Origin of the sequence: Actinomadura sp. NTSP31 (assembly GCF_041951385.1) — a bacterium.
In the GTDB taxonomy this organism is placed as follows: Bacteria; Actinomycetota; Actinomycetes; order Streptosporangiales; family Streptosporangiaceae; genus Spirillospora; species Spirillospora napierensis.
Genome location: NZ_JBGNUT010000003.1, coordinates 172098 through 282315, shown reverse-complemented (window position 1 = coordinate 282315; position 110218 = coordinate 172098). Strand labels below are relative to the sequence as shown.

The 110218-nt window shown below is 72.7% G+C and carries 114 protein-coding genes (2 of these 114 only partly in view); 70 read left to right on the top strand and 44 right to left on the bottom strand.

Annotated features, from left to right (window positions below; genetic code table 11):
* The 3 genes from mobC to ACA514_RS06495 all read left to right on the top strand — a co-directional run.
* Positions 1 to 234, top strand: the 3' portion of a protein-coding gene (mobC, locus tag ACA514_RS06505) for a plasmid mobilization relaxosome protein MobC (protein WP_375040089.1). Its footprint begins 186 nt before the window's first position; the window shows 234 of its 420 coding nt (coding positions 187-420); the start codon falls outside the window, past its left edge; the stop codon is at positions 232 to 234.
* Positions 231 to 1784 (top strand): relaxase/mobilization nuclease domain-containing protein, encoded by a 1554-nt coding sequence (locus ACA514_RS06500; protein ID WP_375040088.1) that lies wholly within the window; start codon positions 231 to 233, stop codon positions 1782 to 1784. The genes mobC and ACA514_RS06500 overlap by 4 nt, the downstream gene beginning before the upstream one ends.
* A gap of 190 nt (positions 1785 to 1974) precedes the next feature.
* Positions 1975 to 2514 (top strand): hypothetical protein, encoded by a 540-nt coding sequence (locus ACA514_RS06495; protein ID WP_375040087.1) that lies wholly within the window; start codon positions 1975 to 1977, stop codon positions 2512 to 2514.
* A gap of 328 nt (positions 2515 to 2842) precedes the next feature.
* Here the strand turns inward: ACA514_RS06495 and ACA514_RS06490 are convergent, their stop codons facing one another.
* From ACA514_RS06490 to ACA514_RS06480, 3 genes are read right to left on the bottom strand one after another with little or no spacing between them, the layout of a single operon-like run.
* Positions 2843 to 3601 carry an ABC transporter permease subunit gene (locus ACA514_RS06490; RefSeq protein WP_375040086.1) on the bottom strand — a complete coding sequence of 253 codons (759 nt, stop codon included), beginning with the start codon at positions 3599 to 3601 and terminating at the stop codon, positions 2843 to 2845.
* Positions 3598 to 5064, bottom strand: coding sequence for an ABC transporter permease subunit (locus tag ACA514_RS06485; protein WP_375040085.1), 1467 nt, complete (start codon positions 5062 to 5064; stop codon positions 3598 to 3600). Before ACA514_RS06485 ends, ACA514_RS06490 begins: the two co-directional genes overlap by 4 nt.
* 59 nt (positions 5065 to 5123) lie before the next feature.
* Positions 5124 to 6056 (bottom strand): ATP-binding cassette domain-containing protein, encoded by a 933-nt coding sequence (locus ACA514_RS06480; protein ID WP_375040084.1) that lies wholly within the window; start codon positions 6054 to 6056, stop codon positions 5124 to 5126.
* A gap of 174 nt (positions 6057 to 6230) precedes the next feature.
* Between ACA514_RS06480 and ACA514_RS06475 the strand changes: the two genes are divergently transcribed.
* Positions 6231 to 6893, top strand: a complete 663-nt coding sequence (locus tag ACA514_RS06475; RefSeq protein ID WP_375040284.1) for a response regulator transcription factor — start codon at positions 6231 to 6233, stop codon at positions 6891 to 6893.
* Entirely contained in the window at positions 6890 to 7993 is a 1104-nt protein-coding gene (locus tag ACA514_RS06470; protein WP_375040083.1) for a sensor histidine kinase, read from the top strand. The genes ACA514_RS06475 and ACA514_RS06470 overlap by 4 nt, the downstream gene beginning before the upstream one ends.
* Before the next feature lie 24 nt (positions 7994 to 8017).
* On the opposite strand, the gene ACA514_RS06465 is transcribed toward ACA514_RS06470, so the two are convergent.
* From ACA514_RS06465 to ACA514_RS06445, 5 genes are all read right to left on the bottom strand, one after another.
* Positions 8018 to 9244 carry a tyrosine-type recombinase/integrase gene (locus ACA514_RS06465; protein ID WP_375040082.1) on the bottom strand — a complete coding sequence of 409 codons (1227 nt, stop codon included), beginning with the start codon at positions 9242 to 9244 and terminating at the stop codon, positions 8018 to 8020.
* A 314-nt stretch (positions 9245 to 9558) separates the two neighbouring features.
* Positions 9559 to 9990: a hypothetical protein gene (locus ACA514_RS06460; RefSeq protein ID WP_375040081.1), complete on the bottom strand. Its 432-nt coding sequence runs from the start codon at positions 9988 to 9990 to the stop codon at positions 9559 to 9561.
* Positions 9987 to 10898, bottom strand: a complete 912-nt coding sequence (locus ACA514_RS06455) for a hypothetical protein (RefSeq protein ID WP_375040080.1) — start codon at positions 10896 to 10898, stop codon at positions 9987 to 9989. The genes ACA514_RS06460 and ACA514_RS06455 overlap by 4 nt, the downstream gene beginning before the upstream one ends.
* A gap of 263 nt (positions 10899 to 11161) precedes the next feature.
* Positions 11162 to 11587: a hypothetical protein gene (locus tag ACA514_RS06450; RefSeq protein ID WP_375040079.1), complete on the bottom strand. Its 426-nt coding sequence runs from the start codon at positions 11585 to 11587 to the stop codon at positions 11162 to 11164.
* Positions 11588 to 11696: 109 nt separating this feature from the next.
* Positions 11697 to 12653 carry an NADP-dependent oxidoreductase gene (locus ACA514_RS06445; RefSeq protein ID WP_375040078.1) on the bottom strand — a complete coding sequence of 319 codons (957 nt, stop codon included), beginning with the start codon at positions 12651 to 12653 and terminating at the stop codon, positions 11697 to 11699.
* 103 nt (positions 12654 to 12756) lie between these two features.
* Between ACA514_RS06445 and ACA514_RS06440 the strand changes: the two genes are divergently transcribed.
* Complete coding sequence (locus ACA514_RS06440; RefSeq protein ID WP_375040283.1) at positions 12757 to 13329, top strand: TetR/AcrR family transcriptional regulator; 573 nt, start codon at positions 12757 to 12759, stop codon at positions 13327 to 13329.
* Positions 13330 to 13760: 431 nt separating this feature from the next.
* On the opposite strand, the gene ACA514_RS06435 is transcribed toward ACA514_RS06440, so the two are convergent.
* Complete coding sequence (locus ACA514_RS06435) at positions 13761 to 14582, bottom strand: SDR family NAD(P)-dependent oxidoreductase (RefSeq protein ID WP_375040077.1); 822 nt, start codon at positions 14580 to 14582, stop codon at positions 13761 to 13763.
* A gap of 86 nt (positions 14583 to 14668) precedes the next feature.
* On the opposite strand from ACA514_RS06435, the gene ACA514_RS06430 reads away from it, so the two are divergent.
* On the top strand, positions 14669 to 15229 hold the full coding sequence (locus ACA514_RS06430; protein WP_375040076.1) for a TetR/AcrR family transcriptional regulator: 561 nt from the start codon (positions 14669 to 14671) through the stop codon (positions 15227 to 15229).
* A 39-nt stretch (positions 15230 to 15268) separates the two neighbouring features.
* On the opposite strand, the gene ACA514_RS06425 is transcribed toward ACA514_RS06430, so the two are convergent.
* Together ACA514_RS06425 and ACA514_RS06420 are read right to left on the bottom strand one after the other, a co-directional pair.
* Positions 15269 to 16288 (bottom strand): phosphotransferase family protein, encoded by a 1020-nt coding sequence (locus ACA514_RS06425; protein ID WP_375040075.1) that lies wholly within the window; start codon positions 16286 to 16288, stop codon positions 15269 to 15271.
* Positions 16285 to 17586, bottom strand: coding sequence for an acyl-CoA dehydrogenase family protein (locus tag ACA514_RS06420; RefSeq protein WP_375040074.1), 1302 nt, complete (start codon positions 17584 to 17586; stop codon positions 16285 to 16287). Before ACA514_RS06420 ends, ACA514_RS06425 begins: the two co-directional genes overlap by 4 nt.
* A 133-nt stretch (positions 17587 to 17719) precedes the next feature.
* Here ACA514_RS06420 and ACA514_RS06415 point away from each other — a divergent pair, with 133 nt between their 5' ends.
* Positions 17720 to 18349, top strand: coding sequence for a TetR/AcrR family transcriptional regulator (locus ACA514_RS06415; protein ID WP_375040073.1), 630 nt, complete (start codon positions 17720 to 17722; stop codon positions 18347 to 18349).
* A 33-nt stretch (positions 18350 to 18382) separates the two neighbouring features.
* On the opposite strand, the gene ACA514_RS06410 is transcribed toward ACA514_RS06415, so the two are convergent.
* On the bottom strand, positions 18383 to 19180 hold the full coding sequence (locus tag ACA514_RS06410; protein WP_375040072.1) for a VOC family protein: 798 nt from the start codon (positions 19178 to 19180) through the stop codon (positions 18383 to 18385).
* Between the two features lie 216 nt (positions 19181 to 19396).
* Between ACA514_RS06410 and ACA514_RS06405 the strand changes: the two genes are divergently transcribed.
* From ACA514_RS06405 to ACA514_RS06390, 4 genes are all read left to right on the top strand, one after another.
* Positions 19397 to 19927 carry a GAF domain-containing protein gene (locus ACA514_RS06405; RefSeq protein ID WP_375040071.1) on the top strand — a complete coding sequence of 177 codons (531 nt, stop codon included), beginning with the start codon at positions 19397 to 19399 and terminating at the stop codon, positions 19925 to 19927.
* A gap of 79 nt (positions 19928 to 20006) precedes the next feature.
* Complete coding sequence (locus ACA514_RS06400; protein WP_375040070.1) at positions 20007 to 20702, top strand: ANTAR domain-containing protein; 696 nt, start codon at positions 20007 to 20009, stop codon at positions 20700 to 20702.
* 122 nt (positions 20703 to 20824) lie between these two features.
* Positions 20825 to 21397, top strand: coding sequence for an STAS domain-containing protein (locus ACA514_RS06395; RefSeq protein WP_375040069.1), 573 nt, complete (start codon positions 20825 to 20827; stop codon positions 21395 to 21397).
* Positions 21398 to 21491: 94 nt separating this feature from the next.
* Entirely contained in the window at positions 21492 to 22508 is a 1017-nt protein-coding gene (locus ACA514_RS06390) for an ATP-dependent DNA ligase (protein ID WP_375040068.1), read from the top strand.
* Positions 22509 to 22527: 19 nt separating this feature from the next.
* On the opposite strand, the gene ACA514_RS06385 is transcribed toward ACA514_RS06390, so the two are convergent.
* Positions 22528 to 22887: a hypothetical protein gene (locus ACA514_RS06385; RefSeq protein ID WP_375040067.1), complete on the bottom strand. Its 360-nt coding sequence runs from the start codon at positions 22885 to 22887 to the stop codon at positions 22528 to 22530.
* A 182-nt stretch (positions 22888 to 23069) separates the two neighbouring features.
* On the opposite strand from ACA514_RS06385, the gene ACA514_RS06380 reads away from it, so the two are divergent.
* Positions 23070 to 23615: a YceI family protein gene (locus ACA514_RS06380; RefSeq protein WP_375040066.1), complete on the top strand. Its 546-nt coding sequence runs from the start codon at positions 23070 to 23072 to the stop codon at positions 23613 to 23615.
* A gap of 9 nt (positions 23616 to 23624) precedes the next feature.
* Here ACA514_RS06380 and ACA514_RS06375 read toward each other — a convergent pair whose 3' ends face one another.
* A complete protein-coding gene (locus ACA514_RS06375) occupies positions 23625 to 24284 on the bottom strand; it encodes a response regulator (RefSeq protein ID WP_375040282.1) in 660 nt (219 codons plus the stop codon).
* Positions 24285 to 24497: 213 nt separating this feature from the next.
* Positions 24498 to 25475, bottom strand: a complete 978-nt coding sequence (locus tag ACA514_RS06370) for a helix-turn-helix transcriptional regulator (RefSeq protein WP_375040065.1) — start codon at positions 25473 to 25475, stop codon at positions 24498 to 24500.
* Positions 25476 to 25572: 97 nt separating this feature from the next.
* Here ACA514_RS06370 and ACA514_RS06365 point away from each other — a divergent pair, with 97 nt between their 5' ends.
* The gene (locus ACA514_RS06365; RefSeq protein WP_375040064.1) at positions 25573 to 26124 is read left to right on the top strand and encodes a DinB family protein; all 552 of its coding nucleotides are present in this window, start codon (positions 25573 to 25575) and stop codon (positions 26122 to 26124) included.
* 20 nt (positions 26125 to 26144) lie between these two features.
* On the opposite strand, the gene ACA514_RS06360 is transcribed toward ACA514_RS06365, so the two are convergent.
* The 3 genes from ACA514_RS06360 to ACA514_RS06350 all read right to left on the bottom strand — a co-directional run bounded on the left by ACA514_RS06360 (position 26145) and on the right by ACA514_RS06350 (position 32557).
* Positions 26145 to 30830, bottom strand: coding sequence for an HAD-IC family P-type ATPase (locus ACA514_RS06360; RefSeq protein ID WP_375040063.1), 4686 nt, complete (start codon positions 30828 to 30830; stop codon positions 26145 to 26147).
* Positions 30831 to 30930: 100 nt separating this feature from the next.
* Positions 30931 to 31236, bottom strand: coding sequence for an isoprenylcysteine carboxylmethyltransferase family protein (locus ACA514_RS06355; protein ID WP_375040062.1), 306 nt, complete (start codon positions 31234 to 31236; stop codon positions 30931 to 30933).
* A gap of 226 nt (positions 31237 to 31462) precedes the next feature.
* Positions 31463 to 32557 (bottom strand): type III polyketide synthase, encoded by a 1095-nt coding sequence (locus ACA514_RS06350; RefSeq protein WP_375040061.1) that lies wholly within the window; start codon positions 32555 to 32557, stop codon positions 31463 to 31465.
* A 130-nt stretch (positions 32558 to 32687) separates the two neighbouring features.
* Here ACA514_RS06350 and ACA514_RS06345 point away from each other — a divergent pair, with 130 nt between their 5' ends.
* Both ACA514_RS06345 and ACA514_RS06340 read left to right on the top strand, forming a co-directional pair.
* On the top strand, positions 32688 to 33041 hold the full coding sequence (locus ACA514_RS06345; protein WP_375040060.1) for a PRC-barrel domain-containing protein: 354 nt from the start codon (positions 32688 to 32690) through the stop codon (positions 33039 to 33041).
* Between the two features lie 33 nt (positions 33042 to 33074).
* Positions 33075 to 33245 (top strand): hypothetical protein, encoded by a 171-nt coding sequence (locus tag ACA514_RS06340; protein ID WP_375040059.1) that lies wholly within the window; start codon positions 33075 to 33077, stop codon positions 33243 to 33245.
* A 16-nt stretch (positions 33246 to 33261) separates the two neighbouring features.
* Here ACA514_RS06340 and ACA514_RS06335 read toward each other — a convergent pair whose 3' ends face one another.
* From ACA514_RS06335 to ACA514_RS06325, 3 genes are all read right to left on the bottom strand, one after another.
* Positions 33262 to 33933 carry a DedA family protein gene (locus tag ACA514_RS06335; protein WP_375040058.1) on the bottom strand — a complete coding sequence of 224 codons (672 nt, stop codon included), beginning with the start codon at positions 33931 to 33933 and terminating at the stop codon, positions 33262 to 33264.
* A 91-nt stretch (positions 33934 to 34024) separates the two neighbouring features.
* Positions 34025 to 34666, bottom strand: coding sequence for a response regulator (locus tag ACA514_RS06330; protein WP_375040057.1), 642 nt, complete (start codon positions 34664 to 34666; stop codon positions 34025 to 34027).
* Entirely contained in the window at positions 34663 to 35874 is a 1212-nt protein-coding gene (locus ACA514_RS06325; protein ID WP_375040056.1) for a sensor histidine kinase, read from the bottom strand. The genes ACA514_RS06330 and ACA514_RS06325 overlap by 4 nt, the downstream gene beginning before the upstream one ends.
* A 133-nt stretch (positions 35875 to 36007) precedes the next feature.
* Here ACA514_RS06325 and ACA514_RS06320 point away from each other — a divergent pair, with 133 nt between their 5' ends.
* On the top strand, positions 36008 to 37324 hold the full coding sequence (locus tag ACA514_RS06320; protein WP_375040055.1) for an ABC1 kinase family protein: 1317 nt from the start codon (positions 36008 to 36010) through the stop codon (positions 37322 to 37324).
* A 70-nt stretch (positions 37325 to 37394) separates the two neighbouring features.
* Positions 37395 to 37811 (top strand): hypothetical protein, encoded by a 417-nt coding sequence (locus ACA514_RS06315; protein ID WP_375040054.1) that lies wholly within the window; start codon positions 37395 to 37397, stop codon positions 37809 to 37811.
* Here ACA514_RS06315 and ACA514_RS06310 read toward each other — a convergent pair.
* Positions 37771 to 39573, bottom strand: coding sequence for a thiamine pyrophosphate-requiring protein (locus ACA514_RS06310; protein WP_375040053.1), 1803 nt, complete (start codon positions 39571 to 39573; stop codon positions 37771 to 37773). The genes ACA514_RS06315 and ACA514_RS06310 overlap by 41 nt on opposite strands.
* Positions 39574 to 39724: 151 nt before the next feature.
* Here ACA514_RS06310 and ACA514_RS06305 point away from each other — a divergent pair, with 151 nt between their 5' ends.
* Positions 39725 to 40846, top strand: a complete 1122-nt coding sequence (locus tag ACA514_RS06305) for an enolase C-terminal domain-like protein (protein WP_375040052.1) — start codon at positions 39725 to 39727, stop codon at positions 40844 to 40846.
* 290 nt (positions 40847 to 41136) lie between these two features.
* Here the strand turns inward: ACA514_RS06305 and ACA514_RS06300 are convergent, their stop codons facing one another.
* Positions 41137 to 42456, bottom strand: a complete 1320-nt coding sequence (locus tag ACA514_RS06300) for an HD-GYP domain-containing protein (RefSeq protein WP_375040051.1) — start codon at positions 42454 to 42456, stop codon at positions 41137 to 41139.
* Between the two features lie 277 nt (positions 42457 to 42733).
* Here ACA514_RS06300 and ACA514_RS06295 point away from each other — a divergent pair, with 277 nt between their 5' ends.
* Complete coding sequence (locus ACA514_RS06295; protein WP_375040050.1) at positions 42734 to 44101, top strand: glycosyltransferase family 4 protein; 1368 nt, start codon at positions 42734 to 42736, stop codon at positions 44099 to 44101.
* Between the two features lie 22 nt (positions 44102 to 44123).
* Here the strand turns inward: ACA514_RS06295 and ACA514_RS06290 are convergent, their stop codons facing one another.
* From ACA514_RS06290 to ACA514_RS06280, 3 genes are read right to left on the bottom strand one after another with little or no spacing between them, the layout of a single operon-like run.
* Complete coding sequence (locus ACA514_RS06290) at positions 44124 to 44900, bottom strand: FAD:protein FMN transferase (RefSeq protein ID WP_375040049.1); 777 nt, start codon at positions 44898 to 44900, stop codon at positions 44124 to 44126.
* Positions 44893 to 45348: an FMN-binding protein gene (locus tag ACA514_RS06285; protein WP_375040048.1), complete on the bottom strand. Its 456-nt coding sequence runs from the start codon at positions 45346 to 45348 to the stop codon at positions 44893 to 44895. The genes ACA514_RS06290 and ACA514_RS06285 overlap by 8 nt, the downstream gene beginning before the upstream one ends.
* 13 nt (positions 45349 to 45361) lie before the next feature.
* A complete protein-coding gene (locus ACA514_RS06280) occupies positions 45362 to 46720 on the bottom strand; it encodes a ferric reductase-like transmembrane domain-containing protein (RefSeq protein ID WP_375040047.1) in 1359 nt (452 codons plus the stop codon).
* A 115-nt stretch (positions 46721 to 46835) separates the two neighbouring features.
* On the opposite strand from ACA514_RS06280, the gene ACA514_RS06275 reads away from it, so the two are divergent.
* Together ACA514_RS06275 and ACA514_RS06270 are read left to right on the top strand one after the other, a co-directional pair.
* On the top strand, positions 46836 to 47579 hold the full coding sequence (locus ACA514_RS06275; protein ID WP_375040046.1) for a response regulator transcription factor: 744 nt from the start codon (positions 46836 to 46838) through the stop codon (positions 47577 to 47579).
* Positions 47576 to 49015, top strand: coding sequence for a sensor histidine kinase (locus tag ACA514_RS06270; RefSeq protein WP_375040045.1), 1440 nt, complete (start codon positions 47576 to 47578; stop codon positions 49013 to 49015). Before ACA514_RS06275 ends, ACA514_RS06270 begins: the two co-directional genes overlap by 4 nt.
* Here ACA514_RS06270 and ACA514_RS06265 read toward each other — a convergent pair whose 3' ends face one another.
* The 3 genes from ACA514_RS06265 to ACA514_RS06255 all read right to left on the bottom strand — a co-directional run bounded on the left by ACA514_RS06265 (position 49016) and on the right by ACA514_RS06255 (position 52715).
* Positions 49016 to 50464, bottom strand: coding sequence for an LCP family protein (locus ACA514_RS06265; RefSeq protein ID WP_375040044.1), 1449 nt, complete (start codon positions 50462 to 50464; stop codon positions 49016 to 49018).
* An 81-nt stretch (positions 50465 to 50545) separates the two neighbouring features.
* On the bottom strand, positions 50546 to 51919 hold the full coding sequence (tnpB, locus tag ACA514_RS06260; RefSeq protein ID WP_375040043.1) for an IS607 family element RNA-guided endonuclease TnpB: 1374 nt from the start codon (positions 51917 to 51919) through the stop codon (positions 50546 to 50548).
* A 169-nt stretch (positions 51920 to 52088) separates the two neighbouring features.
* On the bottom strand, positions 52089 to 52715 hold the full coding sequence (locus ACA514_RS06255) for a DNA-binding response regulator (protein WP_375040042.1): 627 nt from the start codon (positions 52713 to 52715) through the stop codon (positions 52089 to 52091).
* 312 nt (positions 52716 to 53027) lie between these two features.
* Here ACA514_RS06255 and ACA514_RS06250 point away from each other — a divergent pair, with 312 nt between their 5' ends.
* Positions 53028 to 53801 carry a BTAD domain-containing putative transcriptional regulator gene (locus tag ACA514_RS06250; protein ID WP_375040041.1) on the top strand — a complete coding sequence of 258 codons (774 nt, stop codon included), beginning with the start codon at positions 53028 to 53030 and terminating at the stop codon, positions 53799 to 53801.
* A 4-nt stretch (positions 53802 to 53805) separates the two neighbouring features.
* Here the strand turns inward: ACA514_RS06250 and ACA514_RS06245 are convergent, their stop codons facing one another.
* Positions 53806 to 54819: an LLM class flavin-dependent oxidoreductase gene (locus ACA514_RS06245; RefSeq protein ID WP_375040040.1), complete on the bottom strand. Its 1014-nt coding sequence runs from the start codon at positions 54817 to 54819 to the stop codon at positions 53806 to 53808.
* A 183-nt stretch (positions 54820 to 55002) separates the two neighbouring features.
* On the opposite strand from ACA514_RS06245, the gene ACA514_RS06240 reads away from it, so the two are divergent.
* From ACA514_RS06240 to ACA514_RS06200, 9 genes are all read left to right on the top strand, one after another.
* Positions 55003 to 55128 (top strand): lasso RiPP family leader peptide-containing protein, encoded by a 126-nt coding sequence (locus ACA514_RS06240; RefSeq protein ID WP_151544399.1) that lies wholly within the window; start codon positions 55003 to 55005, stop codon positions 55126 to 55128.
* 87 nt (positions 55129 to 55215) lie between these two features.
* Entirely contained in the window at positions 55216 to 57018 is a 1803-nt protein-coding gene (locus ACA514_RS06235) for an asparagine synthase-related protein (RefSeq protein WP_375040039.1), read from the top strand.
* Positions 57019 to 57032: 14 nt separating this feature from the next.
* Positions 57033 to 57302, top strand: a complete 270-nt coding sequence (locus ACA514_RS06230; RefSeq protein ID WP_344267843.1) for a lasso peptide biosynthesis PqqD family chaperone — start codon at positions 57033 to 57035, stop codon at positions 57300 to 57302.
* Positions 57299 to 57733 carry a lasso peptide biosynthesis B2 protein gene (locus tag ACA514_RS06225; protein WP_375040038.1) on the top strand — a complete coding sequence of 145 codons (435 nt, stop codon included), beginning with the start codon at positions 57299 to 57301 and terminating at the stop codon, positions 57731 to 57733. Before ACA514_RS06230 ends, ACA514_RS06225 begins: the two co-directional genes overlap by 4 nt.
* Positions 57730 to 58281, top strand: coding sequence for a MauE/DoxX family redox-associated membrane protein (locus tag ACA514_RS06220; RefSeq protein WP_375040037.1), 552 nt, complete (start codon positions 57730 to 57732; stop codon positions 58279 to 58281). The genes ACA514_RS06225 and ACA514_RS06220 overlap by 4 nt, the downstream gene beginning before the upstream one ends.
* Positions 58278 to 59249, top strand: coding sequence for an ATP-binding cassette domain-containing protein (locus tag ACA514_RS06215; RefSeq protein WP_375040036.1), 972 nt, complete (start codon positions 58278 to 58280; stop codon positions 59247 to 59249). The genes ACA514_RS06220 and ACA514_RS06215 overlap by 4 nt, the downstream gene beginning before the upstream one ends.
* Positions 59246 to 60085, top strand: a complete 840-nt coding sequence (locus tag ACA514_RS06210; protein ID WP_375040035.1) for an ABC transporter permease — start codon at positions 59246 to 59248, stop codon at positions 60083 to 60085. Before ACA514_RS06215 ends, ACA514_RS06210 begins: the two co-directional genes overlap by 4 nt.
* A 66-nt stretch (positions 60086 to 60151) precedes the next feature.
* Positions 60152 to 61357, top strand: a complete 1206-nt coding sequence (locus ACA514_RS06205) for an AI-2E family transporter (RefSeq protein ID WP_375040034.1) — start codon at positions 60152 to 60154, stop codon at positions 61355 to 61357.
* A gap of 125 nt (positions 61358 to 61482) precedes the next feature.
* Positions 61483 to 63633: an acyl-CoA dehydrogenase gene (locus tag ACA514_RS06200; RefSeq protein WP_375040033.1), complete on the top strand. Its 2151-nt coding sequence runs from the start codon at positions 61483 to 61485 to the stop codon at positions 63631 to 63633.
* Positions 63634 to 63685: 52 nt separating this feature from the next.
* Here the strand turns inward: ACA514_RS06200 and ACA514_RS06195 are convergent, their stop codons facing one another.
* Both ACA514_RS06195 and ACA514_RS06190 read right to left on the bottom strand, forming a co-directional pair.
* Positions 63686 to 65299, bottom strand: a complete 1614-nt coding sequence (locus ACA514_RS06195; protein ID WP_375040032.1) for a CehA/McbA family metallohydrolase — start codon at positions 65297 to 65299, stop codon at positions 63686 to 63688.
* Between the two features lie 118 nt (positions 65300 to 65417).
* Positions 65418 to 65816, bottom strand: a complete 399-nt coding sequence (locus tag ACA514_RS06190) for an ATP-binding protein (protein ID WP_375040031.1) — start codon at positions 65814 to 65816, stop codon at positions 65418 to 65420.
* A 37-nt stretch (positions 65817 to 65853) separates the two neighbouring features.
* On the opposite strand from ACA514_RS06190, the gene ACA514_RS06185 reads away from it, so the two are divergent.
* The 3 genes from ACA514_RS06185 to ACA514_RS06175 all read left to right on the top strand — a co-directional run bounded on the left by ACA514_RS06185 (position 65854) and on the right by ACA514_RS06175 (position 67469).
* Positions 65854 to 66771 carry a helix-turn-helix domain-containing protein gene (locus tag ACA514_RS06185; protein ID WP_375040030.1) on the top strand — a complete coding sequence of 306 codons (918 nt, stop codon included), beginning with the start codon at positions 65854 to 65856 and terminating at the stop codon, positions 66769 to 66771.
* The gene (locus ACA514_RS06180) at positions 66762 to 66950 is read left to right on the top strand and encodes a DUF397 domain-containing protein (protein WP_375040029.1); all 189 of its coding nucleotides are present in this window, start codon (positions 66762 to 66764) and stop codon (positions 66948 to 66950) included. The genes ACA514_RS06185 and ACA514_RS06180 overlap by 10 nt, the downstream gene beginning before the upstream one ends.
* Before the next feature lie 201 nt (positions 66951 to 67151).
* Positions 67152 to 67469 carry a DUF397 domain-containing protein gene (locus ACA514_RS06175; protein WP_375040028.1) on the top strand — a complete coding sequence of 106 codons (318 nt, stop codon included), beginning with the start codon at positions 67152 to 67154 and terminating at the stop codon, positions 67467 to 67469.
* Here the strand turns inward: ACA514_RS06175 and ACA514_RS06170 are convergent.
* Positions 67453 to 68259 (bottom strand): class I SAM-dependent methyltransferase, encoded by an 807-nt coding sequence (locus ACA514_RS06170; protein ID WP_375040027.1) that lies wholly within the window; start codon positions 68257 to 68259, stop codon positions 67453 to 67455. The genes ACA514_RS06175 and ACA514_RS06170 overlap by 17 nt on opposite strands.
* A gap of 208 nt (positions 68260 to 68467) precedes the next feature.
* Between ACA514_RS06170 and ACA514_RS06165 the strand changes: the two genes are divergently transcribed.
* From ACA514_RS06165 to ACA514_RS06145, 5 genes are all read left to right on the top strand, one after another.
* Positions 68468 to 69274, top strand: a complete 807-nt coding sequence (locus ACA514_RS06165) for an alpha/beta fold hydrolase (RefSeq protein ID WP_375040026.1) — start codon at positions 68468 to 68470, stop codon at positions 69272 to 69274.
* A complete protein-coding gene (locus ACA514_RS06160; RefSeq protein WP_375040025.1) occupies positions 69271 to 69825 on the top strand; it encodes a TetR/AcrR family transcriptional regulator in 555 nt (184 codons plus the stop codon). Before ACA514_RS06165 ends, ACA514_RS06160 begins: the two co-directional genes overlap by 4 nt.
* An 18-nt stretch (positions 69826 to 69843) precedes the next feature.
* Positions 69844 to 69942 carry a DUF397 domain-containing protein gene (locus ACA514_RS06155; RefSeq protein WP_375040024.1) on the top strand — a complete coding sequence of 33 codons (99 nt, stop codon included), beginning with the start codon at positions 69844 to 69846 and terminating at the stop codon, positions 69940 to 69942.
* A gap of 201 nt (positions 69943 to 70143) precedes the next feature.
* The gene (locus ACA514_RS06150; RefSeq protein ID WP_375040023.1) at positions 70144 to 70407 is read left to right on the top strand and encodes a DUF397 domain-containing protein; all 264 of its coding nucleotides are present in this window, start codon (positions 70144 to 70146) and stop codon (positions 70405 to 70407) included.
* A gap of 180 nt (positions 70408 to 70587) precedes the next feature.
* Positions 70588 to 70902 carry a DUF397 domain-containing protein gene (locus ACA514_RS06145; protein WP_375040022.1) on the top strand — a complete coding sequence of 105 codons (315 nt, stop codon included), beginning with the start codon at positions 70588 to 70590 and terminating at the stop codon, positions 70900 to 70902.
* A 6-nt stretch (positions 70903 to 70908) separates the two neighbouring features.
* On the opposite strand, the gene ACA514_RS06140 is transcribed toward ACA514_RS06145, so the two are convergent.
* Positions 70909 to 71493, bottom strand: a complete 585-nt coding sequence (locus ACA514_RS06140) for a Uma2 family endonuclease (protein ID WP_375040021.1) — start codon at positions 71491 to 71493, stop codon at positions 70909 to 70911.
* 51 nt (positions 71494 to 71544) lie between these two features.
* The gene (locus ACA514_RS06135) at positions 71545 to 71778 is read right to left on the bottom strand and encodes a hypothetical protein (protein ID WP_375040020.1); all 234 of its coding nucleotides are present in this window, start codon (positions 71776 to 71778) and stop codon (positions 71545 to 71547) included.
* Between the two features lie 45 nt (positions 71779 to 71823).
* Here ACA514_RS06135 and ACA514_RS06130 point away from each other — a divergent pair, with 45 nt between their 5' ends.
* Entirely contained in the window at positions 71824 to 72402 is a 579-nt protein-coding gene (locus ACA514_RS06130; RefSeq protein WP_375040019.1) for a TetR/AcrR family transcriptional regulator, read from the top strand.
* Between the two features lie 123 nt (positions 72403 to 72525).
* On the top strand, positions 72526 to 73407 hold the full coding sequence (locus ACA514_RS06125; RefSeq protein ID WP_375040018.1) for an alpha/beta fold hydrolase: 882 nt from the start codon (positions 72526 to 72528) through the stop codon (positions 73405 to 73407).
* A gap of 101 nt (positions 73408 to 73508) precedes the next feature.
* On the opposite strand, the gene ACA514_RS06120 is transcribed toward ACA514_RS06125, so the two are convergent.
* Positions 73509 to 74420 (bottom strand): helix-turn-helix transcriptional regulator, encoded by a 912-nt coding sequence (locus ACA514_RS06120; RefSeq protein WP_375040016.1) that lies wholly within the window; start codon positions 74418 to 74420, stop codon positions 73509 to 73511.
* Between the two features lie 158 nt (positions 74421 to 74578).
* Here ACA514_RS06120 and ACA514_RS06115 point away from each other — a divergent pair, with 158 nt between their 5' ends.
* Positions 74579 to 75271 (top strand): SDR family oxidoreductase, encoded by a 693-nt coding sequence (locus ACA514_RS06115; protein ID WP_375040015.1) that lies wholly within the window; start codon positions 74579 to 74581, stop codon positions 75269 to 75271.
* A 72-nt stretch (positions 75272 to 75343) separates the two neighbouring features.
* Positions 75344 to 75769, top strand: coding sequence for a cupin domain-containing protein (locus ACA514_RS06110; protein WP_375040014.1), 426 nt, complete (start codon positions 75344 to 75346; stop codon positions 75767 to 75769).
* Here the strand turns inward: ACA514_RS06110 and ACA514_RS06105 are convergent, their stop codons facing one another.
* A complete protein-coding gene (locus ACA514_RS06105; protein ID WP_375040012.1) occupies positions 75770 to 75913 on the bottom strand; it encodes a hypothetical protein in 144 nt (47 codons plus the stop codon).
* A gap of 319 nt (positions 75914 to 76232) precedes the next feature.
* Between ACA514_RS06105 and ACA514_RS06100 the strand changes: the two genes are divergently transcribed.
* Positions 76233 to 76649: a transposase gene (locus ACA514_RS06100; RefSeq protein WP_375040281.1), complete on the top strand. Its 417-nt coding sequence runs from the start codon at positions 76233 to 76235 to the stop codon at positions 76647 to 76649.
* A 62-nt stretch (positions 76650 to 76711) separates the two neighbouring features.
* On the opposite strand, the gene ACA514_RS06095 is transcribed toward ACA514_RS06100, so the two are convergent.
* Entirely contained in the window at positions 76712 to 77209 is a 498-nt protein-coding gene (locus ACA514_RS06095) for a hypothetical protein (RefSeq protein WP_375040011.1), read from the bottom strand.
* A 94-nt stretch (positions 77210 to 77303) separates the two neighbouring features.
* On the opposite strand from ACA514_RS06095, the gene ACA514_RS06090 reads away from it, so the two are divergent.
* Entirely contained in the window at positions 77304 to 77795 is a 492-nt protein-coding gene (locus ACA514_RS06090; protein ID WP_375040010.1) for a winged helix-turn-helix transcriptional regulator, read from the top strand.
* A 178-nt stretch (positions 77796 to 77973) separates the two neighbouring features.
* On the opposite strand, the gene ACA514_RS06085 is transcribed toward ACA514_RS06090, so the two are convergent.
* Positions 77974 to 79227, bottom strand: a complete 1254-nt coding sequence (locus ACA514_RS06085) for a DUF222 domain-containing protein (protein ID WP_375040009.1) — start codon at positions 79225 to 79227, stop codon at positions 77974 to 77976.
* Between the two features lie 631 nt (positions 79228 to 79858).
* Between ACA514_RS06085 and ACA514_RS06080 the strand changes: the two genes are divergently transcribed.
* From ACA514_RS06080 to ACA514_RS06055, 6 genes are all read left to right on the top strand, one after another.
* A complete protein-coding gene (locus tag ACA514_RS06080; RefSeq protein ID WP_375040008.1) occupies positions 79859 to 80668 on the top strand; it encodes a DUF6084 family protein in 810 nt (269 codons plus the stop codon).
* Entirely contained in the window at positions 80656 to 81534 is an 879-nt protein-coding gene (locus ACA514_RS06075; protein ID WP_375040007.1) for a hypothetical protein, read from the top strand. Before ACA514_RS06080 ends, ACA514_RS06075 begins: the two co-directional genes overlap by 13 nt.
* 1 nt (position 81535) lies before the next feature.
* Positions 81536 to 81697, top strand: a complete 162-nt coding sequence (locus ACA514_RS06070) for a hypothetical protein (RefSeq protein WP_375040006.1) — start codon at positions 81536 to 81538, stop codon at positions 81695 to 81697.
* Between the two features lie 513 nt (positions 81698 to 82210).
* Entirely contained in the window at positions 82211 to 83188 is a 978-nt protein-coding gene (locus tag ACA514_RS06065) for a TauD/TfdA family dioxygenase (RefSeq protein ID WP_375040005.1), read from the top strand.
* A gap of 37 nt (positions 83189 to 83225) precedes the next feature.
* Positions 83226 to 83525 (top strand): trypco2 family protein, encoded by a 300-nt coding sequence (locus ACA514_RS06060; RefSeq protein ID WP_375040004.1) that lies wholly within the window; start codon positions 83226 to 83228, stop codon positions 83523 to 83525.
* A gap of 4 nt (positions 83526 to 83529) precedes the next feature.
* Positions 83530 to 88041: a trypsin-like peptidase domain-containing protein gene (locus tag ACA514_RS06055; RefSeq protein ID WP_375040003.1), complete on the top strand. Its 4512-nt coding sequence runs from the start codon at positions 83530 to 83532 to the stop codon at positions 88039 to 88041.
* 88 nt (positions 88042 to 88129) lie between these two features.
* Here ACA514_RS06055 and ACA514_RS06050 read toward each other — a convergent pair whose 3' ends face one another.
* The gene (locus ACA514_RS06050) at positions 88130 to 88453 is read right to left on the bottom strand and encodes a hypothetical protein (RefSeq protein WP_375040002.1); all 324 of its coding nucleotides are present in this window, start codon (positions 88451 to 88453) and stop codon (positions 88130 to 88132) included.
* Positions 88454 to 88918: 465 nt separating this feature from the next.
* Here ACA514_RS06050 and ACA514_RS06045 point away from each other — a divergent pair, with 465 nt between their 5' ends.
* From ACA514_RS06045 to ACA514_RS05975, 15 genes are all read left to right on the top strand, one after another.
* Complete coding sequence (locus tag ACA514_RS06045) at positions 88919 to 89344, top strand: sulfotransferase (RefSeq protein WP_375040001.1); 426 nt, start codon at positions 88919 to 88921, stop codon at positions 89342 to 89344.
* Positions 89302 to 89949, top strand: a complete 648-nt coding sequence (locus ACA514_RS06040; RefSeq protein ID WP_375040000.1) for a sulfotransferase — start codon at positions 89302 to 89304, stop codon at positions 89947 to 89949. Before ACA514_RS06045 ends, ACA514_RS06040 begins: the two co-directional genes overlap by 43 nt.
* A 427-nt stretch (positions 89950 to 90376) precedes the next feature.
* Positions 90377 to 90595, top strand: coding sequence for an acyl carrier protein (locus ACA514_RS06035; protein WP_344267906.1), 219 nt, complete (start codon positions 90377 to 90379; stop codon positions 90593 to 90595).
* Positions 90595 to 91218 (top strand): SGNH/GDSL hydrolase family protein, encoded by a 624-nt coding sequence (locus tag ACA514_RS06030; RefSeq protein WP_375039999.1) that lies wholly within the window; start codon positions 90595 to 90597, stop codon positions 91216 to 91218. The genes ACA514_RS06035 and ACA514_RS06030 overlap by 1 nt, the downstream gene beginning before the upstream one ends.
* 38 nt (positions 91219 to 91256) lie before the next feature.
* Positions 91257 to 92105 carry an SGNH/GDSL hydrolase family protein gene (locus ACA514_RS06025; protein WP_375039998.1) on the top strand — a complete coding sequence of 283 codons (849 nt, stop codon included), beginning with the start codon at positions 91257 to 91259 and terminating at the stop codon, positions 92103 to 92105.
* Positions 92106 to 92119: 14 nt separating this feature from the next.
* Complete coding sequence (locus ACA514_RS06020) at positions 92120 to 92533, top strand: nuclear transport factor 2 family protein (protein ID WP_375039997.1); 414 nt, start codon at positions 92120 to 92122, stop codon at positions 92531 to 92533.
* Between the two features lie 117 nt (positions 92534 to 92650).
* The gene (locus tag ACA514_RS06015) at positions 92651 to 94399 is read left to right on the top strand and encodes an acyl-CoA dehydrogenase family protein (RefSeq protein WP_375039996.1); all 1749 of its coding nucleotides are present in this window, start codon (positions 92651 to 92653) and stop codon (positions 94397 to 94399) included.
* 18 nt (positions 94400 to 94417) lie between these two features.
* On the top strand, positions 94418 to 96259 hold the full coding sequence (locus tag ACA514_RS06010; RefSeq protein WP_375039995.1) for a fatty acyl-AMP ligase: 1842 nt from the start codon (positions 94418 to 94420) through the stop codon (positions 96257 to 96259).
* Between the two features lie 59 nt (positions 96260 to 96318).
* Positions 96319 to 96900, top strand: a complete 582-nt coding sequence (locus ACA514_RS06005) for a PadR family transcriptional regulator (protein WP_375039994.1) — start codon at positions 96319 to 96321, stop codon at positions 96898 to 96900.
* Between the two features lie 204 nt (positions 96901 to 97104).
* A complete protein-coding gene (locus tag ACA514_RS06000) occupies positions 97105 to 97617 on the top strand; it encodes an ATP-binding protein (protein WP_375039993.1) in 513 nt (170 codons plus the stop codon).
* Positions 97618 to 97737: 120 nt separating this feature from the next.
* Positions 97738 to 98085 (top strand): hypothetical protein, encoded by a 348-nt coding sequence (locus ACA514_RS05995; protein ID WP_344267922.1) that lies wholly within the window; start codon positions 97738 to 97740, stop codon positions 98083 to 98085.
* A 150-nt stretch (positions 98086 to 98235) separates the two neighbouring features.
* Positions 98236 to 100971, top strand: coding sequence for a nitrate- and nitrite sensing domain-containing protein (locus ACA514_RS05990; protein ID WP_375039992.1), 2736 nt, complete (start codon positions 98236 to 98238; stop codon positions 100969 to 100971).
* Positions 100968 to 101387 carry a roadblock/LC7 domain-containing protein gene (locus ACA514_RS05985; RefSeq protein WP_375039991.1) on the top strand — a complete coding sequence of 140 codons (420 nt, stop codon included), beginning with the start codon at positions 100968 to 100970 and terminating at the stop codon, positions 101385 to 101387. The genes ACA514_RS05990 and ACA514_RS05985 overlap by 4 nt, the downstream gene beginning before the upstream one ends.
* A 243-nt stretch (positions 101388 to 101630) precedes the next feature.
* Positions 101631 to 102014, top strand: a complete 384-nt coding sequence (locus ACA514_RS05980) for a DUF742 domain-containing protein (protein ID WP_375039990.1) — start codon at positions 101631 to 101633, stop codon at positions 102012 to 102014.
* Positions 101995 to 102684, top strand: coding sequence for an ATP/GTP-binding protein (locus ACA514_RS05975; protein ID WP_375039989.1), 690 nt, complete (start codon positions 101995 to 101997; stop codon positions 102682 to 102684). Before ACA514_RS05980 ends, ACA514_RS05975 begins: the two co-directional genes overlap by 20 nt.
* A 19-nt stretch (positions 102685 to 102703) precedes the next feature.
* Here ACA514_RS05975 and ACA514_RS05970 read toward each other — a convergent pair whose 3' ends face one another.
* Positions 102704 to 103219 (bottom strand): winged helix-turn-helix transcriptional regulator, encoded by a 516-nt coding sequence (locus tag ACA514_RS05970; RefSeq protein ID WP_375039988.1) that lies wholly within the window; start codon positions 103217 to 103219, stop codon positions 102704 to 102706.
* A 67-nt stretch (positions 103220 to 103286) separates the two neighbouring features.
* On the opposite strand from ACA514_RS05970, the gene ACA514_RS05965 reads away from it, so the two are divergent.
* Complete coding sequence (locus ACA514_RS05965; protein ID WP_375039987.1) at positions 103287 to 104708, top strand: MFS transporter; 1422 nt, start codon at positions 103287 to 103289, stop codon at positions 104706 to 104708.
* A gap of 220 nt (positions 104709 to 104928) precedes the next feature.
* On the opposite strand, the gene ACA514_RS05960 is transcribed toward ACA514_RS05965, so the two are convergent.
* Positions 104929 to 105372, bottom strand: coding sequence for a MarR family winged helix-turn-helix transcriptional regulator (locus ACA514_RS05960; protein ID WP_375039986.1), 444 nt, complete (start codon positions 105370 to 105372; stop codon positions 104929 to 104931).
* A 73-nt stretch (positions 105373 to 105445) separates the two neighbouring features.
* Between ACA514_RS05960 and ACA514_RS05955 the strand changes: the two genes are divergently transcribed.
* Both ACA514_RS05955 and rpmG read left to right on the top strand, forming a co-directional pair.
* On the top strand, positions 105446 to 105895 hold the full coding sequence (locus tag ACA514_RS05955; RefSeq protein ID WP_375039985.1) for an HIT family protein: 450 nt from the start codon (positions 105446 to 105448) through the stop codon (positions 105893 to 105895).
* 64 nt (positions 105896 to 105959) lie between these two features.
* On the top strand, positions 105960 to 106124 hold the full coding sequence (rpmG, locus tag ACA514_RS05950; protein ID WP_190854668.1) for a 50S ribosomal protein L33: 165 nt from the start codon (positions 105960 to 105962) through the stop codon (positions 106122 to 106124).
* A 29-nt stretch (positions 106125 to 106153) separates the two neighbouring features.
* Here the strand turns inward: rpmG and ACA514_RS05945 are convergent, their stop codons facing one another.
* Together ACA514_RS05945 and ACA514_RS05940 are read right to left on the bottom strand one after the other, a co-directional pair.
* Positions 106154 to 106666 carry a hypothetical protein gene (locus ACA514_RS05945; protein WP_375039984.1) on the bottom strand — a complete coding sequence of 171 codons (513 nt, stop codon included), beginning with the start codon at positions 106664 to 106666 and terminating at the stop codon, positions 106154 to 106156.
* Positions 106667 to 106809: 143 nt separating this feature from the next.
* Positions 106810 to 110218, bottom strand: the 3' portion of a protein-coding gene (locus ACA514_RS05940) for an indolepyruvate ferredoxin oxidoreductase family protein (RefSeq protein WP_375039983.1). The gene runs 71 nt beyond the window's last position; only the last 3409 of its 3480 coding nucleotides appear in the window; its start codon lies off the right edge, out of view; its stop codon occupies positions 106810 to 106812.

Sequence of the window (110218 nt, the reverse complement as noted above, 5' to 3'; positions counted from 1 at the left end):
ACTGCGATTCGCGAGCAGCGGCCGGTGGACGGGGCGCTTGTCGCGTTGCATGCCGAGTTGCGGAGAGCCAGCCGTCAGGTGAATGCGGTCGGGGTCAACCTCAACCAGCTCGTGCGCCATGCCAACACCTACAACGAGATTCCGGAGTCGGTGGAGTGGTTGGCGGCGTACTGCTTTCAGGTGGTGCGGCGGGCGGAGGCCGTCATCGTCGAGCTTGGCAGGCGTCTGCCGTGATCGCGAAGGTCACGCGCGGCGCGGATGTCGGGAACCTGCTGCGGTACTTGTACGGGCCGGGTAAGCGCAACGAGCACACCGACCCTCACCTCGTCGCCGGGTACCGGCACCCGGCCGCGTTGGAGCCGGCGAGGCGCGCGGACGGCAAGCGCGATCTTCGCCCGCTGGGTGAGGTGCTGCGGTCTCCGTTGGAGATGCTGCGGCGAAGCGGGCCGGCGGGGTCTGTCTGGCAATGCTCGTTGCGGACGGCCCCCACCGACCGGGCTCTGACCGATGAGGAGTGGGCTGATGTCGCCGAGGAGTTGATACACCAGACCGGCATCGCCCCACACGGCGATGCGGAGGCGTGCCGGTGGATCGCCGTGCGGCACGCCGACGATCACATCCACATCGTGGCCACACTCGCGCGCGAGGACGGCCGAAGACCCAACATCACCCGCGACTACCTCAAGGCGCGCAAGGCATGCCAGGTCGTCGAGGAACGGTACGGGCTGTGCCGTACCGCGCCCGCGGACCGGACAGCGGCGCCCCGACCCTCACGTGCTGAGATGGAACGGGCCGAACGCGCCGGGTTGGAGGAGCCGCCCCGTACCGCGTTGCGTCGGCAGGTGGCCACGGTCGCTGCATCGTCTGACAGCGAAGAGGCGTTCTTCGCCGGCCTGCGTGAGCGCGGGCTGGCGGTGCGGCTGCGATTCAGTGTCCGCACGCCGGGTGAAGTGACGGGCTACGCCGTCGCGGTGCCCGAGTACACCAACTCGGCGGGTGCGCCGGTCTTCTTCTCCGGCGGCAAGCTCGCAGATGACCTCACCTTGCCCAAGCTGCGACTCCGGTGGAACGACGACGCAATCCGTCAGCCCGCTGCCTGCTCGCGCCGGTGGGCACCGGGTTCGTCCGCTGACCACCGGTTGCGGACCGCGGCCTATCGGGAGGCCGCTCAAGCGGCCGGTACGGCGGCGTGGCAGATGCGCGAGTTCCGCGATCCACGTGTCCGCGCCGATCTGGCAGCGGCGGCCTCTGACGTCCTGCACGTCACCGCGGACATCACCGGCAACCGCGAACTGGCCAAGGCCGCCGACTTCTACGACCGCGCCACCCGAGAACCGTTCGGTCGTCTGCCTTCGGTCACTCCGTACGGAAGTGCCCTGCGCGCGGTAGCGCGGACGCTCGCGATCACCAACGTGCGCTGGGGAGATCGACGCGAACGCAGAAGGAACCTCACCGTCGACCTGCTGTTCCTCATCGCAAACCTCGCCGATCTCATCGAAGCGACGGCCGAACATCGACTTGTCCAGCAACGCATCGCCCAAGCCGATGCCACACGTCAGGCCGCAGGGCGGCTGCACGCCTTCCGAAGGACGGCGTCTGGATTGCCCGCACCGGTGCCGCCGCGCGTCGCGGAAACCCTCGACGAGGGCCGCGCGATGGCGAAGCTTGCGGCCGAAGCCTTCCCCGTGCCGCTGGCTGAAGGACTGGGCTCGACCACCGCCCCCTCTGCTCGTCCACCTCAGGCGCCCCAGCGTCGTGGCGGCGCGCCCAGGCGCTTGACCTGACGAGGGCCAGACTCGCCGGTGCCTCTGGAGTGCTGGAGTCAAGATCGAGGCGCAGGCACAATCACGGAGCGTAAACAACGTCATGAAGCGGCAGAGCATCTATCTGCCGTTCCTCAACAGGAAGGACGGGCCATGTCCACGAACAGCTCTGGCCCTCCCACAGAGGGTCTGCACCCCAAGGAGTGCACCCATGACCTCCAACCCCAGCGCGACCAGCCGTAACGCCCAGATCGGTCACGAAACCGAACAGTCCGCCGAGGATCTGGAGCGAGCCGTCCACTGGCTGAAGCAGTCCGTGGAGGAACCGGGCGGTCTTGCGGGACCTGCGACCGTCTACGCGGTGCTGGACGCCGTCCACACAGCCGCCACCGAGGTCGACCACCTTCTCCTTCAACTCGAACGCTTCCTCGCGCACCAGCACACGCACGGACACCTCGTCCATGACCACGGCGGGAGCCTCGACGAGGCACTCGACGACTTCGGCCGCGCCATCCTTCACGCCCGCCACCTGGGCGCGGGATGCGGCGAAGCCATCAACCAGGCCCGAAGCGCGATCAACCACGTCCACGGCACAGGATCGCCGCCCGCAACCAGCGCACCACCGCCCCACGACACCACGACCGCACTGGCCCCATCAGTCCCGATCCGACGGGCCAAACCACGGGTGAGACCTTCAGAAGGCCGAGGGCTACGGGGGAGATGGTTCGGCAGCTCCCGGAACGGGGCCTGAGCCGTGAAGCGGATGAGCCAAGACGAGCTTCTCGCCCTCCCACCACCATCAGCGTCGAGACCGCCGCCCGCGCCATCGGGATGGGACGCACACGCGCCTACCAACTCGCCCGACGCGGCGAGTTCCCCTGCAAGGTCATCCGCATTGGCGCTAGCTACCGCGTCGTCACCGTCGACCTCCGCCGGCTTCTCGGCATCGAGCCGAGCTGACGAGCCGCCATCCGTACGGATGAAGGTCCGGTTCTTCATCGGAGAGCCGGACCTTCGGTTTCAGGTTGCAGGGTCGTGTTGCGGGAGGTACCTCTCCTGGAGAAATACCTCCAGAGCTTCTAGGCGTCGCGCGTGCGCAGCAGCAGATCGCCGACCACAAGCGCCGCGGCGGCCCAGGCGGCGGTCACGGCGAGGCCGGCCCAGGGGCTGATGGGCAGGCTTCTGAGGTCGGTGGTGGCCTGGATGGCGAGGCCGGAGCTCATCGGTGCGATCTTCTGCAATAGGCGCCGCCATTCCGGGTCGCTGATCGTCTGGGAGACGATCGGGACGATGTAGAGCAGGCCGAGGACGACGCCGATGCTGGTGGCGGAGTCTCGCACCGCGGTCGCGACGCCGAGGCTGAGAAGGCCGATCAGGATCAGGTAGAGGACCGTCCCGAAGAGCGCGCGCAGCGTCGGGCCGCTGGACGGTGACAGCTCCTTGTCGCCGAGGTCGGGCAGGATGAGCCGCCCGGCGAGCACCGCCCCGAGGACGGCGGCGGTTCCGCCGACTGCCACGACGCCGGTGAGAGTGATGGCCTTGGCCGCCAAGACGGTTGTGCGCCGTGGCACCGCCGTCATGGTCGTGCGGATCAGGCCCGAGCTGTACTCCTCGCCGATGAGCAGGACCGCCAGGATGGCGACCGGCGCCTGGCCGAGATAGACGCCCATAAGGGTCAGCTTGGTCGTGTCGCCGCCGCAGCCGCTGGCGGTGCAGCTCACCACTGCCGTCGCACCTGCGCTCAGGGCCACCGTGGTCCCGACGGTGCCGAGCAGCAGCCACAGTGGGCCGGGGACGGTCCGCATCTTCGTCCATTCCGCATGCAGCGCGAGTTTCATGCGTCCCTCCTGTTGAGCAGGACGGCAGCCGCGGACAGGGTCACGACCGCGTAAGCGGCCAGGATGGCGAAACCGGCCCACGGCGCCAGCGGGTAATAGCCGTTGTAGGGCGTGTAGTGGCTCGCCACCTGGTCGTACTCCACAAGCGTCTGCTGGACGGCGAAGGCCGCCCCCGGTGTTACCCGGGCCAGCCAGTTCGCCGCGCTCGCCGGCATGAACGGAATGGCGGTCAGGATGTAGGGCAGCACGATGGTCAGGGTGACGGTGGTGACCGCGGCAGCGCTGTGCCGGACGATGGCGCCGACCGAGAGGGCGAGGACCGAGGCGGTCGCGAGCAGCGCCGCGGTCCCGAACGCCACCCGCAGTTCCATTGCGGACGGCACCGGGAAGATGTAGACGCCGTTGTCCCGGGCGAGCCGCTCACCGAGCGGAGACGCGACGACCGTTCCCAGCAGCCCGGCGACGAAGGCGACGACCCACAGCACGATCGCCTTGGCGGCCAGCACCCGGCTCCGCCCCGGGCTCGCTGCCAGGGTGAGGTGGATCATCTTGTTGCGATATTCCGTGGTGATGAACAGCGCCCCCACGACGATCATCGCGATCAGTGCGGCGAACGTACCGGTGAGGATGTCCTTAAGGGCGCCGCCGGTCGGCAGGGTTTCCCGGCTGGCGGGCGCTATGTCGCCGGCGCCGGTCACCGTGAGCCGGCCGTCCGATCCCGCGACCGAACCCGACGTGTTCTCCGGGTAGCCGGCGAAGCTAGGGGATTCGGCCCCCAGCTGGTCACCGGCCCACCCGCCACCGCCCCAGCCTCCCTGGAGACGAAGGTCCCCGAAGACGGCCGTCGACACGCTGCCGGCCGTCCCCATGCCTTGCAGAGCGGGCGGAGACGCGACGAACAACCCGACTTGCGCGGTCGGCCCGAGTCCGTTGACCCGCGCAGCGCCCACCTTGATCCAGTGCGCGCCGTCGGTGGAGGCATAGCCGGTGATCGTGTCGCCCGAGCGGTCCAGCCGCAGCCGGCGGGGGGACTCGGCGGAGACCGGGCCGGGCGGGCCGGGCCTGTCGTTGACGTAGGCGTCCTGCATTCGCACGCCGCGGCCGCCGGTGACCATGATCGCCGCGTAGGGCGATCCCTGGTGAGTGCTCTGCTTGATGATGAGGCCGGCCTTCGCCCATGGCACGGTGTCGGGCCGCAGATCCCCGGGGCCCTTGGGAATGCGGCTCTCGAGCGCAGAGACCGAGACGGTGATGCTGCCGTTTCCGGAAAGCGGCTGGTGCACGAAGTAGAAGCTGTCGGTGACCGGCTCGCCGCCCGGTCCGATCGGAACGGGCGGAGAACCGTTCTGATCGCTGCTGACCCCGGTGAGCGCGGCGAACAGCGGCAAGAGGAGTGCCGCGGCCACCATGCCGATCAGCCAGCCGCGGACGGTTCGGAATTTGGTCCATTCCGCGTGCAGCACCTGGAGGAAGCCGTCCCTTCCGACGCGTTGGCCGGATCGATGAGACGTCACGGGAGGAGTCACCGTGTCATCTCCGCGGACGCGGCACGGAACTCGACGGCCTCGCGAGTGAGGTCCAGATAGACGTCCTCAAGGGTCGCGCGGTGTGCCGATACCTCGGAGAACGGCACTGCACCCTCGCTGAGCAGCGTCACGATCCGATCCGCGGGCAGCCCCGAGACGGTGATGGTGTCGCGCCCGGTGGCCGTAACGGTCGCGCCGGCATGCGCGAGCACCCTCGTCGCGTGCGTCCCGGCCGTGGTCCGCACGGCGACCCGGTTTCCGGAGGCGGCTGCGATCAGGTCGGCCACGCCGGCGTCGGCGATGGCCTTCCCGCGCCCGACCACGACGAGATGTTCGGCCGTGCCCTGCACTTCGCTCATCAGGTGACTGGAGACCAGCACGGCGCGGCCCTGAGCGGCCAGCGACCGCAGGAAACCGCGTATCCAGACGATGCCGTCGGGATCCATGCCGTTGAACGGCTCGTCGAGCATGACGATCGGCGGGTCGCCCAGCAGGGCCGCGGCGATCCCGAGCCTCTGCCGCATGCCCAGCGAGTAGCCTCCGGCCTTGCGCCGGGCGGCCGAGGCCAGCCCGACCTGCTCGATCACCTGGTTCACCCGCCGCGCGTCCAGGCCCTGCGAATGCACCAGCCAGAGCAGGTGGTCTCGTCCGCTTCGGCCGGCGTGCAGCGCCCCTGCGTCCAGCAGCGAACCGACGTGGTTCAGCGGACACCGAAGACTGCGGTACGGCTTCCCATCGATGAGCGCAGTGCCCTCATCGACCGAATCCAGGCCGAGGATCACTCGCATCGTTGTGGACTTCCCGGCCCCGTTCGGCCCGATCAATCCGGTCACCACACCCGGACGGACGATGAAGGACATGCCGTCGAGAGCGAGGGCCCGCCCGTATCTCTTGCGCAGTCCGGTGACGACGATCCCCGGGGCGCTCATCGCGGCGCGCTTACGGCTCGTATTGCGATCATGCCGACGGTTGTACGCGGCACCAGGTCCCAGCCCGGTCGCAGCGACCGCGACCGGGCTGCGACCGGGGATCTGACATCGTCGGAACATGACCCCTCGACCCGGCAGCCGCCCGGCAGGCGCGACCACCGATGGTGCGTGGCAGTGAGGATCCTCGTCGTCGAGGACTTCGAGGTCCTCGCCCGCTCGATCGGAACCGGGCTGCGGCACGAGGGCATGGCCGTCGACGTCGTCCTCGACGGAACCGACGCCCTCGACCGCCTGGCCGTCACCCGCTACGACGTGGTGATCCTCGACCGGGACCTGCCCGGCGTCCACGGGGACGAGATCTGCCGGCGGCTCGCCCACGGCCGCTGCGAGACCCGCGTCCTGATGCTCACCGCCTCCGGCACGATCGAGGACCGCGTCCACGGGCTCAGCCTCGGCGCCGACGACTACCTGCCCAAACCGTTCGCGTTCGCCGAACTGGTCGCCCGCGTCCGCGCGCTGGCCCGCCGCGCCGCCCCGCCGCTCCCGCCCACCCTGGAAAGCGGGGACATCACTCTCGATCCGGCCCGCCGCACCGCGTTCCGGGCCGGCCGGCGCCTTGCGCTGAGCCCCAAGGAGTTCGCCCTGCTCGAATGCCTGCTCGCCGCGCCCGGCCTGGTCATCTCCGCTGAGGAACTGCTCGAACGCGTCTGGGACGAGGCCGCCGACCCCTTCAGCAGCGCCGTCAAGCACACCATGCACCGGCTGCGGGCCAAGCTCGGCGAGCCGCCCGTGATCGAGACCGTTCGCGAAGGCGGCTACCGCATCGGATCGACATGACTTCCCTGCAGCTCGCCAGAAGGTCTCTGCAGACGCGACTCGCGCTCGCCTACGCGGCGGGAATCTACGCCGCCGGGGTCTTCGTCCTCGTCCTCGTGCTCGTCCCGCTCGTCAGCGTCGACGGGGCCACACCCAAGGGCCGGCCCTCATCGGGCGTGACCACCGGAACCGGACCCGGGATCAGCCTGGCCCAGCTCTTCACGGGCTCCGCCATCGCCTTGATCGTCCTGGTTCCCGTCGCCCTGGCGCTCGGCTGGCTCGTCGCGGGCCGGTTCCTGGATCCGCTGCGCACCATCACCGCCACCGCCAGGAATATCTCTGCCGGTGACCTCCACCGGCGCCTCGACCTCGGTGAACCGACGGACGAGCTGACCGAACTGGGCCGCACCCTCGACGACCTGTTCGCTCGCCTCCAAGCCTCCTTCGACGCCCAACGCCACTTCGTCGCCAACGCCTCCCACGAACTGCGCACCCCTCTGGCCGGCCAGCGCACCCTCCTCGAAGTCGCCCTCGCCGCCCCCGATGGCGACACCGACACCCTGCGCTCGGCCTGCCAGGAGGCCCTCGCCCTCGGCGAACACCAGGAGCGGCTCGTCCAGGCACTGCTCGCCTTGGCCACCAGCGAGCGCGGCGCCGCCCGCCGGGACCGCCTCGACCTTGCCCAAGTCGTCGAGCGAGCGCTCGCCTTCCGCCGCGACCAGGCAACGGAGAGAGGCATCGACATCGCCGAGCACCTGACGCCCGCTGTGACGGCCGGGGACCCGAAATTGATCGAAAGCCTCGTCGCCAACCTCATCGACAATGCCATCCGCCACAACCACGCAGGCGGCCACGTAGAGATCACAACTCGTACGTCCGGCACGCAGGCGGTCCTCGGAGTCACCAACAGCGGGCCGGTCGTTCCCGGCGATCAGATCCAGCGCCTCTTCCAACCCTTCCAAAAGTTGGCACCTGATCGTCACGGGCGCCACGACGGCTACGGCCTCGGCCTCGCCATCGTGAATGCCGTCGCCCAAGCCCACCACGCCACCCTCACTGCCGACGCACGCGTCGACGGCGGCTTGAACGTCGCCATACGGTTCGACTCCCAGGGCACCTGAGGCGCCCTGGGAGCTGTGTCGGTTCTAGACGGCTCGGATCGAGGCGGGTTTCGAGCGGTTGCGGATCTTGTCGAAGGCGTCGAGCGCGGTGTCGTCCTCGTCGGGGAGAGTGTGCAGGTATTTCTCGGTGGTGGTGATGCTGGCGTGGCCGAGCCGTTCCTTCACGGCCTGGAGGTCAGCGCCGCCCGCCAGGAGCCAGGATGCGTGGGCGTGGCGGAGGTCGTGAGGGCGGAGGTGGATGCGGAGGTCAGCCGCTTTGATCGCCGGCTTCCAGACGTGGTCGCGGAACCACGTTCGTGGGATGTGGCCGTCGGTGTTGATCGTGCGGCGGCGTCTGGGGGAGTCCTTGCCGGCTTCGCGTCGGCGGGCACGGTAGTCGGCGTAGATGTCCTTGCAGTGTTGGCAGCGGCATTTGCCTGCGGAGTATCCGCTGAGCGTTCCGTGCCTGTAGCGGCACTCAGGCTCGATGAAGCCGAGGGTCTCGGGATCGAGGAGGACGCGTAGCCGTCGTTGGCGTGGAAGTTCGTCCTGGCGCAGGAAGAAGAGGAGGTCGTTCTCCTTGATGCCCTCTTCGCTGATGTATTTCTGGACCTTGCGGGCGATCTGCTTGCTGAGGCGGACGCTGCGGTGCTCCCTGTCCTTCGGGTAATCCTTCACCAGGAAGCGGCCGCCTTCCGGGTGGTGCCTCGGGTTGAGTTCGATGATGACCCGGCTGACGGTGAGGGTCCGCGTCGCGAAGTCGATGTCCTTCGGTCTCAGCTCCGTGAGTTCACCCCAGCGGAGGCCGGTCTCGACCTTTACTTCCACGAGCAGCTTCATGCGCGCGTCGGTCAGTGACTCGTAGAGGGCGTCGAACTGCTCGGGCATGATGATGGTGCGCTTCTTCTTGGGGACCGGTGGTGTTTTCACTCCCTTGCAGGGGTGGAGGACGATGACGAGGTCGTTGAGCGCTGTCGTGAAGACGGCGCTCAGGATCGTCATGCAGTAGCGGATGGTCGGTGGGCTGACGCCCTCCTTCTGCAGGTGCGTGACCCATTCCCGGACGTCGATGGGCAGGATGTCGATCACCCGCATGCTGGCGAACCAGGGCATGATGTGGCGGTGGATCTCGTAGTCGTAGTTCTCTCGTGTCCGGAGTTCGACGACGTGGTTGGGGAACCAGACGTCCTCGACGTAGCGGCGGAATCGCTGGCGGCCCTTGGTGGCGTCGGGCAGGCGCTCTAACGCGAGTTTCGCCTCGGCTTTTGCCATGCTTTGTCTGCCTGGCGCTCGGATGAGTAGGTACCGGCGGATCTGACCTTGCTGCGATGGTCGCGGTAGAGGGCGATGTAGCGGACTCGGCCGCCTTTCGCCGTGCGGGGCCGCGTGAAACCCATGGGAGCCTCCAAGAGGTAGTGATCCTCCATGTCATCGAGATGTCATCAAGGACGGTCTGGTCGATCTTGAAACCCGGTGACACGGTGCGGATGAAGAGTCGCTCTCACCTGTGACTTTATCTCAAAGTTGTTGAACGACCGGCCCTGTAAAACTTGATTCGTCCTGTTCGCGTCGAGGGGGTCAGGGGATCAAATCCCCTCAGCTCCACCCAGGTCAAAGGCCGGTTCCCATACGGGAGACCGGCCTTTCGCACGATCGGGAGACGAAGGTCCCGAACGGCTTCCGGTAGGGGCGAGAAGCTCATCCAGCGACCGTACGGCGGACCGCGGTGACAGCGTCGCCCGCTGACCGAGCGCGGCCTCCCACCGCTCCTGAAGTATCGTCACCACCGCCCTGATCGGGATCATCTTCTCGCCGTTCAGGTCAGGGTCGTCGGGCAGGGCGAGGCGGTGGATGTGCTCGAGGAAGGGATCCTCCGGCACCGACTCCGGGTACTCGACATCGGAATCGGTGGCGGAGGGCAGCTCGTCGTCGACCAACGGCCCGGAGGAGCCCGCATGCCCGAGCAGACGATCGTGTACCCGGGCGCCCCGGACCGCGCGGGACACGAGGCCGGTCACGCGTGGCGGATCTCGAATCTCAGGCTGTCGCGTTCGTCAAGGATGAACGCCGGATCCCGGGCGTGGGCCCAATGTTCGGGCAGCAGGATGTACCTGCCATTGGAATAGGTGAGGAGCCGCAGCCCGGTGTACCGGTAGACGTACTGGCCGTGGACCGCGTGGAGCCGCTCCGCCCTGAGGCCCGTGTTCGGCGCGGAAAGGGCGAGATCCGTGGTGCTGTAGACCACGACGGGTGGCCGCTCGTCAAGGCGGCGTTCGATCGACCGAGCCGAGTCCGTTCCGTCCAGATTCGCGTAGACGCCGACGGCCCAGAGCACCAATACTCCGGCGAGGGCGACCAGTACCGCGGCTTGCAAACCCTCGATTCCCTTCGGAGCGGGATTCTCTGATGTCGCCCCCCTCCAGCAAGCGGCGTACATCACCAGCGCGACACCGATGCCTATGAAGATCGGGACGAGCGGATATCGAGTGCTGTAGACGACGACGTTGTAGAAGCCGAGGAGTCCGGCGACGCAGAATGCGGCGCCTGTGCAGGCGCAGCCGATGATGACGACGCGCAGAAGGAGGCGTCGGCCGCCGGTGACCTGCTTTGCCACCGTCTTCCGGAGCATGCGGTGCGCCCACGGTAGTGCCAAGATCGCCAGGGTTGCGATGACCAGTGGCTGAACCGTGACGACCACGCTGCGCAGCACGTAGTCGGTCACCGAGAACCGCAGCATCGAGGGCTCGACCCCGAAGTAGGGGTAGAGCGCGTAACTCCGTGCCCAGCCGAAGTAGTACAGCACCGCGACGATCAAGGTCGTCTGGGCGAGGACCTGCCCGAGGGCTTGCAGGCCGGCCGCCCACCCTGCGGGGCGATGCCCTTCGACGTCCTCGGTGTTCTCCGTCGAGGGCCGGTTCGGCGGCACCGGCCTCAGGGGCTCGAACCGCCGGATCCGCCGGGATCCTCAGGCGGCTGCGTTGTCGCCGTCGGCTGCACCGGCGTCGGATTGCCCCCTCCTCCGTGGGCCGGCGCGGAATGCGGCCCACCACCGCCTGGATTATCCGAACTGCCCGAGTCCTTGCAGGAAACGGCACCGAAAACGATCACAGTGGCTGCGGCAACGGGTAATATCGATCCAGTGAATTTCACCGCCACGCCCCTTCCTGGGTCGCTTGGAATTAACTAACCTCATCCCAGGTGACAGCGTCCAGGCGCGGCAGTTTTCTGGCGCATTCCGGCCACACCGTTAAACGATCTCAGGACAGCATCCGGGGCAAGGCCCGCCCCGCACCGCGTCCACGACGTGCCGCCCTGACCGGGCCGAGGACGATCCACCAGCATTGCGATCAGTTGCTCGTCCGACGCCGCACCTGGCGGCACCTGGACCGGCTGCTCCTCGAACTCGTCATCAACGACGGTGTCGCTCACCTGGTGTGCGGGTTGAAGCCCGCACACCAGATGAGCGGTGACGATGAACCGCGGACGGTCATCGATCCTGCTGGCAGCCTGACCTCTGACTCCGATCGTGATGTCGTTCTGCCGAACTGCAACAACGCGTTGCGTTCCCACGGCCGATGTGACGCCCTCGCCCGGCGCCGTCCACCGTGCCGCCATTGAAGTGATGCACCCTCGATCTGGGATCGGGTGGTCAAGGCCGTCGCGGCGATGAATGCGATGCCGTCGTCACTGATCAGGCGGGGACGGCTTCCCGCCCGCTGAGGCTCTAGAGGTCGATGACGACCTTGCCGTGGACGTGCCGGCCGGCCTGGAGTTCGGCAGCGCGGCGGATCTGCTCGACCGGGAAGTTCGCCGCGATGGGCACCCGGAGTCGGCCCGCCGCGATCAGGCGGGCGATCTCTTCCAGGGCGCCGGGAGCGGCGTTCGCGCCGTTGGCCGCCGACACGCCGTCGACTTGCGCGGCGATGGTGCAGATGCGGCCGTCCGGGACGCCGAGTTCCCTTGCGGCGTGCACTGTCTCCGTCCCGTGCAGGTCGATGGCTGCGGTGACGCCGCCGGGAGCGAGGGCTCGGACCCGGTCGGCCAGGCCGTCGCCGTAGGCGACCGGCTCGGCTCCGAGATCGCGCAGGAAATCGGACGATGTCGCCGATCCCGTTCCGATCACGCGCGCTCCTGCGATCCGGGCCAGCTGGACGGCGAACACCCCGACCCCGCCCGCCGCGCCGCCGATCAGCACTGTGTCGTCCGGGCCGGGGTCGATCACGGCGAGGGCGGCGGATGCCGTGCGGCCGGCGATCGTGAGGGTGGCGGCGGTGCGGTCGTCGACGCCGCCGGGAGTGTGATGGGCTTCGTTCGCCGCGGTCTCCCCGGCCGCGTCGACCACCACGAAGTCGGCGACCGCGCGGGACAGGGCGCCCCCGAACACCCGGTCGCCGGATGCGAAGCCGGTCACCCCGTCACCGACCTGGTCGACCACTCCCGCGTAGTCGGTCCCGAACCCGGCCGGGAGGCTCAATCCGAACCGGGCGGCGGTGTCCGCGTCGGCGGTCATGATCCAGTCCATCGGGTTCAGGCCGGCCGCAGTGACCCGCACGCGGACCTGTCCCGGGCCGGCCTGCGGAGCGGGAACCTCACGGACGTCCAGGACTTCGGGGCCGCCGAACGAATCGAGCCGGACCGCCCTGCTCCTGCCCGTCTGCGGTTGATCGCTCTGCTCCTGCATGTACGCCTGTCTCCTTGGGCACCGAGGAACGCGTCGAAACGGACTATGCTCCGTTTACATGGGCGACCCTAACACAACCGGAGCGTGATCCGTTTTGAGTGAGGTGGAGATGCGCGCGCCGCGGGCGGACGCGACCCGTAACCGCGACCAGTTGCTCGCGGTGGCGACCCGCGTGTTCGTGTCGGCTGACGGCGAGCCGTCGATGCGTGCGATCGCGCGCGAGGCCGGCGTCGGCATCGCCACGCTCTACCGGCACTTCCCGACCCGCGAGTCGCTGGTCGACGCGGTCTACCGGGACCAGGTCGTGCGGCTGACGACCGGCGCCCGCGAGCTGCTCGACCGGCTGCCCCCGGCTGCGGCGATGCGGCGCTGGATGGACTTGTTCGGGGACTGGATCGCGACCAAGAACGGCATGCTCGACACGCTGCTCGCGATGATCGAGTCGGGCGAGATCGCCCATGCGCAGACCCGGAGCGAGCTACTGGCGGCCATCACCACGATTCTCGACGCCGGTCGCGCGGCGGGCGACCTCCGCTCCGACGTCACCGCCGAAGACATCGCCGCCTCCCTCATCGGCATCTTCACCGTGGCCCCCCGGCGCGAGCATGAAGCCAAGGCCGGTCGCCTGTTGGACCTCCTGATGGACGGCCTCAGGCCCGTCGCCCGGCCGGCCTGAGCCCGGGCCGAGACGGCCGGTGCGGTGACCACTATTGATCACCAGGTCGGTCACGCGGCTCGGGGCCGAGGGCGCCCCCATCGGCGATGGCTCTCGCCGCTGATCCGAGCGCGTGCCCGCCGTTGCGCAGCCTGGCCATCCGGATGCCGGTTCCTCGCGTTGCGCCACCGCAGGTGCTCGTGCATTTCCCGTGCGAGCGCGGGGTGGTGTCGGGGTCGGACATGACTTGACCTTGTGGCGGGCGGCCCACGTGCCGACAACTCCCTTTCCGGCTGAGTGCGCGCGGACCGCAGCGTCCGGACGAGTTCGCCTTCGGCGGGCGCGGTCATCTCCGGGTCGGCGTCCGGGACGGGTCGCGCGCGGTGGTCAGCGGGGCCTGCGCTTCGGCGGCCGTACTGGCGGTCCGGAGCGCACGTCCTGCGTAGTTGGTGTCAGAGGTCGGCTTCGACTGCCTTCGCTAGGCGCGTGGCGTCCTCGTCGTCGTGGTCGCCGACGGTGAGGGGGAGCTTTTTGGTGCCGCGGTAGGCGGCCCTTCCCGGGGTCGGAGTGTTGATGAGGCCGATGATCGGGCGGACCGCGGCGGCCGGGCGTTGGCCCAGCAGCGGTCCGAGCACTGCGGCGGCGATCTTCATGCCCATCCCGATTTCGCCGGCGAAGCTGGAACGGACGAGCCGGGCCGGGCCCCACGTCACGTAGGTCAGGTCCGGGTTCTGGTCGGTGGCGAGGATGCCGAGCAGTTCGTTGGCTCGACGCTGCTGCGCGTTGGACTGCCTGAAGGTGAAGCCCTCGCTCATGTCGAGGTCGTCGAAGTCGATGGCGTCGACTCGCGCGCCGGGGACAGCCGTGTTCACGATGACGGGCCGCTCGGCCGCACCGAGGAGCGCGGCGAGTCCGGTGACGAACACGTATTTGGAGACGAAGAACAGCGCCCAGGACGCCTCGCGTCCCTCGGGCGTGGTGTGCCGGCGTTGCCGGATGAACGAGGCCGCGAGGACCAGTGCGTGGATTCGCTCGTGGTTGGCATTCAGGTGCTCGACCACGCGGCGGCTGTCGGCGATCGATGACAGGTCGGCCGCGACGAACTCCGCTCGTGACACCGCCGACTGGTCGTCGGCGGTCACGGTCGCGAGCAGTGCGTCGAACTTGGCGCGGCTCCGTCCGATCACCACGACGCGGTCGCCCGCTCTCAGGAAGTGACGCGCCAGCGCCGCTCCCATGCCGTCGGTCCCTCCGGTGATCACGATGGTCCTCATGGCCCGCCTCCACTGCTTCCGGAACATATGTTCCGGATCAACCTACACCAATCGGAACAGTTGTTCCGGATCGCTATAGTGAGGGGATGGCCGAGGATCGCAAGCAGCGGCGGGACGCCGTCGCCAACAGGGAACGGATCCTGGCGGCCGCGGAAGAGGCGTTCCGGGAGCGCGGCATGGCCGTGGACATGCGGGCCGTCGCCGCCGCGGCCGGTGTCGGCATCGGCACCCTCTACCGGCACTTCCCGACCCGCGAACACCTCGTGCACGCCGTGACGGGGACCGACCTCGCCGGCCTCGCCGGGGCGGCCCTTCCCGAACGCGCGTCCGCGGCCGCCGGTCTCCGGGAGTTCTTCACCGCGACGATGTCCCAGCTCATCGGCAACAAGGCGATGGTCGATCTGCTCTCCGCCGGATCACCGTCGGACGCGGATCTCCAACGATGCCTCTCGCACCTCACCGCGATCGGCCAGGAGGCCGTCGACCGCTCCCGCACCGACCACACCCTCGCCGCCGATGTGACCGCTCGCGACATCGCCTATCAACTTCTCGGACTCGTCCGCATCGCGCAGTTGATCCCCGACTCCGAACCGGACACGATCCGGCACCACGTGGAACTCGCGCTGCGCGCCCTGTCCGCGAAGTGACGGCCTCCATGCGAGGCGGCCGTCTCGCAGGACCACCGCTTATGAGGTGTACCGGCTCGATTCGGCCAGTTCGGCGGCCTCCTTCATCAGGTCGAGGACGATGGGGCCGAAGGCCAGGAGTTTCTCGTCGTCGCCCGCCCGCTGGTAGCCCTGCTCCAGCACCACGCCGAGCTTCCATTTGGCGAGGACGAGGTAGTAGTCGATGTCGTCGACCTGGCGGCCCGAGACCTCGGCGTAGTGGGCGAGGAGCCGGTCGCGCGACGGCATTCCGCGCAGGTCGACATACGACGCCTCGGACGCCTCGGGCGCGCTGGTGTCCTCCGGCCAGCTCTGGATCATCCAGGCGAGGTCGAGCTTGGGGTCGCCGACGGTGCCCATCTCCCAGTCGACGATGGCGGCGAGGCGGGCCGGTGCGCCGTCGTGGAACATGACGTTGGCGAACTGGTAGTCGCCGTGCATGATGCCGGGGACGTAGTCCAGCGGACGGTGGGCGCGCAGCCACGCCGCGGCGACGTCGAAGCCGGGGAGGTCGCGGCCCTTGATCCGGTCGAGGAAGCGCGTCCAGCGGTCGACCTGGCGCTCGTGGAAGCCGTCGGGGCGGCCGAGGTCGTGCAGGCCCTTGGCCTTCCAGTCGACTCTGGACAGCAGGGCGATGCCCTCGGCGAGCTGGTAGCCGAGCCCGGCGCGCGCCTCAAGGTCGGTGTCGAAGGGCGCCGGCCATGCCGTCCGGCCCATGGGGGACCAGCCCTCGACGAAGCCCATGAGGTAGAAGGGGCGGCCGAGGACCGAGGTGTCCTCGCACACCGCGACCGCCTTGGTGTGCGGCACTTCGGTGCCGTCCAGTGCTTCGACGATGCGCCATTCGCGCAGGATGCCCTTGTCCCGGTCGGCGGGCGCCTCCGGTGGCGGGATCCGGATGACGCAGCGCTCGTCGCCCCGGACGATCTCGTGGATCTCGTTCTGGGTGCCGCCGGACAGCAGCCGGTGCTCGATCGGGGCGCCCTTGCCGGGCAGTCCGGCGTCGTCCATCCAGGCGGCGAGCCGTTGAAAGTCGATCACAGGTTCCCCACCTCGTGTTCGATGCGGTCGGCGAACTTGGCCCGGGCGGCCTCGGCCTTCCCGGGGATCCATTCCGTGGGCCACCGGCCGTCGCCGGGCCGGTAGCCGCGCAGGACCTGCTTGGCCACGGTGACCTTGTGCACCTCGGTCGGGCCGTCGGCGAGGCCCATCACGCCGGCGCCGTGGATCATCTGGAAGAACGGCATCTCGTTGGTGGTGCCGAGCGCGCCGTGGACCTGCATGGCCCGCCAGGCGATGTCGTGCAGCACCGTCGGCATGACGACCTTGGCGGTGGCGATGTCCTTGCGGACCTTCTTGTAGTCGTTGTGCTTGTCGATCTGCCACGCGGTGTAGAGCACGAACAGCCGGAACTGGATTAGTTGCGCGTAGGAGTCGGCGATGTAGCCCTGGACGAACTGCTTGTCGGCCAGCAGGCTGCCCTGGGTCTCGCGGGACAGTGCGCGCTCGCACATCATGTCCAGGGCCTTCTGCGCGAGGCCGATGGTCCGCATGGCGTGGTGGATGCGGCCGCCGCCCAGCCGGGTCTGGGCCACCGCGAAGGCCTGGTTCTCGCCGCCCAGCAGCGCGTCCGCGGGGACGCGCACGCCGTCGTAGTGGATGAGCGCGTGGAAGCCGTCGTTCATCGCCTCGCCGTACAGGCCGACGTTGCGCTCGATCTTGACGCCGGCCGTGTCGGTGGGGACCAGGAACATCGACATGCCCTGGTACCGGCTCACCTCCGGGTCGGTCACCGCCATGACGATGAGGAACGAGGCCACCTTGGCGTTGGAGGAGAAGTACTTCCATCCGTTGATGACCCACTCGTCGCCGTCCTTGTCGGCCTGGCAGGTGAACTGTGTCGGGTCGGCTCCGGCGTGCGGCTCGGTCATCGAGTAGCTGGAGAAGATCTCACCGTCCAGCAGTGGCTGCAGGTAGCGCTCTTTCTGCTCCTCGGTGCCGTAGTGCGCGATGATCTCGGCGTTGCCGGTGTCCGGCGCCTGGCACCCGAACACGTGGGACGCCCATGGCGAGCGTCCGAGGATCTCGTTCAGCAGCGCCAGCTTGAGCTGGCCGTGGCCCTGCCCGCCCAGCTCGGGGCCGAGATGCGTCGCCCACAGCCCCTGCCGCTTCACCTCGGCCTTGAGCGGTTCGAGGATCCTGCGCTTGGTGTCGTCCCTGGGCAGGAAGGTCTCGTTCCCCCAGAGCAGGTCGAGCGGCTCGACCTCCTCCCGGACGAACTCGTCCGCCCAGTCCAGCTTCTCCTGGTACGCGGGGTCGGTCTCGAAGTCCCATCCCATTTGCACCCTCCTCTCGTTGATGAGAATATCATTCTCGTGAAGCAGAATACAGTTCTGATCTTGGTGGTGGGGACCCGCGCGGTCCGGTCCGATGAATGAGCGGCCGGCCGCCCCCCGGCCGGCCTCCGGCCAGGTGGGCGACGTCGTGAGCCGGATCGCCCGGCGGGCCCTCGCCAAGCGGGGCGCCGACTACGCCGGCGAGGTGCGCCGCCTGCTCGATGCCGCGCTCGACGTCATGAAGGAGCGCGGCACGGCATCGCGTCCGCGCGTGGCCGACATCGTGAGCGCGGCCGGGTTGTCGAACGAGGCGTTCTACCGGCACTTCCCCTCGAAGGACGCGCTGGTCGCGGCCCTGCTCGAGGACGGAGCCGAGCGCCTGTACAGCTACGTGGCCCACCAGATGGCCAAGGAGCCGACACCGGAAGGGAAGGTGCGCCGCTGGGTTCGGGGCGTCCTCTCCCAGGCCGACGAGGAGATCGCCGCGACCACGCGGGCGGTGCTGTGGAACGCGGGCGCGGTGAGCGAGGTCGTCGGCTCCACGCCGCCGACGCCCAGCGACCGCCTGGCCGAACTGCTGCCCGGACCACTGCGCGACCTCGGCAGCGCCGACCCGGCCTTCGACGCGTCGCTGGCCGCTTACGCGACCTTCGGCAAGCTGGGCGGCTACCTGTGGAGCGAAAGCAGTCCCACGGGCGGCGACATCGAGCGCATCACGGCGTTCTGCCTCCGTGCGATCACACCGTTGACCGGCGAATCGGCGTAGGGCCTGGTCGGGCATGCCGCCCGGACCGGGCGGTCACCTGTCCGGGCCGGCCAGGGCGATGAGGGCGAAGCGCACGCCCGTGGGGTCGGTCATGATCGAGAACCGGCCCAGGTCGATGTCGGCCGGCGGCACCCGGACCCGCGCGCCGAGCTCGACGGCTCTGCCGGTGGCGGCGTCGCAGTCCGGGACGTCGAAGTACGGGGTCCATTGCGAGGGACGGTCCGCGGGCCGGCTGTCGTCCATGGCGACCCCGCCGGCCACGAGCTGGTCGCCGACCTTCCAGCGCGTCCACGCCGGATGCCCGTCGTCCGCGTCCATGACCGACCAGCCGAAGACCCGCCCGTAGAAGCGCCCGGCCTCGGCGAGGTCGCGGCAGGCCAGCTCGACGAAGCACGCGGCCGAGCGGTCGCCGATCACCGTGGTCTCGCCCGAGGGGCCCGGCTGCCAGACGCCGAACTCGGCGCCCTGGGGGTCGGCGAACTGGGCTATCCGCGCCATCTGCGCGACGTCGGTGGGGTCCACCCGGCACCGGCCGCCCGCGGCCTCGACGGTCCCCACGCACGCGTCCACGTCGTCGACCCGGAAGACGCAGGTCCACGAGGGGGACTCGGTGTCGTCGGCCAGCGCCTGGACGCCGGCGATGCCCGGGCCCGAAGCGCCTTCGGTGAGGATCTCGTAATCGCTGAATCCGCTGAACGCCAGCGTGTAGGAATCCCAGCCGAACAGGCCGCAGTAGAACGCCTTCGAAACCTCGGAATCCGGGCTGGCCAGGTCGACCCATGACTGCGTGCCATGGACGTCGTAACTCATGACGGGCCGCGCCTGACTCACAGCACAAACGCTAGGTGCGCCACCGTCACGCGATCGGCCGGTGCGGTTTTCGGTTTCGCCAAGGACTGTCGCCGATGCCGGTTTCCGGTGCTCGGGAGGGGGTGGTCGGCGGCGCCGGCGGCGGATCGTTTCCTCTCCGCTCGGCTGGGTAGGGTGGCGTGAAGTTCCGCCGTGCGTCCGCGGACGACCCGTTCGACGATCCCCAAGGTAGTGATCATGGCGGACACCCCTGCCACCGGCCATTCCCGCGACGACCCGCCCGACGGCGCCCCACCCGATGCCGGCCTTGCGATGGCCGCGGGAGGCGTGTCGCGGGCGTTGCAGTCCATGACCGCGATCTCGCAGGCCGACGGCGTGGCGCTGATGCTGGCCGACGGGCACGGCAGGCTGCGTGCGGTGGGCGGGTCCAGCGCCGAGGGCCTGGAGCTGCAGTACGCCGAGCAGTCCGAGCAGTCGGGGCCGGCGCACGAGTCCGTCGCCGCCGACCGTCCGGTCGCGGTGGCCGACCTGCGGCGGCACGGCGGCGCCGGCTACGAGCGGCTGGCGCGGCGGGCCGCCTCGGTGCGGGCCGTGCTGTCGATCCCGGTGCACGTCGAGGGCACCGCCACCGGAGCGCTCAACTTCTACCGGCGCACACCCGGCCGTTGGACCAGCGACCACATCGCGGTCGCCGAGCACCTCGCCGAGACCGCCGCCGACCTGCTGGTCCAGCTCGCGGCCGTGGTCCCCGAGCACCGCGGGCTATGACGCCCGCCCGCGTTCACTTTCAGGGCGTCACGGCACCTCACCGTCGCCGGACGCTCCCGGACACCCCCGAAGGGGTCTGATGCACATCAACACCGACGCCTTGCGCACCAGCCTGGAACAGCTGCGCAAGTCCCCGCACGACACCGACGTGGTCCGCGCGCTGGGGCGGATCGTCGGCTCGGTCGACCAGCTGTTCGGCTACGACGGCGCCGGGATCATGCTCATCGACGAGCACCAGCGGCTGATGTTCGTGGCCGCCTCCGACGAGGTCGGGAAGTCGCTGGAGCAGGCCCAGGCCGACGCCGAGCAGGGCCCCTGCCACGACACCTATGTCGAGGGCCGGCTGGTCACCACCAAGGACGTCCGCTCCGACGCCCGCTGGCCCCAGCTGGTGGAACTGCTGGACGAGCGGGTGCGGGCGGTCGCCGGAGTGCCGATCATGCTGGGCGGCAGCCCCGTCGGCACCCTGAACGTGTACCGCTCCGAACCCGCCGAGTGGGACGACTCCGACATCTCCGCGCTGCGCGCCTACGCCGGTCTGGCGGCCGAGCTCGTGACGGCCGCGCTGTCGTCCCAGCAGAACAGCGTCACCGCCACGCAACTGCAGTACGCGCTGGACTATCGCGTGGTCATCGAGCGCGCCATCGGCTACCTGATGGCCACCCACGGCATCGACGCCGTGTCCGCCTTCAACCGGCTGCGCAAGCAGGCCCGCGACAGCCGCCGCCGCGTCGCCGATCTGGCCGCCGAAATACTCGGCGACGACGTTCGCTGACCCTCGGCACCTCGTCCGACCGACGACCCCGAAACCTGTCGTCACATTCGATCCGATCCACCTTGGTCCGGCCCCTGACCCCCGCCCGGTCCCGGAGATCTCGCACCGCTCCCGGAGGGCCCATGACCACGGCACGACGCCGTACCGCACCATCGCAGACGCAGAACACCCCGTCGAAGCCGGCGCCGAAGCCGCCGGGGCCGGCGCCCTGGACGGCACCGGTCCCGACCGGTGCCGGTCACCATGGCCCGGAACCGGCGCCGCTGCGGATCGGCGTCCAGCACGACGGCCGCACCACGGTGCTGCGGCTGTGCGGCGAGCTGGACCTGGCCACGGCCGGCGGCCTGCACCGCCACATCACCGTCGTCCTCAACGAACACGACCCGCACCGGCTGCTGCTGGAACTGTCGGAGCTCACCTTCACCGACTCCAGCGGGCTGGCCGTCATGGTCTGGGCCCATCAGAGCCTGGACCGCCGCGGCCGGCAGCTGCGGCTGTACCACCCGCATCCACGGGTCCTGCGGATCCTGCACGTCACCGGCCTGCACACCCGCCTGCACATCACCGAAGGCGACCCCAAGGTCGCCTTATCGGCCGGCCGGCGGCGCCTCGGCCGGCATCGCGCTACCGGTTCACCGGACGGCGCCCGCGCCGGTTCGCCCGTCGCCGCCGATGGTCCTCCACCCGCGCAATGACCTGGCCATCGGGCCCTCAAGAAACCGGTAGCGGTGCTGTCGGCGCCGGGATGGCGGGTAGCCGCACACCACGAACCGGTTTCTGGGGGCGGCTATGCGCATCGGTGGGCCGGTCGTCCCCATGGCGGCCACGGCGATCGATCACATCCCGGACGAATCGGCGTGCCCGGGCGGTTGCCGGTACGAGCCCAAGTGGGACGGGTTCCGCGCGCTGGCGATCGTGAACGAGGACGGCGGCGTCCGCCTCTGGTCGCGCCGCCTGAAGCCGTTCAACGACGCGTTCCCCGAGGTCGTCCTGGCGGTGTTCGACGTCCTCCCGCCCGGCACGGTGGTGGACGGCGAGATCGTCCGCTGGGGACGCGACGGGCGCCTGGACTTCGCCGCGCTGCAACGCCGCCATGTCGCCGGCCGTCGGCGGCGCGGCCTCGCCCTGGCCGAGCCGTGCCACTACGTGGTGTTCGACGTGCTGGAGGCCGGCGGAACCGACTACCGGCCGAGACCGCTGGCCGAGCGCCGCGAGGCCCTCGAACGCCTGCTCGCCGACGTCCCGGACGCTTCCCTGATCGTCCTGTGCCCGCAGATGCGCGACGCCGGCGAGGCTCGGTTGTGGTTCGAGATCCTGCCCGCGCAGGGCATCGAGGGCCTGGTCGTCAAGGCCGCCACCGGCCGCTACCGCGAGGGCAAGCGCGGCTGGTGGAAGGTCAAGCACCGCACCACGACCGAAGCCGTCATCGGCGGCGTCACCGGAAGCGTCGACGCGCCCCAGACCCTGATCCTCGGCCGCTACGAGCGGGGCGGGGGCGGGCGGTTGCGCGTCGTCGCCCGCTCCGCACCGCTGGCCCCCGCCACGGCCCAGGCGGTGGCCGCCCTCCTGAGGCCGGCCGGAGACGAGCATCCCTGGCCTGCCGAACTCCCCGCGGGATGGGCCGGAGGAATGCCCGGTGCCGAGAAGCCGACCCCGTCGTACGTCCGGGTCGTCCCCGACCTCGTGGCGGAGATCAGTGTGGACGCCGCGACCGAGCACGGCCGCTGGCGCCACTCGGTCCGCTACCTCCGTATACGAGCGGAGCTGCGTCCAACGGACGTCCCGAAGGGTCTCGATCTGGAGTGACCGCGCCCGTCTGGGCTGGTCAGAAGGTCCACGAGTGCATGGCGCGGTACAAGGCCAGGACGAAGCCGATGGCGCCGATCACGGTCAGGCTCAGCGCTCCGGCGAGGAAACCCGCTGCGGTGCACCAGGACGGTCGCCTGGAAGCGTTGGAAATGGGGCCCCACACCCAGCCGAGGACGGCGCCCAGCGGGGGCACACCGAAGACCGCGACGGCGGCGAGCAGCAGGTTCTGTTTCGTCCGATGGCTGCCGCGCAGGTCCGTGCGGTCGAGGTGGTGCACGGTCGACCAGGCGTACTCGCTCCACACGATGACGAACGCGGCCCAGACGATCAGGGCGAGGACCGCCATGCCGATCGCGTCCTTGCGCCATGTCCGCATCGCCGGCCCCTCGCTGCCGGCCGGACGGTCCGGGGGTGTCCAGCCGGTCAGATCAATACAACCCGGCCGTTGTCCATCGCGCAACGGGCGGCCGTTATCCGGCTCCCTGAGAGCGGCCTCACAATCCGGGCGCCTGCGTCGTCGTGCGGGCGGACCTGAATTCTTTCCTGAGGAGCCGAAGCATGACGACAGTGACCACGCTCAGCGAACTGACCGGCGACTACGTGCTGGACACCGCCCGGACGCGGATAGGGTTCGTCGCCCGGCACACGCTGTCCACGAAGGTGCGCGGCCGGTTCGACGAGTTCGAGGGCGGGGTGCGCCTGGACGGCGCCGACCCGTCGAAGTCCAGCGCCCGGCTCACCATCCGGGCGGGCAGCGTCCAGACGGGCAACCGGCGGCGCGACGAGTACCTGAGCAGGACGTTCCTGGACGCGGCCGCCCACCCGGCCCTCACCTTCGCCTCGACCGGGGTGCGGCGGTCCGGCGACGACGCCTTCGCGGTCACCGGCGACCTGACCGTCCGGGGGGTGACCCGGCCGGTCACCGTCGGGTTCGTGCTCGCCGAAGCCGAGGACGACCCGGCGGACGGCTTCCGGGTCCGCTTCGAGGGCGGCGCGCCGATCGACCGGGAGGACTGGGGCGTGCGCGGGAACGCCCTGACGAGTGCGATGGTCAGCCCGAAGGTCGTGCTGGAGTTCGACGTCACCGTGGTCCGGCGGCCGTGACGGGATGCCTCAGGTCACCAGGCCGTTGCGGTAGGCGTAGACGACCGCCTGCACGCGGTCGCGCAGGTTGAGCTTGGCGAGGATGCGCGACACGTAGGTCTTGACGGTCTCCTGGCTGATGACCAGCGTCGCGGCGATCTCGCTGTTGGACAGGCCGTCGGCGATGTGGCGGAGCACCTCCAGCTCGCGCGGGGTCAGCGCGGTGCCGTCCGGCGTGCGCTCGGTGGGCCGGATCCGCGCCGCGTACCGGCCGACGAGCTGCCGCGTCACCTCGGGCGCCAGCAGCGCGGCGCCGGACGCGACGGTGCGGATGCCGTGCAGCAGCTGCGCCGGCGGGGCGTCCTTGAGCAGGAACCCGCTCGCGCCGGCGCGCAGCGCCTCGTAGACGTACTCGTCCAGGTTGAACGTCGTCACCACGAGGACCTTGACGGGGTCCGTCACGCCGGCCCCGGCCAGCAGCCGGGTCGCCTCGATGCCGTCGAGCACGGGCATCCGGACGTCCATCACGACCATGTCGGGGGCCAGCCTCCGGGCGAGGTCGACGGCGGCGCGGCCGTCCCCGCACTCGCCGACGATCTCCAGGTCGGGCTGGGCGTCGATGATCGTCGCGAATCCGGTGCGGATCAGCGCCTGGTCGTCGGCGACCAGGACCCGGACCGGCGCGGTCACGAGCGGGTCCCGTCGTGCGAGCGGGGCCGCGCCGGACCCGTCGTTGGCGATCTCCACGGCGGTCTCCTTCGGGGCGGTGCGGGGGGCTGGGGTGATGCGATGCCGCTGGCGGGCTTCGGCGGCCCGGGGGGAGCGCGGCCATGCTTCGATCACTGGGAGAGCCTAGCGGCGGCGGGCGGGGCGAGGACGCCGCATCGGGCGGTCCGCTCCGCGCTAGGGGCGCGTCTCGGGGGCGGTCGAGGCGCGGTGGAAGCGTGTCGCCCAGTCGTGGAGCAGGTCGATCAACTCGGGCGGGCGCACGACGCGGAAGTCGGCGCCGAGGGTGCCCAGCGCCATCGTCGGCCACTCCAGAGAGTCGGCGACGATGTGCACGCGGCAGTGTCCGGCGTCGATCTCCTCCACGGTGCTCCACCGGCCGATGCGCTCCCGGGCGACCTGCGCGGGGGCGTCCACGAGGACCTCGACCTGGTAGGAGCGGGGTGCGCTGTCCAGGCGGGTCCGGACGAACTCGGCCGCGTCGGCGACCGGGAGGGTGCGCGGGCGGAACCGGGCGCCGGTGCCCCGCGGTTCGGTGAGCCGGTCGACGCGGAGGTTGCGCCAGTCGCCGCGTGTCAGGTCGTAGGCGACGAGGTACCAGCGGCGGCCGAGGGAGACGAGCCGGTGGGGTTCGGCATGGCGGTCGGTGCGGCGGCCGTCGGCGGCGGTGTAGGCGAACCGGAGCCGCTCGTTGTCGCGGCAGGCGAGCGCGACGGCGGTGAGGACGCCGGGGTCGACGTCGGACCGGGACGGGCCGCCCCAGCCGGCGGTCACGGTCATGGCGCGCAGCGCCTCGACGCGGCGGCGCAGCCGGGCCGGCATCACCTGCTCGATCTTGGCCAGGACGCGGACGGAGGGTTCGGCGATGCCCTCCACCGGGCCCTGCGCGGCGGCCTGGAGCCCGACGGCCAGGGCGACGGCCTCCTCGTCGTCGATCACCAGCGGCGGCAGCGCGGCGCCGGCGGCGAGCTGGTAGCCGCCGTCGACGCCGCGCTGCGCCTCGACCGGGTAGCCGAGCTCGCGGAGCCGGTCGACGTCGCGGCGCAGGGTGCGGACGGAGACGCCGAGGCGGTCGGCCAGTTCGGTGCCCGGCCAGTACCGGTGGCTCTGCAGCAGGGACAGCAGCCGCAGCGTCCGGGTGCTCGTGTTCGCCATGACCTCCATCCTCCCGCAATTCAGGTCAGAAAGTGACCGCTATGGCCCGTAGCGTGGACCCTGTCCGACGGAACGAGACGACCTGGAGGTCAGACCTATGAACGACACCGCCGAGAAGAGCCGCGACGGAGCGCCCGCGGTGACCGGCGAGCGCGCCGACCTGCTCGCCCTGCTGGCCAAGGCCCGGCACTTCCTGCGCTTCACCGTCCGCGACCTCACCGACGACCAGGCCCGGCAGCGCACGACCACGAGCGAGCTGTGCCTGGGCGGCCTGATCAAGCACGTCACCTCGGTCGAGCGGGGCTGGGCGGACTTCATCGTGGAGGGGCCGTCCGCCATGCCCGACTTCAGCGCCATGACCGAAGAGGACTTCAAGCGCCGGGCCGAGGACTTCCTGCTGCTGCCCGACGAGACGCTGGAGGGCGTGCTCGCCGCCTACGCCGAGACCGCGCGGCGGACCGACGAGCTGGTCGCCGCGCTCCCCGACCTGGACGCCGCCCAGCCGCTGCCCAAGGCGCCCTGGTTCCAGCCGGACGCGTCCTGGTCGGCCCGGATGGTGCTGATGCACATCGCCGGCGAGACGTTCCAGCACGCCGGGCACGCCGACATCATCCGCGAGTCCCTGGACGGCGCGAAGAGCATGGGCTGACCGGCGAAGCGCGGCGGGCTTCAGCCGGCGGGCAGGAGGCGCGGCGCGACGGCGGCCCCGAGCGTGGCCGCCGCCGCCGACGCCGTGACGACCGTCCAGGCGCCCGGCCCGAGCGGGGTGCAGCCGAAGAACCCGCTGATGCCCGGCGTCTCGATCACCGCGAACAGCGCGGCGGCCGAGACGGCGCAGGTGGCCATGACGAGCGGGCTGCGCCAGCGGGAGATGAGGGTCTGGCCGAGCTGGGCGCCCACCAGCGACGCGAGCGCCATCGTCGACGCCCTGCGCCGGCCGCCCGGGACGAGGGTCGTCAGCCGCCCGAGCTGCCAGGACACCAGGGCCGCGGCGGCGGTGGCGGTGCCGCGCACGGCGAGGACCCGCCGCATGTCCTTGCCGGTGAAGCCGTGCACCGGCTCCCCGCCGAGCAGCGCCGCGTCGGGTCCGGAGCCGGCCGGGGTGATCGCGACGGCGAGCGCCGGGAGCATGTCGGTCAGCATGTTCACCACGAGCAGTTGCCGGGTGCTGAGCGGCGCGTCCCCGCTGAGGGCCGTCCCGAGGACGGTGAAGGAGACCTCGCCCGCGTTGCCGCCGACGAGGATCGCGGCGGCGTCGCGGACGCTGTGCCACAGCGCGCGGCCCTCCCGCAGCGCGTCCAGGATCAGCGCGGTGTCGGGCGCGGTCAGGACGAGGTCGGCGGCGGTGCGGGCGGCGCCGGAGCCGCGGCCGACGACGGCGATGCCGACGTCCGCGCGGCGGATGGCGGCGGCGTCGTTGGCGCCGTCGCCGGTCATCGCGACGACCCGGCCGGCCCGCCGCAGGTCCTTGACGATCCGGACCTTCTGCGCGGGGGAGACGCGGGCGAACACCGCGGCCCGCTGGACGGCGGCGATCCGGTCGGCGGCCGGCATCGCGTCGAGTTCCGCGCCGGTGAGGACCCGGTCCGCGTCGGGGATGCCGAGCTCGGCGGCGACGGCCGCGGCGGTGTCCGGATGGTCGCCGGTGATCATGGTGGTGCGGACGCCGGCGTCGCCGAGCCGCTGCACGGCCTCCTCGGCGGTGGGGCGCGGGGTGTCGGCGATGCCGATGAAGCCGAGCAGCGCGAGGTCCTCGGCGTGCTCGGCGATCCGCCCGCGCACCGCGCCGGGATCGGCGACGGGCCGCTCGGCGATGGCGAGCACGCGCAGGCCCTGCCCGGCCAGCCGCCGCACGGTCGCGGCGGCCGCGCGGCGCCGGGACGCGGTGAGCGGTTCGTCGCGGTGCGCGGAGGCGTGGATCCGGGTGCACTTGGCCAGCAGCACCTCGGGCGCGCCCTTGACCGCGAGGACCGTCCGGTACCCGTCGTCGCCGAGGGAGGCGGAGAAGCCGCGGGTCGTCTCGAACGGCAGCTCCTCGTCCAGGGTCCAGCGGTCGTCCGGCGGCAGGGCGTCCACGCGGTCGAGGACGGCGCGGTCGGTGGCGTGCGCGACCTGCCGGCTGCGCGGCGGCGGGCAGGCGCGCGCGGCGGTGCGCAGGATGCGCCGCTCGGCGGCGCCGGTCAGCGGGTGCGGGCGGGTCGGGCCGGCCGCGCGGACGAGCCGGAGCCGGCCCTCGGTCAGGGTGCCGGTCTTGTCGAAGCACAGGGTGTCGACCCGGCCCAGCGCTTCGAGCGCGCGGGTCGAGCGGACCAGGACGCCGAGCCGCGACAGCCGCCGGGCCGCCGCGAGCTGCGAGACGGTCGCGACCAGCGGCAGGCCTTCGGGGACGGCGGCGACGGCGACCGCGACGCCGGAGCCGAGGGCGCGCCGCAGCGGCAGGCCGCGCAGCATGCCGAGGACGGTGACGGCCGCGCCGCCGAGCAGCGTGGCGGGCAGCGCCTGGTGGGTCAGCTCGGCCAGCCGCGCCTGCATGCTGGACGAGGCGTCGGCGGTCCCGGCGAGGGCGGCGGCGCGGCCGGTCTCGGTGGCCTCGGCGGTGGCGACGACCAGCGCGACCGCGCTGCCGGCGACGACCGTGGTGCCCTCGTAGAGCATGCAGTGCCGGTCGGCGGGGTCGGCGCCCGGTGACGGTTCGACGTTCTTGTCGACGGGCACGGACTCGCCGGTGAGCGTGGCCTCGTCGACCTCCAGCGACTCGGCCCACAGCAGCCGGGCGTCCGCCGGGACGACGTCCTCCGAGCGCAGCTGGACGACGTCGCCTACGCGCAGCCGGCCGGCCGCGATCTGCTCGGCGTCGGCGGTCCGCAGGTGCGCGAACGGCTCGCCGCCCGGCTCGGCGGCGGCGCGGGCGCGCAGCCGGCGGGCGCGGACCTGCTGGCCGAGCATCAGCTCGCCGAGGGCCTTCTCCGCCCGCATCCGCTGCGCGCCGCCGATCAGCGCGTTGCCCGCCATGACGCTGCTGACCAGCAGCGCGTCCACGCTGGAGCCGACGACGGCGGAGGCCGCGGCACCGAGCGCGAGCACCGGGGTCAGCGGGTCGTCGAGCTCCTGCCGGACGGCGGCGGCGAGCCGCAGGGCCGCCTTCCCCGGCCGGACGAGCGTCCGGTGCAGGGGCGCCGCCGCCGGACGCGGTTCGCGGTCCTCCTCGGGTGCGGCCGCGGTGCGCGACAGCCGCCGGACCGCCTCCTCGGCGGTGAGGGCGTGCCAGGCGTCGCGGACGACGGGGGCGGGCAGCGGCCGGTGCACCAGCCGCCGGGCGCTCAGCCCGTTGGCCAGCATCGCCATCAGGGACGCCGCGTACACCGGCGGCAGGTCCTGCCAGGACGCGGCGGCGCGGCGCAGCGGGCCGCCCGCGCGGCGCCGGGGCCGGCGGCCCGCGATCAGCAGCGCGCCCAGCGCCGACGCGCTCAGCGACAGCTCGGCGGCGCGGTCGCTGGCGCGCCGCGCGGGCCGGACGGCGGTCAGCAGCCGCCACGCCTCGCCGAGCCCCGGCCCGCAAACGATGTCCGCGTGCCAGTCGGCGAGCCCGCGCCCGCGCAGCACGCTCACCCCGACGTCGGCCGCGTCGAGCGCCTCGTCCTGCCCGCACGACACGGCGAGCACCACGTGGCCGTCGCGTTGCAGGGCGCGGACGGAGTCGGCGAGGTCGTCGACGGCGACGGGGGAGTCGTCGCCCCAGGCCACCAGTTCCTGGATGCTGGCGTGCTCGGTCAGGACGACCACGTCGGCGGCCTCGTGCGCCGCCGACAGCAGCGCCTCCGCCAGCGGGTCGAGCGACGAGCCGACCCGCACCCGGCCGCAGCGCCGGTCCCGGCCGTCCATCAGGTCGAGGGTGACGCCCTGCGGGTCGGCGGGGCCGCCGGACGGGGCGTCCACCGCCCGCACCAGGCGCCATCGGCCGTCGTCCGCGGGCCAGGGGCCGGGCCCGGCGAGGTCGGCGGACTCGCGGCCCGACAGCACCGTGCCGGCGGCGCGCCACACGTCCGCGTCGTCCATGCCGTCGGCGGTGGCGACGGCCGACAGCAGCCGCAGTTCCCCGTTGCACAGGACCTGGGAGTCGATGACGACGGCGTCGACCCGGTCGAGCCTTCGCAGGGCGAGGGGATCCAGCACGACCGTGTCGCGGACCGCCATGTCGTGCGCCAGCACCGCGGCGAACGCCTCCCGCCCGTGCCGCGCCGCCTTGGGCGCGGTCGCCAGCAGCAGGTCGGCGGCGGCCGAGGGGTCCCGCGTGCCCGCCAGGACGCCGGCCCCGCCGAGCAGGTGCCCGAGCGCCGTCCGGTTCCCCGCCTTCTCCACCGGGCCGTCCGGCAGCGGGCACGGGCGCTCGGCCCGGGGACCGGACACCTGCGGCTGTTCTCCCGCCGCCAGGTGGGGCTCGCGGCGCCGCCACGCGTCCCGGCGCGCCCCGATCTCGTAGAGCTGGAAGACGCGGTGCGCGGCGTCGGCGGCCAGCGGCGCGACCCCCTGCGACGCGCCCTGGACGACGGCGTTGGCGGTGCCGAGCAGGGCGTCGGCGCGGAGCAGGCCCAGCCGCCGTTCCAGTACCGACCGGACGTGCGGCAGCGAATCCGCCACCGACACCGCCGCCCGCACCGGGCTGGGGACCGGCGGGAGGCTCATCAGCCTGCCGACCGCCGAGCCCACCGCCCCCGCGCAGTCGGCGACCAGGGCGGACGTGGCCGCCGCCCACGCCATCTCGTCATCGGGCTGCGGCGCGTGCGCGTCCTCGTCGAACCCGTCGGCGTGGTGCGCCTCCTCGACGTCCTGGACGGTGGCGACCAGGGCGCCCGGGTCCACCGCGCCCTCCGCGTACGTCACCAGGACGCGGCCGGTGACCGCGTTGACCTCCGCCCAGTTCACCCCGTCCAGCCGGCGCAGCGCCTCCGTCAGCGCCCGCACGTAGCGCCGGTGGTGGTCTCCGGTGCCGGCCAGCCCGTTCGCCTGGATGTGGGCGCGCCCGTTGTGCGCCCACACGCGCCGAGTCCGCCCGCCGGCGGCCAGCGCCGCGAACGCGCCGGTGGCCCGGGAGGCGCGGCGCACGCTTTCGCCGGCCTTCTCGCGGACGGCGGAGACCACGCCCGGCCGGTCATCGGCGGAGCCGCCCGGTTCGCCGGGCAGCACGCCCGCGCTCCGCGCACCGGCCTCCGCGATCCGGACGGTCGTCCGGACGCCCGCGGCGGTGGTCCGCGCGCCCGCCACCGCGCCCCGGACCGCCAGGGTCGACGCCGCGTCCGCCGCGGCGACCGGCACGCCCAGCACCGCCTTGGCCAGGGACGCCCCCGGAAACGCCACTGCCCGTCCCTCCCGCCCGCGCAAAACGACCTTGCCCACCGACGAACGCCGGGTACCCGGGAGCACGCTCCGTAAACAAGCGGTCAACAGCGCGGCGTCGTCACCGCGGCGTCGCGGCCTCGGCCGCCTGGTGAAGCGCGGCGTTCTCGACGCGGAGGCGGACGTTCAGCATCCCCAGGTTGGCGAGGGTGAAGATCGACGCGGTGAGCCAGGCGGTGTGCACGAGCGGCAGCGCGACGCCCTCCGCGATCACGGCGAGGTAGTTCGGATGGCGCAGGCGCCGGTACGGGCCCCGGTCGACCAGCGGGAGGCCCGGGACGATGACCACGCGGGTGTTCCACTGCTCGCGCAGCGTCCCGATGCACCACCAGCGGAGCCCCTGGGCGAGGACGGCCACGGCGAGCATCGGCCACCCCAGCGCCGGGATGAACGGCCGATCCAGCAGCCACGCCTCCAGCGGCGCGCCGGCCAGCAGGACGAACTGGACGACGATGAACCCCGGGTAGTGCCGCCGGCCGTGCTCGACGCCGCCGCGCCGCCGGGCCCACGCGAGATGGCGCCGGGACAGGACGAGCTCGGCGACCCGCTCGGCGGCGACGAGCAGGATCAGGACGGCGTACGCGATCAGAAGATCACCACCTCAGCAGCACCAACTCGGCGGAGAAGCCCGGACCGAGGGCCATGAGCAGGCCCGGCGCGCCCGGCGGACGCGGACGCCGTGCGATCGTCTCCTCCAGCACGTTGAGCACCGACACCGACGACAGGTTGCCGGCCTTGCGGAGCGACTCCCAGGTGAGGTCGAGTTCGCCGCCGTCGAGGCCGAAGGCCGCGCCGATCGTCTCGATCACCTTGGGGCCGCCCGGATGGCAGACCCACGAGGCGATCTCGCCGGGGGACAGGCCGTGGTCGCGGAGGAAGGCGGCGACGTCGCCGGCCAGGCTCGTCTCGACGTGGTCGACCAGGTCGGCGGCCAGGACGATGCGGAAGCCGTGCTCGCCGACGTTCCAGCCCATCAGCCGGGCGGTGCCGGGGTAGAGCCGGCTGCGGGTCGCGACGACGCGGGGCCCCCAGCCGGGGCCGTCCGGCGGCGGCCCGCCGGTGTCCCGCCCGTCGCCGGCGGCCACCACCGCCGCGGCCCCGTCGCCGAACAGGCCGCTGCCCACCAGGTTGGCCACCGAGGCGTCGTCGCGCTGGACGGTCAGCGAGCACAGCTCGACGCAGACCAGCACCGCGACCTGCTCGGGCCAGGCGCGCAGGTAGTCGTGCAGCCGGGACAGCCCGGCGGCGCCCGCCGCGCAGCCCAGCCCGAACACCGGCAGCCGCTTGACGTCCTCGCGCAGGCCCGCGCGCTGCGCCAGCGCGGCGTCCAGCGACGGCGTGGCCACGCCGGTCGAGGAGCAGAACACCAGGTGGTCGACCTGCCCGGGGTCGAGGCCCGCCGCGTCCAGGACCTTCCCGACGGCCCGTTCCGCCAGGTCCAGGGCGGTGGCGATGTAGGCGTCGTTGGCGACGGTGAAGCCGGTGAGCCCGTCGTAGTCCTCGATCGCGAGCGCGAGGTTGCGCCCGCCCACCTGCGTCGCGGCATGGAAGCGCTCGACGAGCCGCTGGTCGGCGTTGACCGTCCTGGCGACGGCCTGGGTGATCTGGCGCTGCTCATAGCGATGTTCCGGAAGAACGGTCCGTACTGCCAGCACGCGCATGAGACCTCCAGCCCTCGGGCTCCCCATGCCCGCAATGAACGTGCTGATGCCGATCCCGCCGAGAGCCCGTTCCGCATCGGGGTGGCGAGGCGATATCCGCCGTGTACTGGGTAGACGAGGAGTAAGGAACGCAACGACCCGACGGCTGGATGTGGACATGTTCGCCATCGAGGACATTCGGCAGTGGCGCGGGCACGACGTGGTCGACGCCTCCGGGAGCAGGATCGGCGAGTTGGAGGCGGTCTACGTCGACACCGCCACCGACGAGCCGTCCTTCGCGACCGTCAAGGTGGGGCTGCCCACCCGGCAGCGGCTGGTGTTCGCGCCGCTCGCGGGGGCGACGCTGGGCCCGGGGCACGTCCGGCTCGCCCACGAGAAGAAGCTGGTGAAGAACGCCCCGTCGATCGGTACCGACGGGGAGCTGCCCGCGAGCGAGGAGCAGGCCGTCTTCGACTACTACGAGCTGCCCTACGAGGCGGGGCCGAACGAGCGCCGGCTGGGCCGCCGCTGACCGCCGGCACGTCGGCCGGGGAAGGAGAACGCCATGGCCTTGTTCCTGTTCATCCTGCTCATCGCGATCGCGCTGGGCATCGTCGGCGTGGTGGTGAAGGGGCTGTTCTACCTGCTGATCATCGGCGTGGTGATCTTCCTGATCAACCTGGTGCTGAGCGGGGTCCGGATGGGCCGCCGCCGCGGGTCCCGTCCCGCCCGCTGACCCTTCCCGAGGGGGGTCAGCCGCCCCTGTGCTCGGAGGCCCGCTCCCGTGCGCCCTCGCGCTGGTCGCCGCCGTCCTTCCCGCCGGGCCCGAACCGCTGCCACAGCCAGCGCCCGGCCTCGACGAGCGCCGAGACGCCCACCGCGATGCCGAGGCCGAGGAGCAGCCCCTTGAACGGGTCGTTCTGGAACGCCGCGCCGCCCAGGTAGCCGATCATCGTGGAGTAGACGGCCCACATGCCGGTGGCCAGGGCGTCGAACAGCGAGAACGAGCGCAGCGGGTAGTCCACGGCGCCCATCACGAGCGTCGCGGCCGTCCGCCCGCCGGGGATGTAGCGGGCGATGAGCAGGACGAGCCCGCCGCGCTTGTCGAGAATCCGCCCGGCCTGGTCGTAGGCGTCGCGCCTGCGGGTGCCGGGCCGCAGCCAGCGCCGCTCCAGCCAGTCGCCCGCGTAGCGGCCGATGAAGTAGGAGATGTGGTCGCCGCAGAACGCCCCGGCCCACGCGGTCACGATCACCAGCACCAGCCACGGCTTGCCGTGGTGGGCGAACACGCCCGCGGTCACCACCAGCGTCTCGCTGGGGAAGATCGGGATGAACGCGTCGAACATGGACAGGCCGAACAGGGCCACGTAGATCCATGGCGACGACATCAGGCCGCGCAGGTACTCCAGGATGGCGTCGCTCACGACAAGGCTCCATTCCCCAAGCCGTCGACGTGATGCGCGCCGCGCGGTGCCGCCATGATCCGATCGCAGAAACGCCCGGTCAAAGCCAGGGTCAGGCGAGACCGTGCCGGAGGGCGAAGATGACCGCGGCGGCGCGGTCGCGGAGGCCGAGCTTGGCGAACACGCCCCCGACGTGGGCCTTCACCGTGCCCTCGGCGATGCAGAGCCGCCGCGCGATCTCGGCGTTGGTCGCCCCCTCGCCGATCAGCGCGAGCACCTCGCGCTCGCGCGGGGACAGCCCGTCCAGCGCGGACGGTGGCGGGACGCGCCCCAGCCGGGACCGGTAGACGGCCATGACCTGCGGCGCGATGGCCGGGTCCAGCCAGCCGTCGCCCGCCGCGACCGCCCGCGTCGCCTGGATGATCTCCTCGCAGGGCGCGTCCTTGAGCACGAACCCGGCCGCACCCGCGGCCAGCGCCGCCGCGACGACCTGCGGGTCGTCGAACATGGTGAGGATCAGCACGGGCGGCGCGCCGGGTCCGGCGCCCAGCAGGCGGGTGGCCTCGGCGCCGTCCATCCGCTTCATCCGGACGTCCATCAGGACGACGTCGGCCCGCACCCGGGCGAGCGCGGCTGCCACCTCGTCGCCGTCGGAGCACTCCCCGGCGACGCCGAGGTCCGGTTCGCCCTCGAAGATCCGGACGAGCCCGGCGCGGACGAGGGGCTGATCGTCCACCAGCAGCAGCTGGATCATCGGGCGCCGCCGGTAGGGATCGCGGCCTCGACCCGCCAGCCGGTGCCGTCCGGGCCGGCGCGCAGGTCGCCGCCGAGGGCGGTGACGCGCTCGCGCATCCCGGCCAGGCCGAGCCCGCCGCCCGACGCCCCGCCCGCCGGGCGCCCCGCGCCGCCCGGGGTGCCGTCGTCGGTGACGGTGACCAGCGCGAGCGGGCCGTCCACGCCGACGGCGACCGCGGCGGACGAGCCGGGCGCGTGCCGGGCGGTGTTGGCGAGTGCCTCCTGCACGACGCGGTACAGCGCAAGCCCGACCGCCGGGTCGACCGAGGCCAGGTCGCCGCGCGTCCCGAGGTCCACGGCCAGCCCGCCGGCGCGCAGCTCGGCGACGAGCGCGGCGATGTCCTCGGCGGTGGGCGGCGGCGGGGCGATCGGGCGGCCCGCCGGGGCCGGGTCGCGCAGCAGAACGAGGCCCTGATGGACGTCCCGGACGCCCCGCCGCCCGACCCGTTCGGCCTCCTCCAGCGCGGCGAGCGCGGCGGGCGCGTCGCCGCGCGCGGTGGCGAGCCGGGCCGCGCCGATGTTCAGCAGCACGACGCCGAGGCCGTGCCCGACCAGGTCGTGCACCTCGCGGGCGATCTTGCGGCGCTCCTCCGCAACGGCCTCCCGGTCGAGCCGCAGCCGCGCCTCGTACAGCGCCGCGTTCAGCCGGAAGGCCAGCGCGAGCAGCAGGAACCCGGTGCCCCACAGCAGCCAGGCGGGCCACAGCGGCAGCCCGCCGGCGGCGAGGTGGCGGGCGGGTGCGAGGGCGAGCGCGGCGGGGGCGCACCAGGCGAGGTCGCGGGTCCGCGCGAGGATCGCGAGGTGCGCCCAGGCCGGGGCGGTCGCGACGGCGAGCGCGCCGTCGGCGTAGGAGCCCTCGGCGAACGGGAACGGCCGGAATCCTCCGGGGTCGCTCGCGGACGGCGCCGCGGCGAGCAGCAGGAGCACGCCCAGGACCGTCCACGGCATGAGAACGGACGGGATGCGCCACGGCCGCACCGCCTGGTACGCCCACACCGCGATGTAGGCGGCGACCAGCACGGTCCGGGCGGCGGGGGAGGGCGACAGGGCGACGGCGAGCAGTGCCCATGCGACGCCGACGAAGCCGAAGAAGCGCAGCACGGGCCACGGCGGCGGGTTGCCGAGGAAGGGCGGGTTGCCGATGAAGAAGGTCCTGACCCGTCGCATGGCGTCGATCCTAAGGAGCGCGTGGCGGCCCGTCATCGGCCCGCGGTCGCAGTGGCACCACGACCGCGGGCATAGCCGGATCGGCGACCGCCGTCCGATGCGGCGGCGGGCGCGCGCCGGTGACGCTGGCGGCATGAGGATGCGATCGATCTCCAGGATGGCGCGGCTGTCGGCGGTGCCGCTCGCCGCCGGGCGCCGGCTCGCGTGGGCGGGCGGCCTGCGGGCGCTCGGCCGGCTGACCGACGAGTCCGCGCTCGACCTGCACGAACGGACCGCGGACCAGCTCGTCGAGGTGCTCGGCGGGCTGCGCGGCGGAGTGCTGAAGTTCGGCCAAGTCCTGTCGGTCTACGAGACGGTGATGCCGCCGAAGGTGTCGGCGGTGTACCGGGGGCGGCTGGCGGCGCTGCAGGAGTCCGTCCGCCCGGAGCCCGCCGAGACGGTGGAGCGCGTCATGGGCGAGGACGTCGGCCCCGGCTGGCGCGGGCTGTTCGCCTCGTTCGACATGGAAACGGCCGCCGCCGCGTCCCTCGGCCAGGTGCACCGGGCGCGGTGGGCCGCCGGCGGCAGGGACGTCGCGGTGAAGATCCAGTACCCGGACGCGCACGGCGACCTGCTCGGCGACCGCGACGCCGTGGTCCTCGCGATGCGGATGTTCACCGCGATGCTGGCGCCGGAGTTGGACGGCCGCGCCCTCGCCACCGAGCTGATGGACCGGCTCGCCGAGGAACTCGACTACTCCGCGGAGGCCGCGGCGCAACGCGCGTTCCGAGCCGGCTACCTGGACGGTCCCGACTTCGTCGTCCCGGACGTGCTGCTGCAGCGCGGCCGGGTCCTGGTGTCGGAGTGGATCGGCGGGACACCCCTCGCGCGCGTCATCGAGGCGGGCGGGCAACCGGAACGCGACCGGGCGGGCCTGCTGCTCACCCGGCTGATGTTCTCCGCCGTCGCCCGCACCGGGATGATGCACGGCGACCCGCATCCGGGCAATTTCCGGCTCCTCGACGACGGCCGCCTCGGCGTCCTGGACTTCGGCGCGGTCCACCGCCACCGGCCGGGCACCCCGACGCCGCTGGAGCGGTGGATGGACGTCCACCTCACCGCCCTCGACCCCGGCGCGGGCATGGCCGACGCCCTCCGCCGCGCCGGCTTCCTGCGTCCGGGCGTGCGGGCCGACGAGGCGCGGCTGCGGGAGCTGTTCCGGCGTTCGGGCGCGCCCGCGTTCGCCGAGACGTTCCGGTTCGACGCGGCCTACCTGCGGGACGCGCTGAAGGGCGTCACCGCGTCGATGCCGGTGGGGCTCGGCATGGCGTTCCCGCCCGGTGCCGTGCACGCCCAGCGCGCCCTCGGCGTCGGGATCGCTGTCCTCTGCCAGCTCGAAGCGCAGGTCCCTTTCCAGGCCGAAGCCGTCCACTGGCTCGCGGAGACCCAGGCCGCCGCCGGACGGCCGTAGCGGATTTTGCCCTACCCGTGCGACGGGGGCGCATTAGTGCGATTTCCGCACCCCGCAGGCGGGCACCGACTTGACGATCGTGCCGAAGGGGCCGAGCGCGCGCTACCGGCGGACCGTCACCCTGAGCCCGGCCGCCGTGGCGTCGCTGCGCAAGGGCATCGCGGTCGTGGTGGTGCACGGGGACGACCCGAAGACGCTGAGCCGCAAGGCGCGGAAGGAGGAGAGCGAGCTGGTGCCGTCGCTGCCGCTGGCCGTGACCGCGCCCGTGTTGTGCGGCGTGCTCAAGGCCATGCCGGTGGGCGGCGCCGGGACGGGCGTCGGCGCCACCGCCGTGACCGGCCACGCGACGGGCGCGCGTCCTGCTCGTCCGGTGGCGGGACCGGGCGGCGTACCGGCCCGCATGAAGATCACCGCGGTCGCGCGCGGCGACCGCCCGGCCCTGGCGGTCAGTGCTTGCGGCCCGGCAGGTTCTCGTACATGTCGGTGAGCTTCTGCCGGAAGCCGCGCTCGGCGATGCCGAACTTCTGCGGGTCCTTGAAGCCGGCCTTGACGGTCTTCTTCGCCTGGTCGCTCATGATGTGCGGCGGGATCGGCGCGATCTCGCTGTCCACCACGAACTCCAGCACGACCGGGCGGTCGCTGGACAGCGCCTGCTTCCAGGCGTCGGTGACCTTCCTCGGCTCGTCGCAGTAGATGCCCTTCAGCCCCGCCAGCTCGGCGTACTTGGCGTAGGGGAAGTCGGGGATCGTCTGCGAGCCGGGGTACTTGGGGTCGCCGCCCATCGCGCGCTGCTCCCAGGTGACCTGGTTGAGGTCCTGGTTGTTGAACACGCAGAAGACCAGCGGCGGGGAGCCGTTCATCCGGTCGGCGTACCGCTTGACCGTGAGCATCTCGTTCATGCCGTTCATCTGGAACGCGCCGTCGCCGACGAAGCAGATCACCGGGCGGTCCGGGTAGGCGAACCGCGCCGCGATCGCGTACGGGACGCCGGGCCCCATCGTCGCGAGCGTCCCCGACAGCGAGGCGCGCATGCCGTCGCGGAGCTTGATGTGCCGGGCCCACCAGTTGGTGGCCGAGCCGGAGTCGGCGGTGAGGATCGCGCCGTCCGGCAGCAGCGGGGACAGCTCGTGCGCGACCGCCTGCGGGTTGATCTTCCCGCCGAAGGACTGCTTCGCCCGCTTCTCCATCACCGTGTTCCAGGTGCGGACGTTCTCCTCGATCTGGTCGCGCCAGGAGCGGTCCTTCTTGCGCTTCAGCAGCGGGATGAGCTCCTTGAGCGTCTCCTTGGCGTCGCCGACGACGTGGGCGTCCATCGGGTAGCGGATGCCGATCATCCGGCCGTCGATGTCGATCTCGACGCCCTTGCAGCTGCCCTCGTCCGGCAGCCACTCGGCGTAGGGGAAGCTCGACCCGATCATGAACAGCACGTCGCAGTTCATGATCATCTCGTCGCTGGCCTTGGAGCCGAGCAGTCCGATCGGGCCGGTCACGAACGGCAGGTCGTCCGGGACGACCTCGCGGCCGAGCAGCGCCTTGGCGATGCCCGCGCCGAGCAGCTCGGCGGTCTCGATGACCTCCGCCTCCGCGTTGGCCGCGCCCTGCCCGATCAGCATCGCGACCTTCTTGCCCTCGTTGAGGATGTCGGCGGCCTTGCGCAGCTCCTCCTGATTGGGCAGGATCCGCGGGCGGCTCCACCCGACGCTGGAGTAGACCGAGCCGTGCTCCTTCGGCGGCGACGGGACGGCGTCGCTCTCCTGCACGTCCTCCGGGATGATGATCGTGGCGACGCCGCGGGTCGTCAGCGCCGTCTTGAACGCGCGGTCGATGATGTGCCGCATCTGCCCCGGCTCCATGCAGATCTGCACGAACTCCGACACGTCGGAGAACAGGTTCTCCAGCGCCACTTCCTGCTGGTAGTGCGTGCCCTGGGAGAGCCGCTTCTGCTGCCCGATGATCGCGACGACGGGCTGGTGGTCCAACTTGGCGTCGTAGAGGCCGTTCAGCAGGTGGATCGCGCCCGGCCCGGACGTGGCGGTGCACACCCCGACCTCGCCGGTGAACTTGGCGTGGGCGCAGGCCATGAAGGCGGCCATCTCCTCGTGCCGGGTCTGGATGAACTCCGGATGGCCCTTCGCGCGGTCGAACGCGCCGAGCATCCCGTTGATGCCGTCGCCCGGGTATCCGAAGACCCGCTCGATGCCCCATTCACGCAGCCGCTCGAGCACGTAGTCGGCCACCTGCTGCCCCATGATCTCTCCCAGATGTCGGTCGATGCGCGTGTCGTCCTATCGCCACGTCCCCGAGGAAGGGGAGGGCAAACAGGGGCCCCTTGCGCCCGGCCGGATCGTTTTGCCGCCGCTTCCGGCGGTACCTAGAGGCAGACGAGAGGGGGAGCGGCCGATGAGCACGGGAAGCGGGATCCCGGTCGACGGCATCGCGGTCCACGCCTTCGAGCTGCCGACGGACGGCCCGGACGGCGCGGAGGAGGACGGCACCCTGCGCTGGGAGTCGACGACCATGGTGCTCGTCGAGGCGAGCGCGGGCGGCCGGACCGGGATCGGCTACACCTACGGCGGCACCGCCGTGGCGACGCTCATCGAGTCGAAGTTCGCCTCTCTGGTGAAGGGCGAGGACGCGCTCGCGCCGGCCGCCGCCTGGCACCGGATGTTCGCCGCGATCCGCAACGACGGCCGCCCCGGCGTCGGCGCGATGGCGGTGTCGGCGGTCGACATCGCGCTGTGGGACCTGAAGGCCCGGCTGCTGGACCGGCCGCTGTTCCAGGTGCTGCCGAGCTTCCACGACCACGTCCCGGTGTACGGCAGCGGCGGGTTCACCAACTACCCGCTCGACCGGCTCACCGGGCAGCTCGCCGGCTGGGTCGAGCAGGGCATTCCGCGCGTCAAGCTCAAGATCTCCCGCTCGCAGGAGGACGACCCGCGCCGGCTCACCGCGGTCCGCGAGGCGATCGGCTGGGGCCCCGACCTGTACGTCGACTCCAACGGCGCGCTGACCCGCAAGGACGCCCTGTACTGGGCGCGCCGGCTGGCCGATGAGTGGGACGTGCGCTGGTTCGAGGAGCCGGTCAGTTCCGACGACACCGAGGGCTTGCGGCTCGTCCGCGAGCACGGGCCGGGACGGCTGGAGGTCGCCGCCGGCGAGTACGGGTTCGTGCTGAAGGACTTCGCGGACCTGCTGGACGGCCCGTCCGTCGACTGCCTGCAGGCCGACGTGACCCGCTGCGGCGGCATCACCGGGCTGCTGCAGGTCGCGGGGCTGTCGGCGGCCCGGCAGATCGGCCTGTCGGCGCACTGCGCCCCGGCCGTGTCGGCGCACGCGTTCTGCGCCGTCGAAAGGCTGCGCCACCTGGAGTACTTCCACGACCACGTGCGCTTCGAGCACCTGGTCTTCGACGGGGCGCTCAGCCCCGAGGGCGGCGCGCTGCGGCCCGCGGCCGACCGTCCCGGCCTCGGCCTCGACGTCAAGTGGGCGGACGCCGGCAAGTACCGGGTGCACGGCGGCTGAGCCCGTCCGGGGCGGGCGCAGGACGTCGGGCCCGTCAGAAGGGCGGCCCGCCCTGCGTCGACGCCCATACCCATACATAGAGGAGGAAGCCGGTCGCGATCAGCCCCACCAGCATGGGCCAGTAGGGTCCCGCCGAACTCCGCCTGCGCTTGGCGTTCACGCTCGCCCCCGTTCCGTCGAAGACCATGTCGTCGCGTCAATGACGACTTCTCCGCGGAGATCGGGTCTATGCCCTGAGATGGGCAAACTCGGCGTCAGGCGGCCCGCGCGCGCGTCGCGGACGCCGTCCTCTACACCTGACGCGGGTCGGCGGCCGGCGCGTTCCCGGAGGCCTTGTTGCCTGCCGCCGTGTCGAAGCGGTGCTCGCGCTGCGGCTCCCAGCCGTGCGCCTCCAGCGCGCGCAGGAACGCCTCCACCATCACCGGGTCGAAGTGGCTGCCCGCGCTGCGGCGCAGCTCCTGCTTGGCGTCGGCGACCGGCATCGGGCCCTTGTAGGGACGGGTCGAGGTCATCACGTCGAACGCGTCCGCCACCCCGATCACCCGGGCGAACTCGGGGATCTCGTCGCCGACCAGGCCCATCGGGTAGCCGCGGCCGTCCATCTTCTCGTGGTGGTGGAGGATCCCGGCGAGCGCCTCGTCCAGGAACCCGATCTCCCGGACGATCTCCAGCCCGCGCATCGGGTGCAGCTGGACGGCCGCGAATTCCTCGTCGGTGAGGCGGTCCGCCTTGCGGAGGATCTTCGTCGGCACCCCGATCTTGCCGATGTCGTGCAGCATGCCCGCGTACCGGATGGCCTCCACCCGCTCCGGCCGCATCCCGATCTGCCGCGCGATCATCACCGCGCCGCGCGACACCCGCTCGGAGTGCCCGCGGGTGGCCGGGTCCTTGGTCTCGACCGCCTGGCACAGCGCCGCGAGCGTCGCGTCGTAGGCGCGGCGCTGCCCGAACGTCTGCTCCAGCGTCCACCGCGCGACGAACAGCGGCAGCAGCACCAGCACCGCGACCAGCGGGCCGAGGTCGGCCCACAGCCCCGCGATCAGCAGCCCGTACATGCCGTACCCGACGCACACCCCGGCGAGCTGGCCGCTGTCGCGCGCCATCTCGCCGAGGTCGGACTCGCCGCTGAGCAGCAGCGCCCCCGACATCAGGACGAGGTTGACCAGCACGAACGTCAGCAGCGCCCCGACGAACGGGCCCAGCGCGTCCCACACCCAGCCGGCCTGCCCCGGCTCGAAGCGGGCGCCGCCCAGCGCGCCGAACACCGCGCCGGCGGCGTACCCGCCGACCGCGAACTGCGCGCCGTTGAACAGCCGCTTGACCAGGGCGACCTTGCGCTGCCCGGTGGCCACCGCGCTCAGCCCGACCAGGGCGGCGCCGACCGGGCCGAGCAGCACCACCGACGCGAGGCTCACCGCGAAGCCGAGCGACATCCGGGCCCGCTCGACGGTCAGCCGGGCCGGCAGGGAGTCGCACATGACGAACAGGGCCACCAGCGCCACGAGCACGCGCGGGTCGACGTCCCCGGGGGACGAGGCGCCGATCAGGACCGCCGCCAGGGCGACGACGAAGCAGACGTAGAGCCAGGCGGCGCGGGGCAGTCCAGGCATGCCGTCCCCCGGGGAGTTCGACTCGCGATCACGGTACGTGGTCGCTCGATCACCAAAAGCATACGCCACCTTGGCCGCGGCGTGGGGCGAGTCGTCCCTGGTTACCGGCGGGTTCCGCACGGTCGCGGTGCGAGCTCCGCCGGGTGCGGCACGTTCGCGGGCGAACGGGGTAGTGCCCGGGTGCGGCCCCGGACGCCGGGGCATGTATTACTACGTAGGCAGTAGTAGGTCGATCGGGGCGAGGCCCGGGGCCTCGCCGCGTTGGGGGGCTGATGTCGTGATCGGGTCGGGTGGGCGCGGGAACGTCCTGCGGCGCGCGGTGCGATGGGGCGGCAGGACCGCCGTGCGGGCGCTGTCCGCCATGCTGGAGCCGCTGGCGCTGCTGCTGTTGCGGCCGGCGAACCGGCGGCGGGCGCGGCGCGCGCCCGCGGCGACGGCCCGGAAGGTGGTCTTCCTCGTGCAGCACGCCTACGGGGCGGGCGGCACGGTCCGGACCGTGCTGAACACCGCGGGGCAGCTCGCCCGGCAGCGCGAGGTCGAGGTCGTCGGGCTGATCCGGGAGCTGCGCCGGCCGAGCTTCCCGATCCCCGACGGGGTCCGGCTGTCCTGCCTGGACGACCGGGTCGAGCCGCCCGGCGGCGCGCGCGGCCTCGCCCGCCGGGTGCTGTCGCGGCTGCCGAGCCTGCTCGTCCCGATCGGCGAGCCGTCCTACCGGCGCTGCTCGCTCTGGACCGACATCGTCCTGATCCGGTTCCTGCGCTCGCTGCGCACCGGCCTGCTGATCACCACCCGGCCGAGCCTGAACCTCGCTGCGGCGGTGTTCGCGCCGCCGGAGGTCCGCACCGTCGGCCAGGAGCACATGAACCTCGGCAGCCACCGGCCCGACGTGCGCGACCGCGTGCTGCGCCGCTACGGCCGGCTCGACGCGGTGGTCACGCTGACCGCCACCGACCTGGCCGGCTACCGCCGCGAGCTGCCGGACGCGCGGCGCCTCGTGTGCATCCCGAACGCGCTCCCCGAGCTGGCCGGCGGGCCCGTCGACCCCGCCGCGCGGACCGTGCTGGCCGCCGGGCGGCTCGTCCGGCAGAAGGGCTTCGACCTGCTGCTGGACGCCTGGCGGCAGGTCGCGGCCGAGCATCCCGGCTGGACGCTGCGGATCTACGGCGGCGGGCCGTGGCGGCAGCGGCTGCAGCGCCGGATCGACCGGCGGGGGCTGTCGTCCAGCGCGTTCCTGATGGGCCGGACGGGCGACATGGGCTCCGCGATGTCCGAGGCGTCGATCTTCGTGCTCAGCTCCCGGTACGAGGGGCAGCCGCTGGCGCTGATGGAGGCGATGAGCAAGGGCCTCGCCGTGGTGTCGTTCGACTGCCCGACCGGCCCGCGCGAGCTGCTCACCGACGGCGTCGACGGGCTGCTGGTCAAGGGCGGGGACGTGGCGGCGCTGGCGGCGGCGATCGGCCGGATGATCGACGACCGGGGGCTGCGCGCCCGGCTCGGGGAGCAGGCCGTGGGCGCGATGGCCCGCTACTCGCCGGAGGCGGTCGGCGCCGAATGGGACGCGCTGCTCGACGATCTGGTGCGTCCCGCCCCGGCGCGCCGGGCCGCGCGGCGCCGCGTCCCGGAGAAGGAGGCCGGGCTGCTCTGACGGCGGCCCGGCGCCGGCCGGCCTATCCCGTCGGCAGCAGCGCGAGCCGCTCGAATCCGGGTGTCCACCAGCGGGTCCGGTCGCGGCCGACGGCGAACGCCTCGACGCCGGGACGCGCCGACGCCCAGCCGCGCGCGGCGTCGCCCATGACGAACGCGGCGGTCGCGAGCGCGTCGACCTCGGTGAGGTGCCGGCCCACGAGGGTGAGCGACGCCAGCGCGGCGGCGGGCCGCCCGGTGCGGGGGTCGACGATGTGGTGGCCGCGTTCGGCGGTGCCCGAGGTCGCCACGGCGAGGTCGCTCCCGGCCACCACGGCGACCAGCGCGCCGGGGTCCGCGGGGTCGGCGAGCCCGATCCGCCAGGGCTCGCCGGGGGCCGCCTCGCCGCGCGCCTGGACGTCGCCGCCGCCGTTCACGCAGTGGTCGCGGGCGCCGGCGTCGTGGAGGATCGTGGACGCCCGCTCGATCGCCCAGCCCTTCACCAGCCCGCTCGGGTCGAGCCGCCCGGCGGGCGCCGCGCTGAACGCCCCGCCGGTGTCGCGCTCCGCCTCCTCGCACATGGCTAGCACCTCGGCCACCTCGGGATCGCACTCGCCCAGGCGGACCTCGCCGCGCGCCAGGCGGCTGACCTGGCTGTCCGCTCGGTAGGTGGAGAAGACGCGGTCGACGCGGTGCAGCCAGGCGACGGCCTGCGCGAGCGCCACGGTGATCTCCGGGGTGCGGGGGGAGCGGATGTCGAAGGAGAACACCGTCCCCATGACGTGCTCGACGTGGTGCACGGACGCGGCATGTTCACGCATGCGCGGCGTCCAGTGCGCTCTGCAGGGACTGGATGTAGCCCTCGCTGGTGTAGGTGGCGCCGGAGACGGAGTCGATGCGGGCGGTGCCCGCCGCGAGCGCCTCCTGGGTGAGCTGCGGCACGGCGAACTCGTTGATCTCCCGGTCGCGGGGGTTCTCCGTCGGCACCTGCAGCACCTTGACCGCGGTGAGCCTGCCCTTCGCCATCGTGATCTCGACCTGCACGGGGCCCCACCGGGTGTCGATCACGTCGCCCTTGTAGGTGCCGCTCGCCTTCCCGCCGGCCGTGGCCGAGGACGACGGCGCCGCGGACGGCGCCGGGGCCGCCGTCCCGGTGGCCTGCGGTGCGGCGGCCGCCGCCTTCGCGGTCGTGCTGTGGTGCGGCTTGACCGACAGCAGCAGGACGATGCCCGCCACGGTCGAACCGGTGGTGATCAAAGCTCTGCGCACGGAACGGCCCCCCTCAGAACTCGAACGACTCGTGACGGATGTGGCGGCGCCGCACGCCCGCCTGCTTCAGCGCCGCCAACGCGGCATCGGTCATCCCGGGCGGCCCGCACAGGTAGACGTCACGGTGCCGGATGTCGGGCACGAGGCCGTGCAGCGCCCCTCCGGTCAGCGGCAGCGAGTAGCCGGCCGGCTCGCTCACGAAGTAGTGCACCCGGGCGCCCCGCGCGGCGGCGATCGCGTCCAGCTCGTCCCGCAACACCAGGTCCTCCGGGCGCCGCGCCTTGTAGAGCAGGACGACGTCGCCGGGCAGCGTCTCGAACAGCGCCCGCAGCGGGGTGATGCCGACGCCGCCCGCCAGCAGCAGCGCGCGGTCGTGGTGCGGGCGCGTCCCGGTGAACCCGCCGTACGGGCCCTCCGCCCACACCCGCGTGCCGGGACGCAGCCGGAACAGCGCCGCGCTGTGGTCCCCGGCGGCCTTCACGGTGATCCGCATCCGGCCGCCCCGGACGGGCTCCGACAGCGAGTACGGGTTCGCCGCCCACCACAGTCCGGGTGCGAGGAACCGCCACCGGAAGAACTGGCCGGGCCGGGCGCCGAACCCGTCCAGGTGCCGCCCGGTCATGTAGATCGACACGACGCCCGGCGCCTCGGCGTGGACGGCGGCGACCCGCAGATCGTGCCGCAGCCCCCGGACGACCGGCATCACGAACCGGAAGAGGAGCAGCACCACCGCGACGCCGCCGTACAGCGCGTACCAGGCGGCCTTCGCCCAGGTCGTCCCCGCGAACTGGGCGCCGTCGGCCAGCGCGTGCCAGAACGCCAGGTAGATCGCGAGGTAGGTGGCGGCGTGCAGGTAGTACCACGTCTCGTAGCGCAGCCGGCGGCGCGCGGCCCGCGCCGAGGTGATCCCGACGCCGACCAGCAGCAGGAACCCGAGCGTCCCCTTGATCATCTCGGGGTAGTCGAAGACGATCGTGACCGTCTGGTGCACGACGTCGGTGCGCGACGTCACCGCGTAGCCCCAGATGATCAGCAGCGCGTGCGCGCAGGCGAGGCACACCGTGTACCGGCCGCCCATCGCGTGCCAGCGCGCCAGCCGGTCGGTGCCGACGCCGCGTTCGAGCGCCGGGATCCGGGCCATCAGCGCGAGCAGCACCGCGCAGCCGTAGCCCGCCATCAGCCCGGTGACGCGGCCCGCCTCGGTCAGCCAGCCGTCCAGCCCGGTGACCGAGCGGGTGCCGTGCCACCACATGAGCAGCACGGCGACCGCGCCGGCGTAGATCAGCACCTGCGGCCACGAGGAGGGGACGCGCCATGCCGGGCGCGGGGCCGGCGGGGCGGTCCGCCCGATGTCATGCCTGGTCGTGGTCATGCCGGCCACCCTGCCAACGGAGTTTCTGAGGTTCTTCTGATCCGTGGGGGAACAGGCGTATTGAGAGGTTTCTCTGAGGAAACGCAGAGGTTGGAAGGGGAGGCTGGGCCGCATCATGAGCACTCCCGAACCCGCGGGCGCCGGACTGCGCCGGGCCGACGGGACGCCGGTCCGCGTCCTCGTCGTCGACGACGAACCCGACCTCGCCGAGGTGCTGTCGCGCGTGCTGGCGTCCGAGGGCTGGTCGGTGCGCACCGCCGGGGACGGCGCGGGCGCCCTCGCCGCCGCCCGCGATTTCCGCCCGGACGCCGTCGTCCTGGACGTGATGCTGCCCGACATCGGCGGCCTGGAGGTGCTGAAGCGGCTGCGCGCCGGCGCCCCCGACGTCTGCGTGCTGTTCCTGACCGCGCGCGACGCCGTCGAGGACCGCATCGCCGGGATCACCGCCGGCGGCGACGACTACGTCACCAAGCCGTTCAGCCTGGAGGAGGTCCTCGCCCGGCTGCGCGGCCTGCTGCGCCGCGCCGGGATGACCCGCCAGTCGGGCACGGCCGGGCTGCTGACCGTCGGCGGCCTGGCGATGGACGAGGAGGCCCGCGAGGTCACCCGGGACGGGGAGATCGTCGAGCTGACCCCGACCGAGTTCGAGCTGCTGCGCTTCCTGATGCGCAACCCGCGCCGGGTGCTGTCCAAGGCGCAGATCCTCGACCGCGTCTGGGACTACGACTTCGGCGGCCAGGCGCACGTGGTCGAGCTCTACATCAGCTACCTGCGCAAGAAGATCGACGCGGGCCGGGCGCCGATGATCCACACCGTCCGCGGCGTCGGGTACGTGCTGAAGCCGCCGGGGCTCTCGTGAGGGTGCCGCGCGTCCGGACGCTGCGGGCCCGGCTGACCGCGGGACTCGTGGTCCTGCTGGCGCTCAGCTGCCTCGCGGTCGGCGTCGCCACCACCGCCGCGCTCGACCGGTTCCTGGTCGGCCGGATCGACGAGCAGCTCGCGGCGACCGGCGGGCACTTCCCGGCCAGCCTCGGCGAACGCGAGCGCCACCCCGACGCCGACAACCGGCCCGACTCGCGCGGGCAGGCGTCCGGGACGTGCGGCGCCCGGCTGTTCCAGGGACAGGTCACCCGGGCCGCGGTCGTGCGCGGGCAGGCCGTCCAGCAGGTGCCGCTGAGCACCGGCGACGCCCGCGCGCTGGCCGCGCTGCCGCCCGACGGGAAGGGCCACGACGTGGGCCTGTCGGCGCTCGGCGGCTACCGGATGATGGCCGTCCGCGGCGACGACGGCGACGTGCTGGTCACCGGGCTGCCGCTGCGGCCCGTCACCGAAGCCGTGCACCGGCTGGAACGCGTGGAGCTCATCGTGTTCGCCGCCGTGCTGCTCGCGGCCGGGATCGCGGCGGCGGCCTGGGTGCGGCTCGCGCTGCGGCCGCTGCGCCGCGTCGCCGCCACCGCGTCCCGCGTGACGGAGCTGCCGCTGGCCAGCGGCGAGGTCGCGATGCCCGACCGCGTCCCCGACACCGACCCGGGCACCGAGGTCGGGCGGGTCGGCGCCGCGCTGAACCGGATGCTCGGGCACGTGGAGGGCGCGCTCGCCCGGCGGCACGCCAGCGAGGAGCGGCTGCGCACCTTCGCCGCGGACGCCAGCCACGAGCTGCGCACCCCGGTCGCCGCGATCCGCGGCCACGCCGAGCTGGCGCTGCGCACCCGCGACGGCGTCCCGGCCGACGTCCGGCACGCGCTCGGCCGGATCGAGGCCGAGTCCGTCCGGATGACCGAGCTGGTCGACGACCTGCTGCTGCTCGCCCGGCTCGACGCGGGGCGCCCGCTGGAGTCCGCGCCGGTCGACCTGACCCGGCTCGTCCTGGACGCCACGGGCGACGCCCGCGCCGCCGGACCCGACCACCGCTGGGAGATGGTGCTGCCCGAGGAGCCGGTCACGGTCCCCGGGGACGGCCGCCGGCTGCACCAGCTGCTGGCCAACCTGCTCGCCAACGCCCGCACCCACACCCCGCCCGGCACGCACGTCACCGTCCGGCTCGCCCGGCAGGACCGTCCGGAGCAGGGAGGCTCCGAGGTGGTGCTGGAGGTCGAGGACGACGGGCCGGGCGTCCCGGCGGAGATCCGCGACGAGATCTTCGACCGGTTCGTGCGGGCCGGCCACGGCCGCTCCCGCGCGGCCGGCGGCACCGGCCTCGGGCTGGCGATCGTCCGGGCGGTGGCCGCCGCCCACGGCGGCCGGGCCGAGCTGATCGGCGGGTCGACGTTCCGCATCACCCTGCCGGACGCCTGATCAGGCCCCCGTGTTGCAGATGTCGCCGTCGGCGTGGATCTCGCCTTCGAGCGTCGGGATGCCCGCCTTCTTCGTCTCCTTCAGCGCGGTGAAGGAGGTGCCGAGGACCAGGTTGACGACCCCCGGCCCCGCCTTGGGGTACAGGCCCTTCTTCGCGCCCGGGACCACGGCGGCGAGCGCCGCGGCCTGCGGCTGGGAGCCCTGCGCGTAGTACACGCCCGTCGTCGGCCGGGTCTTCATCGTCTCGGTCCCGACGATCTGGAAGCCCTGCGCCTTGAGCTGCTTGGCGACCTTCGCCGCCGTGCTCGCCCGGCCGGTCGCGTTGTAGAGCCGCACGCTCACCGGCGCCGCGGTCTTCTTCGCCGCGGCCTCGACGGACTGGTCCTGGCGGATCGCGGTGAAGAACCGTCCGGCGTCCGGCTGGAGCAGCGCCACCCGGTTCGGGTCGGGCGCGTAGGCGGCCACGGGGATGGTGACGAAGTCCAGCTTGCCGGCGGTCAGCCCGTGCATGCTCCGCGCGATCTTCACCATCGTGCCGAGGTCCAGGCCCTTGTCGGTGGTCAGCGACTTGGTGCCGGCCTCGGCCAGGTCGTACACCTTCTTCGGGTCGGTCAGCGTCCCGGCGCTCAGCACCTTGTTCGCCAGCGAGCCCATGAACTGCTGCTGCCGCTTGATCCGCTGCAGGTCCGACTCGTCGCCGAGGCCGTGCCGGTCGCGGACGTAGGCCAGCGCCGTCTCGCCCTGGATCGTGTGCTTGCCCTTGGTCAGGTGGAGCTTGGAGTCCTTGTCGTTCACGTCCTGCGGCAGGCAGACCTCGACGCCGCCGACCGCCTCGGTGACGGCCTTGAAGCTGGTGAAGTCGACCTGCATGAAGTGGTCGACCTTGATGTGCGTCAGGTTCTCGATCGTCTTGACCGTGCAGGACGCGCCGCCGTTGGTGAACGAACTGTTGATCATCCCGACCGTCACCGCCGGGGAGGCCGTGCCGTCGGCCCGCCGGCACGCCGGGATCGGCACCATGAGGTCGCGCGGGAAGCTGATGCCCATCGCCTGCTTCCCGCCCGGCGACAGGTGCAGCAGGATCATCGTGTCCGACCGCGGCGGGTCGTTCTTCAGGCCGCGCCCGTACTTGGCGTTGGCGCCGGCGCGGCTGTCGGTGCCGAGCATCAGGATGTTCAGCGCGCTGTTCAGCTTCGGCGGGCGGTTGCCGCCGATCAGCTTGTCGGTGTCCTCGTGGTCGATGTTGTGCTGCAACTGCCAGTAGAACCCGTAGCCGGTGGCGCCGGCGGCGACGGCGACCACGGCGGTGGCGATCGCGAACCACTTCAGCACCCGCCTGCCGCGCCGGCGCGGCGCCGGATCGGGGGCGGGTTCCACCTCGTCCGCGTAGTCGAGGTACGTCGGGTTGCTGCTCATCGGCTCCAGCGACTCCGTCTGAATCGTGAGCACCGGTCAGCGGCCACCGCGCTCAATCGAACCTTGCTCAAACACGTGACTCAGCCGACAGTATCCTCTACCGTTCACCGAGCTTCAGTCCTCCTCGGTGATTCGCCCATTTCTGGGCGAAGGCCCCCGTCTTCCCCAGGCGGTCGCCCGGTGCGGGGTGGACGCTTCACAGCCACCGGCCGGGGCGGGCCCGGGCTCATGGTCGGCTCCACGTCCGTTTTCCGTCTCCGGGCCACTCCCGGCGACGCGTTCGACGAGCGCGGCGAGGTTGAGCGCGGCGTTGGCGTCACGATCGATCTCAAGGCCGCAGTGCTCGCACAGATAGGTGCGGGTCCGCAGGGGCAGCTTGGGTTTCACCGCACCGCATCCGGAACACGTCTTACTGGACGGATACCAGCGGTCGGCCACATGGAGGCGGCCGCCGTTCCACCCCGTCTTGTAGGCGAGCTGGCGCCGGACCTCCCCGAACCCGGCATCGCCGATCGCGCGGGCAAGGCGCCGGTTGCGGATCATGCCCGCGACGTTGAGGTCTTCGACCACGACCGTGCCGTACTCGGCCGCCAGCGCGCTGGTGAGCTTGTGGATCGCGTCCCGGCGCTGTGCGGCGACGGCGTGGTGCACCCGGGCGCGGACGGCATCGGCGCGCAGCCACCGGTTCGAGGGCCGTTGCCCGGTCCGCCGGTCAGGGCCCTGCCTGCGGGACACGGTCCGGCAGGCGCGGCGCAGCTTGCCGAGCGCGGCGTCCAGGTGCCGGGGATTGCCGACGGGCGGGCGTCCGTCGGAGAACACCGCCAGGTGCTTCACCCCGAGATCGACGCCGATCACCGCGTCGGGCCGGGCCGGTGCCCGCTCGGCACGGTGCACTTCGCAGGTGAACGACACGAACCATCTGCCCGCCTCGTGGCGGACGGTCGCCGACAGGATCCGTGCGGTCCCGGCCGCCAGGCGCCGGTGGAGCTTGCGCGTCGACTCGTGGGTCTTGAGCGTGCCGAGCCGGGGCAGGGTGATATGACGGCGGTCGTCGTCGACGCGGATGGCTCCGGTGGTGAACCGGAACGACGGCACTGCGCGGCGCCTGGACTTGAAACCCGGGAACCCTGTCCGGCGGCCCTTCCGCGTCCCGGCGCGGGACTGGGACCAGTTCTTCAGGGCGGTCGCGAGCCGGTCGAATCCGGTGGCGTAGGCCTCTTTGGAGCATTCGGCCCACCAGGGCGCGACCTGGTCTTTGACCTGGTTCCAGTCCTTGCGCAGGGAGTACATCGACCACGACACCGGCGGGGTCAGTTCGTCGCCGGTCAGGCCGTAGGAGCGTTCGGCGTCCCGTTGCGCCAGGTTCGCCTTCACCCGTGCGAGACCCCAGTTGTAGGCGACGCGGGCCGCGCCCGCGTGCCGGTACAGGTTCCGTTCCTGGGCGGGGGTGGGGTCGAGTGCGAACCGGTACGCCTGGTGCACCCGCACGCCACCACCTCCTGCCACTTAAAGTCACCAAGTGACTACAATCTAGCGAATGGACGGCTTTGCTGGACGGCTCACCAGCGAACAGGCCTGCGACCGACTCGGCATCACATGGCGCACGCTCTACAACTGAACGCCCGGCGCCGGAATCCTCGACCGCGAGAGGCCGGGGTTAGTCGTTGAGGAGGCCGTCGCGGCGGGCCTCGCGGTAGAGCGCGACCCGGTTGGACGCGTCGCGGCCCGCTCTGGCGTACTTCTCCCGGGCGCGCTGCAGGTACTGCTTGACGGTGTGCTCGCTGATGCCCATCTGGCGGGCGACGGCGGCGCGGGTGAGGCCGCCGAGCCACAGCCGCATCGTCCGCAGCTCCTGCTCGGAGAACTGCGGGCGGCAGGGCGGCGCCGGCCCCGCGGCGGGCGGTGCCGGGGCGTCGCCGGCCGCGGCGAGGATGGCGTCGACGAGCCGCCGCCGGCCCTCCGCGGACTCCTTGCGCACGAACGCGCGGGCGCCCGCCAGCTCGGCGCGGCGGGCGAGGTCGCCCTCGGCGTGCTGGGAGAACACGACGATGCGGCGGCCCGCCGCGGCGAGCTCGGCGATCCGCTCGAACGCCGGCTCGCCGCCGATCCGCGGGTCGATGACCAGGACGTCGGCGGCGAGCCGCGGGTCCAGGCCGTCGATGCTGGCGGCGGTGTCGACGATCTCGACGGGGCGCGGGTCGCCGTCGATCCAGGCGCGGACGCCGGACAGCACCACATCGTGGTCGTCGACGACGGCGACGGTGACTCGGCGGGTGGGAGCCATCGGGGTGCGGGTTCGACCTCTGTTCGGGCGGGGGCGTGCCGGTGGGGGCGTGCGTGCTCGTGCCGGGGCGGCGGAGGGCGTGCTTGTACCGGGGCGTGCGTCGGGACGGGTTTCGCGGGGGCGACAACCCCTCGATCTTACTGAGAGAGACCGTTCCGTCATAGAGAGTTTCCATTGGCTCCTCGGTGACGCCGGGTGCCCGGCGGCAGGCGGAGACCATGACCCCCGAACGACCGTCATGACAGACGTCCCGACTCTGCGCAAACTGAGCCGTACTGCCGATGCAGCCGTACGGACTCAGGGGGGAGCCACATGAGCGAGGTCGGTTTCAAGGTCCTCGGGCCGCTGGAGGCGGCGGTGGACGGACGGCGGGCGGAACTGCCGAAGGGCGGCCAGCGGGTGCTGCTCGCCGCGCTGGCGCTGAACGCGGGGCAGGTCGTCCCGGTCGAGCATCTGCTGGACCACATGTGGGGCGACCGGCTGCCCGACCGGCCGCGCGGCGCGCTGTACTCCTGCGTGTCCCGGCTGCGGCAGTGGCTCGACCGGCACTCGCCCGGCTCCGCGGCGCTGCTGGCCACCTCGTCCGGCGGCTACGTGCTGGACCTTGAGCCGGGCCGGCTGGACCTGCTGCGCTTCCGCGCGCTGACGCGCGATGCCGCGGTGGCCGGCGAGCGCGGGGACCTCGCGGCCCAGTCGGCGATGCTGGGGGAGGCGCTGGCGCTGTGGCGCGGGCCGGTTCTGGCGAACGTCCGGTCCGACACGCTCCAGCAGACGGAGGTGCCGCGGCTGACCGAGGAGTACCTGCGGGCGGTGGAGCGGCGCTGCGAGGTCGGGCTGACGCTCGGCGAGCACGACGGGATGGTGGGGGAGTTGCGCGCGCTGACCGACCGTTATCCGTTCCGGGAGCGGTTCTGGTGGCAGCTGATGCTGGCGCTGTCGCGGTCGGGCCGCCGCGTCGAGGCCCTCGCGGCCTACCGGAAGGTCAGCTCGCAGCTGCGGGACGAATTCGGCGTCGATCCCGACCTCGAACTGCGCCGGCTGCAAATGGCCATCCTGCGCGACGACCATTCGGTCCTCTCGTTGTGACCGCTCAGCGAGTGTCGGTTGTCATCGTTTCGGCGAGCATTGTCTTGGCGAGCAGTTCGTAGGAGCGCAGGCGCTCGTCGTAGTCGTGAATGAGCGTCAGCACCATGAGCTCATCCGCTTCGGTGTGCGAAAGCAGATCGTTCAAGCGCTCCCGGACGGTTTCTGGGTCGCCGATCACGTGGTGCGCCATGCGCTCGCGCAGGACGGCTTCTTCCTCGGCCGTCCAGTGCGTTTTCGCGGCTTCCTCCGGCGTGACGTTCGGCCCGTTCCGGACGCCCTTCAGGGACTGGTCGACGATCACCTTGGACGGCCCGGCGAGCCATTCGGCGTGCGCGGTGGAATCGGCGACGATGACCGACGCGGCGAGCAGCGTGCGCGGTTCGGGGAACGCCGCGGACGGCCGGAACGCGTCGCGGTAGGCGCGCAGCGCCGGTGCGGCGTTCTGCGGGCGGATGTGGTGCGCGAACGCGAACGGCAGCCCGAGCTCGCCGGCGAACCGGCCGTTGTCGACGCTGGATCCGAGCAGCCACACGTCCGGTGCGCCGCCCGCCGCCGGGACAGCGACGACCGGGTCGCCGGGCTGCGGCGACAGCAGCCGGACCAGTTCGCGGACCTGGTCGCGGTACGCCTGCGAGCCGGGCGGGCTGCTGACCCGGCGCAGCGCCCGCGCCGTGGCCATGTCGGTGCCGGGGGAGCGGCCGACGCCGAGGTCGATGCGGCCGGGGCTCAGCGCCTCCAGCGTCCCGAACTGCTCGGCGACGACCAGCGGCGGATGGTTGGGCAGCATGACGCCGCCGGAGCCGACCCTGATCCGGGACGTGGCGGCGGCGAGTCGCGCGACCAGCACCGGCGGGGCGCAGCTGGCGATGAACGGGGCGTTGTGGTGCTCGGCGACCCAGTACCGGTGGTACCCCATCCGCTCGGCCTCCGGCGCCGTCCGCAGCGACTCGCGCAGCGCCCGCGACGGTGACGATCCCTGCCACACGGGCGCCGTGTCGAGAATGGAAAGAATGCTCATCGCCGGCTCCTTCGATCGATTCTCCTGCCCCGCAGATACTCCCGCCGCCGGCCGGGGAGCTCAATACTGGGCGGTCCCGCTGGAAGCCAACTGCAAGGTAAGTGAAATGACCGCCCTCCTAATGTGGTGGTGCAGCGGGGAGGCCCAGCCGGGGCCGCCCCGGTTCGCAAGGAGGGTGTTTTCATGCAGCAGAAGGTCGCGGCCTACGAGCCGCCCGCGCTGATGGAGGTCGGCGGCTTCGCCGAGCTGACCCTCGGCCGGCCGAGCTGGGGCTTCGAGAACGACTGGTCGTGCGTCATGCTCTGCTGACGCCCGGCCGGTCTGTCAGCTCGGAATGGCCGTGCCGGCGCCGGTTCCGCCCCCGCCCCCCCCACGACTGGTGAAAGGGAAAGGGCAATGGTGGAGTTCCGCGTTCTTCCGGACACCGCCGCGGCGGCCGCGGCCGTTCTTCCGGCGGCGCGGCGGCTGGCGCACGCGTCGGGCCGCCCCTGGATCGTCGGGCACTGGGACGACCGGAGCGTCGTGCACGCCGCCGCCGGGCGCAGCCGCGTCGCGCTCTTCGGGCCCGCCGACACGACGCCGGACGAGCTGGAGCGCGTCCTCGCGCGGGTCCGGTCGGTGCGCGACCTGGACGCGCTGTGCGGGCGGCTCGCCGGGAGCTTCCACCTCGTCGCGTCCATCGACGGGCACGTCCGGGTGCAGGGCAGCGTCTCCACCGCCCGCCAGGTCTTCCACACCTCGTCCGGCGGGGTGACGGTCGCGGCGGGCTCGCCGATGTTCCTGCCGGGCGATCACCGGGTGGACGAGGAGCTGCTCGCGGCCCGGCTCGTGGCGCCGTGGGCGCCGTGGCCGATCGGCGAGACGCCGCTGTGGACGGGCGTCGAGGCGGTCCCCGCCGGGTGCTACCTCGACATCGGCGCGGACGGGCGGAGCCGTCCGGTCCGCTGGTGGACGCCGCCGGAGCCGCACCTGCCGCTGGCCGACGGGGCGCGCCGCGTCCGGCACGCGCTGCGCGACGCCGTCGCCGTCCGGGCCCGGGACGTCAAGACGGTCAGCGCGGACCTGTCCGGCGGGATGGACTCCACCAGCCTGTGCTTCCTCGCGGCCGGCGAGGCCGACCGGCTCGTCACCACCCGCTGGGAGGCCGCCGACCGCGCCGACGAGGACCGGCACTGGGCGGGCCTCGCCGCCGCGGACCTGCCGTCGGCCGAGCACCTGGTGCTGACCCGCGACACCGCCCCGACCTGGTTCGACGGCATCGCCGAGCCCGATCCGGAGCCGGACGTCGAGGGCCCGTTCGCCTGGATCCGGACCCGCGCGCGGCTCGCCCACCTGGCCCGCCGCGTCGCCGCCGCCGGCTCCGCCGACCACCTGACCGGCCACGGCGGCGACGAGCTGTTCCTCGGCAACCCGCTCAACCTGCACACGCTGCTGCGGACGCGGCGCGGCCGCGCCGTCCGGCATCTGCGCGCGTACCGGGCGCTGTACCGGTGGCCGCTGGTCCCGTCGGTGCGGGCGCTGCTGAACCGCGACACGTTCGGGGAGTGGCTCGCGGCGTCGGCCGGCGCGCTCACCGACCCGGTCCGCGAGGTCGGCGGCGCGCCCGCGTTCGGCTGGGGGATCGCCTACCGGCTGCCGCCGTGGGCGACGGGCGACGCGGCCGGCGCCGCGCGGACCCTGTTACGGCGGGTCGGGGCGTCCGGCGTCGAACCGCTCGCGCCGCTGCGCGGGCAGCACGCCGCGCTGCAGGACGCCCGGCTCTGCGGCGACACGATCCGCCGTGTCGACCGTTTCACCTCGCGCGAGGGGGTGGCCTGGCACGCCCCGTTCGTGGACGACCGGGTCATCGAGGCCGCGCTCGCCATCCGACTCCGCGACACCACGATGCCCGACCGCTACAAGCCCGCCCTGTCGACCGCGATGGCCGGGATCGTCCCCGCGCGGATCCTCGGGCGGGCCACGAAGTCGGAGTACAGCGCGGAGGCGTACGAGAGCCTGCGCCGGCACCGCGCCGCGCTGCTCGGCCTGTGCGGCGACGACATGCGGCTGGCGCGCCTCGGCCTGGTCGACGCCGCCGCCCTGCGCGCCGTGCTCCAGACCCTGCCCCCCTCGTCCCTGACCCTGATGCCGCTGATCAGCACGTTCGCCTGCGAGACCTGGCTGCGCGCCGTCGAGCGCCGCCGGGTCCCGGCCCGATGAACCGGAGGCCCGAGATGCCCGTGACTCCCGGGGCGTCGCTGTCGCCCCATGTGACGATGACCGAGACCGAGCACGGCACGGTGCTGCTGGACGAGCGCACCGGCCGCTACTGGGCGCTGAACGCGACCGGCACCACCGTGATCCGGCTGCTGCTGGACGGCGGCACCGTCGACGACGCCGTCCGCGAGCTGCGGGAACGGCACCCGGACGCGGCGGAGCGGGTCACCGCGGACGTGGGCGCGTTCGTCCGGTCGCTGCGCGACGCCGAGGTGATGGCGCCGTGACGATCCCGGTCGCGCTGGAACCGCCGGTCCGGCTGACGCTGCGGCGCAGGGCGGGGGCGCGCGCCGCGGTGGGCGCGGCCCGGCTGATCGCGAAGCTGCCGCCGCGCCGGCTGCGCCGCGTCCTGGGCTTCCTGCGGCGCGGCGCGCGGCCCGCGTCGGCCGGGCAGGCGCTCGCGGCGCGGCAGGCGGTGGTGACGGTGAGCGTGCAGTGCGCCGGGCAGGGCTGCCTGCAGCGCTCGCTCGCGACGGTGCTGCTGTGCCGGGCGGGCGGGACGTGGCCGGACTGGTGCACCGGCGTCCGCACGGAGCCGTTCCGCGCGCACGCGTGGGTCGAGGCGGGCGGCGAACCGGTCGGCGAGCGCGCCGAGGTGCTGGCGTTCGCCAAGACGATGGTGGTCGCGGCGCCCGGCAGCGGGCAGGCGGACCGATGACGGGCCTGGTGCTGCTCGGCTGCCGGGCGCTGATCCTGACCGTGTTCGCCGCCGCGTTCGCCGGGAAGGCGCGCGGCGCGTCCCGGTTCCGCGGGTTCGCGGAGTCGATCCGGCGGCTGGCGGTCCTGCCGGAGCGGGCGGCCGTTCCGGCGGGTGCGCTGGTCGTCGCGGGGGAGGGGACGGTCGTGGTGCTGCTGGCGCTGCCGCCGTCGGCCCGCGCCGGGTTCGCGCTGGCGTCCGTGCTGCTGGTGCTGTTCATCGGGATCGCCGTCCGCGCCGTGCACGGCGGCGTGCTCGCCGAATGCCGCTGCTTCGGCTCGAAGGGCGCGGTGATGGGGCAGGCGATGATCGTCCGGAACCTGCTGCTGCTCGCCGCCGCGCTGCCCGGCGCGTTCGCGGGCGCGCCCGTTCCGGCGGGGCGTCCCGTCGCGGCGGCCGTGGCGGTCGCCGCCGGGGCCGTCGCCGCGTGGGGGTTCGCCCGCTGGTACGACCGGCTCGTGGCGGCGCTGATGAGGCGGCTGCTCGCGCCCGCGCGGAACCCCGGGTGAGCGCCGTGCCCGCGCGGACGGGCGAGTACGCGATCGAGGCCGCCGGAATCGGGAAGTGGTTCGGGCCCGTGCGGGCGCTGGACGGGGTGACGGTCGCCGCGCGGCCCGGCACGGTGCTCGGGCTGCTCGGCCACAACGGTGCCGGCAAGACCACGCTGATCAACGTGCTCGCGACGCTGTGCCGGCCCACCGAGGGCACCGCCCGCGTCGCCGGGTACGACGTCGTCCGGCAGGGCCGCGAGGTGCGCCGCCGGATCGCGCTGACCGGGCAGTTCGCCGCCGTCGACGAGCAGATCTCCGGGCGCGACAACCTCGTGCTGGTCGCCCGGCTGCGCGGCGCGGGCCGGCGCGCCGCGCTGCGCCGCGCCGCCGAGCTGCTGGAGATGTTCGACCTGGCCGGCGCCGCCGACCGGCCGGTGCGCGGCTACTCCGGCGGGATGCGGCGCCGCCTCGACCTCGCGGCCGGCATGACGGGCCGTCCCGAGGTGCTGTTCCTGGACGAGCCCACCACCGGCCTGGACCCCGCCGCCCGCCTCGCCACCTGGGCGATCGTGGAGGACCTCGTCCGAGGCGGGACGACCGTCGTGCTCAGCACCCAGTACCTGGACGAGGCGGACCGGCTCGCCGACACCATCGCGGTGCTCGCCGACGGCCGCGTCGTCGCGACCGGCGCGCCCGCCGACCTCAAGGCCCGCGTCGGCGGGCGCACCGCCGCCGCGCGGCTCCCCGGCCCGGCCGCCGTGCGGGCCGCCGCCCGCGCGCTGCGGACCGAGGGCCTCGGCCCCGAGTACGACCCGCGCCGCGGCGTCCTCGCCGTCCCGCTGACCGGCCCGCGCGACCTCGCGGTCGTCGCGCGGACGCTGGACGCGCAGGTCAGCGGCGACTACGAGCTGACGGTGACGGCCCCGACCCTCGACGACGTGTACCTGTCGCTGATCGGGCCGGCCGCCCGCGCGGAGGCGCCGTGACGGTCGAAGAGCAGGTCGCGGACGCGCCCGCCGGGACGGGCGCCCGGCCGCCCGCCGCGCAGGACGCCGGGATCGGAACGCAGCTGCGGGTCCTCACCGGGCGGTCGCTGCGCGCGCTCGTCCTCGACCCGCGGCTCGTCGTCGCCAGCATGCTGGGCCCGCTGCTGATGCTGGGCATGTTCAGCCAGCTGTTCGGCGGCGTCGCGCGGGCGCCGGGCTTCCCGGCCGGCGTCCGCTACGTCGACTTCCTCGTCCCGGCGATCATGGTGACGTCGGCGATGCAGGCGGCGCTGAACACCGCGGTCGGGCTCACCCAGGAGATGCGCGGCGGGATCATCGCCCGGTTCCGCTCGATGCCGATCTGGCCGGGCTCGGTGCTGCTCGCCCGCAGCGCCGCCGACACCGTCCGCTGCGCCCTCCAGCAGCTGCTGCTGGTCGTCCTCGCGGCGGCGCTGCTCGGGTTCCGCCCGGCGGGCGGGCCGCTCGGCGCGCTCGGCGCCGCCGCGCTCGCGCTCGCCGTCGGCTGCTGCCTCGGCTGGATCTTCATCGCCGTCGCGTGCTGGATCCGCAACACCGAGCTGGTGCAGAGCGTCGCGGGCCTGGCGACGTTCCCGCTGGTCTTCGCGTCGAACGCGTTCGTCCCGGCGGCGGGCCTGCCCGGCTGGCTGCGCGCGGTCGTCCGCGCCAACCCCGCCACCTACGGGATCAAGGCGGCCCGCGCCCTCGCGCTCGGCGACCCGGCGCTCGCCGACGCGGTCACCGCGCTGGCGGTCAGCGCGGCGGTCGGCGCGGTCGCCGCCACGGTCGCGATCAAGGGGTTCCAGCGCCGCACCTGACGGGGGCCGGGCGCATAGAGTGCCTTGCGTGGGGGAGAAGAGGGGCGTCCCTGCGGATGGACGCGGATGAGCGACGATCGACACCGGCGGTCCGCGGCGGCGCCGTCGCCGCCCGCCCCGCCCCTGCTGCGCGCGGCCGCGGCCTGGTCCTGGCGGCTGATCGCCATCGGCGCGGTCGGCTACGGCGTGGTCTGGATCATCGGCACCCTGAAGATCGTCTTCATCCCGTGCGCGATCGCGCTGTTCTTCTGCGCGCTGCTGCGCCCGCTCACCGCCCGGCTCGAACGGGCCGGGCTGCCGGCCCTGGGCGCCACCTGGATCACGATGCTGCTCGCGCTGGCGGTGCTCGGCGGGATCGGCACCTTCGTCGGCATCCAGGCGAACTCCGAGTTCCCCAAGCTCGCCGACGAGGTGCAGTCCACCGCGCACTCCCTGCAGCACTGGCTGGAGACCGGCCCGCTGCACGTCAAGCACTCCCAGATCCAGGACTCCATCGACCAGGGCGTCAACTACCTGGAGAAGCGGCGCGGCAAGCTGGCGAACACCGCGGTGCAGGCGGGCGCGGTCACCATCGAGGTGCTCGCCGCCCTCGTGCTGATGCTGTTCATCACGTTCTTCCTGCTCAAGGACGGCGCCCGGATCTGGTCCTGGCTGATCGGCGGGACGGGCCGCTACCGCACCCGCATCGACCGCGCCGGACGCGCCGCCTGGGAGACGCTGTCGCAGTACGTGCACGGGACCGTCATTGTCGCCGCCATCCACGCGGTGGTCCTGGCGGTCGTGCTGGCGGCCCTCGGCGTGCCGCTGGTCGCGCCGCTCGCCGTCGTCATCTTCCTGGGCAGCTTCATCCCGATCGTCGGCATCCTGGTCGGCGGCGCGCTGGCGGTCGCGGTCGCGTTCGCCGCCAAGGGCGGCGTCATCGCGCTGATCTTCCTCGGCGTGCTGATCGTCGAGCACCAGGCCGAGAGCCACCTGCTGCAGCCGCTGCTGGTCGGACGGCTCGTCCGGCTGCACCCCCTGGCGATCATCCTGGCGATCAGCGTGGGCGGCATCGTCGGCGGGATCCCCGGCGCGGCCGTCGCGGTGCCGGTCGTGGCGGTCGTCTACCGCGCCTGGCCGGCGCTGCGCGACCCGCCCGACGAGCTGCCCGCGGAGGTGGCCGCCGCCACCGATACCGGCGAGCCGGCCCGGCCGTCCGGAGGAGACGGGACGGAACCGCCGGACGGGCACGACCGGCCGGACGGCTCCGGCGAGGACCGCGCGGACGGCTGAACCCGGCGACGCGGGGCGCGCAGGAGGGGGCCGGGTGGACAGACGGGTGTGTAAGCGAGCAATTATTAGCTCAGCGGCACTCACCCCGACATGCGCCGCCGGCGCGGAACACCCAGGGAGGACCCATGGCGATCGCCATCAGCGAGGAGCATCGCGAACTGGCGCGGACGGCGCGCGCGTTCCTGCGCGACCACGACGCGCGCGCCGCGAACCGGGCGCTGCTGGAGGCCGGCGAGGAGACCCTCCCCGCGTTCTGGAAGGAGTTCGCCGGCCTCGGCCTGCTCGGCCTGCACCTGCCCGAGGAGCACGACGGCGGCGGATACGGGCTGCCCGAACTCGTCGTCGTCGCGGAGGAGATCGGCCGCGCCGCCGCGCCCGGCCCGCTCGTCCCGACCATGGCGGCGTCCGCGGTGATCGCCGCGCGCGGCACCGGCGAGCAGCGCGCCCGCCTGCTGCCCGGCCTGGCCTCGGGCGGGACGCCCGCCGCCCTCGGGCTGGGCGGCCCGGTCACCGTGGCCGGCGGCGCCGCGTCCGGCGAGGCCGTGGTGCTCGGCGGCGGCCTCGCCGACCTGCTGGTCCTGGTCGCCGGCGACGACGTCGCGATCGTCCGCGCGGACGCCCCGGGCGTGACCGTCGAGGTCCCCGAGCAGCTCGACCCGTCCCGCCGCAGCGCCCGCGTCCGCCTCGACGGCGCGTCCGCCGAGGTCATCGAGGGTGCCGCCGGCCACGCCGTCGCGCTCGCCCGCACCCTGTACTCCGCCGAGGCCGTCGGCGGCGCGCTCGAGTGCGTCGAGTCCGCCACCGGGTACGCCAAGGTCCGGCAGCAGTTCGGCCGCACGATCGGCACGTTCCAAGCCGTCAAGCACCACTGCGCGAACATGCTGGTGGCCGCCGAACTCGGCACCGCCGCCGTGTGGGACGCGGCGCGCGCCGCGTCCGGACCGGCCGACCAGTTCGAGCTGGCCGCCGCGATCGCCGCCGCCCTCGCCGTCCCGGCCTTCCTCGACGACTCCGGCCTCAACATCCAGGTGCACGGCGGCATCGGCTTCACCTGGGAGCACGACGCCCACCTGCTGATGCGCCGCGCCGCCGCCATCGAGGCGGTCGTCGACCCCGAGGCCGCCGCCCGCGACGTCACCCGGCTGCGCGCCGCCGGCGTCGCCCGCACCGCCACCCTCGACCTGCCGCCCGAGGCCGAGGCCGAGCGCGCGAAGATCCGCGAGCTGGCCCGGGAGATCGCCGCGCTGCCCCCGGAGGAGCAGCGCGTCCGCCTCATCGAGACCGGCTACGTCCAGCCGCACTGGCCGAAGCCCTGGGGCCTGGCGGCGCCCGCCGCGGTCCAGCTCGTCATCGACGAGGAGTTCAGGGCCGCCGGCGTCAAGCGCCCGCAGTACGGCATCACCAGCTGGAACATCCTCACCCTGATCCAGCACGGCACCCAGGAGCAGATCGACCGCTGGGTGCGCCCCGCCCTGCTCGGCGAGGACGTCTGGTGCCAGCTGTTCAGCGAGCCCGAGGCCGGCTCGGACGCCGCGTCCGTGCGGACCCGCGCCGTCAAGACCGACGGCGGCTGGATCGTCAACGGCCAGAAGGTCTGGACGAGCGGCGCCCACTACTGCCGCTGGGGCTTCGCGACCGTCCGCACCGACCCCGACGCCCCCAAGCACGCCGGCGTCACGATGATGGTCATCGACATGGAGCACCCCGGCGTCGAGGTCCGCCCGCTCCGCCAGATCACCGGCGACTCCGACTTCAACGAGGTGTTCCTCTCCGACGTCTTCGTCCCCGACTCCGACGTCGTCGGCACTCCCAACCAGGGCTGGACCGTCGCCCGCGCCACCCTCGGCAACGAGCGCGTCAGCATCGGCGGCGGCGCGGGCGGCTCCTACCAGCTGCCCGACCTGGTGAAGCTCTGCGCCGAGCACCCGGACCGCGTCCCCGCCGCCGCCGAACGCGTCGGCGCCCACGAGGCCGAGGCGCAGGCCCTGCGCCTGCTCAACCTGCGCAGCGCCGAACGCGCCGTCGCCGGCGGCGAGCCGGGCCCCGAGGGCAACATCACCAAGCTCGTCCTCGCCGAGCACGGCCACGCCACCGCCGACCTGCTGTCCGCGTTCGCGGGGCCGGACCTGGTGTTCTCCGAGGGCCTGGCCGCGTTCGCCGGCCGCCTGCGCCTCGGCTCGCGCGGCATGTCCATCGCCGGCGGCACGTCCGAGATCACCCGCAACCAGATCGCCGAGCGCATCCTCCGCCTCCCCCGCGACCCGCTGATCAAGTGACCGCGGCCCGGGGGTTCCGGCCGGACCGGAACCCCCGGCGCCTTCGGCCTCTTCAGGCGTGCTTGAGGAAGATCGGGTTGGTGAGCGCGGCCATCGGGCCCCAGACCAGCGCCGGTCCCATCGTGTTGCCCTTGCCGGGGCTCCCGTCGGCCATCGGGTGGCGGACCTCCGCCCGCACGTACGCCGCGAGCGACGTCGTCGTCCGCCACACCACGGTGCCCTTCCCGGAGGCCGGAAGCGACTCCTGGTGCATCTGGCCCTCGTCGGTGATGAACCGGACGGTGCCGTTCGGCACGCCGGACACCTCCAGCCGCACGTCGACGGGGGCATCGGCCTTCGCGGTGAGCGTGTCCGCGATGCCCGCCTCCCGCCCTCCGGCGGTCGCGGTGAAGGTCAGGTCCACCGACGACGACTCGGCGATCCAGCTGCGCCCGGCGCGGATCCCGGCCAGGACGGCGCCGGTGCTCAGCTCGTCGGCGTGCACCACCGTGTGCGGCAGCCCGATGACCTGCGGTTCGCTGTGCGCGTCGCTGTTGCCCATCGCGGGCAGCCAGCCCTTCCCCGCGCGCACCGCCTCCCCGAGCCTGGCGTCCCAGGTGTCGACCGCGGACTCGTCGTCATAGGTCCACGGGCCGTTCCACACCTCGACCGCGTCGGCCTCGTCGTAGCCGAACTTCCACTGGCAGGCGACATAGGGGCAGTACGGGTGGGCGGGCACGACGGCTCCACCGGAGCGGCGCACCTGGCGGGCGAACCGGGCGAAGCCGTCGTCCCGGGCGCGGTACCGCCAGTCGACCCACTCGCCGGCGGGCAGGCCGAGCGCCAGCCAGTGGCCGTTGCGGGTGGTGACCTCCTCGCCGGTGATGATCAGCAGGTCGTCCCCGGCGAACTCGCCCCAGACGCCGTGGGACGAGGAGGTGTTGTGGTCGGTGGAGACCATGAAGTCGAGCCCGGCCGCCCGCGCCCCCGCCGCCACCTCGGACGGGAGCCGCCGGCCGTCGGAGTGGACGGTGTGCAGGTGGCCGTCGCCCCGGTACCAGGCGCGCCCCCGCCCCTTCGCCTTCGCGGGCGGGTACTTCGGTACGAAGGGCGCGCCGTTCCTGCCGTACGTCAAGGTGATCTTGACCTGGTAGTCCATGCCCTGCGGCGCGACCTGGTACGGGCCGAGGACGATGTTCCAGGTCCCGGCTCCGATCGGGCCGGGCAGGTAGCCGGGTGTGGCCTCCGCCGCGCTGATCTCGAACGAAGTGCGGAAGCCGCCGGACCAGCCGCGGAAGCCCTTCCCGCCCAGCTTGACACCGCGCTGGTCGAAGATCCCGATGTCGCAGGAGTTGCCGGGCGTGCCCGCCGGGACGGCCGGCTTGTCGTAGGAGTACTCGACGGCGATCTTCTGCACGCCCTTCGGCACCTCGACGGGCAGGTACACGAAGTCGGCGGCGCCGGTCGCCAGGTGCCCGGTGACGGTGCGGCTGACCTCCTCGCCGCTGCCGCCGGGCGCGGCTTCGGGTCCGGTGGCGGCGCGCGCCCGGGGGAACGAGACGGGGACGAGCGTCAGCGCCGCTCCGGTCGCGGCCGCCATCAGCAGCCGCCGCCGGTCCAGGGTGTGCGCGCCGTCGTCGGCCGGGAGCGCGGCGGCGTGCCGCTCGCATCGTCCATCAAGGCACATGGCCATCCTCACCGATCGGGGAAACCCCTGAATGCTCGGCCGCCCCGCCGAAGCCCAGATGATCTTTCGATTTCCCGCGGCCGTCGCCGACGTGACGAATGCGGCGCGCCCGCCGCCGTCAGGACGGGTCGAGAACCGCGAAGACGACCTTGCCCGCGCCCCCGGCGACCGGCCGCACACCCCAGCAGCGGCAGAACTGATCGACGATGAACAGCCCCCGCCCGGCCTCGCTGATCGTGTCGGCCCGCTGGACGCACGGCAGGTCGCACGTCGCGTCCTGCACCTCCATCCACAGCGCGCCGTCCTCGGCCCGCCCGATCCGGAACGTCACATCGTCGTCGGCCGCGGAGGCGTACCGCAGCGCGTTGGTGACCAGTTCGCTGGCCACCAGGCACGGCACGAAGTCGTCCATGCCCCACTGACCGGTGACCAGCCGCACGAACCGCCGCACCTCCGCCACGACCGCCAGGTCCTGCTTCACCACCATCTCGTTCTGCCGCCCCGCCGCCTCACCCATGATCCTTCTCCTCACTGTGTGTGCTCTGCTTCACACAGTGAGCTACTTTCTGCTTAAAATGTTGTTGCCCCCCAAAGGCGGCAGACAACGGAAGATCCGATGGAGGACGGGCACCTTTCCTCGAGAGGCAGAAGACATGTCCCCACGTCGCCAGCGTCGTCCTAGCGAGTCCCCCGCCCTCATCGCCTTCGGCCGGCAGATGCGTCGACTGCGCGAGGCCAAGGACGTCAAGCAGGAGACCATCGCTCACATCACGCAGGTCAGCGGCCCGCAGGTCAGCAAGATCGAGAACGGCAAGAAGCGCGCGACCCGAGCGTTCGTCGTGACGGTGGACGAGTATCTGGAGGCCAACGGAGCGCTCATCAATCTCTGGGAGGACCTCAACAAGGACGGTCACCCGGTCCCGATCTGGTTCGACTGGCCCAAGATCGAGGCCGACGCCGCGATGCTGCTCACCTACCAGCATTCGGTGATCCCCGGACTGGTCCAGACTCCCGCCTATGCACTGGCGATCCTGCACGGCAACCAGGAGGCTGCCGATGCCCGGATCGACCGCCAGAAGATCCTCAAGGACCCCCGAGACGACGGAGCGTCACCCCCGCTCTACACCGTCCTGATCGACGAGCAGGCGCTTCACCGGCCAGTCGGCATGCCGGAAACGATGAAGGAGCAACTCGATCATCTTGTCGACGTGAGCACATTGCCCAACATCACGGTTCAAGTAGTGTTGGGAAGCGGCGAACATGACGGCAACACCGGCGCGTTCGTGGTTGCGACGATGGCGGATCGTAGCGAAGTCGCATATGTCGAGACAGCCATCCGGCCGCTCACGACCGACGACCCTGCAGACTTGTCCGCGGTTGCCCGGACCCTGGTCGCCCTTCGTTCGCAAGCACTCACGGAACAGATGTCGCGTGAACTGATCAGGAAGGTGGCCGAAGAAAAATGGAGTTGACGAACGCCGAGTGGCGCAAGAGCACACGCAGTGCTTCCAACGGCGGTGACTGCGTCGAGTTGGCCGATGCTGCCGGGGCGGTGGCGGTGCGGGACAGCAAGGACCCGGAGGGACCGGTCCTCCTGGTTACCCGCGCGACCCTGCGCAGCGCCGTGAACTCGGCCCTCGCGACCCGCTGACCGATCCACGACCGTCCCCCTGGCCTCCCACATGACTGAGCTGCGGCGGGCTGTCCACCTAACCCCGCTTGGACGGCCCGCTGCACGTCACGGGGGCATCACACCGCCGTGATGGTATGGCTCCCGGCCTCGGGGCGCGGGGCGCACCAGTACGAGCAAGGGGGCCGTGACAGCTGCGCCCCGACGTCCGACACTGAAACTATGTCTCTGAGAAGCGACTACTGGCGCAAGAGCAGCTACAGCGGACCCAACGGCGGCAACTGCATTGAACTGGCGGGGCTGTCGTGGCGCAAAAGCGCCCGCAGTGGCGAGAACGGCGGCGATTGTGTCGAGTTGGCAAGGCTTGCCTGGCGCAAGAGCAGCTACACCGGCTCCAACGGCGGGAACTGCGTTGAGCTGGCGGACGCGGTCGGGGTGGTGGCGGTGCGGGACAGCAAGGACCCGGACGGGCCCGTCATCCTGGTCACCCGTGCGGTGCTGCGTAGCGCCGTGGACTCGGTGGTCAGAGGGCGGCCGTGACGAGGCGGTAGCCGACGTCGAGTTCGGTGCGTTCGAGCAACGCGCCGTAGCGGTGTTTCCATTCTTCGGTCGCCAGGTCATTGCTGAGCCGTGCGAAGCCCTGCCCCAGGAGGCGGGCCGGAGTGAGAGCGAGCATGGACATGCCTGCCTGCACTTCGGAATCGAGATAGGGCCGGGACCAGTAGGCGGCGCCGAAACCGTCGGTGCAGTCCGCAGGGATGGGGACGCGCTGGACGCTCACCTCGCCGAGCAATTCGCCGAACCGGTGCATCGGCACCGCGAGTTGCGCGTCGGTGGCGGCGGCCGCCGGCAGGTAGTCGCGCAGCAGCCAGAAGTCCCGGACGACGGTGTGGTCCCAGGTGAGGATCACGATGCGCCGCCGGGCGACGCGTGCCATCTCCGCGATGCCGCGCCCGAGGTCGTCCCAGTGGTGGGCGGTGAGCACCGCGAGCGCGGCGTCGACGGAGTCGTCCGCCAGCGGGAGGTTCTCCGCCGCCGCCTGGACGGCGGGCGCCGTGCCCGGAGGACGCCGGGCGATCATCGCGCTGTTCGGCTCGCTGGCGGTGACGGTGCGTCCGGGCTCGTAGGAGCCGGTGCCGGCACCGATGTTGGCCACGGCCCCGCAGTCGCCGAGCGAGTGCTCGATCAGTTCCGCGATCCGCGGATCGGCCTGGCGGGTGCGAGCGTACGTACGTCCGATGCGGTCGTAGTGGGTCGGGTTCGCGGACGCCTCGCCACCTGAACCGGACCGGACGCCTGCATGCTCGGGGCATCGTTCTCCTGTGCCCATCGCATGTCCCTTCGCCGGGATTCCTGCGGGGTGCCGCATCAGTAGATCAGAGGATCCGCGAGGCGCCATGCCAAGACTCGCGTCGCGGCCAGGTTCGGCGTGGGCTGGAGGGCTCTGCTGACTGGGCGGGGGTTGCCTTCATCCGGGTGGGGGGTTAGCCTGCACAATAGGCTGACCGACCGGTCGGTCACTGAGTTGGGGATCAGCGATGCCTTTCGTCCAGACCAGAGCGGGGCGGGTGTTCCATACCGAGCGGGGAAGCGGCCGGCCGGTCGTCCTGCTGCACGCCAGCCTGCACGACCACACCGACTTCGACGCCGTGGCCGGACCGCTCGCGGACGCCGGCCACCGCGTACTGGCCGTGGACTGGCCGGGCCATGGACGTTCCGGGATGCCTGCCGGGCCGCGGTCGGTGACCGCGCCGCTGCTGGCCGGAGTTCTCGCCGACCTCGCCGCCGAGCTCGATCTCGCCCGGGCCGTGTTCATGGGCAACTCGGTCGGCGGGTACGCCGCGGCCAGGCTCGCATTGGATCACCCGGACCGGGTCGCCGGGCTCGTCCTGGTCAACGCCGGCGGGTTCGTCAAAGTCCCCCGCCTCGCGGCCCGCATCCTGGGCGTCCCGGCCGTCAACCGGGCGGTGTTCCCCCGGCTCGTTCCCCGCTACATGAAACCGGACGGCGACCGGCTCCGCGCCATCACCCGCCAGGTCCAGGACCGGGCGCGCAGCAGGACGGGCGCCGCCATCTCCGCCGCGCTGTGGCGCAGCATTGCCGACCCGTCCTACGACCTGCGGGCCGAGGGGCCCCGGCTCGGCGTGCCCGTGCTGCTGGCATGGGGGGCGCGGGACATCGTCCTCCCCATGTCCGCCGCACGCCGGACGCAGGAGGCGATACCCGGCGCGGAGCTGCGGACGCTCGACACCGGGCACGTGGTCTTCGCCTCCGACCCGGACGGGTTCCTGGACCTGGTCCTGCCTTTCCTGGAATCGGTGGCGACCGCCGGGAGCGCGCAGTGAGCACCGGCATCCGGCAGCAGCGCGCGGCGGCCACCCGCAGGCAGCTCATCGCCGCGGGCCTGTCCCTGGCGGAACGGACGGGCCTGGCCGGCATGAGCGTCAACCTCATCGTGACCGAGGCGGGCGTGGCCAAGGGCACCTTCTTCCACCACTTCCGCGACCGGTCGGAATTCCTGCTGGCGCTGCACACCGAGTTCCACGACCGCACGTTCGCGGAGATCGAGGAGACGATCGCGGGAATGGCGCCGGGCCGGGACAGGCTCCTCGCCGCCGCGAACGCCTACCTGGACCAATGCCTGAGCCATCGCGGCGTCCGGGCCCTGCTGCTGGAGGCCCGTGTCGAGCCCGCGATCATCGAGGCGATCGCGTCCCGCAACAAGCTGGTCATCCAGCGGACCAGCCCCGACTTCACCGCCATGGGCTGGGCGCACCCCGGGCCTAGCGCGGCCATGTGGAACAGCGCCGTCGTGGAGGGCGCCATCCTCGAACTGGGCGCGGGCGGCCACCGACCCGAGATCCGGGCGGCACTCGCGCAGTTCCTCCACGAATAGCAGGCCAAGGCGGATGCGGTGGCGGTGCGGGACAGCAAGGACCCGGACGGGCCTGTCCTGCTGGTCACCCGCGCGGCTCTTCGCAGCGCCGTGGACTCCGCCCTCGCGACCCGCTGAAGCCCCGCGACCGTCCCCCGGTCTCCCATAAGACGGAGTCGCAGCGGGCCGTCCACCCAACGCTCGGACGGCCCGCGCGCACCACGGAGTACATCGCGTCGCCTTGCCGTGACGGTCTCGACCTCGCCTTCGGACGCTGGACGCCCACCGGCGCGAGCACGGGCCCGTGACAGTCGCGCCTCCGCGTCCGACACTGAAAGCATGTCCCTGGAATGCGTCCACTGGCGCAAGAGCAGCTACAGCGCTTCCAACGGCGGTGACTGCGTCGAGTTGGCCGGGCTCTCTTGGCGCAAGAGCACCTACAGCGGCTCCAATGGCGGTGACTGCGTCGAGTTGGCGGACGCGGCCGGAGCGGTGGCGGACGTGGTGGCGGTGCGGGACAGCAAGGACCCGGCCGGGCCCGTCCTGCTGGTAACTCGCGCGGCCCTGCGCACTGCGGTGAACGCCGCCCTCAGTACTCGCTGACCGCTCCACAACCATCCCCCGTCCTCCATGCTGAGTCGCGGCGGGCCGTCCGCCTACCCCCGGCCAGCCCGCCGCACCATGAGGGCGTCCGTCGCCCTGCTGTGCCTCTTGGACGCTGGACGCCTCGCAGCGCGAGTACGGACCCGTGACAGCCGCGTCCGCCCGTTCGACACTGAAAGCATGTCCCTGAAAAGCGCCCCCTGGCGCAAGAGCAGCTACAGCGGATCCAACGGCGGCAATTGCATCGAACTGGCAGGGCTCTCGTGGCGTAAAAGCACCCGCAGTGGCGAGAACGGCGGCAACTGCATCGAGCTGGCGGGGCTCTCGTGGCGCAAGAGCACCCGCAGCGGCTCCAACGCGGCTGAGTGCGTTGAGTTGGCGGACGCGGCCGGAGTGGTGGCGGTGCGGGACAGCAAGGACCCGGACGGGCCCGTCCTGCTGGTCACCCGCGCGGCCCTGCGTAGCGCCGTGAACTCCGCTCTCGCCACCCGCTGAGCGCCCTCAGCGTTCGTGGACGGCCTTGAGGTCGATGTCGAGGTCGAACGGCAAAGTCGCGGTGATCCGGTCGTGGCATACGCCGGTCGCCACATATCCGCCGGTGGCATCGTCCAGCTCATAGGTGTAGACGGCGAAAGCCGGTGCGGTCTGGTCGGTCTCCACCCGCCAGTAGTGACGGATCTGCGCCTCCGCGTAGAGGGCCGGCTGTATCCGCCGGTCCTTGCGCTTGGTGGACGGCGACACGACCTCAACGACGAGAGTGATCAGATCGGCCGGGATGGGACGCTCGTAGACGTCGTGGTCGGTGGAGTACACGACGATGTCAGGGGCGATCTCGACCGGCTCCAGCTCGTCGTCGTCCAGGAGGACGTCCACCTCGGTGTCGACCTGCCATGCATCGGGAGCGGCCTCTTCGATTCGAGTCGCCAAACGCCGCGCGATGCGCTGGTGGATCGGTCGGCGGCGTGGGTTCAGGACGAGTTCTCCGTGGACCAGGCTCATGCGCACCGGGAGGTCTTCGGGCAGCGCCTCAAAGTCTGCACGGGTCCAGGTGTCACCGGACGGCAACGGGAGAGTCAGCGCGTGCATGGCTCGTGGTGCCTCCGGTTCAGCTGGGTGCGGGTACTCGGCAGAGTAGCTTCAACGCATTTCTCGGGCCTCGGTCATGGCCACCGGTGGGCGTGGGACGCCGTCGTGGCGGGTCAGCAGGGCGGCGGCGGTTCGCGGGGAGAGGGGCGGGTTGCCGGTGAGGTGCTTGATGCCTGCGATGTCGGTGACGGGCGGGACGGCCTCGTCGATCGCCTCCAGGAACGGCCGGGTCGAGCCCGACGTCGGCGGCGAGCAGGTCGTCCAGATGGACCATCGTCGGGTCACTTCGTGATTCTTGAACGCGCGATCCAGATACGGTACGGTGAGCGCATGGCGAGGACCAGGGAGTTCGACACCGAAGCGGCGGTGAGCCGTGCGATGGAGCTGTTCTGGGCACGCGGGTACGAGGCGACCTCGGTGCGCGATCTGACCCGGCATCTCGGGATCGGGCAGGGCTCCCTGTATGCCGCGTTCGGCGACAAGGACGGCCTCTATCGGGCCGCGCTGGACCACTATCGCTCCACGTTCGCGGCGGTCGCTCTGCGGACCCTCGAAGAGGGTGCGGACGCCCGTTCGGCCGTCCGCGCATTGCTGGTCGAGCGGATCCGGATCGCCGTCGAGCACGGCGGCCAAGGTTGCCTCCTGGTCAACGCCGCCACGGAACGCCTGCCCGCGGATCAGCGGACCGGACGCATCGTTCGAGACGTGCTCGGCGCCAACCAGGACGCTCTCACCGAACTGCTCCGCGCGGCGGTGGAGCGCGGTGAGATCTCGGCGCGGCATGCCCCGCAGACCCTCGCCGCCTTCCTCGTCACGTTCCTCAACGGGCTGCTGGTCTCCTCGAAGGTCACCCCGGACGCCCGTGCCCTCGAACCGCTCGTGGAGGTCGCCCTGACCGCCCTCGACTGATGTCGCATGCCCGTTATCTGTATCGATCGATCCATAAAACGGCGAGCCGCCGTCGGCACGGGCCGCCGTCACCGGACGCGCCGCGTCCACGGCCATGTGGAACACGCCATGAAGGGAGAGGAAATGATGCTTGATCACCAGGGGGAGCCGGTCCGGACGGGCCGGGCCGCCGTCAACGGGACGAGCCTGCACTACCGGACGGCCGGGTCGGGACCGGCCGTCGTGCTCCTGCACGGGGTGCCGAAGACCGGCTACCACTGGCGGCACCTCGTCCCCAAGCTGACGCCGCGTTACACCGTCGTCGTGCCCGACCTGCGCGGTCTCGGTGACTCGGCGCATCCCGCGGACGGCTACGACTCCGCGACGATGAGCGACGACGTCGCCGCGCTGATGGCCCATCTCGGGCACGAGAGCTACAGCGTGATCGGAGAGGACTGGGGAGCCGTGATCGGCTACCAGCTCGCCGCCCGGAACCGCGACCATGTCAACGCCCTGGTCTTCGTCGAGGCGCTGTTCCCCGGATTCGGCTTCGAGGACCACACGGCGCTCACCCCCGAGAACGTCTCGAGCGGCATGCACCTGTGGCACCTGGGCTTCTACTTCCAGCCGGACGTGCCCGAGATGCTCATCGCCGGGCACGAACGGGAGCTGATCACGTACATGATCAAGAATGAGCGCAGCCGCCCGGACAGCGCCACCGCCGACGCGATCGAGGAGTACGTGCGCTGCTACTCCATGCCGGGAGGCGTCCGCTCGATGCTCGCGATCTATCGGGCGATGCTCGTCGACGCCGAGCAGAACCGGCAGGCCGCACGGAAGAAGCTGGACATCCCCGTGCTGGCGCTCGGCGGCTCCGCCTTCATCGGCGACCGGAACGAGGCCCAGATGCGGCTGTTCGCCGATGACGTCACGGGCCACGTCTTCGACGCCGGACATGACCTCGCCGAGGAGGTGCCCGACGAGATGGCGGAGGTCGTGCTGCCCTTCTTGGCCGCCCGGACGTAGCGGGACCGCGGCCTCCCCGGACCGGTGCCCCGCCCCCCGGCGAAGCGACGGCGCGTTCGAGCTCGCCGGGGCCACCGGGGGAGGCCCTGGCGGGTTCGGTATTAGCGGAGCGGTTCCGTGGTCGAGGTCGGAGGTGCTGTCCAGCTGGCGAGGAGTTTGAGGCGGTCCTCCGAGGGGGTGCCCGGCTCGGCCGCGTAGACGGTCAGGTCGTGCACGGCCCCCTGGGTCAGGGGCAGGTTCAGGGAGCGGAACGTCAGCTCCAGGCGGCCGACCTCGGGAAGGTCCAGCCGCTTGACGCCCTGGTGGTGGATTCGGACGTCGTGACTGGCCCACATGGTGCGGAACTCGGGGCTGAGCGTGGACAACTCGCCGACGAGCTCGCGCAGGGCCCGGTCGTGCGGTTCGCGTCCGGCTTCGGCGCGGAGCACGGCGACCGTGGCCTTCGCGCCTTCCTCCCAGTCGACGAAGAAATGGGCAGAGCCGGGGTCGAGGAAGAAGTAGCGGGGGAAATTGGCGCGGCCCCGATCGGCGGTCGTGGCGCTGTCGAACATCGGTGAATAGAGGGCCCTGCACAGCGCGTTGCTCGCGACGATGTCCAGGTGGCCGTTGCGCACGAAGGCGGGGGCCATGGTCATGGAGTCGACCATCCACTGGACGGAGGGCGGGATCTCGACGTCCTTGCGGCGACGTCGCGGCGCCCGGCGGGCGGGGCGAGCCGCTCTGGCCAGATCGAGCAGGTAGGTGCGCTCGTCCTCGCTGAGGAGCAACGCCTGGGCGACCGCTTCCAGCACGTCCTCGGAGACGCCGCTGATGTGGCCCTTCTCCAGCCGCGTGTACCACTCGGTGCTCACGCCGGCGAGGGCCGCGACCTCCTCGCGCCGCAGTCCCGGAACCCGGCGGCGCCGGCTCGTGGGCAGCCCGACCCGCTCCGGGGCGAGCCTGGCGCGTCGGCTCGCGAGGAAATCGCGGATGTCCGAGCGGTTGTCTGTGCGGCTCTCGGGCGGGGGCTCCATTCGTCCACGGTACCCATGGACCGGCGGACCAGGGGGGTTGTGTTTATGCCCCCCATAAACGCGGCCTTGTTCGCCCCTGCCGGCAGCGGTTTCGTGGGATCGGCGGTCCAGCGGCACTCCTTCATCGCCGTCCGCCACTCACACTCAAGGAGCATGACATGACCGGCAAGACCGTACTGATCACCGGCGCGACCAGCGGTATCGGCGCCCACACCGCGCGGCTGCTGCTCGACCGCGGCCACCGCGTGGCCGTCACCGGCCGCGACGAGACCAAGCTGAAGACCTTCCTGGATGAGGCCGGCCGCCCCGACCGGCTGCTGGGCCTTGTCGCGGACGCGGCGGACTGGGAGGCCACCGAGACGGTCGTGACCAGCACCGTCGAGCATTTCGGTGCCCTTGACGCAGCGGTGGCCAACGCCGGATTCATGACCGGCGACTCCATCGGGGCCGGCGATCCGACGTCGTGGGCGCCGATGGTCCTCACCAACGTCCTCGGCCCCGCCCTGCTGGCCCACGCCGCCCTGCCCCACCTCGAGGCCACCGGCGGACGGCTGGTCCTCATCGGCAGCGTCGCCGGGCTGAAGAACTCTCCCGGCAATCTCTACTCGGCCACCAAGTGGGCCACCACCGGACTCGCCGAGAACCTGCGCCTGCACGCCACGGCCCGCGGCATCGGTGTCACCCTCGTCAACCCCGGCATGATCGACACGCCCTTCTGGCAGGGCGCCGGCGCTCCTTCCTTCGCCCTGTCTCCCCAGCCCATCGCCGAGGCCATCTACTACGCCCTCGACCAGCCGGCGGGTGTCGACCTCAACACCCTCACCGTCCGGCCCATCGGTCAGCCCGTCTGACCTGGCGGTTATGTGGAGCCGGGCTCCCATTCGTCCAAGACCCGGTCGGCCTTGGGTGCTTACCGTCGAGGCATGAACACGGACTCGGACGTGCGAATCCCCGTTCACCGCGCACCCGGCGAGGGACGCCACTACGACATGGGGCGCATCAACGCGGTGTTCAAGGCGGACGGTACGGAGACGGCCGACCGCTACTCGATCTCGGAATGGTGGCTTGAGCCGCACACCACGGGACCGGGGGCCCACACCCATCCGGAGGACGACGTCTTCTACGTCCTCGACGGCACGATGACCTTCCTCATCGGAGACCGTTGGATCGACGCGCCCAAGGGATCGTTCGTGCTGGCTCCAGGCGGCACTCCCCACGATTTCCAGAACCGCACCGGCGAGCGGACGGGTGCGCTCAACATCTCCGTCCCCGGACCCTTCGAGCCCCGGATGCCGGGCATCGTGGAATGGTTCCTCCAGCACCCACCTGGCGACCCGGCGAACACCTGATCAGTACGGTGTCGCCAGGCTGCCCGGGTGGCAGAACGGGTACACGATGGTGCTGCCGTCCGCGCAGGGCATGCCGGTTAGGAAGATCGCCGAGGTGACGTTCACCAGCGCGGACCGGGCCCGGGACGTGCTCCACGACTTCAACGCCGATGGCTTCGACGTTCACGCTGCCCAAGCGGCGCGAGATCAAGAAGATCGCCAAGTCCAAGCCGGCCGAGCACGGCCTGCCGTTCTCGACCTGGAGCCTGGCCAAGCTGGCCGGCTTCCTGGTCGCCGACGGCGAGGTGATGCCGGAGGAGGGTGAGCCTGAAGGCGTCTTCTGCCTGGACGAGTTCGGCCCGCTTAGCCTCCAGCCCCACCCTGGGCGGCAGGGGGCCGAGCGCGGTGGGCGGCACAAGGACCCTGGCCGGGAACCGAGGCCCCGCCGACGGGCGACCTACACCCGCCGGCACGGGGCAGACACCTGTTCGCCGCCTACGACCTGGGCAAAGACAAGCTCTACGGCCACATCAAGCCGAGGAAGCACCGGACCAGGTTCCTAGAATTCTGCCGCTGTCTGCGCGGTCTCTACCCGCCCGAGATCCGCATCGCGTTCGTGCTCGACAACTTCTCCCCGCACCTGACCACGAAGAAGGACAGCCGCGTAGGCGACCGGGCCGCGGCGAACAACGTCGAACTCGCCTACACGCCGACCAACAGCTCCTGGCTCAACTGCATCGAGGCCCAGTTCACCGCCCTGCGCTACTTCACCCTGGACGGCACCGACCACGCCACCCACAAAGAGCAGGGCAGCATGATCCGCCGCTACATCATCTGGCGGAACCAGCACGCCGCCGACGAACGCCTCCGCGAGGTCGTGGCCAGGGCCAACGTCGCCTGAATCGGGCTGATCCTAACGACTGTGTCACCGGCCGCATCGATCCTCACTTCTTTCGCCGCTCATCAGGGCAGGCGGGCGTGTTCGGCTCGGGTGGCGGCGATCCGCTCACGCGCGAGCGTACGGGCCCGCTCGGTGTCGTCGCCGGTGAGTCGGGCGAGGATCGTTGCGAGCGGCCTGATCCGGCCCCAGCCGCCCCAGTGACCCTCGGGGATCTCGGTGGGGAATACCCAGATCCGGCTGGCGTCACGCGGCCAGGCGCCGTTCTCCGCGTCGAGGATCGCCTCGGTGACCTCGGCGATGACGCTCGCACGCTTCTGCTCGTCGAGCTGGCCCTCGGGGACGGACGGGACGACCTTGTAGCGAGGTGCGTCCGCGGGTTCTCCGCCGACGTAGATGCCGGCCGGTCGGTGCAGCCAGAGCCAGGAGACGGAACGGCTCACCGGGTCGGCGGGGTCGAATCCCTCGTTGCGGACGAGGATCTCGGTGATGCGGTTCAGCAGCGCCGCCTCGGCGTCCGGCTGGAGCGCGCCGTCGGGGATGTACACGTCGAGCATGGGCATGGTCGATCTCCCTAATGAGTTTAGTTCTTCAACTCAGGCCGGAGCCTACGAGGGCTAAGTACAGCTTGTAAACCCAGATGGGTACACTCGTCCCATGGAGACGCGGCGAATCGACCCGGTGAACTGCTCGGTGGCGCGCGCCCTCTCGGTGGTGGGGGAGCGCTGGTCGCTGCTCATCGTTCGTGAAGCGCTGGACGGCGCGCGCCGGTTCGGAGAGTTCCACTCCCGCCTCGGGATCGCCAGAAATCTCCTGGCGACCCGGCTCGAGACCTTGGTGACCGCGGGAGTGATGCACCGCGTGCCCTACCAGGAGCCCGGGGATCGGCAGCGCTTCGCCTACGAGCTCACCGAGCAGGGCCGGGCGTTGCGGCCCACGCTCGTAGCGCTCCTGGAATGGGGCGACACGTACCTCGCCGACCCGCAGGGCCCGTCGGTCATCGTCCGGCACCGGCCCGTCGACGATGCGAGCTCCTGCGACGAGCCGGTCAAGCTCGTCCTCGAGTGCGCTGCGGGGCACAGTTACCTCGCCCCGGAAGACGTCTGCCGCACGCCCGGGCCAGGCGCGCGCTTCGTGGAAAGCTCCTGAGATCCCAGGACCGTACTCAGCAGCTCATATCGCGAGAAGCGTGATCCAAGCAGTGGGGCCGACGCCTGGGCCATGGGGCAAACGTTGGATGCTGCGGCACTAGCGGGTGCCGCCTCGTCGTGCTGCTACTTGCCGGTCAGCAGCCGCCGGCGAGCATGCCGTGCCGCCGCGCGGCGGGTTATGCGGCCCGGTTGTTGGCGGCTCCGGGTGGGCCGATCGTCCCGGATCTTGATCGGGGATCGGCTGGCGGTAGCAGCCGGTAGACGTACCGTCCGTCGGGGTCTTTGGTGATGGCGATCTGACGTGGGCTGGTGTGTTTGAAGCGGTTGTGCCATCCGCAGGTGAGGGTGAGTTGGTCGATGTCGGTGGGTGAGTGTCCGAGGGCCCATCCGTTGACGTGGTCGACCTCGCACAACGTCCCCGGGATCTCGCATTCCCGTACTGCACAGGTCGGGTACAGCGTCTCCAGGACTTGGCGTTGGGCGGCGCTGGCGAACCGTTCCCGGTAACCGAGGTACAGGGGCGTGTGTCCGCGTCCGAGCAGGAGGGGTGAGACTCCGGCTGTGAGGGCGATGCGGCGGGCTTGGGCGGCGGGGATGGGGGTGCCGTCGGTGAGGCGGGCGGGGGTGTTGCCGCCGGTGAGGGTGTCCAGGTCGCAGATGACGGTGACCTTGGTGGCCTTGTGTCCGCCGGACAGGACGCTGGAGAGGGCGGCGGCGGTGCGTTCGGCGACGTCGCGGGTGTCCTCGGGCCCGGCCGGCTTGGCCAGCGGGGCGAGGGTGCCGTCCCAGATCGCGGCGTCTTCGGCGTTCAGCCAGCCCTTGATGTAGCGGCCGCCGTCCAGGGAACTGGTACTGGTGATCCACGACTTGGCGTACCCGCGCTCAGCGTCTCCGGATGCGGTGTCGGTTCCGTCCCGCTCGGCGATCACGTCGCGGATGCGGCGGCCGAAGACCGCGACCTTCGCGGCCGAGAATCCCTCATCCACGAACCCCAGCAGGGTCGTTTCGGCTTCGGCGCAGTCGGTGTCTTCCAGCCTGGCCACGCTCTGCGCGACCGTGGCCGCATATCCGTAGGACAGGTCCCCGGCGGCGAGGCGTTCGGCGACTTTCGGGAGGCGGTGGCGTTGCCGGGCGAGGATGAGGCGTTCGGTGGTGCGGTTCTCCCGCATCCCCAACCGCGACCGCAACCATGCCCGGGTGGAGGGATATCCCCACCGCTTCTGTTCACCCGTGGCATCGACCCGGCGAATGAAACCGGCGAGTGCGCTTTCCTGGATATCGCAGGCAGCGGCCAAAGTCTCGGTGAGCTCCAGGCACGCCGCCGCCGATTCGGGGACGTCTCGAGCGGCAAGTTCGGTGGCGATCGCTGCGGCCGCGTTCACCAATTGCATGGTGGACGCGGTCTCAAGGTCGACCGTCACTGATTGCATAGGTAAAGCATACTCGGCGTGACCGACAATTGCATGCCGGAAGGGAACTTGTTTCGGGTGTCGCGGACAGGGATAGCTGGGTATATCTGTCCGCGCCGCCTGCTTGGCCGGTGCCCGAATTGTTCTTTTGGGTTGTTGAGTGAGCGCGTGTGTGGGGCGGCGCGTCCCGGGAGCAGGCATTGGATGCCCGTCTTCGGGGCGGTGGTGGTCGAGGTGATCGCCGGGTGCTCGCCTACGGAAGCCGGTGCCGTGTGGGTGAGGGACGGCCCTGTCTCGGCGGCGATCTTGACGAGGCGGCTCCACGGGGCAGGGGATCGGGTCCGGCATGACTCCGGAAAATCTTCGCCCGCCGGCCGGGCCGACGGCATTCGCATATCGGGCAACCAGCCTGATAGCGGACCCGTGTCGCGGCCTCGTCGCGCGCTTTCCCGGCGGTTGCGTTCGCTTGGCGGCAGGGGCCGCGCCGTCCGGATCTTCCCTGCCGGAGTGTCCGCTTTACGTGAACATGGAATTGCCCGGAAGGGGTTTTCCGGCGGTGTTTGCGGGCGAATCCCGGCGGGCAGGCCGAATTGGTCGATGATCTTTGGGGGAAGGCCATGACCACAGCCGGCGAGTGCGGCGCGAGGTCCGCGTGAACGCGCGCGACGCCCGCCCGAACGCGGTCCCGGAACTGGTGCTGGAACTGCTCGGCATCGAGCCCGAGCCGTTCGCGGCGGCGCCCACGCTGAACCTGCGCATCGGGCTGCGCCGCCCGGACGGCGGGCCCGTCCAATGCGTCCTGCTCACCACGACGGTGACGATCGCGACGGCGCGGCGCCGCCATGACGAGGCCGAACGCGCCCGGCTGGCCTGCGTGATCGGCCCGTCCGCCGAGGCGCCGGGCGGGCTGGTGTGGGCGCGGATCGGGGTGACGGTCCCGACGTTCCGCGGCGGGACCGAGGTGACGGTCGCGCTGCCCTGCGGCCACGACATGCAGGCCGCCGCGGACCAGTACCTGCGCGCCCTGAACGGCGGCGTCGTCCCGCTCGACCTCGCCTTCGACGGGACGGTCTTCTACCCGGGCGAGGACGGCGTGCTGCGCACCGCGCAGATCCCGTGCCGGCACCGGGCGACCGGCGAGCTTCCGGTCGCGCGGTGGCGGAGCCTCGTCGACCGCTACTACGGCGCCGTGCGGTGGCTGCGCCTGGACGAGGACCGCTTCGACCGCCTGGCCGCCTACCGGGCGCGCCGCGCGCACAATTCCTTCGACGACACCGTGGACGAATTGCTCCGCACCGCGGAATCACTGCACGGCCCGACGGACGAGCCGGACACCGCGGCCCGCCTGGACGACGTCGCCGGGCTGGAATCGCTGAACGACGCCGGCCCGGCCCTGCGCGACGTCGCGTTGAGCGCGGAAATGGCCATGCGGCCGGAGGAGAGCGGGCCATGGACCCCGTGAGGGCGGTCGCCGAGACCGTCCTTTACGAAGGCCATCTGCTGTGGCCGTACCGGGCTTCGGTGGCGCGGCGGGGACGGCGCTGGACGATCGGCGGCGTCCATTCCAAGGACGAGGCGGAGCGGTCCGGCGACCGCTGGACGGTCTCCGCGGAATTCCTCATGGAGATGGAGCCGGACGCGAGCGTCGAGTTCACGCTGCGGTTCCTGCACGCGGTGCACCGGCAGGTGATGGACGGCGATGCCCCGGTGCAGGAGCTGCGGGCCGGTTCCGGCACGTACCGGACGCGTCCGGAGGCGCGCGAGCAGGAGATCACCAGCGGCCGGCTGAGCGTGGCGCGGCTGCTGCGTTCGCCCGTCCGCGTCCCCGTCGCGATCGCCGCGGGCCTCGCGGAGGAGCCGATCGAGGGCACGGCCTGGATCGTCCGCACGTGGGAGCGGGTGTCCGGGACGGTCGTGCTGTCGGCCGAGCCGGCCGGGCCCGGCGCCGTGCGGCTGCGCGCCGTGGTCGTCAACACCGGCACCGCCGCCGACCGCGACGAGGCGGACGCCACGGCGATGCTCTGCGCGCACCTCGTCGCGGACGCGTCCGGCGGCGCGTTCGTGTCGCCGTCCGACCCGCCCGGGCAGCTGGCGGACGCGGCGGCGGTGTGCCGCAGCGACGGCCTCTGGCCGGTCCTGGCGGGCCCGCCGGGCGGTCGCGGCACGGTGCTCGCCGCGCCGATCGTCCTGTACGACTGGCCGCAGGTGGCCCCGCATACTCCGGCCGACCTGTTCGGCGGCGCCGGTCTCGACCGGCTGCTGGCCGCGCTGTCGTCCGGCGACCCGCGCGGCACGGACCGCGCCACGACCGGAACGGGAAGGAGTTGAAATGAGGAAGCAGAACATGCAGCAGCCGGGCATGCGCAAGCAGGGCGCCATGCGGGCCATGGCGGCCCGGCTGATGGTCGGGATGGTGGCGGCCGCGATGGCCGCGATCCTGGTCAAGCAGATGCCGGCGCTGATGCGCCGCGCCAGGTCCGAGCAGGACTGAGCCACGGAAAAGGCGCGCCCGGATCTCGGGCGCGCCTTTCTTCGTGCCAGAGCACCGGCACCGCCGTCCGCCGGCCCCCGTGTGAAACGCGAGTTAAATATGCGGCGTTCTGGGAACTCGGCGACTCCCGGTGCGGACCGGAACGAGAACCGCATCTGGCCGCATCATTGACGTTACGGCTGGGCGCGCACACGATAGGGCGGCTACGCGACTCCGATTTGGAGGAGCGCGAGGACCATTCAGGGCCGACGGGACCGAGCAGGGAGAACGCGCGATGCCGAGCGACGAGACGTCCCCCGGGACGCCCACGGGGACCGCAGGGCCGGATGCGCCGACGCGGGGAGGGACGATGGGGTTTCCTCCGCGGCCGGCGCCTCCCTCTCCGACGACTCCGCGGCCCACCCCGCCGCCGCCTCCGCCTCCGCCGCCTCCGCAGCCGCCGATCCGCTGAGAACCGGTCCCGTTCCCCGTGGCACGGCCCGTGCCGCCGGGGCTTCTTCGCCGGGGAGGGAAGTGACCGGAGCCGGCCGTCTCACTTTGCGGGACGGCGAGGTCGAAGAGATCGACCTGCTTCTCACGGAGGTGACCGCCCGGTACGGGGCGGTGGACGACTCGGCCTTCCTGCGGGAGGCCGAGGCCATCGCGCATCGCCTGCCGTTGCGGTTGCGGACCTTCCTCGTCTCCTGCCGGAGCCGCGAGCGGCCGTTGTTCGCGGTCGAGGGCTGGCCGGTTCGCGATGAGGCCTTGGGGCCCACCCCACCGGACTGGCAGGAGGCGTGGCGCGGGGCGTCCGGCCGATCGGACACGACGTACCGCCATCAGCTGCTGCTGGTCCTGGCGGCGTCGCTGATCGGCGACGCGTTCGCCCTGTCCACGGTGCAGGGCGGGCATCTGGTCAACCACATCGTGCCGGTCCGCGGCACCGAGGAGTACGTCAGCGCCACCAGCAGCACCCGGGAACTGGCCTGGCACACCGAGGAGGCGGGGTTCCGGTTCCGTCCCGACCACCTCGCGTTCGTCTGCCTCCGGAATCCGGACAAGGTGCCGACCACCGTCGGGCTCGTCGACGACCTGGTGCTCGACCCGGCCGTGGCGGAGGTGCTCCGCCGGCCGTTGTTCGGCATGCCGCGACCCGGGACGGAGGGACGGACGGAATACGCGCCCGTGCTGTACGGCCCCGCCGACCGGCCCTACCTCAGTGCCGACTCGGTCTACATGGCGCCGGCGCCCGGTGCGGACGACGCGGCGGAGGCGCTGGCCGTGCTGGGCGCCGCCCTCGACGCCGTCCTGCGGCCGTTCACCGCCCGTCCCGGCGACCTGTACTTCCTCGACAACCACCGCGCGGTGCACGGCCGTCCGGCGTTCCGGCCGCGGTACGACGGCACCGACCGCTGGCTCCTGCGCGTCAAGGCCCGCCGGGACCTGCGCGGCTCCGCGGCCTGCCGCGGCGGCGCGGGGGCCCGGGTCGTCGACGCCGACCGGCTAGCATGAGCGGTCCCACGCATCTCGATCGACAGGTGACGCCGCCATGATCGAACTGAGAGAGCTGATCCGCGACCTGCGCTCGGAGCTCGACGAGGCGATGTCGGCCGCGCCCGGCGAGGGGCTGCAGTTCGAGCTCGGCCCGATCGAGCTGGAGGTCAGCGTCGGCGTGGAGAAGGGCGGCGGGGCGAAGGCCAAGGTCCGGTTCTGGGTCGTCGACCTGGAGACCGACGGACGGCTGGCCTCGACCTCGCTGCAGCGGATCAAGCTCTCGCTCACCCCGCGGGTGGCCGGCTCCGCCGCCCCGCCGTACGTCTCCGGCCGGGAACGCGCGGACGAGCGGTAGCGGCATGGCCCCGACGGGCCGGCGGGCGGAGCGGGCTCCCGGGCACCGGCTCGACCCGCACCGGGCGGCCGTGGTCATCGTGAAGCTGGAGGACGGGTCCGGGCGGCGCGGGTCCGGGTACCGGATATCGGAGACGGTGGTCCTCACCGCCGCCCACGTCGTCGCCGGTGCCGCACGGGTGGAGGTCCTCTTCGACCCCGACCGGGACGACGAGGTGGGCGGCGCGGCGGCGGTCGCCTGGTCCGACGAGGGCGTCGACGTCGCGGTCCTCGAAGGGCACTGGCCGCCGGCGGACCCGTCCGCGGGGCCGCCGGACCCGGTCCGCTTCGGCTGGGTCGACGACATCGACACCGTGCTGTCCTGCTCCGCCGTCGGCTTCCCGAGATACAAGCTGCGATACGGCGCCGGCGGCTGGTTCCGCGATTCGAGCCACGTCCGGGGCACCATCGCGGCGCTGTCGCATCGGCGCGAGGGCACCCTGGAGATCCGGGTCGACCCGCCGGAGCGCGACCCGGACCCGGACGCCTCCCCCTGGGAGGGCATGTCCGGAGCCGCCGTGTTCGCCCGCGGCGTCCTCATCGGGCTGATCTCCCGCCACCACCGCTCCGACGGCCTCGGGGTGCTCACCGCGACCCGGGTCGACGGCTGGCTCGCGGCGCTCGATCTGGAGCGGCTCGACCGGTTGCGGGAGCTGACGGGCCTTCCGGCGAAGGCCGAACTGCTCGTCGACGTCCTCGGCGAGCCCCTCGACGCGTGGACCGCGCAGCGGTCGCCGCCCCCGCCGTCGCGGACGGTCTTCCTCTCCTACGAGGACGGCGACGACGCCTCCGCCGAACTGGTGGCGCGGATGCTGATGCGGCACAGCATCAGGCCGCTGGACGACGCGCCGGCCGCCGACCCGGTGGCCGGCGACACGGCCGCCTCCGACCCGATCGGGGCCGCGCTGGACCGGACGGAGACGGTCGCCGTGCTCGTCGGACCGGCCGGCGTCACCTCCCGGCGGGCCGCCGGCATCCAGGCCGCCGTCGAGTACGCCACCCGCCGGCGCAGCAACCTGCGCGTCGTACCGGTCCTGCTGCCCGGTGCCTCAGCCGGGCTGCTGCCCGCGTTCCTGTCGCGGCGACTCGCCGTCGACCTGCGCGCCGGGCCGGCCGAGCCGGCCACGGCCACCGAGCTGGTCTCCACCGTCGAGGGCTTCGCCCCACCGCGGCCGCGGGCGGCCCTGCCCGACGAGCCCGCGCCGTTCCCGAGCCTGCGGGCCTTCACCGCCGGCGAGGCGCCGCTGTTCTTCGGCCGTTCGGAGGAGACCGCGGCGCTCGTCGAGCAGGTGCGGCGCTCGCCGTTCACCGCGGTCGTCGGCGCCTCCGGCTCCGGCAAGTCGTCGCTGGTGATGGCGGGGCTGGTGCCCGAGGCGGGGCCGCGGACGCGGGTGGCCGCCATCGTGCCCGGACCGTGGCCGGTGCGCGCGGTGGCCGCCCGTCTCGCCGAACTCATGGGCGCGGGGGCAGCGGGCACCGCCGCCGAAACCGCCGCCGAGTTCGAACGGCGGATGCTGAGCGACCCGGACGAGCTCGCCAAGCTCGTCCACGACCTCGTCGCCGGAGACGACCGGACCGACCGGCTGCTGCTCATCGTCGACCAGTTCGAGGAGCTGTTCACCCTCAAGCCGAGGCACCGCGGGGACGTCGACCCGCAGCTGCGCTTCGTCCAGAGCCTGCACCGGGCGGCCGAGGTCCTCGCCGGCGAGATCCGGGTGGTCGTCACGCTGCGCGCCGACTTCGTCCAGCACTGCCTGGCCTTCGCCGAGCTGCGCGAGCTGCTCGCGGCGGGCCAGCTGCTGCTCGGGCCGCTGGACGAGCCGTCGCTGCGCGAGGCGATGCTCATGCCGGCGCAGCACGTGGGCGCGCTGTTCGAGCGCGGCCTAGTCGACCGCGTGCTGGCGGAGATGCGCGGGCGTCCCGGCGCGCTCCCGCTGCTGCAGACCGCGCTCGCGGCGCTGTGGCGCCGCCGCCGCGGCGTCTGGCTCACCCATGCCGACTACGACGCCGTCGGCGGGATCGGCGGAGCGCTGAACCGGCTCGCCGACGACACCTACGCCGCGCTGGACGACCGGCAGCGGGAACTCGCCCGGCTCATGTTCCTCCGGCTCGTCGCGGTCCGCGACGGCACCTACACGCGGCGGCGCGTCGCCCGGCACGAACTCGACCTCGTGGCCGCCGACGCGCGGGAGGTCGAGCAGGTGCTCCTCAGGCTGTCGCACCGCGACGCCCGGCTGGTCGCCGCCGACCGCGGCTCCGTGGAGATCGTGCACGAGGCCCTGATCGACAACTGGGCGACGCTCGCCGACTGGCTCCAGCAGGACGCGGCGGACCTGCGGACGCACCGGCTGCTCACCGAGGCCGCGCAGGAGTGGGACGACCACGGGCGCGAGGACAGCTACCTGTACCGGGGGCTCCGGCTGGCCGCGGCGGGCGACTGGGCGACCCGCAACCACGGGCTGCTGAGCCGCCTGGAGGACGTGTTCCTGACCTCGAGCCGGGTCGCGCAGGACACCGCGGCGGCCCGCGAGCAGTCCGACCGGACCCTCGCGCGCGCCGGGCAGGCCGTCTTCGAACTCGAGGCCGCGCCGGAGACGGCGCTGGAGCTGGCGTTGCAGGCCGCGGACGACGGCGGGGACATCCCGCTCGTGCAGCGCGCCATGTTCAGGGTGTTCAGCGAGGCGAAGATCCGCCGGATCCTGCGGGGGCATTCCGACCGGCTCTCGGCGGTGGCCTGGCATCCCGACGGGCGGCGCGCCGCCACCGCGGGCTACGACCGGACGATCCGGCTGTGGGACGCCGTCCGGGGGCGGCTGCTGGCGGTGATCGAGGCCGGCCAGGACGCCGTCACCTCCCTCGACTTCGACGGCTCCGGCGCGCGGCTGGTCAGCGGCGGATGGGACGGGACCGCCCGGGTCTGGGACGTCGAGGGCAGGCGGGCGCTCGGCACGCTGCGCGGCCATACCGAGTGGGTGTCGTCGGTGCGGTGGAGCCCCGACGGCCGGCTGGTGGCGACCGGCAGCCCGGACCGCACCGTCCGGATCTGGGACGCCGCCTCCGGCGCGACGGTCCGCGTGCTGGAAGGCCATGGCGACTGGGTGCGCTCGGCCGAGTGGCACCCGGCCGGCGACCGGGTCTGCACCGGCAGCTACGACCACACGGCCGCGGTCTGGGAGGTGGCCGGGGGCGAGCGCGTCTCGACGCTGCGGGCGCATGACGGGCCGGTGCCCGCGGTCGCCTGGAGCCGTGACGGATCGGAGATCCTCACCGCCGGTGAGGACGGCGGCGTCTGCCTGTGGGACGCCGAACGGTTCGCGCTGACGCGCCGCTGGCCGGTCTCGGCCACGCCGCTCTACGGGGTGGCCTGGTCGCCGGCCGGGCGGCGCGCGGCCGTGTGCGGGGAGGACGGCAGGGTACGGATCCTCGACTTCGATCTCGGGCAGACCGTCGACACGCTCCCCGGGCACGTCGGCTGGGCGTCGGGCGTGGCGTGGAGCCCCGACGGCCGGCTGCTGCTGTCCGGCAGCGAGGACGCCACCGCCCGCGTCACCGGCGTCGACGGGGGCTTCGTCCCGGTGGTCGCCGGCCGGCACGGCGGCCGCGTGCTCGACGTCGCCTGGGAGCCCGGCGGGCGCCGCATCGCCTCCGCCGGGCAGGACGGCCTGGTGCGGATCTGGGCGGCCGCCGGCGAGGACGACCCGGTCGAGCTGCTGTCCGACGCCGCCGCCGTCGCCTGGAGCCCGAGCGGCCGCGCCCTGGCCGTCGGCGGCATGGACGGCACGGTCGCCATTCGCGACGCCGGCACGCTCGCGCTGGAGGTGTCCGTGCAGGGGCACCGCGACCGGGTCACGGCGGTGCGGTGGAGTCCGGACGGGCAGCTGCTGGTGTCCACGTCCCACGACGGCTCCGCGGTCGTGTGGTCGACCGACGACCTGCGGGAGCGTGCCCGCCTCGCGGGAGGGGAGCTCGTCGAGGACGCGGCGTGGAGCCCGACCGGAGAGCAGGTCGCGGTGGCCGACTGGCAGACGGACGCACGCCTGTGGCGCCCCGGTTCGGACGGCGAACCGGCCCGGCTGTCCGCGCACACCGCGCCGCTGCACGCGGTCGACTGGAGCCGCAGCGGACGGTTCGTGCTGACGTCGAGCGGCGACGGGACCGCCCGCCTGTGGGACGTCCACGACGAGCGGATGATCGGCAAGCTGGCCACCGGCGAGTCCCACGCGGCGCGGTTCAGCCCGGCCCGCACCCATCTCGCCACGGGCAGCCGCGACGGGGCCGTCCGGCTGTGGAACTTCGCGGACGGAGCCGACCTTCTGGTCGCCTACCCGCATCCCGGGGCGGTCTGGGCGGTGGCGTTCAGCCCCGACGGGGACCGGCTGGTCAGCGGCTGCGAGGACGGCGCCGTGCGGATCTGGCCGACCAGCCCCCGGGACGTCCACGCGGCGCTGCGGCGGCGCGTCGCGGACCTCGCCGTGTGAGCCCTCGGCCCGCCGGTGGCGTAGGGGGTTCAGCGCGTGCGGAGGGCCGTGCCGATCGCGGCGACGACGCCGCGGAGTTCGGCGAGTTTCAGCAGGTTGGCCTCGGCGCCGGTGGTGAGAGTCCGCGCTTCGGCCCGGTAGTGGTCGTCGATGAGGGCCTCGAGCCGCTGGACGTGCCGGAGCTTGGCCAGGCCAGGGCGATGAGCAGCGACAGCGTGACGGTGGCGGGCACGCCGCCCCCGTGGGCGTGGCCTCCCGCGCCGGCACCGGCCCCCGTATGGCCATCGGTGCCGGCGTGGAAGTGCCCCAGGCCGCCGAGCAGGACGAGCGTCCAGTACGCGGCGACCACCACCAGAGAGAAGCTGAAAAGCGCCGTCGGGAAGGCGAGCGCGGTGTCGACGAATTCATCCATTCGCGTGCACGCTCCCGCCTGGAGGCGTCATTAACGGCCCGGCCGCCCGAATGCGGTCACCGGTGAGGAAAGGAAATGCGCTTCCGCATTCGGCGGGCTCGCCGAATGCGGCCCGTCATGTGTCCGGAAAGGAGTCCGCCCAGGTCGCGGCGGTCAGGCCGGCGCGGAGCCGCGGGCCGCTCGGTGGTCGTCGCGGCGCCGGAGGCGGTGCCATAGAAAAGTGCCGGGGAGTCATATAACCCTCCTGATCGGAGACGTATCCTGTCTCGCCGACCAGACTTCCCGGCACACCGAGGGTTACTTTACCGCAGTTTCCGGGGGCAGGGAAGTCGCTTGTTGCGACGCCGGACCCGAGTGCGTAGGTATTGACGCATCCATTGCGCATGGCGACCGGCCCGGCACTTTCAGCGAACCGTGAGGTTCGGCTGAGGCTGGCTTCAGATGGCGGCCGTACTTTCACCCGCCATGACCATCCAGCTCCACCGGCCCGTCTTCGTCCTCGGCTGCCCGCGCTCCGGCACGACGCTGCTGCAGCAGATGCTGCACTCGCACCGGCGCCTGGCGGTGCCGTCCGAGACCAGGTTCGTGCACGTCGCCTACGCGCGGCGGCACGGCTTCGGCGACCTGCGGCGGGCGGAGAACCGGCGGACCCTCGGCGAGTGGATCACCGCGGCCGAGGGGACGAAGTTCGCGGTCCTCGGGCTGGACGCCGGCGCGGTGGTCGACGACATCGTGCAGGCCCCGCCGACGCTCGGCTCGGCGCTGGCGGCCGTGTTCCGCCGCTACGCGCGCGAGCACGGCAGGCCGCGGTGGGCGACAAGCGGCCGAGTTACTTCCGCAAGGTGCCGATGCTGCTGCGGATGTTCCCGGACGCGCAGTTCGTCCACCTGATCCGGGACGGGCGCGACGCGGTCAGCTCGCTCGCCCGGATGCCCTGGTACGACGGGGACGTCCACTCGGCCGCGCTCACCTGGCGCGAGGCGGTCGACACCGGAACCCGGCTCGCCCGGCGGCTTGGCCCCAGCACTTATCACGAGATGCGCTACGAGGACCTCGTCGACGACCCGGAGCGGACCCTGGCCGCCCTCTGCCGGTTCCTCGGTGAGGAGTACGACGAGGCGATGGCCGAGCCGCACCACCACGCGCGCCGGACGGTCCCGCTCGAGCGCACGTGGCACCTGCGGACGCACGAGGCCGTCAACTCGCGGAACGTCGGCGCCTGGGCGGAGCGGATGCAGGGCTGGGAGGCCGATCTGGTCGAGCACGTCCTGGCGGGCCGCCTCCAGCGGCACGGGTACGCGCTGTCGGGCCGGGGGCGCCCGGACGCGGCGCACCTCGCGCGGTTCCGCCGGACGGCGGCGCACCGCTGGCGCAAGCAGCGCGCGGAGGCGGTCCGCGAGCGGTTGGAGCGCCGGACCGAGCCCAACCGCGTCGGTTCATTGTTGACCGGTCCTGCGAACGATACGGAGATCATTCCCGTTTCGTCCGATCACTGATCACTAGGGCGGTTGTCCGAAATTCTCATGGAACGTGCCCGCCTGGGACGCGGCGCGGCGCCGTGGCGGCCGCGCGGTCATGGGGAACGGTGCAGGTGGCGTGCCGTGAGGCGGCGGGCGGGGGACGGGCGGCCCGGTGGGGCGGCCGTGGCGGCCCCCGTATGACGCCGGTGTCATGGGCCCCTTACGGAACTTGTTACCCCCCGGTATCAAGGTTCCGTTTTACCGGCTGGCTGACTTAATTTACGGAAAAGTGACATGCTCGTGTCCGATAGTTCACGGCAGCTATGTGACATGCCGTACATATGTGTGTACCGTGCCATGTGCTCAAGCTTGGAGCGCCATCGGGGTTTGGTCCACAAGATCCTCTGACAAAAAGGGGAGTGCGGTGAGCGGATCGCAGACAATTTCCCACGAAGAGCTCCAGATGTGGCTTCTTGACCGGATAGCCTTCTACCTCGACAGGCCGGTGGAAAACATCGATCCAGCGGTGGAACTCGCCCGCTACGGGGTCGATTCGGTGTACGCCATCAGCATCATCAGCGACATCGAGGACCACCTGCAGGTCGAGGTGGACGTGGCCGAGGCGCGGCGCCGCGAGACGGTCGCCGCCCTCACCGACTACCTCCTCGACCTCGTCGCGTGATGGCCGGCCCGCCGGCCGCGGGCGCCGCGATGGTGGTGCTCGGCGACAGCGTGGCCGAGGGCCGGGACGACCCCGACCCGGCGGGCGGCTGGCTCGGCTGGGCCGGCCGGCTCGCCCGCCGCCTCGGCGTGCCCCCCGGCGACGTGCTGAACGTCTCCGACCCGGGCGCCACCATCGAGGACGTGGTGCGCGACCAGCTGCCCGCCGTCCGTGCGGCGCGGCCCCGGCTGGTGATGCTCGGCTGCGGCATGAACGACGCGCTGAACGGGTTCGAGCGGCCCGCGGCGGGCGCCCGGCTGGACGAGGTGTACGGCTGGGCGCGCGGCGCCGGGGCGGTGGCGCTGGCGATTCCGGTGCCCCGCCCGCCGCTGCTCGAACGGTCCCTCATCTCGCAGTTCCGCAAGAAGCGCGTGCTGCAGCGCATCGCCGTCTTCAATGCCGAACTGGAGCGTGCAGCGCGCGACTTCGGAATGGCGTTCCCGCCCCGGGAAACAGTGACGAAAATTGCCGACCCCGCGATGTGGAGCACCGACGGAATCCACCTGAGCCCGGCCGGGCACGATTATGTCGCGGAGGTGATGGGGCACCTCGCCGCCGGCCTGCTCGGCGAGCGCGCGATCTGAGGATCGAGGGCAGTCTCGGGGGCAGTCCAAGAGTCGGGATGACGATGAAGAGACCATTATCGCCCGCCCATGTCCCGCAGTCCCTGGCGCTGGTGCCGCTCGCGCCGGTGCTGGCCGTCCAGGCGTGGCGGACCGTGCGCCGCACGCCCCGGCTGGAGCCCGCGTCCGGCGCCGAGCGCGGCCTGGTGCCCGGCCCCTGGCACGGTGCGGCGCCGGCCTGCCGGCTGGTGGTGGTCGGCGAGTCCACCGCCGTCGGCGTCGGCGCCGCCGAGCACGCCCGGGCGCTGCCCGGCTTCCTCGCCGAGGCGCTGGCGGCGCGGCTGGGTCGCGCCGTGGCCTGGTCCGTCGCCGGGGAGAACGGCGCGACCGCGCGCCGGGTCGCCCGGCTCGCCCGCCGCCGCGCGGGCGGTCACGGGGCCGCCGACCTGGTGGTGGCGACCGTGGGGATCAACGACCTGATCAGGCGCCGGTCGCTCGGCCGCTGGGCGGACGACGTCGCCGGCCTCGTCGCGGTGCTGCGCGGCGGGTACGGGGACGCGGCGGTGCTGGTCGCGGGGATGCCGCCGGTGCACCGGTTCCCGGCGCTGCCGCGCCCGCTGCGGACGGTGCTCGGCGCCCGCGCCCGCGCCATGGACCGGGTCATGCGCGAGGCGGCGCACGCCGCCGGCGCCGTCCACGTCCCCATGGACGAGGCCATCGCGCACGACCCTTCGATGTTCGCCGCCGACGGCTTCCACCCGTCCGCCGCCGGCTACCTGGCCTGGGCGGGCGACCTCGCCCGGGCCGCCGCCCCCGCAGAGGGTGGTGGCGCCCTCGGCATGCCGGGCGCCGTCCGGTCGCGGACGCCGAACCGCGAGGCGCCGGCACATGGAAGGCGGGTGCAGTGAAGGAAGCGGCGAAGATGACGGTCCCCGGAACGTTCCGTGCGGCGGTGGAGGCCAAGGACCTCGCCGCGATCACGCGGTCCCTGGACCCCGGCATCGAGTTCCTCAGCCCGGTGATGGTGAAGCCCTACCACGGCCGTGATCCGGTCGCCGCGCTGCTGGGCGTGCTGCTGGAGGTCTTCGAGGACTTCCGCTACACCGACGAGCTCGTCGGCCCGGAAGGGGCGGGCGGGCCCGCGCGGCCGCCCTCGCAGGCGCTGGTGTTCAGCGCGCGGGTGATGGGCAAGGCCGTGCAGGGCCTCGACCTGCTCAGGTTCGGGGAGACCGGGCTGGTGACCGGGCTGACGGTCATGGTCCGCCCGCTGCCCGCCGCGATGACGCTGGCCCGCGCCGTCGGCCGGCGGATGGAGGAGCGGGAGGCGACCCCGTGAGCCCGGTCCGGGGGATGCGGGGGGCCGCCGCCCCCCTCGGGAGGCACTGACCCGACGGCGCCGCCCGCCGGTGAGGGTGCGCGGCGCCGCGATACGTCCAGCCAAAGGGAGTGGAAGATGGACAGCGGAATGGTCCCCGCACGCGCCGGCCTGTCACCGGCGCACGGCATCGCAGCCGACCTGGACGGCTTTCTCGGCGATCCCATGGACGACGAGGCCGGGCCGTTCTCCTACAAGGCGATCGTCGAGGCCGAGGAGCGCGACGAGCTGCCGGCCGGCGCGGTCGACGCCGTCAGGGCATGGGGTTTCCCGAAGTACCTGGTGCCGGCCGGATTGGGCGGGCGCCTGTCGACGTTGGAGGAGTTGTTCTTCGTCACCCGCGGCATCTCGCGGCGCAGCGTCACGGTCGCGGTGATGTACGGGTCGGGCCTGCTGGCGGTGAACCCGGTGTGGCTGTGGGGGAGCGAGCGGCAGCGCCGGATGGTCGCGGACGGCGTGCTGAACGGCGACCTGGCGTGCTTCGGGGTGTCGGAGGCCGACCACGGCAGCGACGTGATGGCGAGCGAGTCCGAGGCGGTGAGCAAGGGCGACGAGCTGGTGCTGACCGGGACGAAGTGGCCGGTCGGGAACGCGACCCGCGGCCGGTTCGTCACGGCCTACGCCAAGACCGGGACGCGCGACTTCTCGCTGCTTCTGATCGACAAGCGGGCCCTCGATCCGGACACGTGGTCGACGCTGCCGCCGGTGCGGACGGTCGGGCTGCGCGGCCACGACCTCAGCGGCGTGGAGTTCCACGGGGCGCGGCTGCCGGCGGACTGCGTGATCGGGCGGCGCGGCGCCGGGCTCGTCCAGACCCTGAAGACCCTGCAGATCACCCGGACGGCGATCGCGGCGCTGTCGGTCGGGACGATGGACGCGGTGGTGCGGATCGCGACGGAGTACGCGCACCGCCGCACCCTGTACGGCGCGGACATCTACCGGATACCGGTGATCCGCGACCATCTGCTCAAGGCGCACCTGGACCTGCTGATCGCCGAGTGCTTCGCGGTCCCGGTGGCGCGGGCCCTGACGGTCGCGCCCGGCCGGCTGAGCCTGTGGTCGTCGATGGCGAAGTACTTCGTCCCGGTGCAGGGGGAGGAGGTCGTCGCGAGCATGGGAACGGTCCTGGCGGCGCGCGGCTACCTGCGCGAGGGCGTCGCGCACGGGGTGTTCCAGAAGCTGCAGCGCGACCACGCGATCGCGAGCGTCTTCGAGGGGACCACGCACGTCAACCTCGCCAACGTCGCGGCGCAGCTGCCGTTCCTGGCCCGCCCGCCGGAGGAGACCGGCGGCGAGGAGGAGCTTCTCGCCGACCTGTTCTCCTGGACGCGGACCCCGCCGACCTGGGAGCCGGACGGGCGGCGCCTCCAGCTCACCAACGAGGGCCGCGACGAGGTCGGGCAGCGGTTCGAGGCGATCGCCGAGGAGGTGCTGGCGGCGGCGAACGCGCACGCGGCGCCCGGCGTCGCGGCCGAGCTGAAGGACCTGGTGTCGAGCATCGGCACGCTGCGCGCCAAGGTCGACCAGGGAGTCCGCGAGAACGAGGGCGACACCACGTCGGTCGCGGCGCTGATGCGGGCGCGCCGGTACTGCGAACTGCACGCGATGTCCTCGTGCATGCTCACGTGGCTGCACAACCACCGCGAGTTCGGCGGCGCGTTCGCCGACGGGGAGTGGCTCGTGCTGTGCCTGCAACGGCTGCTGCAGCGCGTCCATCCCGACACCGTCCTGTCGGAGGACTTCCTCCCGGCGTTCGAGGAGGCCGTGTTCCGCGACTCCGGCGAACACCGCTGGTTCACGCTGTCGGCGCTGGCCGAGGACGCGTGACGGCGGATGGACGGGAAGATGCACACCGACTTCGTCTCCCACTTCCGGGAGAACGTGCGGACGCACGGAGACCGCCGGCACTTCACCTTCGTCACCGAGGAGGCCGGGCCCGGACGCTCCTACAAGGAGGACATCCTCGGCTTCGCCGAGCTCGACCGGCGGGCCAGGTCGCTGGCCCGCCGCCTGGAGGCGCGCGGGCTGCGGGACCGGGCCGTCCTGCTGCTGTATCCGGAGGGCCTGGAGTTCATCGCGGCGTTCGTCGGGTGCCTGTACGCGCGGGTCGTGGCCGTCCCGGCGCCGCTTCCGGTGCTGGACGCCGGGCGCTTCGACCGCACCCGCCGGATCATCGCCGACGCCGACATCTCCTGGATCCTCACCGACGGCGCCCACCTGGAGTCGATCGAGGGGTGGCTGAAGGAGGCGGGGCTCGCCGGGAAGGTGCAGTGCCTGGACACCGAGGCCGGTGCGGACGAGGGCGGGTTCGCGGACGCGGGCTCCTGGACGATGCCGGAGTTCGGCCCGGACACGCTCGCCTTCCTGCAGTACACGTCCGGTTCGACGAGCGAGCCGAAGGGCGTGATGGTCACCCACGGGAACCTGGTGTACAACGCCGAGGAGATCAGGCGCCGCATCCAGGGGTCGCCGGAGGCGATCGGCGTCGGGTGGGTGCCGCACTTCCACGACATGGGGCTGGTCGGCCAGTTCCTGGAGCCGCTGTACCTCGGCATGCGCTACGTGCTGACGTCGCCGATCACCTTCATCAAGCGGCCCGTGCTGTGGCTGGAGCTCGTCACCCGGCACCGCGCGACGATCATCGTCGCGCCCAACTTCGGGTACGAGCTGACGCTGCGCCGCGTCACCGACCGGCAGCTGGAGGCGCTGGACCTGTCGTCCTTGCAGACGGTCAAGAACGGCGCCGAACCCGTCCGCGCGGCGACGCTGGAGAGGTGGAACGAGCGGTTCGCGCCCGCCGGGTTCGAACCGCGGATGTGGATGCCGTGCTACGGCATGGCGGAGGCGACGCTGCTCATCAGCGCCGCGCCGTGGGGCTCGGGCCCGGTGATCCGCGACTTCGACGCCGCCGCCCTGACCCGCGACCGCGCCGTGCCGGTGGAGCGGGACGAGGGCACCGGCGGCGACGAGGGCACCGCCGGCGACGGGGTCGCCGGGGAGGGGTCGGTGCGGCGGCTGGTGAGCAGCGGCCGGCCGGTCACCCTGGACGTCCGCGTCGTCGATCCCGACAGCCTGGAGCCGCTGCCGGACGGGCGCGCGGGCGAGATCTGGGTGCGCGGCGGCAGCGTCGCCGCGGGTTACTGGCACAGCCCGGCCGAGACGCGCGCGACGTTCCGGGCGTACACGGCGGGCGGCGAGGGCCCGTTCCTGCGCACCGGCGACCTCGGGTTCGTGGACGGCGGCGAGCTGTTCGTCACCGGCCGCAGCAAGGACCTGATCATCGTCAACGGGCGCAACATCCACGCCCACGACATCGAGGAGACCGCGCAGGCGGCCGATCCCGCCACGCTGGTCGGCGCCGCGTTCGTGCTCGACGGCACGACGACCGCGGACGGCCGGGAGCAGGTCGTCCTCGTTCAGGAGATCAGCACCAGACTCGCGGCGGGGACGCCGCCGGACGAGCTGGCGGGGCGCATCAAGGCCGCCGTCGCCCGCGCGCACGAGCTGCCCGCGCTCAGCGTGGTGCTGACCGGGCGCGGCACGGTCCGGCGCACGACGAGCGGCAAGCTGCGGCGCGGGCCGACCCGGCAGGCGCTGCTGGACGGCGAGGTCGCGGTGCTCGGCGCGGACCTCGAACCGGGCGTCGCGAAATTCGTCCATACTTACCATAGTCAAAAGCATGACTAATCATGTCGTTGTCTGCTAACGTCGGGCATCACCCTGAGTCAAGCAGGGAGAGAAGTCCGATGGCGTTGCGTCACGCGGTCCTGGCGGCGTTGCTCGACGGCGAGTACAGCGGCTACCAGCTGGCCAAGATCTTTGATTTGTCGGTCTCCAACTTCTGGCACGCCGTTCCGCAGCAGCTCTACTCCGAGCTGTCGAGGTTGGAGACCGCCGGCTTGATCAGCGGACGGCAGGTCATCCAGCGGGACCGCCCCAACAAGCGCGTCTACACCGTCACCCGGGCCGGCGTGCAGGAGCTGGAGCGCTTCGCCAGCACGCCGGTGAAACCCGGGACCATCCGCGAGAACATCCTGGTCATGGTGCAGGCCGTCGACCACATCTCGGCGGAGGCGGTGATCGCGCAACTGGAGGAGCGCGCCCGCATGTCCGCCGCGAAGGTCGAGCTGTTCGAGCGCACGCTCGAACGCCTGCGCGGCGACCTGGACGAGGAGAGCTTCCTGCGCAGCGCCACGCCGATCGGCCCCTACCTCACATGCCTGCGGGGCCGCCGGTTCGAGCAGGAACACCACGAGTGGTTCACCAGCACCGCCCGGCTGCTGCGCGCCCGGGCGGGCGCCCACGCCGAAGGGGGCGAGTCGCCGTGACCGGCGTCCGCCGCACGGCTCCGGCCCCTTCGCACGCCGTACCGCCGTACGCATCCGACCCGGTGAAACGGGCCGGGAGACGCGGGGTCCCCCACCGGGGGACCCGGACGGCGATACGGGTATTCACCCCCAGCGACCTCCCCGGCCGGGTGTCAAGGCCGGGCCGGGACGGGCCGCCACGCCTTAGTCAAGGAGGCGTTCCACATGTCGGGCGAACACCGCACCATCGAACTGCCTAGCACCCTGGCCACCCCCCACCACTCCGTCCCCGCCCACGCGCACGGCCTCACCACCATGGAGGGGCCGGACCCCGTCCTGCTCGGCGAGCTGACGCTGCCCGCCGAGCGCGCGTCGGTCCCGCGGGCCCGCGCGTTCGGCCGCGCCGTCCTCGGCTCCGTCGGCGCCGAGCGCGTCCGCGACGACGCCGAGGTCCTGGTCTCCGAGCTGGTCACGGGCGCCGTCCGGCAGGCGGGCGGGCCCGGCTCGCTGCTGGGCCTGCGGCTGCTGCGGGCCGGCACCCGGCTGCGGATCGAGGTCCACGACCGCGGCGCCGCGCTGCCGCACGACAGGCCCGTCGACCTCATGGAGGAGACCGGCCGCGGCTGGTTCCTCGTCGCCGCCCTCGCCGACCGGCACGGCACCGACCTCGCCGCCTCCGGCAAGACGGTCTGGTGCGAGCTGGACGGCTGGCCGCACGACGAGCGGCACGCGCACTGATCCGAGCACCCGCTCACCTCACGGTGCCGCGCCGTGCCGCCCCGCCGCCCCCGGAAGCGGCGGGACCCCGCGCGCGACGGCGCCGGACGGACGCCTGAACCGGCGGCGATGGGGATTGCCATGTCCGTGGAGTACTACCGGTCGGATGGGATACGCGCCACGTCGGACGAGGCCCAACGGCTCCTGCTGGACGTGCGGGCGAGGCTGCTCGCCCAGGACGTCATCCGCGTCGGCGGAGTCGTGGTCGTCGTCTCCACCTGGTTCACCGTGATCGACCTCGGGTTCGCGGCGAACGGGAGGCCCCTGCTCTGGCAGACGATCGTGTCCGACCTGGCGATGCACGCCGACGTCGGGCGCTACAGCACGCGGGAGAAGGCGGCCCGCGGCCATGCCGAGGCGGTGGCGATGATCACCGGGCGGCTGCGCGGCCTGGTCGCCCGCGCGGCGATGGACGAGGCGCGGCCGTGACCGGCCCGCGCCGCGCCCGGCGGGCCCCGGCCCGTGCCCGGCGGGGCGTGCCCCGCCCCGGACGGGCCGCGTCCCGCCCGCACCGACCCGAGTTGAACGAACCCTGCGGCGGGCCGAGACCAGGCCCGACCCCGACGAGTGGGTGATCGGATGGACACCGAAGGCCGGCCGACGGCCCCGCACGCGGCCCCGGCCCGGGAGGAAGACGGCGACGGCTTCGCCGCCGCACACGCCGGCACGGGAGGCGCCGGCAGAAGGAGACGGCGGCCGATCCGCATGCGCATCACCGCGCTGCTGCTCGTCCCGCTGGTCTCCCTGATAGCCCTGTGGGCGTTCGCCGCGAACATCACGCTGGGCGACGCCTTCGACAAGTACGACTTCTCCACCACCTACGAGAAGATCGGGCTGCCGGGCATCACCCTGGTGAGCCAGCTCCAGGCGGAACGTTCCCTGAGCGTCGCCGCGCTGGTCACCGGGCAGCCGCAGTACAGGCAGAAGCTCGGGCAGCAGCGCGCCCGGGTCGACGGCCTCGAGGCCGCCTTCAAGAGGTCGGCGCTGTCCAAGGACGCGCAGGACGCCGCGAAACCCGAGACGAAGCAGCGGCTCACCACCGCCGTCCGGGAACTGGCGAAACTGCCGCAACTGCGCGCCAAGGCCGACTCCGGCCGCACCGAGCCGCTCGACCTCATCAACTCCTACAGCACCGTCCTCGACGACCTCGTCTCCGTGTTCAACGGGTTCGTCTCGGTCGACGACGTCAACATCTTCACCCAGGGCCGCGCGCTGATCAGCCTCGGCAACGCGCGCGCCGCGCTGCTCAAGGAGGACTCGCTGGTCATCTCCGCGATGGCGCGGGGCGGCCGGTTCACCCCCGCCGAGCACGTCGCGTTCGTCCAGTTCGCGGCGCAGGGGCGGCAGGCCTTCGACGCCGGGCTCACCGACCTCAACGCGACCATCCGCGCGCCGCTGCAGCAGCTCGCCCAGTCCGCCGGTTTCCAGCGGTACCGCGCGGCCGAGTCGGCGATCGTGAACGCGCGCGGCGACCGGCTGCCCGCCGAGGCGGGCGACTGGACGGCCACCACCCAGCTGCTCGGGCAGGCGTGGGACCAGCGGGTCACCCAGGCGAGCCTGGCGCTGGACGACATGGCCAAGCCGATCGGCAACCGGATCATCACGCGGCTGGTCGTCGCGGGCGGGTTCGGGCTGCTCGCCGTGATCGCGTCGATCGTCCTGTCGCTGCTGGCCGCGCGCAGCCTCTCCCGCGAGCTGCGCGGGCTGCAGCGCGCCGCCCTCGACCTCGCCACGAACCGGCTGCCCCGCGTCGTGGCGCGGCTGCGGCGCGGCGAGGAGGTGGACGTGGAGGCGGAGGCGCCGCCGCTGGTCATCGGCAAGAGCCGGGAGGTGTCCCGGGTCGGCGACGCCTTCACCCGCGTCCAGCACACCGCGATCGAGACCGCCGTCCGCGAGTCCTACCTGCGGCAGGGCATCAGCCGGGTGTTCCTCAACGTCGCCTGGCGCAGCCAGTCGCTGCTGCACCGGCAGCTGCGGATGCTGGACGAGATGGAGCGCGGCGCCTCCGACCCGAAGGCGCTGGAGGACCTGTTCCGGCTCGACCACCTCACCACCCGCATGCGCCGGCACGCCGAGGGCCTGGTCATTTTGTCCGGGACGTCGCCGGGCCGGGGCTGGAGCAGGCCCGTGCACGTCGAGGACGTGCTGCGCTCGGCGATCTCGGAGGTGGAGGACTACACCCGCGTCGAGGTCGTGGTGCTGTCCGGGCAGGCCGCGGTGATCGGCGAGGCCGTCGCCGACATCGTGCACCTGCTCGCCGAGCTGATCGAGAACGCCACCGTGTTCTCGCCCGCGCCGACGGAGGTGATGGTGCGCGGCGAGATGGGCGCCAACGGGTTCGCGGTCGACATCATCGACCGCGGCATCGGCCTCGACCAGTCCGAACTGGACGCGCTGAACCTGCGGCTGTCGCAGCCGCCGGAGTTCGACCTCGCCGTCACCGACCGGCTCGGGCTGTTCGTCGTCGGGCGGCTCGCCCACCGGCACGGGATCAGGGTCGCGTTGCAGCCCTCCCTGTACGGAGGGGTCAGCGCGGTGGTGCTGATCCCGCGCGAGCTGATCGTCGACGCCGACCAGCCCGACGACGAGGACGACGCGCCCGCCGCGGCGGCGCCCGCCTTCGGCAACGGCGCGATGCCCGCGAACGGCGCGGTGAACGGCATGCGGAACGGGACGGCGAGCCCATGGTCCGGGAACGCCCCGGCGAACGGCACCGCGATGCTGAACGCGCCGACCCCGTACGACGTCGAGGCGCCGCCGGAGCCGCGGGCACCGGACGTCTCCGGACCGTACGAGAGCCCGGTGGCGTTCAACGACGCGCCCGATTTCGTGCCCCGGTCGCCCTACGAGGACACCCCCGGATACGACACGCCGCCGTACGACACGCCGCCGTACGACACGCCGCCGCCGTACGACACGCCGCCGGTCTACGGCACGCCGCCGGCACTGGACGCGACGCAGCCGTTCCACGAGGCCTGGCGCCTGGAGACACCGGGCTCGCCCGCACCGGGCTACGGATCGCACCCCGTCGGGACGCAGGCGTTCGAGGCGCCCGCCTCGTTCGGCGAGGTGCCCGCGGGCGGCGGGCGGGCTCCGCTGCCGCGCCGCGTCCGCGGCGGCAACCTGGCGCCGCAACTGCGCGACACCGACCCGCAGGCGACGCCGCGAACGGCGACGCCCTACCCCGACGACGCGCTCGTCGCCTGGGAGGAGCGGTCGGCGGAGGCGTCCCGCGACCTGTTCGCCGCCCTCCAGTCGGGGTGGCTGCGCGGCCGGGACGAGGACGAGGGACCCGACAGCAGGGAGCAGGCATGAGCCGGCAGGGAGTCACCAACGAGCTGAACTGGCTGCTCGACGATCTCGTCGACCGGGTCCCGCAGGTCCGCAAGGTCGTCGTGCTGTCGCGCGACGGCCTGGTCATGGGCATGTCCCGGGGCGTCGGCCGGGAGGACTCGGAGTACCTCGCGGCGCTCGCCGCCGGGTTCCACAGCCTGGCGATCGGCGCCCGGCCGCAGCTGGACTCCGGCGAGGTCCGGCAGACGATGGTCGAGATGGACAAGGGGCTGTTCTTCATCGTCCCGGCCGGCGCCAACAGCTGCCTGGCGCTGCTCAGCGAGGTCGGGGCGAACGCGGGACTGGTCGCCTACGAGATGACGATGCTGGTCAAACGGGTCGGCAAGCAGCTGTCCACCGGCCTGAGACAGCCGGGCCCGGGGCCCGGATCCGGGTGAGCCGCCATGACCCCCAGCGCACCCGGCGCCCCCCGGGGACCCGCCGGTCCCGGCACCCCCGGGACCGGCGGACCCCCGGGCCCCCGCGGGCCCGGTGCTCCCGCCGCCGGTCCGGGCTTCCCCGGCGACCCCGGGGTCTCCGACGGCTTCGGTTATCCGATCCTCCCGGTCGCCTCCGGCGCGCCGGGCGCCCCCGGCACTCCTGGCGCGTCCGGTCCTCAGGGGGTGGCGGGCGGTTCCGGCGTGCCCGGGCAGGAGCGGTGGATCGACGCCGCAGCCGGTCCCATCGTCCGCCCCTACGCGGTGACCGGCGGCCGGACCCGGCCGCGCGGCGAGCCGCTCGACATCGTGGCGATCCTCGTCGCGACCGGCCGCCCGCCCGCCGAGCCCGGCCGGCTGTCGCGGCACCAGCGGCGGCTGCTCGCGCTGTGCCGCCGCCCGCACGCCCTGGCCGACCTGGCATCCGACCTGGACCTGCCGTTCGGCGTGATCCGGGTGCTGGCCGGCGACCTGGTCGACTCGGGCCTGGTGAGCGTGCAGCGCTGGGCCCCCGCCACCCCGTCCGTCCAGCCGCACAACGACCCGAACCTGCTCAGGAGGGTGCTCGATGAACTCCGCGCGCTCTGATCCCCCGCCCCCGCCCGGCCCGCTCGACGACGGCGAGCACGACGAACGCGACGACGGGCCCCGGGTCGCGTTGAAGATCCTGGTCGCCGGCGGGTTCGGGGTCGGCAAGACGACCCTGGTCGGCGCCGTCAGCGAGATCCGCCCGCTGCGCACCGAGGAGGCGCTGACCGACGCGGGCGCCGCCGTCGACGACCTGGACGGCGTCGCGGCCAAGACCACCACGACCGTGGCGATGGACTTCGGCCGCATCACGCTGCGCGACGGCGTCGCGATCTACCTGTTCGGCACGCCCGGGCAGGAGCGGTTCTGGTTCATGTGGAACGAGCTGTCGCGCGGCGCGCTCGGCGCGGTCGTCCTGGCCGACACGCGGCGGCTGATGGCGAGCTTCGCCTCCATCGACTACTTCGAGCAGAAGGGCACGCCGTTCGTCGTCGCGGTGAACTGCTTCGACGAGGCCGACCGCTACGAGCCGCCGGAGATCCGCTCGGCCCTGGACATCGACCCGCACGTGCCCGTGCTGCTGTGCGACGCGCGGCGCACCGGGTCGGCGAAGCAGGTGCTGGTCACGCTGGTGGAGCACGCGCTGCGGATCGCCGGCGCGGGGCCCGCCCGCGCCCCGTCCGAGCCGGGCCCGCGGCCCTGGCCCGCACCCGCCCGGGCGGAGAACTGACGCCTCCGCCCGGCCCGCCTCAGCCGGGCGGGGTGCGGTAGGCGGGTTCGCCGCCGGGCGGGTCCGACGGCGAACCCATCACGATCTCGTCGACGGCGACGTCGTGGCCGGCGGAGCAGCGGACCTGCGCGGTCACGGCCTCGTCGCAGCCGGCGTGCCGGAGCGCGACCTGCCGGCCCTCGTCGCCCGGCAGGTACGTCTCGCCCCACTCCATGAGGCTGACGAGGGTGGGCGCGAGGTCGAGGCCCATCTTGGTCAGGTGGTACTCGTAGCGGGTGCGCTGGCCGGGCTCCTGATAGGGCTCGCGGACGAGCAGCCCGGCGTTCACCAGATGGCGCAGGCGCGCGGTGACGGCCGACTCGGTCATCTCGAGGTTCCGCACGAAGTCGCCGAACCGGTTCGTCCCGAAGTACGCCTCGCTGAGCACCAGCACCGCCGACGGCGGGCCGAGCGCGGCGAGCGTCCGCGCGACCGGGCAGTTCTGCATCGACCAGGTGTCGCGGTCGGCGAAATGCCCCTCAAGCGTGATCGTCACGCCGCCCACTATAAACCTGCTGACTTCGCTTGACCAAAGTCAGGCGACGGGGTTAGCGTCCCTGACTATGGTGAAACAAAGTCAGGTGCGCCCGGGGCTGCTGCTCGCGGTGCTCTCCGTCGCCTCCTTCATGGCGGGCCTCGACCTGTTCATCGTCAACGTCGCCTTCGACGACATCGGCCGGGACTTCGCCGGGACGTCCCTGGCCGACCTGTCCTGGGTGCTGAACGGCTACGCGATCGTGTTCGCGGCGCTGCTCGTCCCGCTCGGCAGGCTCGCCGACCGCTACGGCCGCAAGGCCGGGCTCGTCCTCGGCCTCACCGTCTTCACCCTCGCCTCCCAGGCCTGCGCCGCCGCCCCGTCGCTGTGGTGGCTGGTCGGCTTCCGCGTCGTCCAGGCCGCCGGCGCGGCAGCGCTCATCCCGACCAGCCTCGGCCTGCTGCTGGCGGCCTTCCCGCCCGGACGCCGCGCCGGCGCGGTGCGGATCTGGTCCGCCGCGTCCGCGCTCGCCGCCGCCGCCGGGCCCGCCGTCGGCGGGGTGCTGGTCGACTCGTCCTGGCGCTGGGTGTTCGAGGTGAACGTGCCGATCGGCCTGCTCGCGATCGTCCTGGCGCTGCGGTTCGTGCCCGACAGCCGGGACGGCGCGGCGGCCCGCGTCCCCGACCTGCCCGGCGCCGCCGTGCTGACCGGCGCGATCGCGCTGCTCGCACTCGGCCTGGTGAAGATCAACGACTGGCCGGGGCAGCGCACCGCCATCGTGGTGGGCACGGCGCTGATCGCCCTCTGCTTCTTCTGGGCCCGCTCCCGGCGGCACCCCGCGCCCGTGATCGAGCCGGCGCTGCTGGGCGTCCGCACCTTCGCCTGGTCGAACGCCGCGATCCTGCTGTTCACCGTCGCGTTCGCCGCGTACCTGCTGCTCGGCGTGCTGTGGATGCAGCAGGTCTGGCACTACTCCCCGGTGCGCACCGGCCTCGGCGTCGCCCCCGGGCCGCTGATGGTCCCGGTCATGGCGCTGATCGCCGGGAAGATGGCCGCCCGCCGCGTCCCGGTCGGCCTGATCACCGCCGTCGGCTGCATGCTCTGCGCGTTCGGCGTCGTCATGATCGCCAACAGCCTCGGCTCGGAACCCGCCTACGCCTCCGAACTGCTCCCCGGCTGGCTCGTCGGCGGCACCGGCGTCGGCCTGGCCCTCCCCACCATCCTGTCCGCCGCCGCCGCGGACCTGCCCGACCACCGGTTCGCGACGGGCAGCGCCGTCGTGAACATGAGCCGGCAGATCGGCACCGTCCTCGGCGTCAGCCTCACCGTCGCCGTCCTCGGCACTCCGCACGGCTACGCCGGCGCCCACCGCGCCTACGTGCACGCCTGGCTGGTGGTCGGCGCGTTCATGGTCATCGCCGCGATCGCCGCCCTCGGCATGACCCCGCGCCGCCACCGCTCCGTCGTCCCCGTCCCCGACACCGAGAAGGAAGTGGTCGCCGGAACCTAACCCCCTGCTTGACACAGCCATCTGCTTGACACAGCCATCTCGCCGACCCCTTGACATCGGCGAGACGAGGGTACGGACGAAACCTTGACCCGGACCGCCAGCGGCCCGGTTCGTCCCCCGCCCCACCACATGATGGGCGTTCCGGTCCGGACGGGACGCCCATCGTGCTGTCCCGGCCGCGCTTCCGTGTCGCCGCTCTGGTCTCGCGGTAGCCGGGCCGCTACCCGGCCTGTGGGCCCTCCAGGTGCTTCAGCTCGGCGCTCAGCCGGTCCAGGATCGGCGCGAGACTGCGCAGCTCCGCCAGGTGCAGCCGCGTCAGGTCCGCCAGCACGCGGTCGGCCTCGGCCGTCAGCGACACCCGGATCACCCGGTTGTCCTCGGGGTCGCGTCCGCGCCGCACCAGGCCCGCCCGCTCCGCCCGGTCGATCAGCTCCACCGTGCTGTGGTGCCGCAGCAGCAGGTATCCGGCCAGCTCGCCCACCGTCGGCGCCTGCCGCGGGCCGTGTCCCTTGACCGCCAGCAGCAGCTGGTGCTGCGCGGGCGTCAGCCCCGCCTCCCGCACGCGCGTCTCGCTCCACCGCAGGTAGCGGCGCAGTCCGGTCCGGAAGGCCAACAGGGACGCGAAGTCCTCCTGGCTCAGCTCGTCCAACGGCCCCCCGTCCACACGCCGAGTTTATGACCCCATCCCGGCCCACCACGGCCCGCGCCTGCCGGCCGACGTCCCTAGTATCGGTGGCATGGTGCAGCACGCCGGATGCTTGGTCTGCGACCTCAACTCCCGCATGGAATCGCTGCCGCCCCGCGAGGTCGTCGCGTTCGATGAGCACTGGCGGGTGTCGCACGCGTTCGGCACCGGCACACCCGGATGGCTCGTGCTCGCGCCGCGCCGGCACGTCACGGCCATTGCCGAGCTGAGCGACGGGGAGGCCGCCGCACTGGGGGCCTGGCAGGTGAAGCTGTCGAGGGCGCTGCACGCCGTCACGGGATGCCGCAAGACCTACGTCGCGCAGTTCGCCGAGGCCGAGGGGTTCGCGCACGTCCACTTCCACATCGTCCCGCGCATGGGGGATCTGCCGGCCGGTCTGCGTGGGCCTCGGGTGTTCGCGTTGCTTGGGCGTCCGCCGGAGGACGATCTCAGCGAGGCCCGGCGGGACGAGTTGGCGCTGGCGATCCGCGACCAGCTGTGACCATCGGGATTAATCCCCGGGAGGAAACGGTTATCGCTCTCGTTTTCTACGGAGGAGGTTCACGATGGCACGAAACGATGTCCGGCCGGTGGTGAAGCTGCGGTCGACCGCGGGGAGCGGACACACCTACGTGACCCGCAAGAACCGCAGGAACGACCCCGACCGGCTGGTACTGCGCAAGTACGACCCGGTCGAGCGCGCGCACGTGCTGTACCGCGAAGAGCGCTGAGCCGCCGCCGCGTCCTCGGTGGGCGACCGTCAGGGCGGGGCGGTGCGGGCGAGGATGCGGCGCAGTTCGGTCGCGCGGCGGGCGGTGATGGCGCCCTCGCGGGTCCGGGTGGAGATCTTGTGCTGGAGGGCGGTGACGTCGGCGTCGGGGTGCGGGTGGGCGAGCATGCCCTGGATGACGTTGGTGAGGTCGGCGCCCACGTCCGCGCGGACGTCCCCGGCCGCGACGCCCTGACCCACCGCGAACCGCAGCCGGAGCAGCGCCTGGCGGAGCGGCACGGACGGCACCGGGTCGGGGGTCTCCTCCGTGCGGAGCGTCGGACGCGTCGTCGTCTGGACGGCGGGCGAGGCGGCCTGGAGGGGGAGGAGCCGGCCGGGTGGGCGGTCCGGGCCGGTGAGCGTGTCGCCGAGCCCGAGGACGAGCGTGCCGGCGGCGGCGATCGTCGCCACGACGCCGGCGAAGGCGAGCCAGAGGAACGAGGACCGGCGCCGCGTCCGCGGCAGGGTGGCGCGCCACTCGCTCCCCGCCGACTCGGCAGCCATGCGTCCTCCTGGTCGAGCGGCACCGGCCGCTCCATGTCGAGGAGTACGCCGCCCGCCCGCACGGCGGTTCGACGGCGGCGGGGGAGGGAACCGGCCGCGGCCCGCGCCACGTCGTTGGGGTGCGGGCCGCGGCCGGCCGGTCTCTAGCCGCGCACGGCGAGTGGCTGCTCCGCGCGCCAGGTGGCCAGGAGGTCGCGCAGCTCGCCGTGGTAGCGGGTGATGTTGGCGGTCTTGACGTCCTCGTAGCCGCGGATCATGTCGGGCAGTTCGGCGATCTCGACGGCGAGGGCGTGGTTGTCCTTGTCGAGACCGGTGACCAGTTCGTCCACGACCGCGAGGTACTCGGTGACCAGGCGGCGTTCGGCGCGGCGCTGGGCGGTGGCGCCGAACGGGTCGAACGGGGTCCCGCGCAGGCGGCGCATCGCGCGCAGCGCGTGGAACGCGGGGCGGGCCGTCCGGCCGAGCGCGATCTTGCGGTCCACGCCGATGGCGCGCAGCAGCGGCGGGTGCAGCATGTACCGGACGGTGGCGCCCGCGCCGAACTGCTCCTCGACCTGCCGGGTGAGCGCGGGGTCGAGGTGGAGGCGCGCGACCTCGTACTCGTCCTTGTAGGCCATCAGCTTGTGCAGGTGGCGGGCGACCGCGACGGCGAGCCGCTGACCGGACGCGACGGCGTCCCGTTCGGCGGCGGCGACGCGCAGGACCGTGTCCAGGTACCGCTTGGCGAGCGCGAGGTCCTGGTAGGCGGCGAGGTCGGGGACGCGGATCCGCAGCACGCGGGCCAGTTCGTCGTCCGTCCCGGAGGCGTCGACGAGATTCATCGCGGCGGGCGCGTCCGCGGTGAGGGGCCGCTGGACGGGTATGGCCGCGGCCGGCTCGGCCCAGCCGGGTTCCAGGACGAGCCGGCGGCCCGCCCGGAACGCCTGCACGTTCGCCTCGACCTGGACGCCGTTGAGCGCGAGCGCCTCCTCGATCGCGCGCGCGGACAGTGGCAGCAGCCCGGCCTGGTAGGCGGCGCCGACGACGACGAAGTTCGCCGTGGTGGTGCCGCCGAACCAGCGTTCGGCCAGGTCCAGGGCGTCGAGCGCGACGAGCCGGGCGCCGTCGGTGCGGGCGGCGATCTGCTTGACCAGGGACGCGCTCGGCGGCGGCGAGACGGTCACGTCGGTGATCATCCGGCCGGTCGGGACCTCGCTGGTGGACACGACGGCGGCGGTGCGGCCGGGCGCGCAGCGGCGCAGGTTGGCCTCGGACGTGGCGGCGAGCGCGTCGAACGCCAGGTAGGCGTCGGCGCCGCCGTCCCCGATCATGCCGGGGCGCTCGGCCGGTGCGGCACCGATCCGCAGGTGCGAGACGACCGCGCCGGCCTTCTGGCTGAGCCCGGTCTGGTCGAGCGCGCGGGCGTGCCGGCCGTCCAGCAGCGCGGCGGTCGCGAGGACCTGGTTGACGGTGACGACACCGGTGCCGCCGATGCCGACGAGCAGGACGTCCGCCGCGTCGGGCCGGGCCGCGGGCTCCGCCAGGTCGCCGATCTCCGGCAGCGACGGCGCGGCGGCCTTCTTCCCGCCGGGGATCACGGTGACGAACGACGGGCAGTCGCCGTCCACGCAGGAGTAGTCCTTGTTGCAGGACGTCTGGTTGATCTGCGTCTTGCGGCCGAACTCGGTCTCGACCGGCTCGACGCTGAGGCAGTTGGACTTGGTGCCGCAGTCGCCGCAGCCCTCGCAGACCGCCTCGTTGATCACCACGCGGGTCTGCGGGTCGGGGACGAGGCCGCGCTTGCGCTTGCGGCGGGTCTCCGCCGCGCACGCCTGGTCGTAGAGCAGGACGGTCACGCCGGGGATCTCGCGCAGCTCCCGCTGGACGGCGTCGAGGTCGTCGCGGTGCCGGATCCGGACGCCGGGCGCCCAGTCCGTCCCGCGCGGGTAGCGGGACGGGTCGTCCGCCACGACGACGATCTTCGCGACGCCCTCGGCGTGCAGCATGCGGGTGATGGACGCGGGGTCGGTGCCGCCGTCGGCGTCCTGCCCGCCGGTCATCGCGACGGCCGCGTTGTAGAGAAGCTTGAAGGTGATGTTCGTGCCGGCGGCGACGGCCTGCCGGACCGCGAGGCTGCCGGAGTGGAAGAACGTCCCGTCGCCGAGGTTCTGGAACATGTGCCCGGTGCCGGTGAACGGCGCCGCGCCGACCCACATCGCGCCCTCGCCGCCCATCTGGCTGGTGCCGATGCTGCGGTCCTGGAAGACGGTCATGACGTGGCAGCCGATGCCGCTCGCCGCCATCGACCCGTCCGGGACGACCGTCGACCGGTTGTGCGGGCAGCCGGAGCAGAAGTACGGGGTGCGGGCGGGCGCGAGGAGGTTGATGCTCGGCTTGCGCGGGCGCAGGGCCGGGTCGCGCAGGTCGACGTGCTCCTCGCCGACGCGGTCCGCGAGCAGGCGGGCGAGCGCCTTGACGATCCGGTCGGCGGTGAGGCCGCCGTCGGCGGGGACGAGCGGCGCGCCGTCGGGACCGTTCTTGCCGAGCACCGCGGGCCGCTCCGGCGCGTCGTACAGCAGGTCGCGGATCTGCGTCTCGACGAACGCGCGCTTCTCCTCCACGACGACGATCTCGCGCAGGCCGGTCGCGAACTCGCGGAGCCGCGCCGGGTCGAGCGGGTGGATCAGCGCGAGCCTGAGCAGCCGGACGCCGCGCCGGGCGAGCGCCTCGTCGTCCAGGCCCAGCCGGTCGAGGGCTTCGCGCAGCTCAAGGTAGGTGCGTCCGGACGCGACGAGGCCGACGGCCGCTTCGCCCGTGGCGCCTTCGATGACGTCCAGGCCGTTCGCCGACGCGTACGCCGTCGCGGCGCGCAGCCGTCCGTGCAGGACCTCGGCTTCGAGCGAGGTCGTGTCCTTCAGGTCGACGCCGGGGCGCCGGGTCGGCTTCCAGGGGCGGCCGCGCCACTCGAGCTCGGGGACGACCGGGACCGGGACGGGAGCGACGTCCACGACTTCCAGCGAGTCGGCGACGTCCGTGACGAGCTTGAACCCCGTCCACGCGCCGCTGAACCGGGACATCTCGAACCCGTGCCGGCCGAGCCGCAGCACGTCGGTGATCGACCCCGGCGCCAGCACCGGCATGAACGCCTCGGCGAGCGCGCCCTCCGTCGCCGACGGCAGCGTCGAGGACTTGCAGGACGGGTCGTCGCCCACCACCGCGAGCACCCCGCCGCGCTCGGACGTGCCGAGCCAGTTCGCGTGCTTGAACGCGTCCAGTGAGCGGTCCACGCCGGGCGCCTTGCCGTACCAGAGGCCGAAGACGCCCTGGTAGCGCGGGTCCGGCAGGTGGTCGACCAGCTGCGACCCGTACACCGCCGTGGCCGCCAGCTCCTCGTTCACGCCCGGGATGAACCGGATGTCATGGTCGCCCAGGAGCTTCGCCTCGCGCATCAGCTGCTGGTCGAGCCCGCCGAGCGGGGACCCCCGGTACCCGGACACGAACCCGGCGGTCGCCCAGCCGCGCCGGGCGTCCGCCCGCCGCTGGTCGAGCAGCAGCCGGACCAGCGCCTGGACG

Excerpts from the sequence above, each read along its gene's own strand:
- ACA514_RS06495 (WP_375040087.1), top strand. The coding sequence starts at position 1,975 with ATGACCTCCAACCCCAGCGCGACCAGCCGTAACGCCCAGATCGGTCAC.
- ACA514_RS06490 (WP_375040086.1), bottom strand. The coding sequence starts at position 3,601 with ATGAAACTCGCGCTGCATGCGGAATGGACGAAGATGCGGACCGTCCCC.
- ACA514_RS06480 (WP_375040084.1), bottom strand. The coding sequence starts at position 6,056 with ATGAGCGCCCCGGGGATCGTCGTCACCGGACTGCGCAAGAGATACGGG.
- ACA514_RS06470 (WP_375040083.1), top strand. The coding sequence starts at position 6,890 with ATGACTTCCCTGCAGCTCGCCAGAAGGTCTCTGCAGACGCGACTCGCG.
- ACA514_RS06465 (WP_375040082.1), bottom strand. The coding sequence starts at position 9,244 with ATGGCAAAAGCCGAGGCGAAACTCGCGTTAGAGCGCCTGCCCGACGCC.
- ACA514_RS06450 (WP_375040079.1), bottom strand. The coding sequence starts at position 11,587 with ATGGCGGCACGGTGGACGGCGCCGGGCGAGGGCGTCACATCGGCCGTG.
- ACA514_RS06445 (WP_375040078.1), bottom strand. The coding sequence starts at position 12,653 with ATGCAGGAGCAGAGCGATCAACCGCAGACGGGCAGGAGCAGGGCGGTC.
- ACA514_RS06435 (WP_375040077.1), bottom strand. The coding sequence starts at position 14,582 with ATGAGGACCATCGTGATCACCGGAGGGACCGACGGCATGGGAGCGGCG.
- ACA514_RS06430 (WP_375040076.1), top strand. The coding sequence starts at position 14,669 with ATGGCCGAGGATCGCAAGCAGCGGCGGGACGCCGTCGCCAACAGGGAA.
- ACA514_RS06420 (WP_375040074.1), bottom strand. The coding sequence starts at position 17,586 with ATGGGATGGGACTTCGAGACCGACCCCGCGTACCAGGAGAAGCTGGAC.
- ACA514_RS06405 (WP_375040071.1), top strand. The coding sequence starts at position 19,397 with ATGGCGGACACCCCTGCCACCGGCCATTCCCGCGACGACCCGCCCGAC.
- ACA514_RS06400 (WP_375040070.1), top strand. The coding sequence starts at position 20,007 with ATGCACATCAACACCGACGCCTTGCGCACCAGCCTGGAACAGCTGCGC.
- ACA514_RS06395 (WP_375040069.1), top strand. The coding sequence starts at position 20,825 with ATGACCACGGCACGACGCCGTACCGCACCATCGCAGACGCAGAACACC.
- ACA514_RS06390 (WP_375040068.1), top strand. The coding sequence starts at position 21,492 with ATGCGCATCGGTGGGCCGGTCGTCCCCATGGCGGCCACGGCGATCGAT.
- ACA514_RS06385 (WP_375040067.1), bottom strand. The coding sequence starts at position 22,887 with ATGCGGACATGGCGCAAGGACGCGATCGGCATGGCGGTCCTCGCCCTG.
- ACA514_RS06380 (WP_375040066.1), top strand. The coding sequence starts at position 23,070 with ATGACGACAGTGACCACGCTCAGCGAACTGACCGGCGACTACGTGCTG.
- ACA514_RS06370 (WP_375040065.1), bottom strand. The coding sequence starts at position 25,475 with ATGGCGAACACGAGCACCCGGACGCTGCGGCTGCTGTCCCTGCTGCAG.
- ACA514_RS06365 (WP_375040064.1), top strand. The coding sequence starts at position 25,573 with ATGAACGACACCGCCGAGAAGAGCCGCGACGGAGCGCCCGCGGTGACC.
- ACA514_RS06355 (WP_375040062.1), bottom strand. The coding sequence starts at position 31,236 with ATGCTCGCCGTGGCCGTCCTCGCCCAGGGGCTCCGCTGGTGGTGCATC.
- ACA514_RS06350 (WP_375040061.1), bottom strand. The coding sequence starts at position 32,557 with ATGGGGAGCCCGAGGGCTGGAGGTCTCATGCGCGTGCTGGCAGTACGG.
- ACA514_RS06345 (WP_375040060.1), top strand. The coding sequence starts at position 32,688 with ATGTTCGCCATCGAGGACATTCGGCAGTGGCGCGGGCACGACGTGGTC.
- ACA514_RS06340 (WP_375040059.1), top strand. The coding sequence starts at position 33,075 with ATGGCCTTGTTCCTGTTCATCCTGCTCATCGCGATCGCGCTGGGCATC.
- ACA514_RS06330 (WP_375040057.1), bottom strand. The coding sequence starts at position 34,666 with ATGATCCAGCTGCTGCTGGTGGACGATCAGCCCCTCGTCCGCGCCGGG.
- ACA514_RS06325 (WP_375040056.1), bottom strand. The coding sequence starts at position 35,874 with ATGCGACGGGTCAGGACCTTCTTCATCGGCAACCCGCCCTTCCTCGGC.
- ACA514_RS06320 (WP_375040055.1), top strand. The coding sequence starts at position 36,008 with ATGAGGATGCGATCGATCTCCAGGATGGCGCGGCTGTCGGCGGTGCCG.
- ACA514_RS06310 (WP_375040053.1), bottom strand. The coding sequence starts at position 39,573 with ATGGGGCAGCAGGTGGCCGACTACGTGCTCGAGCGGCTGCGTGAATGG.
- ACA514_RS06305 (WP_375040052.1), top strand. The coding sequence starts at position 39,725 with ATGAGCACGGGAAGCGGGATCCCGGTCGACGGCATCGCGGTCCACGCC.
- ACA514_RS06300 (WP_375040051.1), bottom strand. The coding sequence starts at position 42,456 with ATGCCTGGACTGCCCCGCGCCGCCTGGCTCTACGTCTGCTTCGTCGTC.
- ACA514_RS06290 (WP_375040049.1), bottom strand. The coding sequence starts at position 44,900 with ATGCGTGAACATGCCGCGTCCGTGCACCACGTCGAGCACGTCATGGGG.
- ACA514_RS06280 (WP_375040047.1), bottom strand. The coding sequence starts at position 46,720 with ATGACCACGACCAGGCATGACATCGGGCGGACCGCCCCGCCGGCCCCG.
- ACA514_RS06275 (WP_375040046.1), top strand. The coding sequence starts at position 46,836 with ATGAGCACTCCCGAACCCGCGGGCGCCGGACTGCGCCGGGCCGACGGG.
- ACA514_RS06255 (WP_375040042.1), bottom strand. The coding sequence starts at position 52,715 with ATGGCTCCCACCCGCCGAGTCACCGTCGCCGTCGTCGACGACCACGAT.
- ACA514_RS06250 (WP_375040041.1), top strand. The coding sequence starts at position 53,028 with ATGAGCGAGGTCGGTTTCAAGGTCCTCGGGCCGCTGGAGGCGGCGGTG.
- ACA514_RS06245 (WP_375040040.1), bottom strand. The coding sequence starts at position 54,819 with ATGAGCATTCTTTCCATTCTCGACACGGCGCCCGTGTGGCAGGGATCG.
- ACA514_RS06240 (WP_151544399.1), top strand. The coding sequence starts at position 55,003 with ATGCAGCAGAAGGTCGCGGCCTACGAGCCGCCCGCGCTGATGGAGGTC.
- ACA514_RS06235 (WP_375040039.1), top strand. The coding sequence starts at position 55,216 with ATGGTGGAGTTCCGCGTTCTTCCGGACACCGCCGCGGCGGCCGCGGCC.
- ACA514_RS06230 (WP_344267843.1), top strand. The coding sequence starts at position 57,033 with ATGCCCGTGACTCCCGGGGCGTCGCTGTCGCCCCATGTGACGATGACC.
- ACA514_RS06220 (WP_375040037.1), top strand. The coding sequence starts at position 57,730 with ATGACGGGCCTGGTGCTGCTCGGCTGCCGGGCGCTGATCCTGACCGTG.
- ACA514_RS06205 (WP_375040034.1), top strand. The coding sequence starts at position 60,152 with ATGAGCGACGATCGACACCGGCGGTCCGCGGCGGCGCCGTCGCCGCCC.
- ACA514_RS06200 (WP_375040033.1), top strand. The coding sequence starts at position 61,483 with ATGGCGATCGCCATCAGCGAGGAGCATCGCGAACTGGCGCGGACGGCG.
- ACA514_RS06195 (WP_375040032.1), bottom strand. The coding sequence starts at position 65,299 with ATGTGCCTTGATGGACGATGCGAGCGGCACGCCGCCGCGCTCCCGGCC.
- ACA514_RS06190 (WP_375040031.1), bottom strand. The coding sequence starts at position 65,816 with ATGGGTGAGGCGGCGGGGCGGCAGAACGAGATGGTGGTGAAGCAGGAC.
- ACA514_RS06180 (WP_375040029.1), top strand. The coding sequence starts at position 66,762 with ATGGAGTTGACGAACGCCGAGTGGCGCAAGAGCACACGCAGTGCTTCC.
- ACA514_RS06175 (WP_375040028.1), top strand. The coding sequence starts at position 67,152 with ATGTCTCTGAGAAGCGACTACTGGCGCAAGAGCAGCTACAGCGGACCC.
- ACA514_RS06170 (WP_375040027.1), bottom strand. The coding sequence starts at position 68,259 with ATGGGCACAGGAGAACGATGCCCCGAGCATGCAGGCGTCCGGTCCGGT.
- ACA514_RS06165 (WP_375040026.1), top strand. The coding sequence starts at position 68,468 with ATGCCTTTCGTCCAGACCAGAGCGGGGCGGGTGTTCCATACCGAGCGG.
- ACA514_RS06150 (WP_375040023.1), top strand. The coding sequence starts at position 70,144 with ATGTCCCTGGAATGCGTCCACTGGCGCAAGAGCAGCTACAGCGCTTCC.
- ACA514_RS06145 (WP_375040022.1), top strand. The coding sequence starts at position 70,588 with ATGTCCCTGAAAAGCGCCCCCTGGCGCAAGAGCAGCTACAGCGGATCC.
- ACA514_RS06140 (WP_375040021.1), bottom strand. The coding sequence starts at position 71,493 with ATGCACGCGCTGACTCTCCCGTTGCCGTCCGGTGACACCTGGACCCGT.
- ACA514_RS06130 (WP_375040019.1), top strand. The coding sequence starts at position 71,824 with ATGGCGAGGACCAGGGAGTTCGACACCGAAGCGGCGGTGAGCCGTGCG.
- ACA514_RS06125 (WP_375040018.1), top strand. The coding sequence starts at position 72,526 with ATGATGCTTGATCACCAGGGGGAGCCGGTCCGGACGGGCCGGGCCGCC.
- ACA514_RS06120 (WP_375040016.1), bottom strand. The coding sequence starts at position 74,420 with ATGGAGCCCCCGCCCGAGAGCCGCACAGACAACCGCTCGGACATCCGC.
- ACA514_RS06115 (WP_375040015.1), top strand. The coding sequence starts at position 74,579 with ATGACCGGCAAGACCGTACTGATCACCGGCGCGACCAGCGGTATCGGC.
- ACA514_RS06110 (WP_375040014.1), top strand. The coding sequence starts at position 75,344 with ATGAACACGGACTCGGACGTGCGAATCCCCGTTCACCGCGCACCCGGC.
- ACA514_RS06095 (WP_375040011.1), bottom strand. The coding sequence starts at position 77,209 with ATGCCCATGCTCGACGTGTACATCCCCGACGGCGCGCTCCAGCCGGAC.
- ACA514_RS06090 (WP_375040010.1), top strand. The coding sequence starts at position 77,304 with ATGGAGACGCGGCGAATCGACCCGGTGAACTGCTCGGTGGCGCGCGCC.
- ACA514_RS06085 (WP_375040009.1), bottom strand. The coding sequence starts at position 79,227 with ATGCAATCAGTGACGGTCGACCTTGAGACCGCGTCCACCATGCAATTG.
- ACA514_RS06075 (WP_375040007.1), top strand. The coding sequence starts at position 80,656 with ATGGACCCCGTGAGGGCGGTCGCCGAGACCGTCCTTTACGAAGGCCAT.
- ACA514_RS06070 (WP_375040006.1), top strand. The coding sequence starts at position 81,536 with ATGAGGAAGCAGAACATGCAGCAGCCGGGCATGCGCAAGCAGGGCGCC.
- ACA514_RS06060 (WP_375040004.1), top strand. The coding sequence starts at position 83,226 with ATGATCGAACTGAGAGAGCTGATCCGCGACCTGCGCTCGGAGCTCGAC.
- ACA514_RS06055 (WP_375040003.1), top strand. The coding sequence starts at position 83,530 with ATGGCCCCGACGGGCCGGCGGGCGGAGCGGGCTCCCGGGCACCGGCTC.
- ACA514_RS06050 (WP_375040002.1), bottom strand. The coding sequence starts at position 88,453 with ATGGATGAATTCGTCGACACCGCGCTCGCCTTCCCGACGGCGCTTTTC.
- ACA514_RS06045 (WP_375040001.1), top strand. The coding sequence starts at position 88,919 with ATGACCATCCAGCTCCACCGGCCCGTCTTCGTCCTCGGCTGCCCGCGC.
- ACA514_RS06040 (WP_375040000.1), top strand. The coding sequence starts at position 89,302 with ATGCTGCTGCGGATGTTCCCGGACGCGCAGTTCGTCCACCTGATCCGG.
- ACA514_RS06035 (WP_344267906.1), top strand. The coding sequence starts at position 90,377 with ATGTGGCTTCTTGACCGGATAGCCTTCTACCTCGACAGGCCGGTGGAA.
- ACA514_RS06030 (WP_375039999.1), top strand. The coding sequence starts at position 90,595 with ATGGCCGGCCCGCCGGCCGCGGGCGCCGCGATGGTGGTGCTCGGCGAC.
- ACA514_RS06025 (WP_375039998.1), top strand. The coding sequence starts at position 91,257 with ATGACGATGAAGAGACCATTATCGCCCGCCCATGTCCCGCAGTCCCTG.
- ACA514_RS06020 (WP_375039997.1), top strand. The coding sequence starts at position 92,120 with ATGACGGTCCCCGGAACGTTCCGTGCGGCGGTGGAGGCCAAGGACCTC.
- ACA514_RS06015 (WP_375039996.1), top strand. The coding sequence starts at position 92,651 with ATGGACAGCGGAATGGTCCCCGCACGCGCCGGCCTGTCACCGGCGCAC.
- ACA514_RS06010 (WP_375039995.1), top strand. The coding sequence starts at position 94,418 with ATGCACACCGACTTCGTCTCCCACTTCCGGGAGAACGTGCGGACGCAC.
- ACA514_RS06005 (WP_375039994.1), top strand. The coding sequence starts at position 96,319 with ATGGCGTTGCGTCACGCGGTCCTGGCGGCGTTGCTCGACGGCGAGTAC.
- ACA514_RS06000 (WP_375039993.1), top strand. The coding sequence starts at position 97,105 with ATGTCGGGCGAACACCGCACCATCGAACTGCCTAGCACCCTGGCCACC.
- ACA514_RS05995 (WP_344267922.1), top strand. The coding sequence starts at position 97,738 with ATGTCCGTGGAGTACTACCGGTCGGATGGGATACGCGCCACGTCGGAC.
- ACA514_RS05990 (WP_375039992.1), top strand. The coding sequence starts at position 98,236 with ATGGACACCGAAGGCCGGCCGACGGCCCCGCACGCGGCCCCGGCCCGG.
- ACA514_RS05985 (WP_375039991.1), top strand. The coding sequence starts at position 100,968 with ATGAGCCGGCAGGGAGTCACCAACGAGCTGAACTGGCTGCTCGACGAT.
- ACA514_RS05975 (WP_375039989.1), top strand. The coding sequence starts at position 101,995 with ATGAACTCCGCGCGCTCTGATCCCCCGCCCCCGCCCGGCCCGCTCGAC.
- ACA514_RS05965 (WP_375039987.1), top strand. The coding sequence starts at position 103,287 with ATGGTGAAACAAAGTCAGGTGCGCCCGGGGCTGCTGCTCGCGGTGCTC.
- ACA514_RS05955 (WP_375039985.1), top strand. The coding sequence starts at position 105,446 with ATGGTGCAGCACGCCGGATGCTTGGTCTGCGACCTCAACTCCCGCATG.
- rpmG (WP_190854668.1), top strand. The coding sequence starts at position 105,960 with ATGGCACGAAACGATGTCCGGCCGGTGGTGAAGCTGCGGTCGACCGCG.
- ACA514_RS05945 (WP_375039984.1), bottom strand. The coding sequence starts at position 106,666 with ATGGCTGCCGAGTCGGCGGGGAGCGAGTGGCGCGCCACCCTGCCGCGG.